The organism is Nocardioides cynanchi, assembly GCF_008761635.1.
GTDB lineage: Bacteria > Actinomycetota > Actinomycetes > Propionibacteriales > Nocardioidaceae > Nocardioides > Nocardioides cynanchi.
Genome location: NZ_CP044344.1, coordinates 3,436,089 through 3,548,311 on the forward strand (window position 1 = coordinate 3,436,089; position 112,223 = coordinate 3,548,311).

General features: G+C 71.7%; 108 protein-coding genes and 1 tRNA gene (1 of these 109 only partly in view). 51 read left to right on the forward strand and 58 right to left on the reverse strand.

Annotated elements, in window-relative coordinates; genetic code table 11:
- Positions 1–64: 64 nt before the first annotated feature.
- The 3 genes from E3N83_RS16655 to E3N83_RS16665 all read left to right on the forward strand — a co-directional run bounded on the left by E3N83_RS16655 (position 65) and on the right by E3N83_RS16665 (position 4,225).
- Positions 65–592, forward strand: a complete 528-nt coding sequence (locus tag E3N83_RS16655) for a hypothetical protein (protein WP_151084267.1) — start codon at positions 65–67, stop codon at positions 590–592.
- Between the two features lie 19 nt (positions 593–611).
- Positions 612–2,720 (forward strand): glycosyltransferase, encoded by a 2,109-nt coding sequence (locus E3N83_RS16660; RefSeq protein ID WP_151084268.1) that lies wholly within the window; start codon positions 612–614, stop codon positions 2,718–2,720.
- Positions 2,721–2,839: 119 nt separating this feature from the next.
- Positions 2,840–4,225 carry an O-antigen ligase family protein gene (locus E3N83_RS16665; RefSeq protein WP_151084269.1) on the forward strand — a complete coding sequence of 462 codons (1,386 nt, stop codon included), beginning with the start codon at positions 2,840–2,842 and terminating at the stop codon, positions 4,223–4,225.
- On the opposite strand, the gene E3N83_RS16670 is transcribed toward E3N83_RS16665, so the two are convergent.
- Both E3N83_RS16670 and E3N83_RS16675 read right to left on the reverse strand, forming a co-directional pair.
- Positions 4,215–5,384: a glycosyltransferase family 4 protein gene (locus E3N83_RS16670; protein WP_151084270.1), complete on the reverse strand. Its 1,170-nt coding sequence runs from the start codon at positions 5,382–5,384 to the stop codon at positions 4,215–4,217. The genes E3N83_RS16665 and E3N83_RS16670 overlap by 11 nt on opposite strands.
- 2 nt (positions 5,385–5,386) lie before the next feature.
- Positions 5,387–6,136 carry a WecB/TagA/CpsF family glycosyltransferase gene (locus E3N83_RS16675; protein ID WP_151084271.1) on the reverse strand — a complete coding sequence of 250 codons (750 nt, stop codon included), beginning with the start codon at positions 6,134–6,136 and terminating at the stop codon, positions 5,387–5,389.
- 104 nt (positions 6,137–6,240) lie between these two features.
- Between E3N83_RS16675 and gmd the strand changes: the two genes are divergently transcribed.
- The 12 genes from gmd to E3N83_RS16735 all read left to right on the forward strand — a co-directional run bounded on the left by gmd (position 6,241) and on the right by E3N83_RS16735 (position 19,830).
- The gene (gmd, locus tag E3N83_RS16680) at positions 6,241–7,272 is read left to right on the forward strand and encodes a GDP-mannose 4,6-dehydratase (protein ID WP_151084272.1); all 1,032 of its coding nucleotides are present in this window, start codon (positions 6,241–6,243) and stop codon (positions 7,270–7,272) included.
- The gene (locus E3N83_RS16685) at positions 7,269–8,240 is read left to right on the forward strand and encodes a GDP-L-fucose synthase family protein (RefSeq protein WP_151084273.1); all 972 of its coding nucleotides are present in this window, start codon (positions 7,269–7,271) and stop codon (positions 8,238–8,240) included. The genes gmd and E3N83_RS16685 overlap by 4 nt, the downstream gene beginning before the upstream one ends.
- A gap of 29 nt (positions 8,241–8,269) precedes the next feature.
- On the forward strand, positions 8,270–9,613 hold the full coding sequence (locus E3N83_RS16690) for a polysaccharide biosynthesis protein (RefSeq protein WP_151084274.1): 1,344 nt from the start codon (positions 8,270–8,272) through the stop codon (positions 9,611–9,613).
- Positions 9,610–10,458, forward strand: coding sequence for a LicD family protein (locus E3N83_RS16695; RefSeq protein ID WP_151084275.1), 849 nt, complete (start codon positions 9,610–9,612; stop codon positions 10,456–10,458). Before E3N83_RS16690 ends, E3N83_RS16695 begins: the two co-directional genes overlap by 4 nt.
- A 110-nt stretch (positions 10,459–10,568) precedes the next feature.
- Positions 10,569–11,594, forward strand: coding sequence for a polysaccharide biosynthesis protein (locus E3N83_RS16700; RefSeq protein WP_151084276.1), 1,026 nt, complete (start codon positions 10,569–10,571; stop codon positions 11,592–11,594).
- A gap of 2 nt (positions 11,595–11,596) precedes the next feature.
- Positions 11,597–12,589: an MraY family glycosyltransferase gene (locus E3N83_RS16705; RefSeq protein ID WP_151084277.1), complete on the forward strand. Its 993-nt coding sequence runs from the start codon at positions 11,597–11,599 to the stop codon at positions 12,587–12,589.
- Positions 12,586–13,815, forward strand: coding sequence for a glycosyltransferase family 4 protein (locus E3N83_RS16710; RefSeq protein ID WP_151084278.1), 1,230 nt, complete (start codon positions 12,586–12,588; stop codon positions 13,813–13,815). Before E3N83_RS16705 ends, E3N83_RS16710 begins: the two co-directional genes overlap by 4 nt.
- Before the next feature lie 136 nt (positions 13,816–13,951).
- Positions 13,952–15,058, forward strand: a complete 1,107-nt coding sequence (locus E3N83_RS16715) for a polysaccharide biosynthesis C-terminal domain-containing protein (RefSeq protein ID WP_151084279.1) — start codon at positions 13,952–13,954, stop codon at positions 15,056–15,058.
- A complete protein-coding gene (gene wecB / locus E3N83_RS16720) occupies positions 15,055–16,182 on the forward strand; it encodes a non-hydrolyzing UDP-N-acetylglucosamine 2-epimerase (protein ID WP_151084280.1) in 1,128 nt (375 codons plus the stop codon). Before E3N83_RS16715 ends, wecB begins: the two co-directional genes overlap by 4 nt.
- Complete coding sequence (locus tag E3N83_RS16725; RefSeq protein ID WP_151084281.1) at positions 16,179–17,093, forward strand: glycosyltransferase family protein; 915 nt, start codon at positions 16,179–16,181, stop codon at positions 17,091–17,093. The genes wecB and E3N83_RS16725 overlap by 4 nt, the downstream gene beginning before the upstream one ends.
- Positions 17,090–18,346: a glycosyltransferase gene (locus E3N83_RS16730; RefSeq protein WP_151084282.1), complete on the forward strand. Its 1,257-nt coding sequence runs from the start codon at positions 17,090–17,092 to the stop codon at positions 18,344–18,346. Before E3N83_RS16725 ends, E3N83_RS16730 begins: the two co-directional genes overlap by 4 nt.
- Complete coding sequence (locus E3N83_RS16735) at positions 18,343–19,830, forward strand: hypothetical protein (RefSeq protein ID WP_151084283.1); 1,488 nt, start codon at positions 18,343–18,345, stop codon at positions 19,828–19,830. Before E3N83_RS16730 ends, E3N83_RS16735 begins: the two co-directional genes overlap by 4 nt.
- 33 nt (positions 19,831–19,863) lie before the next feature.
- On the opposite strand, the gene E3N83_RS16740 is transcribed toward E3N83_RS16735, so the two are convergent.
- The 3 genes from E3N83_RS16740 to cysD form a co-directional block, all read right to left on the reverse strand.
- Positions 19,864–21,024: an MATE family efflux transporter gene (locus E3N83_RS16740; RefSeq protein WP_151084284.1), complete on the reverse strand. Its 1,161-nt coding sequence runs from the start codon at positions 21,022–21,024 to the stop codon at positions 19,864–19,866.
- A 102-nt stretch (positions 21,025–21,126) separates the two neighbouring features.
- Positions 21,127–22,377: a sulfate adenylyltransferase subunit 1 gene (locus E3N83_RS16745; RefSeq protein WP_151084285.1), complete on the reverse strand. Its 1,251-nt coding sequence runs from the start codon at positions 22,375–22,377 to the stop codon at positions 21,127–21,129.
- On the reverse strand, positions 22,377–23,297 hold the full coding sequence (gene cysD / locus E3N83_RS16750; RefSeq protein WP_151084286.1) for a sulfate adenylyltransferase subunit CysD: 921 nt from the start codon (positions 23,295–23,297) through the stop codon (positions 22,377–22,379). The genes E3N83_RS16745 and cysD overlap by 1 nt, the downstream gene beginning before the upstream one ends.
- Before the next feature lie 74 nt (positions 23,298–23,371).
- Between cysD and E3N83_RS16755 the strand changes: the two genes are divergently transcribed.
- Positions 23,372–23,695, forward strand: coding sequence for a PqqD family protein (locus E3N83_RS16755; protein ID WP_151084287.1), 324 nt, complete (start codon positions 23,372–23,374; stop codon positions 23,693–23,695).
- Between the two features lie 2 nt (positions 23,696–23,697).
- On the opposite strand, the gene E3N83_RS16760 is transcribed toward E3N83_RS16755, so the two are convergent.
- The 4 genes from E3N83_RS16760 to cysC form a co-directional block, all read right to left on the reverse strand.
- Entirely contained in the window at positions 23,698–25,638 is a 1,941-nt protein-coding gene (locus tag E3N83_RS16760) for a DUF4012 domain-containing protein (RefSeq protein WP_151084288.1), read from the reverse strand.
- Positions 25,639–25,804: 166 nt separating this feature from the next.
- On the reverse strand, positions 25,805–26,839 hold the full coding sequence (locus E3N83_RS16765; RefSeq protein WP_151084289.1) for a sulfite exporter TauE/SafE family protein: 1,035 nt from the start codon (positions 26,837–26,839) through the stop codon (positions 25,805–25,807).
- 120 nt (positions 26,840–26,959) lie between these two features.
- Entirely contained in the window at positions 26,960–28,018 is a 1,059-nt protein-coding gene (locus tag E3N83_RS16770; RefSeq protein ID WP_151084290.1) for a sulfite exporter TauE/SafE family protein, read from the reverse strand.
- Between the two features lie 54 nt (positions 28,019–28,072).
- Complete coding sequence (gene cysC, locus E3N83_RS16775; RefSeq protein WP_151085395.1) at positions 28,073–29,899, reverse strand: adenylyl-sulfate kinase; 1,827 nt, start codon at positions 29,897–29,899, stop codon at positions 28,073–28,075.
- 99 nt (positions 29,900–29,998) lie between these two features.
- On the opposite strand from cysC, the gene E3N83_RS16780 reads away from it, so the two are divergent.
- The 5 genes from E3N83_RS16780 to E3N83_RS16800 all read left to right on the forward strand — a co-directional run bounded on the left by E3N83_RS16780 (position 29,999) and on the right by E3N83_RS16800 (position 35,583).
- On the forward strand, positions 29,999–30,979 hold the full coding sequence (locus tag E3N83_RS16780; RefSeq protein ID WP_151084291.1) for an asparaginase: 981 nt from the start codon (positions 29,999–30,001) through the stop codon (positions 30,977–30,979).
- 117 nt (positions 30,980–31,096) lie between these two features.
- The gene (locus tag E3N83_RS16785; protein WP_151084292.1) at positions 31,097–31,468 is read left to right on the forward strand and encodes a helix-turn-helix domain-containing protein; all 372 of its coding nucleotides are present in this window, start codon (positions 31,097–31,099) and stop codon (positions 31,466–31,468) included.
- 47 nt (positions 31,469–31,515) lie between these two features.
- On the forward strand, positions 31,516–32,127 hold the full coding sequence (locus tag E3N83_RS16790; protein ID WP_151084293.1) for a hypothetical protein: 612 nt from the start codon (positions 31,516–31,518) through the stop codon (positions 32,125–32,127).
- A 205-nt stretch (positions 32,128–32,332) separates the two neighbouring features.
- The gene (locus E3N83_RS16795) at positions 32,333–33,574 is read left to right on the forward strand and encodes a hypothetical protein (protein WP_191907846.1); all 1,242 of its coding nucleotides are present in this window, start codon (positions 32,333–32,335) and stop codon (positions 33,572–33,574) included.
- Positions 33,575–33,681: 107 nt separating this feature from the next.
- A complete protein-coding gene (locus E3N83_RS16800; RefSeq protein ID WP_238342951.1) occupies positions 33,682–35,583 on the forward strand; it encodes a nucleoside-diphosphate sugar epimerase/dehydratase in 1,902 nt (633 codons plus the stop codon).
- A 36-nt stretch (positions 35,584–35,619) separates the two neighbouring features.
- On the opposite strand, the gene E3N83_RS16805 is transcribed toward E3N83_RS16800, so the two are convergent.
- Together E3N83_RS16805 and rfbB are read right to left on the reverse strand one after the other, a co-directional pair.
- Positions 35,620–37,005, reverse strand: a complete 1,386-nt coding sequence (locus E3N83_RS16805; RefSeq protein ID WP_151084296.1) for a sugar nucleotide-binding protein — start codon at positions 37,003–37,005, stop codon at positions 35,620–35,622.
- Positions 37,005–38,003 (reverse strand): dTDP-glucose 4,6-dehydratase, encoded by a 999-nt coding sequence (gene rfbB / locus E3N83_RS16810; RefSeq protein WP_151084297.1) that lies wholly within the window; start codon positions 38,001–38,003, stop codon positions 37,005–37,007. The genes E3N83_RS16805 and rfbB overlap by 1 nt, the downstream gene beginning before the upstream one ends.
- A gap of 40 nt (positions 38,004–38,043) precedes the next feature.
- On the opposite strand from rfbB, the gene rfbA reads away from it, so the two are divergent.
- Positions 38,044–38,919 carry a glucose-1-phosphate thymidylyltransferase RfbA gene (gene rfbA / locus E3N83_RS16815; RefSeq protein ID WP_151084298.1) on the forward strand — a complete coding sequence of 292 codons (876 nt, stop codon included), beginning with the start codon at positions 38,044–38,046 and terminating at the stop codon, positions 38,917–38,919.
- Here the strand turns inward: rfbA and E3N83_RS16820 are convergent.
- Both E3N83_RS16820 and E3N83_RS16825 read right to left on the reverse strand, forming a co-directional pair.
- Entirely contained in the window at positions 38,913–40,406 is a 1,494-nt protein-coding gene (locus tag E3N83_RS16820; protein ID WP_151084299.1) for a sugar transferase, read from the reverse strand. The genes rfbA and E3N83_RS16820 overlap by 7 nt on opposite strands.
- A gap of 135 nt (positions 40,407–40,541) precedes the next feature.
- On the reverse strand, positions 40,542–41,522 hold the full coding sequence (locus tag E3N83_RS16825) for a GDP-mannose 4,6-dehydratase (RefSeq protein WP_151084300.1): 981 nt from the start codon (positions 41,520–41,522) through the stop codon (positions 40,542–40,544).
- 62 nt (positions 41,523–41,584) lie between these two features.
- On the opposite strand from E3N83_RS16825, the gene galE reads away from it, so the two are divergent.
- The 3 genes from galE to E3N83_RS16840 are packed head-to-tail and all read left to right on the forward strand — an operon-like array spanning position 41,585 to position 44,604.
- Positions 41,585–42,589, forward strand: a complete 1,005-nt coding sequence (gene galE / locus E3N83_RS16830; protein WP_151084301.1) for a UDP-glucose 4-epimerase GalE — start codon at positions 41,585–41,587, stop codon at positions 42,587–42,589.
- The gene (locus E3N83_RS16835; protein ID WP_151084302.1) at positions 42,586–43,392 is read left to right on the forward strand and encodes an N-acetylmuramoyl-L-alanine amidase; all 807 of its coding nucleotides are present in this window, start codon (positions 42,586–42,588) and stop codon (positions 43,390–43,392) included. The genes galE and E3N83_RS16835 overlap by 4 nt, the downstream gene beginning before the upstream one ends.
- Before the next feature lie 42 nt (positions 43,393–43,434).
- Entirely contained in the window at positions 43,435–44,604 is a 1,170-nt protein-coding gene (locus tag E3N83_RS16840) for an acyl-CoA dehydrogenase family protein (RefSeq protein WP_151084303.1), read from the forward strand.
- A 3-nt stretch (positions 44,605–44,607) separates the two neighbouring features.
- Here the strand turns inward: E3N83_RS16840 and E3N83_RS16845 are convergent, their stop codons facing one another.
- Positions 44,608–45,498, reverse strand: coding sequence for a dihydropteroate synthase (locus tag E3N83_RS16845; protein ID WP_238342952.1), 891 nt, complete (start codon positions 45,496–45,498; stop codon positions 44,608–44,610).
- Positions 45,499–45,604: 106 nt separating this feature from the next.
- On the opposite strand from E3N83_RS16845, the gene E3N83_RS16850 reads away from it, so the two are divergent.
- On the forward strand, positions 45,605–46,282 hold the full coding sequence (locus E3N83_RS16850) for a dihydrofolate reductase family protein (RefSeq protein ID WP_238342953.1): 678 nt from the start codon (positions 45,605–45,607) through the stop codon (positions 46,280–46,282).
- A gap of 45 nt (positions 46,283–46,327) precedes the next feature.
- Positions 46,328–46,675: a UBP-type zinc finger domain-containing protein gene (locus tag E3N83_RS16855; protein ID WP_151084306.1), complete on the forward strand. Its 348-nt coding sequence runs from the start codon at positions 46,328–46,330 to the stop codon at positions 46,673–46,675.
- 84 nt (positions 46,676–46,759) lie between these two features.
- On the opposite strand, the gene E3N83_RS16860 is transcribed toward E3N83_RS16855, so the two are convergent.
- The 4 genes from E3N83_RS16860 to E3N83_RS16875 all read right to left on the reverse strand — a co-directional run bounded on the left by E3N83_RS16860 (position 46,760) and on the right by E3N83_RS16875 (position 54,177).
- The gene (locus E3N83_RS16860; protein ID WP_151084307.1) at positions 46,760–47,704 is read right to left on the reverse strand and encodes a hypothetical protein; all 945 of its coding nucleotides are present in this window, start codon (positions 47,702–47,704) and stop codon (positions 46,760–46,762) included.
- A 183-nt stretch (positions 47,705–47,887) separates the two neighbouring features.
- Positions 47,888–49,786 (reverse strand): translational GTPase TypA, encoded by a 1,899-nt coding sequence (gene typA / locus E3N83_RS16865; protein WP_151084308.1) that lies wholly within the window; start codon positions 49,784–49,786, stop codon positions 47,888–47,890.
- 142 nt (positions 49,787–49,928) lie between these two features.
- Positions 49,929–50,108 (reverse strand): hypothetical protein, encoded by a 180-nt coding sequence (locus tag E3N83_RS16870; RefSeq protein ID WP_151084309.1) that lies wholly within the window; start codon positions 50,106–50,108, stop codon positions 49,929–49,931.
- A gap of 241 nt (positions 50,109–50,349) precedes the next feature.
- On the reverse strand, positions 50,350–54,177 hold the full coding sequence (locus E3N83_RS16875) for an ABC transporter ATP-binding protein (protein WP_151084310.1): 3,828 nt from the start codon (positions 54,175–54,177) through the stop codon (positions 50,350–50,352).
- A 396-nt stretch (positions 54,178–54,573) separates the two neighbouring features.
- Between E3N83_RS16875 and E3N83_RS16880 the strand changes: the two genes are divergently transcribed.
- Positions 54,574–55,908 (forward strand): M4 family metallopeptidase, encoded by a 1,335-nt coding sequence (locus E3N83_RS16880; protein WP_151084311.1) that lies wholly within the window; start codon positions 54,574–54,576, stop codon positions 55,906–55,908.
- A 3-nt stretch (positions 55,909–55,911) separates the two neighbouring features.
- Here E3N83_RS16880 and E3N83_RS16885 read toward each other — a convergent pair whose 3' ends face one another.
- Both E3N83_RS16885 and E3N83_RS16890 read right to left on the reverse strand, forming a co-directional pair.
- Positions 55,912–56,604, reverse strand: a complete 693-nt coding sequence (locus E3N83_RS16885; protein WP_151084312.1) for an aspartate/glutamate racemase family protein — start codon at positions 56,602–56,604, stop codon at positions 55,912–55,914.
- A 50-nt stretch (positions 56,605–56,654) separates the two neighbouring features.
- The gene (locus tag E3N83_RS16890) at positions 56,655–57,395 is read right to left on the reverse strand and encodes an SDR family NAD(P)-dependent oxidoreductase (RefSeq protein WP_151084313.1); all 741 of its coding nucleotides are present in this window, start codon (positions 57,393–57,395) and stop codon (positions 56,655–56,657) included.
- A gap of 70 nt (positions 57,396–57,465) precedes the next feature.
- Here E3N83_RS16890 and E3N83_RS16895 point away from each other — a divergent pair, with 70 nt between their 5' ends.
- The 4 genes from E3N83_RS16895 (at position 57,466) to E3N83_RS16910 (ending at position 60,377) form a co-directional block, all read left to right on the forward strand.
- Positions 57,466–57,858 carry a hypothetical protein gene (locus E3N83_RS16895; protein WP_151084314.1) on the forward strand — a complete coding sequence of 131 codons (393 nt, stop codon included), beginning with the start codon at positions 57,466–57,468 and terminating at the stop codon, positions 57,856–57,858.
- 90 nt (positions 57,859–57,948) lie between these two features.
- Positions 57,949–59,220 (forward strand): D-inositol-3-phosphate glycosyltransferase, encoded by a 1,272-nt coding sequence (mshA, locus tag E3N83_RS16900; protein ID WP_475441511.1) that lies wholly within the window; start codon positions 57,949–57,951, stop codon positions 59,218–59,220.
- Positions 59,217–59,738 carry a type III secretion system chaperone family protein gene (locus E3N83_RS16905; RefSeq protein WP_151084315.1) on the forward strand — a complete coding sequence of 174 codons (522 nt, stop codon included), beginning with the start codon at positions 59,217–59,219 and terminating at the stop codon, positions 59,736–59,738. The genes mshA and E3N83_RS16905 overlap by 4 nt, the downstream gene beginning before the upstream one ends.
- Before the next feature lie 9 nt (positions 59,739–59,747).
- Positions 59,748–60,377: a GNAT family N-acetyltransferase gene (locus E3N83_RS16910; protein WP_151084316.1), complete on the forward strand. Its 630-nt coding sequence runs from the start codon at positions 59,748–59,750 to the stop codon at positions 60,375–60,377.
- On the opposite strand, the gene E3N83_RS16915 is transcribed toward E3N83_RS16910, so the two are convergent.
- A complete protein-coding gene (locus E3N83_RS16915; RefSeq protein WP_151084317.1) occupies positions 60,367–60,720 on the reverse strand; it encodes a DUF1304 domain-containing protein in 354 nt (117 codons plus the stop codon). The genes E3N83_RS16910 and E3N83_RS16915 overlap by 11 nt on opposite strands.
- A 16-nt stretch (positions 60,721–60,736) precedes the next feature.
- Positions 60,737–61,645, reverse strand: coding sequence for a DMT family transporter (locus tag E3N83_RS16920; RefSeq protein ID WP_151084318.1), 909 nt, complete (start codon positions 61,643–61,645; stop codon positions 60,737–60,739).
- Between the two features lie 114 nt (positions 61,646–61,759).
- On the opposite strand from E3N83_RS16920, the gene E3N83_RS16925 reads away from it, so the two are divergent.
- From E3N83_RS16925 to E3N83_RS16935, 3 genes are read left to right on the forward strand one after another with little or no spacing between them, the layout of a single operon-like run.
- On the forward strand, positions 61,760–62,497 hold the full coding sequence (locus tag E3N83_RS16925) for a (Fe-S)-binding protein (protein WP_151084319.1): 738 nt from the start codon (positions 61,760–61,762) through the stop codon (positions 62,495–62,497).
- Positions 62,494–63,972 carry a lactate utilization protein B gene (locus tag E3N83_RS16930; protein WP_151084320.1) on the forward strand — a complete coding sequence of 493 codons (1,479 nt, stop codon included), beginning with the start codon at positions 62,494–62,496 and terminating at the stop codon, positions 63,970–63,972. Before E3N83_RS16925 ends, E3N83_RS16930 begins: the two co-directional genes overlap by 4 nt.
- The gene (locus tag E3N83_RS16935) at positions 63,969–64,559 is read left to right on the forward strand and encodes a LutC/YkgG family protein (RefSeq protein ID WP_151084321.1); all 591 of its coding nucleotides are present in this window, start codon (positions 63,969–63,971) and stop codon (positions 64,557–64,559) included. Before E3N83_RS16930 ends, E3N83_RS16935 begins: the two co-directional genes overlap by 4 nt.
- A 25-nt stretch (positions 64,560–64,584) precedes the next feature.
- Here E3N83_RS16935 and E3N83_RS16940 read toward each other — a convergent pair whose 3' ends face one another.
- The 6 genes from E3N83_RS16940 to E3N83_RS16965 form a co-directional block, all read right to left on the reverse strand.
- The gene (locus tag E3N83_RS16940) at positions 64,585–66,573 is read right to left on the reverse strand and encodes an IPT/TIG domain-containing protein (RefSeq protein WP_151084322.1); all 1,989 of its coding nucleotides are present in this window, start codon (positions 66,571–66,573) and stop codon (positions 64,585–64,587) included.
- A 130-nt stretch (positions 66,574–66,703) separates the two neighbouring features.
- The gene (locus E3N83_RS16945; RefSeq protein ID WP_151084323.1) at positions 66,704–67,099 is read right to left on the reverse strand and encodes a GFA family protein; all 396 of its coding nucleotides are present in this window, start codon (positions 67,097–67,099) and stop codon (positions 66,704–66,706) included.
- Between the two features lie 9 nt (positions 67,100–67,108).
- Positions 67,109–68,512: a threonine/serine exporter family protein gene (locus tag E3N83_RS16950; RefSeq protein WP_151084324.1), complete on the reverse strand. Its 1,404-nt coding sequence runs from the start codon at positions 68,510–68,512 to the stop codon at positions 67,109–67,111.
- A gap of 22 nt (positions 68,513–68,534) precedes the next feature.
- On the reverse strand, positions 68,535–70,670 hold the full coding sequence (locus E3N83_RS16955; protein WP_151084325.1) for an MMPL family transporter: 2,136 nt from the start codon (positions 70,668–70,670) through the stop codon (positions 68,535–68,537).
- 241 nt (positions 70,671–70,911) lie between these two features.
- The gene (locus E3N83_RS16960; protein ID WP_151084326.1) at positions 70,912–71,589 is read right to left on the reverse strand and encodes a response regulator transcription factor; all 678 of its coding nucleotides are present in this window, start codon (positions 71,587–71,589) and stop codon (positions 70,912–70,914) included.
- 19 nt (positions 71,590–71,608) lie between these two features.
- Positions 71,609–72,739 (reverse strand): sensor histidine kinase, encoded by a 1,131-nt coding sequence (locus E3N83_RS16965; RefSeq protein WP_151084327.1) that lies wholly within the window; start codon positions 72,737–72,739, stop codon positions 71,609–71,611.
- Positions 72,740–72,859: 120 nt separating this feature from the next.
- Between E3N83_RS16965 and phoU the strand changes: the two genes are divergently transcribed.
- A complete protein-coding gene (phoU, locus tag E3N83_RS16970) occupies positions 72,860–73,516 on the forward strand; it encodes a phosphate signaling complex protein PhoU (protein WP_151084328.1) in 657 nt (218 codons plus the stop codon).
- Between the two features lie 429 nt (positions 73,517–73,945).
- Here the strand turns inward: phoU and E3N83_RS16975 are convergent, their stop codons facing one another.
- Genes E3N83_RS16975 through E3N83_RS16985 form a run of 3 tightly spaced genes read right to left on the reverse strand, consistent with a single transcriptional unit; the run spans position 73,946 to position 76,067 of the window.
- The gene (locus tag E3N83_RS16975) at positions 73,946–74,689 is read right to left on the reverse strand and encodes a phosphoglyceromutase (RefSeq protein WP_191907847.1); all 744 of its coding nucleotides are present in this window, start codon (positions 74,687–74,689) and stop codon (positions 73,946–73,948) included.
- Positions 74,689–75,261, reverse strand: a complete 573-nt coding sequence (locus E3N83_RS16980; protein WP_151084329.1) for a copper chaperone PCu(A)C — start codon at positions 75,259–75,261, stop codon at positions 74,689–74,691. The genes E3N83_RS16975 and E3N83_RS16980 overlap by 1 nt, the downstream gene beginning before the upstream one ends.
- A gap of 41 nt (positions 75,262–75,302) precedes the next feature.
- Complete coding sequence (locus tag E3N83_RS16985; RefSeq protein WP_151084330.1) at positions 75,303–76,067, reverse strand: UbiA family prenyltransferase; 765 nt, start codon at positions 76,065–76,067, stop codon at positions 75,303–75,305.
- Between the two features lie 194 nt (positions 76,068–76,261).
- On the opposite strand from E3N83_RS16985, the gene E3N83_RS16990 reads away from it, so the two are divergent.
- Complete coding sequence (locus E3N83_RS16990; protein ID WP_151084331.1) at positions 76,262–76,747, forward strand: CarD family transcriptional regulator; 486 nt, start codon at positions 76,262–76,264, stop codon at positions 76,745–76,747.
- Between the two features lie 81 nt (positions 76,748–76,828).
- Positions 76,829–77,530 (forward strand): 2-C-methyl-D-erythritol 4-phosphate cytidylyltransferase, encoded by a 702-nt coding sequence (locus tag E3N83_RS16995; protein WP_151084332.1) that lies wholly within the window; start codon positions 76,829–76,831, stop codon positions 77,528–77,530.
- Here E3N83_RS16995 and E3N83_RS17000 read toward each other — a convergent pair.
- The 13 genes from E3N83_RS17000 to ispF form a co-directional block, all read right to left on the reverse strand.
- On the reverse strand, positions 77,490–77,798 hold the full coding sequence (locus E3N83_RS17000) for a hypothetical protein (protein ID WP_151084333.1): 309 nt from the start codon (positions 77,796–77,798) through the stop codon (positions 77,490–77,492). The two genes, E3N83_RS16995 and E3N83_RS17000, sit on opposite strands and share 41 nt — an antisense overlap.
- Positions 77,795–78,592 carry an IspD/TarI family cytidylyltransferase gene (locus E3N83_RS17005; RefSeq protein WP_238342954.1) on the reverse strand — a complete coding sequence of 266 codons (798 nt, stop codon included), beginning with the start codon at positions 78,590–78,592 and terminating at the stop codon, positions 77,795–77,797. Before E3N83_RS17005 ends, E3N83_RS17000 begins: the two co-directional genes overlap by 4 nt.
- Positions 78,593–78,633: 41 nt before the next feature.
- Positions 78,634–79,959, reverse strand: coding sequence for an NAD(P)H-dependent oxidoreductase (locus E3N83_RS17010; protein ID WP_151084334.1), 1,326 nt, complete (start codon positions 79,957–79,959; stop codon positions 78,634–78,636).
- A 21-nt stretch (positions 79,960–79,980) separates the two neighbouring features.
- Positions 79,981–80,364, reverse strand: coding sequence for a PTS glucitol/sorbitol transporter subunit IIA (locus E3N83_RS17015; protein ID WP_151084335.1), 384 nt, complete (start codon positions 80,362–80,364; stop codon positions 79,981–79,983).
- Complete coding sequence (locus tag E3N83_RS17020; protein ID WP_151084336.1) at positions 80,361–80,732, reverse strand: PTS glucitol/sorbitol transporter subunit IIB; 372 nt, start codon at positions 80,730–80,732, stop codon at positions 80,361–80,363. The genes E3N83_RS17015 and E3N83_RS17020 overlap by 4 nt, the downstream gene beginning before the upstream one ends.
- A gap of 46 nt (positions 80,733–80,778) precedes the next feature.
- Positions 80,779–81,372: a PTS glucitol/sorbitol transporter subunit IIB gene (locus E3N83_RS17025; protein ID WP_151084337.1), complete on the reverse strand. Its 594-nt coding sequence runs from the start codon at positions 81,370–81,372 to the stop codon at positions 80,779–80,781.
- Positions 81,369–82,016, reverse strand: coding sequence for a PTS glucitol/sorbitol transporter subunit IIC (srlA, locus tag E3N83_RS17030; protein WP_238342955.1), 648 nt, complete (start codon positions 82,014–82,016; stop codon positions 81,369–81,371). The genes E3N83_RS17025 and srlA overlap by 4 nt, the downstream gene beginning before the upstream one ends.
- A 146-nt stretch (positions 82,017–82,162) precedes the next feature.
- A complete protein-coding gene (locus E3N83_RS17035; protein ID WP_151084338.1) occupies positions 82,163–82,582 on the reverse strand; it encodes a transcriptional regulator GutM in 420 nt (139 codons plus the stop codon).
- On the reverse strand, positions 82,582–83,565 hold the full coding sequence (locus E3N83_RS17040; protein ID WP_151084339.1) for a sugar-binding transcriptional regulator: 984 nt from the start codon (positions 83,563–83,565) through the stop codon (positions 82,582–82,584). The genes E3N83_RS17035 and E3N83_RS17040 overlap by 1 nt, the downstream gene beginning before the upstream one ends.
- 76 nt (positions 83,566–83,641) lie before the next feature.
- Positions 83,642–84,856: a dihydrolipoamide acetyltransferase family protein gene (locus E3N83_RS17045; protein ID WP_151084340.1), complete on the reverse strand. Its 1,215-nt coding sequence runs from the start codon at positions 84,854–84,856 to the stop codon at positions 83,642–83,644.
- The gene (locus E3N83_RS17050) at positions 84,856–85,851 is read right to left on the reverse strand and encodes an alpha-ketoacid dehydrogenase subunit beta (protein WP_151084341.1); all 996 of its coding nucleotides are present in this window, start codon (positions 85,849–85,851) and stop codon (positions 84,856–84,858) included. The genes E3N83_RS17045 and E3N83_RS17050 overlap by 1 nt, the downstream gene beginning before the upstream one ends.
- Positions 85,852–85,864: 13 nt before the next feature.
- Positions 85,865–86,839, reverse strand: coding sequence for a thiamine pyrophosphate-dependent dehydrogenase E1 component subunit alpha (locus E3N83_RS17055; RefSeq protein WP_202879257.1), 975 nt, complete (start codon positions 86,837–86,839; stop codon positions 85,865–85,867).
- A 196-nt stretch (positions 86,840–87,035) separates the two neighbouring features.
- Entirely contained in the window at positions 87,036–87,530 is a 495-nt protein-coding gene (gene ispF / locus E3N83_RS17060) for a 2-C-methyl-D-erythritol 2,4-cyclodiphosphate synthase (RefSeq protein ID WP_151084343.1), read from the reverse strand.
- Between the two features lie 20 nt (positions 87,531–87,550).
- Here ispF and E3N83_RS17065 point away from each other — a divergent pair, with 20 nt between their 5' ends.
- Entirely contained in the window at positions 87,551–89,059 is a 1,509-nt protein-coding gene (locus E3N83_RS17065; protein WP_151084344.1) for a molybdopterin-dependent oxidoreductase, read from the forward strand.
- Here E3N83_RS17065 and E3N83_RS17070 read toward each other — a convergent pair.
- Together E3N83_RS17070 and E3N83_RS17075 are read right to left on the reverse strand one after the other, a co-directional pair.
- Positions 89,056–89,241 carry a hypothetical protein gene (locus E3N83_RS17070; protein ID WP_151084345.1) on the reverse strand — a complete coding sequence of 62 codons (186 nt, stop codon included), beginning with the start codon at positions 89,239–89,241 and terminating at the stop codon, positions 89,056–89,058. The two genes, E3N83_RS17065 and E3N83_RS17070, sit on opposite strands and share 4 nt — an antisense overlap.
- 52 nt (positions 89,242–89,293) lie before the next feature.
- The gene (locus E3N83_RS17075; RefSeq protein ID WP_151084346.1) at positions 89,294–90,295 is read right to left on the reverse strand and encodes a peptidase C39 family protein; all 1,002 of its coding nucleotides are present in this window, start codon (positions 90,293–90,295) and stop codon (positions 89,294–89,296) included.
- A 106-nt stretch (positions 90,296–90,401) separates the two neighbouring features.
- Between E3N83_RS17075 and cysS the strand changes: the two genes are divergently transcribed.
- The 3 genes from cysS to E3N83_RS17090 all read left to right on the forward strand — a co-directional run bounded on the left by cysS (position 90,402) and on the right by E3N83_RS17090 (position 94,249).
- The gene (gene cysS / locus E3N83_RS17080; RefSeq protein WP_151084347.1) at positions 90,402–91,823 is read left to right on the forward strand and encodes a cysteine--tRNA ligase; all 1,422 of its coding nucleotides are present in this window, start codon (positions 90,402–90,404) and stop codon (positions 91,821–91,823) included.
- On the forward strand, positions 91,823–92,773 hold the full coding sequence (gene rlmB / locus E3N83_RS17085; protein WP_151084348.1) for a 23S rRNA (guanosine(2251)-2'-O)-methyltransferase RlmB: 951 nt from the start codon (positions 91,823–91,825) through the stop codon (positions 92,771–92,773). The genes cysS and rlmB overlap by 1 nt, the downstream gene beginning before the upstream one ends.
- A 318-nt stretch (positions 92,774–93,091) precedes the next feature.
- Positions 93,092–94,249 carry an acyl-CoA dehydrogenase family protein gene (locus E3N83_RS17090; protein ID WP_238342956.1) on the forward strand — a complete coding sequence of 386 codons (1,158 nt, stop codon included), beginning with the start codon at positions 93,092–93,094 and terminating at the stop codon, positions 94,247–94,249.
- 7 nt (positions 94,250–94,256) lie between these two features.
- Here E3N83_RS17090 and E3N83_RS17095 read toward each other — a convergent pair whose 3' ends face one another.
- Entirely contained in the window at positions 94,257–95,477 is a 1,221-nt protein-coding gene (locus E3N83_RS17095) for a DUF4032 domain-containing protein (RefSeq protein ID WP_151084350.1), read from the reverse strand.
- 37 nt (positions 95,478–95,514) lie between these two features.
- Positions 95,515–95,949, reverse strand: coding sequence for a redox-sensitive transcriptional activator SoxR (soxR, locus tag E3N83_RS17100; RefSeq protein ID WP_151084351.1), 435 nt, complete (start codon positions 95,947–95,949; stop codon positions 95,515–95,517).
- Between the two features lie 51 nt (positions 95,950–96,000).
- Between soxR and E3N83_RS17105 the strand changes: the two genes are divergently transcribed.
- The 3 genes from E3N83_RS17105 to E3N83_RS17115 all read left to right on the forward strand — a co-directional run bounded on the left by E3N83_RS17105 (position 96,001) and on the right by E3N83_RS17115 (position 97,729).
- The gene (locus E3N83_RS17105) at positions 96,001–96,678 is read left to right on the forward strand and encodes a thiamine pyrophosphate-dependent enzyme (RefSeq protein ID WP_238342957.1); all 678 of its coding nucleotides are present in this window, start codon (positions 96,001–96,003) and stop codon (positions 96,676–96,678) included.
- The gene (locus E3N83_RS17110) at positions 96,675–97,571 is read left to right on the forward strand and encodes a transketolase family protein (RefSeq protein ID WP_151084352.1); all 897 of its coding nucleotides are present in this window, start codon (positions 96,675–96,677) and stop codon (positions 97,569–97,571) included. The genes E3N83_RS17105 and E3N83_RS17110 overlap by 4 nt, the downstream gene beginning before the upstream one ends.
- A gap of 84 nt (positions 97,572–97,655) precedes the next feature.
- A tRNA-Thr gene (locus E3N83_RS17115) sits at positions 97,656–97,729 on the forward strand.
- A 117-nt stretch (positions 97,730–97,846) separates the two neighbouring features.
- Here the strand turns inward: E3N83_RS17115 and E3N83_RS17120 are convergent.
- Together E3N83_RS17120 and pdxY are read right to left on the reverse strand one after the other, a co-directional pair.
- Positions 97,847–98,827: an SAM-dependent methyltransferase gene (locus E3N83_RS17120; protein WP_151084353.1), complete on the reverse strand. Its 981-nt coding sequence runs from the start codon at positions 98,825–98,827 to the stop codon at positions 97,847–97,849.
- Between the two features lie 239 nt (positions 98,828–99,066).
- Entirely contained in the window at positions 99,067–99,918 is an 852-nt protein-coding gene (gene pdxY / locus E3N83_RS17125) for a pyridoxal kinase PdxY (protein ID WP_151084354.1), read from the reverse strand.
- A gap of 58 nt (positions 99,919–99,976) precedes the next feature.
- On the opposite strand from pdxY, the gene E3N83_RS17130 reads away from it, so the two are divergent.
- Positions 99,977–100,720 carry a DinB family protein gene (locus E3N83_RS17130; RefSeq protein WP_151084355.1) on the forward strand — a complete coding sequence of 248 codons (744 nt, stop codon included), beginning with the start codon at positions 99,977–99,979 and terminating at the stop codon, positions 100,718–100,720.
- A gap of 9 nt (positions 100,721–100,729) precedes the next feature.
- Positions 100,730–101,683, forward strand: coding sequence for an aldo/keto reductase (locus E3N83_RS17135; RefSeq protein WP_202879259.1), 954 nt, complete (start codon positions 100,730–100,732; stop codon positions 101,681–101,683).
- Positions 101,684–101,920: 237 nt separating this feature from the next.
- Here the strand turns inward: E3N83_RS17135 and E3N83_RS17140 are convergent, their stop codons facing one another.
- On the reverse strand, positions 101,921–102,310 hold the full coding sequence (locus E3N83_RS17140; RefSeq protein WP_151084356.1) for a hypothetical protein: 390 nt from the start codon (positions 102,308–102,310) through the stop codon (positions 101,921–101,923).
- A 42-nt stretch (positions 102,311–102,352) separates the two neighbouring features.
- Positions 102,353–104,581: an MMPL family transporter gene (locus E3N83_RS17145; protein ID WP_151084357.1), complete on the reverse strand. Its 2,229-nt coding sequence runs from the start codon at positions 104,579–104,581 to the stop codon at positions 102,353–102,355.
- A gap of 131 nt (positions 104,582–104,712) precedes the next feature.
- Here E3N83_RS17145 and E3N83_RS17150 point away from each other — a divergent pair, with 131 nt between their 5' ends.
- The 3 genes from E3N83_RS17150 to E3N83_RS17160 all read left to right on the forward strand — a co-directional run bounded on the left by E3N83_RS17150 (position 104,713) and on the right by E3N83_RS17160 (position 107,078).
- Positions 104,713–104,970, forward strand: a complete 258-nt coding sequence (locus E3N83_RS17150; RefSeq protein WP_151084358.1) for a DUF167 domain-containing protein — start codon at positions 104,713–104,715, stop codon at positions 104,968–104,970.
- Positions 104,971–105,048: 78 nt separating this feature from the next.
- Complete coding sequence (locus E3N83_RS17155) at positions 105,049–105,378, forward strand: ArsR/SmtB family transcription factor (RefSeq protein WP_151084359.1); 330 nt, start codon at positions 105,049–105,051, stop codon at positions 105,376–105,378.
- Entirely contained in the window at positions 105,375–107,078 is a 1,704-nt protein-coding gene (locus E3N83_RS17160) for a SulP family inorganic anion transporter (protein ID WP_151084360.1), read from the forward strand. The genes E3N83_RS17155 and E3N83_RS17160 overlap by 4 nt, the downstream gene beginning before the upstream one ends.
- 3 nt (positions 107,079–107,081) lie before the next feature.
- Here E3N83_RS17160 and E3N83_RS17165 read toward each other — a convergent pair whose 3' ends face one another.
- Entirely contained in the window at positions 107,082–107,855 is a 774-nt protein-coding gene (locus E3N83_RS17165) for a dioxygenase family protein (protein ID WP_151084361.1), read from the reverse strand.
- 28 nt (positions 107,856–107,883) lie between these two features.
- Positions 107,884–108,546, reverse strand: coding sequence for a uracil-DNA glycosylase (locus E3N83_RS17170; protein WP_151085408.1), 663 nt, complete (start codon positions 108,544–108,546; stop codon positions 107,884–107,886).
- 168 nt (positions 108,547–108,714) lie between these two features.
- Here E3N83_RS17170 and E3N83_RS17175 point away from each other — a divergent pair, with 168 nt between their 5' ends.
- The gene (locus tag E3N83_RS17175; protein ID WP_151084362.1) at positions 108,715–109,134 is read left to right on the forward strand and encodes an MmcQ/YjbR family DNA-binding protein; all 420 of its coding nucleotides are present in this window, start codon (positions 108,715–108,717) and stop codon (positions 109,132–109,134) included.
- Between the two features lie 21 nt (positions 109,135–109,155).
- On the opposite strand, the gene E3N83_RS17180 is transcribed toward E3N83_RS17175, so the two are convergent.
- From E3N83_RS17180 to E3N83_RS17195, 4 genes are all read right to left on the reverse strand, one after another.
- Positions 109,156–109,668 (reverse strand): NUDIX domain-containing protein, encoded by a 513-nt coding sequence (locus tag E3N83_RS17180; protein WP_191907848.1) that lies wholly within the window; start codon positions 109,666–109,668, stop codon positions 109,156–109,158.
- Between the two features lie 22 nt (positions 109,669–109,690).
- Positions 109,691–110,905, reverse strand: a complete 1,215-nt coding sequence (locus tag E3N83_RS17185) for an RNA polymerase sigma factor (protein WP_151084364.1) — start codon at positions 110,903–110,905, stop codon at positions 109,691–109,693.
- Between the two features lie 16 nt (positions 110,906–110,921).
- The gene (locus tag E3N83_RS17190) at positions 110,922–111,692 is read right to left on the reverse strand and encodes a YciI family protein (RefSeq protein ID WP_151084365.1); all 771 of its coding nucleotides are present in this window, start codon (positions 111,690–111,692) and stop codon (positions 110,922–110,924) included.
- Between the two features lie 103 nt (positions 111,693–111,795).
- On the reverse strand, positions 111,796–112,223 hold the 3' end of the coding sequence (locus E3N83_RS17195; protein ID WP_238342959.1) for an alpha/beta fold hydrolase. The gene runs 955 nt beyond the window's last position; only the last 428 of its 1,383 coding nucleotides appear in the window; its start codon lies off the right edge, out of view; its stop codon occupies positions 111,796–111,798.

The following is a 112,223-nucleotide window of genomic DNA, read 5'->3' on the forward strand; positions in this document are numbered from 1 at the left end:
GGGGATGAACATCCGCCGGGAGGCGCCGCCAGTCGCCTCCCCCCACCACAGGGGCCCCCTCATCATGCGCGACCACACCACCACCAAGCCCACCCGTTCCTCCCACCTGGGGCGCCGGACGTTGGTCCGCGCCGGCGCGACCGCAGCGTGGACCGTCCCGGTCATCGCGATGGCGGCACCGGCGCACGCGACCAGCTGCTCGGGCGGCGTCACGACCCTCTCGGCCGTCACCGTCACCGACAGCAAGACCCAGACGGGCAAGCCGAAGCTCACCGTGACCGTCCAGGTCCAGGTGTGCAACACCGGCGAGACCCAGACGTGCGACCTCTACGCCACCGCGTCGGGCAGCGGCGCATCCACCCGCCTCAACGCGTTCAGCGTCGGCGACTGGCCGGCCGTCGAGGTCGGAGGTGGCGGCTCGAAGACGATGATGGCCAGCGCCCCGGCCAACGAGCAGCTCGGCTCCGGCAGCTGTACGACCTACCTGGTCTCCTACCTGCTGCACGACGGCTCGGGTGAGCACACCGTGACCATCACCTTCGCCACCGGCAACGGCGGGGTCGCCTCGGTGAACGTCACCACGACCCGCTGACCTGGGGCACCATGGGCGCGTGACCGAGCTCCAGCTCCGCGAGGCCGTCCCGCTCGCGCATGCCGTGGTCGCCCGGGTGGCAGCGGACCACGACGTCCGCGTGCTCTTCTTCAAGGGACCCGTCGCGGCACGCCAGGGACTGCGGCCGGAGCGGGACTCCCAGGACGTCGACGCGTTGGTCGACCCCGCCCGGCTCGAGGTGCTCGCGGGTGCCCTGACCGCACTCGGCTGGGTCGACGAGCAGGTCTTCGGGACGCCCACCGCTGCGACGTACTCCCGCACCCATCGCCACGCGGCCTGGCCGTGCGAGCTCGACCTCCACACCACCTTTCCCGGCCTGTACGCCCCCGCCCAGGAGGTCTTCGAGCGGCTCTGGGCGCGGCGCGAGAGCGTCGAGCTGGCGACCCACGAGGTGGCCTCCCCCGACCCCCAGGCGCACGCCCTGCTCCTGGCCCTGAACACCCTGCGCGACCCCCACGAGACGACCAAGATCGCCCAGCTGAACGACCTGGTACGTCGGGTGTCCGGCTCCTTCGACGCGCGCGCCGTGCAGGGCCTGGGCCGCCTGGCCGGCGAGCTCGGAGCCCCGGACACCGCGGCACCGTTCCTGAGCGCCGTCGGTGCCCCCAACGACGCCCTCGGCTCGACCGCGCCGGCCGACCTGCATGCCTGGCGGCTCCGCACCCAGCCGGCCTGGCGGGTGGCCACCTGGATGGACGGGCTCCGCGAGCAGCCGCTCCGGCGCCGGCCTGGCTACCTCTGGTACGCCGCGATGCTCACCGACGACGAGCTGCGCAGGGCGCACCCGGAGCTGCCGCCCGGACGTCTCCCCCTGCTGAGACTGCGGCTGGGGCGCCTGCGGCGCGGGCTGTCCGCCGTACCGGCCGCCTGGCACAACCTCCGGGACGCGAACACCGAGCCCTCGCCAGGGGCACCGCGCTCCGGCGACCACGGCGGTGAGCCACGCGAGACAGTCGTCGTCACCCTGCTCCGGCCCGAGGGTGACTCCGGGGTGCAGACCCACGTCTCCACGCTGGTCCAGCAGCTGCGGCAGTCGGGCCGCCCGGTCACGCTGATCACGCCGTTCTCGGCGCGGTCACCCCTCGTGCGGCCGGTCTTCGCGCTCCGGATCCCCCTCCGCAGGGCCAGCAGGCCGGCCGGCGTCTGGTGGTACCGCCGCTGGCACGCCCGGTACCTCGAGCAGGCGCTGCGCCGGCACCTCGCGCAGTCAGGGCGAGGCGGCGCGGTGATCTACGCGCAGTGCCCGGTGTCCGCCGACGTGGCGCTGCGGGCCCGCGCCCGGCAGCCCGTGGTGATGATCGAGCACTTCAACGTCTCCCAGGCCGAGGAGTGGGCCGAGAAGGGTGAGGTGCCGCGCTCCGGCCGGGTCTTCGGCTCGATCCTGGCCTTCGAGGAGCGGGTCCTGCCGCGCCTCGACGGGATCGTCTACGTCTCCGACTTCGCGCGGGCCGGCCTCCAGGAGCGGATCCCCGCCCTGGCCGGCGTGCCATCGGTGGTGATCCCCAACTTCGTGCGGCCCTCCGACGTCCCCGCCCGGCCGTCGCCCACCCGCGACCTGGTCACCGTCGGCACCCTGGAACCCCGGAAGAACCAGGGCTACCAGCTGGAGATCCTCGCCGCCGCGGCGGAGCAGGGTCACCGGTTCACCCTCACCGTGGTCGGCGGCGGGCCGGACCGTGGCCGCCTCGAGGGCCTGGTCCGGTCGCTGGGGCTGGACGGCCAGGTGCGCCTCGTCGGCCAGCAGCACGACGTACGCGCGTTCCTGCGGGACCACCGCCTGTACTGCCACACCGCGACCATCGAGAACCTGCCGATCGCCCCGATGGAGGCGATGGCCGAGGGGCTGCCGGTGCTGGCCGCCCCGGTGGGCGGCATCCTCGAGCTGTTCACTCCTGGCGTCGAGGGGGAGGTGTGGGAGCTCGGCGACCCGGTCGCCGCGGCCCGGGTACTGGTCCGGATGCTCTCGGACGACGCGAAGCTGGCGACGATGGCGCAGCAGGCCCGCGACCGGGTGGACCGCGAGTTCACCGCCGCCGCGGTGGTGCCCCGGCTCGAGGACTTCCTCCAGCACGCCGGTGTGCTGATCTCGTCGAGCACCTCGCGCTGAGCCAGGCCGCCGGGCCTCCCTCACGCATCGCCGGACACGGCCGGTGCCATGAGGCAGAATTCAAGGACGCCTGCGACGGCGCACATCGAGCCGGACCGGACGAGGGGGAGGTGGCCGCGATGGCGACATCGACCCTGCTGGCCGACCGCTCACGCATCGTGCCGCGCGCCGCTGCTCGCCCGCTCGCCGGGACGGCGGCCGTGGTGCTCCTCGTGGGGGCGACCCGCTGGGGCTCCTACATCGGCGTCTCGTCGCTCTATCTGACCGACGCCCTGGTGGCGGCCGCTGTCGTCCGGATGCTGCTGAGCCCGGAGCGCGAGGCGCCCGTGCGCCCCGGCTTCCGAGCCGGCAGCTCAGGCCTGCTCGTGGCCTTCCTCGTGTACGTCGTGCTCCGGATGTCGCTGTCGTCGACCTGGGTGCTCTCCCAGGTCTGGCTGCGCGACGGCGTGCCCTACCTGTACGCCGTGCTCGGACTGCTGTCCGGTCTGTCGATCGCCCGGGCCACGCCCGCCTCGCTCGAGCGGACCATGACGTGGGTCTGGCGGGCGCTGCTCTTCCACCTCGCGTGGGTCAGTGTCGTCGGTCTGGTCGGGTCCGCGACGACCTGGGAGACCGCGCGGCCCTTCCTCGGCGGCGGGATCTTCGCCTTCCGGCCCGACGTGGACACCGCGATCGTGGGGGTCACTGCGGGGCTCCTGCTGCGCCGGTTCCTGCTGGGGCAGCGACGCTTCCAGTCCGGGTGCGGACTGCTGGTGGCCGGGGTCGCGGTCTCGCACAGTGCCACGCGGGCCGGCTTCATCGCCGTGCTGGTGTGCCTGTTGATGGGCTTCGGCCTCGCCTATGCCGCCAACCACGGCAAGGGCATCCGCCGCGCCGGCATCCTGGTCGCGGTACCCCTGCTGCTGATCATCGGGGTCAAGGCGCTCCCGTCGACCACGGCCGGTGACCGGCTGCTGGCCACGGTCGACGCCGCGAGCGCGACGACCCAGGACGCGCAGAGCGCCCTCGGCACGGCCGGCGCCCGCAAGAAGGTCTGGCACGGGGTCATCTCCTGGACCGAGGAGACCCAGTCGCGAGAGATCTTCGGTGCCGGCATGGGCGTGGACTTCCTCGCCGAGTCGCACACCCTGCTCTACCTCGAGGGCACGACGTACCAGAACGTGCGCAGCCCCCATGACTACCTGATCGGCAGCTTCGCCCGGCTGGGACTGGTCGGCGTGGGCCTGCTCCTGCTGCTGGTGCTGCGCCTGGTCCAGCAGATCTTCCGCTTCCGGCGTCGCATCGCCCAGGACGAGCTGCTCACCTTCGCCGCGCTGCTCACCGTGGCGCTCTTCGTGGTGGCGTCGCTGGGGGTCGTCCTCGAGGCGCCGTTCGGCGCGGTGCCGTTCTGGTGGGCCGCGGGCATCCTCCTGGCCCTGGTGCGGAAGCCCGAGGAGCAGGCTCCGGCCGCAGAAGCGGTCCCCGACCTGCGGATGGGCACCTGGTCGCCGCCGCCTAAGCGGTAGCCGCCGAGCCGATCGCCTCGTCGTACCCCGAGAGCAACGACGCGAGGCCGCGCTCCGGGGTGTTCTCCGCCTCGTACGACGTCCGAGCCTGCGCGCCACGGCGGCGGGCGTCCTCGTCGTGGATGCTCGCCATCGCGTGGGCGAGCGCCTCGACCGTGGGGGGCACCACCCACCCCGTCCGGTCGTCGACGACCGTGCCGACGCTGCCTCCCGAGATGGTCAGGACGGGGCGGCCACGGCCGAAGGCCTCGGCGACCGCCAGCGGGTAGCCCTCGAAGACCCGGGACGGGACGACCACGTAGGCCGCCTGCTCCATCGCGGCCGCCACGCGGTCCGGCGGGAGCTGTCCGAGCCAGCGCACCGAGCCCCCGGCGGCCGCCCGCTCGACCAGCGGCCGGAGCGGGCCGTCGCCGACCACGGTCAGCGTGCGGCCGCAGGCGGCACCGCCCGCCGCCCACGCGTCGAGCAGCCGGTCGACGCCCTTGGGCTCGTCGAGCCGCCCGACGTAGAGCACATCGGTGCCGGCGCCGGCAGCGACCCCCGGGTCCGGCACCCAGGTCGGGCGGATCAGGATGCGGTCAGCCGGGACGCCGGTCACCACGAGCTTGTCGCGCATGAACGGGGTGAGCACGAAGTAGCGGGCGACGTCGTCGCGCCAGGTGCCGTGGTGCACCACCTGCCCGATGGTCATCGGCACCGTCTGGAGCCGGGAGCCGCGGTAGCAGCCGTGCTGCACGGCCGGCAGCCCGAGCCTCGTGCCGAGGCAGTCGGTGCAGGGCCGGCCGTCGCGCAGGTGCAGGCCGTTCACGCAGCCGTGCCGGTAGTTGTGCACGGTCTGGACCACCGGCACGCCCCGGCGATGGGCGACCCGGGCCACCCACGGCGAGATCAGCGGGAAGACGTTGTGCAGGTGCACCACGTCGGGCCGGGTCCGGTCCAGCAGCCGGGTGAGACGGCGCACCCCCGACCGGGAGTAGACCGGGCCCGGTGCCGCCTGCAGGACGCCCCGGAGGCCGCCGGCGATGTCGTCGCTGTCGGCGAGCATCTCCACGACGTCCACCCCGTGGTCGCGCAGCAGCGAGACCTCCGCACGGACCAGCTGGTTCTCGCCGCTGGGCGTGGCGGACCGGTAGAGGTTGTGCGCGACGAGGACCCGCATCCCTACCCTCGGTGACGCCAGGCCGAGAGCACGAACCTCGGGTTGCCGAGCAGGTAGCGACGCCACAGGCGTCGGGGCTCCTTGGCCAGGCGGTAGACCCACTCCAGCCCGGTCCCGCGCAGGAAGCGCGGCGCCTCCTTGATCGTGCCCGACCAGAAGTCGAAGGCCGCACCGACCGGCACCACCGGGATCGAGAGCTGGGGTGCGAGCAGGTGGACGAGGTAGTCCTGCCGCGGGGTGCCCAGCCCGATCCAGAGCACGTCGGCCCCGGACGCGCGGACCCGCTCGACCAGACCCGAGAGGTCCGCGTCGGTGAGCGGGCGGAACGGCGGGCACTCCGTCCCGACCACGGACGTCGCGGGCACCTTGCGGACCAGCGCGGCGGCCATCAGGTCGGCGACGCCCTCGTTCCCGCCGTAGAGGTAGTGGCGCACGTCGGCGCCGCCCTGCCGGGCCACCTCACCGACGAGCTCGGTGCCGCGGACCGGGCCGGGCAGGCCGTGCCGGCGCCCGAGCAGCGCGACGGGGGTGCCGTCGGCGAGGTTGAGGTCGGCCGCCAGGAGGGCGGTGCGCATCTGCTCGTCGCCGTCGACCAGCGACAGGGTGTAGGCGTTGCACAGGTGCACCTCGCACGGCAGGTGCGCCATCGCATCGGCGACGATCCGCGCCGCTGCTCCCGAGGCGTCGATCGCGGCGATCGGGACCGAGCAGACGGCATACGTCGGTACGGTCGGCCGGCGGATGTCAGGCACCGCACCACCTTGTCACATACGCCTCCTACGTCACGCCGGTTTGGCTATGCTCGTGGGGCTGATCAGCCCAGTCGGGGGGTGGCGGACAGAGGGGACGGGATCGCGTGCGCCGAGCACTCATCACCGGGGTGACCGGCCAGGACGGGTCGTACCTCGCCGAGCTGTTGCTCGCCAAGGGCTACGAGGTGCACGGCGTGATCCGTCGCGCCTCGACCTTCAACACCGCGCGGATCGACCATCTCTACCGCGACCCGCACGAGGACGACAGCCGACTCCATCTCCACTACGGAGACCTCACCGACGGCGTCCGGCTGGTCCAGCTGATGCGTCAGATAGACCCCGACGAGGTCTACAACCTCGCCGCGCAGTCGCACGTCCGCGTCTCCTTCGACGAGCCCGAGCACACCGGAAACACCACCGGGCTGGGCTCGATGCGGCTGCTCGAGGCGGTCCGGATGTCGGGCGTCGAGTGCCGGTACTACCAGGCGTCGAGCTCGGAGATGTTCGGCGCGACCCCGCCGCCGCAGGACGAGTCCACGCCGTTCCACCCGCGTTCGCCGTACGGCGTGGCGAAGGTCTACGCCTACTGGGCCACCCGCAACTACCGCGAGGCCTACGGACTGTTCGCCGTCAACGGCATCCTCTTCAACCACGAGTCGCCGCGCCGTGGCGAGACCTTCGTGACCCGCAAGATCACCCGGGCCGTCGCCCGGATCAAGGCGGGGCTCGACGAGCACGTCTACCTCGGCAACCTCGACGCCGTCCGTGACTGGGGCTACGCACCGGAGTACGCCGAGGGCATGTGGCGGATGCTCCAGGCCGATGCGCCCGACGACTACGTCCTCGCCACCGGCGGCGCGATCTCGGTGCGGGAGTTCATGGAGTCGGCGTTCGCGCACGCCGGCCTCGACTGGGAGGCCCACGTCCGCTTCGACGAGCGCTACCTACGGCCCTCCGAGGTCGACGCGCTGCGCGGCGACCCGAGCAAGGCGGAGCGGGAGCTGGGCTGGAAGGCGACCGTGGACGCGTCCCGGCTGGCCGAGATCATGGTCGACGCCGACGTCGAGGCGCTGACCCACGAGGGTCGTCCGTGGATCGACCGCCCGGATCTCCCCGGCTGGCCCGGTGCCCGATGACCTCGTTCGTCCCCGGTCCGCTCGACCGCGAGTCCGCGACCTACGTCGCCGGTCACCGCGGCATGGTGGGCTCCGCGATCTGGCGGCGGCTCGAGAGTGCCGGCTTCACCGACCTGCACGGCCGCTCCTCGGGTGAGCTCGACCTGCGCGAACGAGATCTCGTGTTCGACCTCTTCGACCAGATCCGGCCGCGCTACGTCGTCCTCGCCGCGGGCAAGGTCGGCGGCATCCTGGCCAACGACAGCCACCCGGTCGACTTCCTGTCCGACAACCTGCGGATCCAGACCAACGTGCTCGACGCCGCCCTCGCCCACCGGGTCGAGCGGCTGCTGTTCCTGGGCTCGTCGTGCATCTACCCGCGGCTCGCGCCGCAGCCGATCCGCGAGGACTCCCTCCTCAGCGGTCACCTCGAGCCGACCAACGACGCCTACGCGATCGCCAAGATCGCGGGCATCCTCGGAGTGCAGGCCGTACGCCGTCAGTACGGCCTGTCCTGGATCTCGGCGATGCCGACCAACCTGTACGGCCCCGGTGACAACTACTCCCCGACCGGCAGCCACGTGCTCCCGGCGCTGATCCGGCGCTACGAGGAGGCGCGTGAGCAGGGTGCGCCCGCGGTGACCAACTGGGGGAGTGGCTCGCCCCGGCGCGAGTTCCTGCACGTCGACGACCTCGCCGACGCGTGCCTGCACCTGCTCGAGCACTACGACGACGGCGTCCAGGTCAACGTGGGGACGGGCCAGGACGCGACGATCCGGGAGATCGCGGGGTTCGTGGCCGAGGCCGTCGGCTACCGCGGTGAGACCGTGTGGGACACCTCCAAGCCGGACGGCACGCCCCGCAAGCTGCTGGACGTCACCCGACTGCACGACCTGGGCTGGACCGCCCGGACCCCGCTCCGCGAGGGCATCGCGGCCACCGTCGAGTGGTTCCGCGGGCATGCAGGCCACCTCCGCGAGGTCGGCTGAGTCGTGACCATCGAGTCGGGCACCTGACCGTGGGCGCCGAGCCGGGAGCCGGCGCCGCGCGCGGCAGCAAGGAGATCCGGGGCAAGGCGCTGGCCTCGACCGCGATGGTGCGGGTGGTCACGCTCGTGATCAGCGGCGTACCGACCGTCCTCGCGTGGGCCCTGATGAGCCGCCGGCTCGACGCGTCCGACTTCGCCGCCGTGTCGCTGGCGGTCTCGCTGCCGACGGTCTCCAGCTTCGTGCTGCCCGCGATGGGCGCCCGGATCGCCAACTCGGTGGCCCTGAGCCCCGAAGCCTTCCACGACGCCATCTCCCGCTCCTTGCGGACCTGCCTGATGGGGGCGGCTCTGCTGACCGGTCTGTCCGTGGGCCTGTCGTGGATCGGGTGGAGCCGGCTGCTCGGGCGGGACCAGCCCGACGCCTTCCCGATGGACTTCGCCGTGATCTTCGTGTCGATCTCGATGGGCCTGTGGATCGTCCTGCTGATCGGCGACCGCGTCCTGATCGCCATGGGGGAGGTGACCAAGCGGGTCTGGGCGAGCTCGGTGACCGGGCCGGCGTCACTCCTCGGGGTCCTGCTCGTCGGTGCCTTCGACGGTCCCCCCTGGGCCTACGTCTTCCCGGTGCCCTGCGCGATGCTCCTGGCCGCCCTGTCGTCGCTGCTGATGGCGGCCCGCCTGCCGGGTGTCAGCCTGCGGTCGCTGTACGCCGACGCGCGGCGGCGCCCGAGCGACCGTTTCGGCCGGAGCACGCTGACGCTGTGGCTGATCGTCGTCGAGGGTGCCCTGATCCTGCCTGTCTGGCTGCTCCGGCCCGTCCAGAGCGTGCACGGGACCGACCGCGACGTCGCCGCGCTGAGCGTGGCCCTCCAGCTCGGGGCGCCGGCGTTCTCGATCGTGGCCGTCCTCGGGCAGGCCCTGTGGCCGTTCTACGCGCGGAACCGGCTCTCTCTCGGGAGGCGGGACGTGCTGCGTCACTGCGTGACCATGGCCGCGGTGTCGTCGGCACTCGGTGCCGCCTACGCCGTCTCGCTGTGGGCCCTGGTCCAGGTCGGCTTCGTCGGGCACGGTCCCGGGGTCGCGGTGCTGGCCGCGATGGCGCTCTACATCGCGGCGGACGGTGCCTGGCAGCCGGCCCGCATCGTCTTCTCCACCGACCAGACGGTGCGCCGCCTGGCCGCCCTCTGCGTCGCCACCTGCGCGGCCGCGATCGTCGCCCTGTGGTTCCTCTCCGACATCGGCCACGGTTCTCTGGCAGTCGTGGCCGTCAGTGCGGCATTGTTGGCCAACACGATCCTCTCGACGCTCGGGCTGACTGTTCATCTCCACCGACGCGCAAAGGACGGTGACGGCGTCCAGACGCGCCGACCATGACCGAAGACATCCCACCCCCCGGTTCGCGGATGATCGACAGCCCGGAAGCACTTCAGGCACAGCTGCGCGACATGCTTCGCCAGGTGGCCGATGTCTTCGAGAGGCGTTCGATCAGCTACTTCCTGTGCGCCGGCACCGCTCTCGGCGCCTGCCGCGGTGGCGACCTGATCCCGTGGGACTTCGACGTCGACCTGCTGGTCCCGCTGGAGTCCTACGGCGCGGCGCTGGAGGCGCTGCGGGACGAGCTGCCGCCGCGGTACGACGTGCTGGACCCGTGGACCGACCCCACCTACGAGCAGCTCTTCGGCCGCGTGCACCTGGCCAGCGTGCACCACAAGTACGTCCACATCGACCTGTTCCCCCTGGGCGGGACCTACGCCTCGCGTCGCGCCCAGCACGTCCAGCTGCGCCTCTCCGGCTGGCTGCGTACGGCGTTCTACGGGCGTACCCGGCTGGTGACCACCGGAGGACCCTCGGCCCGCCCGCGAGCCCTGAGGCTGGCCGCCCGGGCGGTCGCCCGCGCCGTACCCCGTCGGTGGCTGCTCTGGAGCTACGGCGCCCTCTGCGGGCTTCGCAGCGCGCAGGGCTCGTCCCACCTGACCAACCTGGCGGCCGGGTACCTCGAGCGCGAGGCGATGCCACGACGGATCTTCGACGGAGGCGGGCGGGTCAGCATCGCCGGGCACGACTACCGCTCGCCCTCGCCCCTCGAGGAGTACCTCGAGCGGCTGTACGACGACTACGCCACCCCGCCGCCACCCGACGAGCGTGCGCGGCTCTTCGACTTCTTCGACTCGTGGTACCTGCCGACGCTGCGGGACGTCCCCCTCGACGTCGCGCCGTAGCGCGAGGGCGACCCCCTCCTGCGGATTCCCGGGGCCACCGGTCCCGCACCTAGAATGTCCGGCCCGGGCCCTGCTCGGGGCTTCGCAGACGACTTGAGGTGCACCTCCCGATGACCCAGCCCGCCGCCACCGACGGCTCCACCGTGCTCGTGACCGGGGGGACCGGCTCGTTCGGGGGGACGATGGCGCGTCGGCTCCTGGACGGTGACGTCGCCGAGGTGCGGATCCTGTCGCGCGACGAGCTCAAGCAGGACGACATGCGCCGTGAGATCGGTGACCCCCGCGTGCGGTTCTACATCGGTGACGTGCGCGACTACGGCAGCGTCGACCGGGCGAGCCGGGGCGTCGACTTCGTCTTCCACGCCGCCGCCCTCAAGCAGGTGCCCAGCTGCGAGTTCTTCCCGCTCGAGGCGGTCCGCACCAACGTCTTCGGCAGCGCCAACGTGATCGAGGCCAGCAACGCCAACGGCGTGAGGTCGGTGGTGTGCCTGGGCACCGACAAGGCGGCGTACCCCGTGAACGCGATGGGGATGTCCAAGGCGATGATGGAGAAGGTCGCCCAGGCCTTCGCCCGCAACAACCCCACCGCCCGCACGGTGGTGTCGACGGTGCGGTACGGCAACGTGATGATGTCGCGCGGCTCGGTGATCCCGATGTTCGTGGAGCAGGTCAGGTCCGGCCGGCCGATGACGGTCACCGATCCCGAGATGACCCGCTTCCTGATGTCGCTCGACGACGCCGTGGGCCTGGTCGAGTACGCCTTCACCCGAGCCCGCCCCGGCGACCTCTACGTCCGCAAGGCCCCCGAATGCACGGTCGGAGACCTGGCGACGGCCGTCGCCACGGCCATGGGCGTGCAGCCCGACCTGCAGGTGATCGGGACCCGGCACGGGGAGAAGCTCTACGAGACCCTGGCCACCCGGGAGGAGCTCACTCGCGCCGAGGACCAGGGCGACTACTACCGCGTCGCCGTGGACGCCCGCGACCTCAACTACGCCGAGTACTTCGACCAGGGTGACGTGGCCGAGATCGGCGCCGACGACTACCACTCGCACAACACCGAGCGTCTCGACGTCGCCCAGGTCGTGGACCTGCTGCAGTCGATCCCGGCCTTCCGGGCACTGACAGCGCGATAGACGTGCTGGAGTTCTCCGTTGCGCTCGTCGCTGCCGCGTCGTTGATGGTTCCGGTGGTCGCGCTCCTGCGACGACACCAGGTGCTGGACGTGCCCAACCAGCGCTCCTCGCACGCGACAGTCGTGCCGCGCGGTGGCGGGATCGCCCTGCTGGCCGGGGTCCTCTCCGGGGTCGTGGCCGCGCTGCTGGTCGAGCCCGACGGGTCGGCCTCGCTCACGCGGACCTCAGCCGCGCTGGTCGCGCTCGGAGTCGCGCTCCTCGCCGGGCTGGGCTTCGTCGACGACCTGCGGGGGGTGGGCGCCGCCCCCCGCCTGCTGCTCCAGGTGCTGCTCGCCGTGGGCATCGCCGTCGCGGTCGCCGTGGGAACGGCCTCGTCGTGGGACGGCCCGCTGGTCGCCGTCGTGGGCTCGCTGTGGCTGGTCTCCTACGTGAACGCCTTCAACTTCATGGACGGCATCAACGCGATCTCCGCGGGCAGCGCCCTGCTGGCCGCGTGCTGGTTCGGAGGCCTGGCGGCGCACGACTCCGACCCCCTGGTGTACGGCGTGTCCTGGGCGCTCGCCGGCGCCTCCCTCGCCTTCCTGCCCTGGAACGCCCCGCGGGCCAGGGTCTTCCTCGGAGACGTGGGGAGCTACGGCGTGGGGGCCCTGATCGGCGTACTGGCCCTGCTCACCGCGCTCCGCGAGCACGACCTCTGGCATGGCCTGGCGCCGCTGGTGATCTACCTCGTGGACACCAGTGGCACGTTGGTACGACGTGCCGTGCGGCACGAGCCCCTGCTCGAGGCCCATCGCTCCCACGTCTACCAGCGCCTGCTCGACTGCGGACTCTCCCACCTGGCCACCGCGGCCGTCGTACTCCTGGCCGGGGTGCTGGTCTGCCTGGCCACGCTGGCCCTGCCGACTCCCGGGGCGGTTCTCCTCGCCGCGGTCGTCTCGGGGGTCTACCTCGCCCTGCCCGCGCTGCTGGGCCGGCGTCCGGAGGTCGCCGCATGAGGATCGGCATGATCACCCAGTGGTACGAGCCGGAGACGGCGTCGGCCGCCCACTCGACCGCCGTCGCGCGCGCCCTGGCCGCCCGGGGCCACGAGGTCAAGGTCCTCACCGGCTTCCCCAGCTATCCGCTCGGCCGGGTCTACGACGGCTACACGATGCGGCCGCGTCTGCACGAGAACCGCGACGGCGTCCAGATCCTCCGGGTCCCCGACGCGCCCAGCCACGACCGGTCGGCCGTGCGGCGAGCGCTCAGCCTGACGTCGTTCGCGGCATCGGCGACCGCCCAGGTCGGTTGGCTGCGCGACGTCGACGTGTGTCTGACCTACCTCACCCCGGCGACGGTCGGCCTGGCCGCGATGACCCTGCGCCGCGTCTGGGGAGTCCCCTACGCGGTCTACGTGCAGGACCTGTGGCCGGAGACGATCACCGCGAGCGGGTTCATCGGCAACCCCGCGACCGCAGCACGGGTCGAGCGGCTCCTGAACCGCTGGCTGCGACGGCTGTACGCCGGAGCGGACGGCGTCGCGGCGATCAGCCCGACCATGGCCGAGACCCTGGCCGCTCGCGGTGCCACGGTGTCTCCCGTGTCCATCCCGAACTGGGTCGACGAGCGGATCTTCGCCCCGGTGGCGCGCTCCGGTCGGCCGCACCTCGACGACCGCCGGTGGGTCATGTATGCCGGTGGCCTCGGCGAGGTGCAGGCGCTGGACACCGCCCTGCGAGCCCTGGCGCTCGTGGACGACCCCGACCTCGCCCTGGCCCTGGTCGGGACCGGGGTGGCGCTGCCCGCCCTGGAGCGACTGGCGGGCGACCTGCGTCTGGGCGACCGGGTCCGGTTCCTCGGGCGGTTCCCGATGGAGCAGATGCCCGCGCTGATGGCCGAGGCGGACGCCCAGCTGGTGTCCCTGAAGGACCTGCCGCTCTTCCGCGGGACGATCCCGAGCAAGCTCCAGTCGTCGATGGCCTGCGGTCTGCCGATCGTGTGCTCGGTGGCGGGTGACGCCGCGGCGCTGGTGCGCCGCTCGGGTTGCGGCTTCACCGCGAACCCCGAGGACCCAGGATCGCTGGCCGAGGCGTTCCGGCAGCTGGCCGGCACCAGTCCCGAGGAGCTGACGGCGATGGGCTCCCGGGCCCGGTCGACCTATGTCTCCGAGCTCGGTGAGGAGTCGGGGGCCGCCGTCCTCGAGGAGCTGCTCGCGGCCGCGGCCGCGAGGCGGTCACGATGAGCGACTGGTCGGGACCTGCGGCCCGCGGCCCCAGGCGAGCCATGATGATGAGGTGCGACCGGGAGCCGACCGGCTCCCGGGCTGACGTGCCGAGGACCGCCCCTGGCCGGGGTGCGCGATGGGAGGAGCCGGACCGATGACCGAACTCCGACGCGTCGCCATGACCGGTGGCCACGGCTTCCTCGGCTGGCACACCGCGTGCCGGCTCCGGGCGCTGCACGGCATCGAGCCGCTGCTGGTGGGCCGGGACACCTGGGCCGACCCGAGTGCCCTCCGGGACGCTCTCGACGGTGTCGACACCGTGATCCATCTGGCCGGCGTCAACCGAGCCGCCTCCGACGAGGAGGTCGAGGGCGGCAACGTCGAGCTCGCGGAGACCCTGGGGTCCGCCCTCGGGCAGCGGCCGGTGCACGTGGTGTACGCCGACTCGGTGCAGCGTGAGCTCGACAACCCCTACGGCCGGGGCAAGCGCCGGGCCGCGGAGCTGCTCGCGCGGCTGCCCGGCACGTTCGCCGACGTCGTCCTGCCCAACCTGTTCGGCGAGCACGGCCGACCGGCGTACAACTCCTTCGTCGCGACCTTCTGCTCCGAGGTGGCGGCCGGGCGCCGACCGGAGGTGACCGGCGACCGCGAGATCCCCCTGCTGCACGCGCAGGGCGCCGCGCAGGCGCTGATCGGCGCGGCACTCGACCCGGTGGACCGGCTCGTCCCGGTCGAGGGCGAGCCGCACGGCATCGGCGAGGTGCTCGACCGCCTCACCGGCTTCCAGGCGCTCTACGCCGAGCGCGGCGAGCTCCCCGACCTGTCCACGTCCTTTGCGGTCGACCTGTTCAACACCTACCGGTCCTACCTCTTCCCCGGGCAGTTCCCGATCGCGCCGTCGGTCCACGGCGACGCCCGCGGAGACCTCGTGGAGACCGTGCGCGCCCACGGAGGCACCGGACAGGGTTTCGTGTCGACGACGCGGCCCGGCCACACCCGTGGGGACCACTACCATCTGCGCAAGGTCGAGCGGTTCTTCGTGCTTGCGGGCGAGGCCGAGATCTCGTTGCGCCGCCTGCTCCATGACGACGTGGTGACCTTCCGCCTCTCCGGTGACACCCCGTCGTTCGTCGACATGCCCACGATGTGGGTGCACAACATCCGCAACGTCGGCGATCGCGACCTGCTGACGATGTTCTGGGCCGACCAGCTCCTCGACGCCGACCAACCGGACCAGTATCCCGAGAAGGTGACGCCATGAAGGTGATGACGATCGTGGGGACCCGCCCCGAGATCATCCGGCTGTCGCGGGTGATCGCCCGGCTCGAGGCGACCGAGGGCATCGAGCACGTGCTCGTGCACACCGGTCAGAACTACGACCACGGGCTCAACCAGGTGTTCTTCGACGACCTCGCCCTCCGGGCCCCCGACCACTACCTCGGGGTCGACACCTCGAGCCTGGGCGCGGTGCTCGGCGGGGTGCTGGTCGGCACCGAGCAGGTGCTGCTCTCCGAGCGCCCCGACGCCGTGCTGGTCCTGGGCGACACCAACTCCTGCCTGGCCACGGTGATGGCCAAGCGGCTGCGGATCCCGACCTACCACATGGAGGCGGGCAACCGCTGCTTCGACGAGAACGTGCCGGAGGAGACCAACCGCCGGCTGGTCGACCACGTCGCCGACTTCAACCTCGCCTACACCGAGCACGCGCGCCGCAACCTGCTGGCCGAGGGCCTGCAGCCCCGCCGCGTCATCGTGACCGGCTCCCCGATGCGCGAGGTGCTCGCGCACTTCCGTGCGCAGATCGACGCCTCGGACGCCGTGTCCCGACTGGGCCTCGAGCGCGGCGGGTACTTCCTGGTCAGCGCCCACCGCGAGGAGAACGTCGACTCCCCGGCCCGGCTGCGGATGCTGCTGGAGTGCCTGCGCACCGTCCACGAGTCCTTCGGCCGCCCGGTCGTCGTGTCCACCCACCCCCGCACCCGCAAACGGCTCGAGGCGCTCGGCGAGCAGGTCGACGGCGACATCCGCTGGCTCGACCCGTTCGGCTTCCACGACTACAACCGGCTCCAGCTCGACGCCGCCTGCGTGCTGTCGGACTCCGGCACGATCTCGGAGGAGTCGGCGATGCTCGGCTTCCCCGCGGTCACGCTGCGCGACTCGATCGAGCGCCCGGAGGCGCTCGACGCGGGCACGATCCTGATGACCGGCCTCGACGCGGACGACGTACGCCGTGCCGTCGCGGTCGCGGTCGCGGTCGCCGACGGTCCGGTGACTTCTTCGACGCCACAGGGGTACGACGTCCCCGACACGAGCAACCGGGTGGTCCGCTTCATCCTGTCCACGGCCTCCCGACACCACTCCTGGGCAGGTATCAGGACCACATGACGGCCGAGACACCACAGAGCACGGGGCGGCGCTCCCTGGGCGGTCGGGTGGTCGAGGACTCCCTCGCCCGGGTGGGCTACTCCTTCCGCCCTGCCGTGCAGCTGGTCGAGACCGCGCGTCCGAGACTCCGACGGGCCGAGGTCGTCCTGGTCCAGAACGCCTGGAACTTCCTGCCCGCCGTGGAGTTCCGCGAGCTCGCGCGCCCGTATCCCTCGCCGATGCGCCGCCGCATGGAGCAACGACGCCTGCTGGCCCGGCTGAACACCCGTCGCGCCGAGCGGATCGTGGCCCTGACGACCCCGATGGCCGAGCTGGCCGGGCGATCGACCGGCCGCCCGGTCGAGGTCAGCGAGGTCCTCTACCCGCTCTCGCTGCTCGACCCGGCGGACGACCACACCGGCCTTCCCGACGAGCCGTTCGTCCTCGTGCCGGGCACCTTGACCTGGTACAAGGACCCGGTCCTGGCCCTGACGGTGGTCGCCGCCCGCCCGGACCTCCCGCGACGGGTGGTCCTCGCCGGCCCGGACGACGGCTCGGGCTGCTGGACCGAGATCCAGCGGGTGGCCTCGACCCTGGGGCTGCGGGTCACCGGGGGTCCGGTCACCGCAGCCGTCATGCGCACCGCGCTCCGGCGGGCCGATGCCGTGATCGTCGGAAGCCGCCTCGAGAGCCTCGGCTTCTCCCTGACCGAGGCCCTGGCCCTGGCGCCGGGCCGAGTGCTCGCCTCGCCGCTGGCATCGCACGTCACGCTCGCCGAGCGGGTGGGGCGGCTGCCCGAGTGGCTCGGTCAGGAGCCGTCGGGATCGTCGGGGGCCGGGCTCCCGTCGCCGCCCGACCCCGCTGACCTCGAGGCCTCCTGGGACCGGCTCGGGACCTGCCTGGGCCTGCTGCGGACCGGGGAGGCGTCGTGACCGCCGCAGTGGACGTCCTCTACGTGTCGAGCGTCGCGACCCCGGCGGAGTTCGCCCGGATGCGCGAGCAGCTGCGGCCCGGCGCGCAGGAGGTCACCTACGGGATGCCGGACGCCGGGTTCAAGTTCCACAGCCTGATCCAGCAGGGCCTGCTGGCGCAGGGCTGCCGGATCCACGCGATCGTCGGCCGAAGCGCGTCGCACCGGTTCCACCTCGGCCGGTGGTGGCCGCGTCGTCGCGAGGTCGTCTCCGACCGGCTCACGGTGGACCATCTGGCCTTCCCCAACCTCCCGGTCCTCAAGCAGGTCTGGCTGGCCCTGGGCCTCGCCCGGCAGACGCTGGCCTGGCGGTGGCGGACGCGCCGTGCCGCCACCCGGGTGATGATCATCGACGGTGCCTACGTCTCGGCGATGGCCACCGTGCTGCCGTCCCTGCGCGGAGCGTCGCACCTGACCCGGATCGGCATCTTCGCCGATCTGTACTCCTACATGGCCGACGTCCACGATGCCAGCGGGCGTCGGGTCGGCCCGGTCCACTCCGCGGCCCGCCGTTCCGTCGCGACCTCGCTGTCGATGCTGGACGGCTACGTCGTGCTCACCGAGCAGATGGCCGAGGTGCTCGGCACCGACGGCAAGCCCTACGTCGTGATGGAGGGTCTGGTCGACGTCGAGGCATCCGCGCCCGCGCCCGAGGGCACCGAGAAGGCCTCCCACCCGACCGTGCTCTACGCCGGCGCGCTGCGCAAGGAGTACGGCGTCGAGTCGCTGGTCCGCGGCTTCCAGGCCTGGGACCGGCCCGACGCGGAGCTGGTCGTCTTCGGCCAGGGCGACTACGCAGCCGAGCTCGCGGCGATCGCGGCGGTGGATCCCCGGATCACCTACCGGGGGGTGGTGCCGACGGCCGAGGTGGTGGCGGCCGAGCGCACCGCCTGGCTGCTGGTGAACCCCCGGCCCGCCGAGGAGGAGTTCACCAAGTACTCCTTCCCGTCGAAGAACATGGAGTACCTCGTGTCCGGCACGGCGGTGCTCACCACACGTCTGCCGGGCATGCCGGTGGAGTACCTCGAGCACGTGCTCACCATCGACGAGCCCGGTCCCGACGGGGTCTCGCGAGGCCTCGAGAAGGCGTTCGCCGAAGGCTTCGACGCGCTGCTCCGTCGCGGCGAGCACGGCCGCGCCTTCGTGCTCGAGCACAAGAACAACGTCCGTCAAGCGTCCCGTATCCTCAGCCTGTCTCGGAGGCCAGCCAGATGAACACCACCCGCACCAGGACCCGCGTCCTGAGCCACCCGCAGCTGCGCGACAACGACGCGCCGCTGCTGTTCGACTTCACCGGCAGCAGCCGCTACGTCCCCTTGCTGGCCGGCGCCGGGCTCTTCGTGGTCGCCATGCTGCTGTCCCTGTTCGGGCCGATCGACTGGCAGATGGACAACGCCGTCGAGGTCTACGGTCTGCTGACGGCCTACCTGGTCGCGATGGTCGCGGGCTACTGGTGGGCGGTCCGGCGCAAGGGCGGGCGGCCGGTCGGCGGGCGGTGGCCTCTGCCGCAAGCGAGTGCGATCGTGGTGGTCGGCTCCGTCCTCTACCTCGTTCTCTACCCCCTGACGGTCTACGACGCCACCGGGCAGTGGTTCCCGAACGTCGTCCAGGGCCTCCTGCACCCGGGACAGGCCTACGCCGCGAAGACGGCCGCAGAGCTTGCGATCCCGCAGTACGCCGTCTACCTCGGCACGCTGGTCGCGCCCCTGACCATCGCCGTCCTGCCGCTGACGCTCTTCTTCTGGCCCCGGCTCTCCCCCTTGGCCCGCGGGCTCGGAGTGGCCACGATCCTGATGACCCTGGCGCTCGGGGTCGCCCGCGCGGTCAACCAGGACGTCGGTGACCTCTGCGGCTACATCGTGCTCTTCCTGGTCCTGGTCGCGTCGACGAGCCGCGTGGGGCGTGGACGCTGGAAGCGGTCGCTGACCTGTCTCGCGGGCGCCGTTCTGGTCGCCGGGCTCTTCCTCGGCTACTACCACACCGTGATCTCCGGCCGCGTGGAGACGGACGCGGTCACCTCCGGCCAACACCGGCACCAGTCCCTGAACGATGCGATGCGCAACCAGGCGCTGGTCAGCCTGGGCACCACCCGGACCGACAGCGTGTTCTACACGGTGGTGCCCACGGCGGCGCAGCCGACCGGCTCGGTGTTCACCAGCTATCTCACCCAGGGCTACAAGGGGTTGTCCCTCGCCCTGGACGCGACCTGGCACCCGACGTACGGCCTCGGTTTCTCCACCTTCGTCCGGCACAACGTGTCGCGGGTCCTCGGGCTCGACGAGAACGCCGTCGAGGCCCGGACCTACGAGGGCCAGGTGAGCGCCGAGGGATGGACCGCCGGAGTCCAGTGGTCGACCTTCTTCATCCACCCCGCGTCCGACCTCACGTTCCTCGGCGTGATCCCCTTGATGGTGCTGATCGGGTTCGCCTTCGGATCGGCGTGGCGCGACACCTGCACCCGTGCCGATCCGGTCGCCTGCGTGGTGTTCTTCTACCTCGGCATCCAGGTGCTCTACCTCTCGGCCAACAACCAGCTGTACGAAGGGGGCCGGCTGGCGGTCGGGTTCACGGTGGCGCTGGTCGCCTGGCTGCTGCTGCGGGTACGCCGGCCCAGGGTCCACGAGCCGGACCGGCAGTCCAGCGCGGTCCGCTCGTCGGTCGGCGCACCGGCCGTCGCGCGCGGCGACGCGCGGGACTGACAGCGCAGCCGCCGCGGCAGCCCAGGGGTGTGGTCAGGCCGTGGCGTTCGGCACGTCGGCGGCGACCGGTTCGGACGCCGGACGAACGGCGCTGATCCAGGAGAGCACGGCGAGGATCGCCGCGGACGCCGCGAGAGCGGCCTGAACGCCGGTGGCGGTGCCCAGGAGCAACGCCGCACCACCCGCTGCGACGACAGCGACAACGAGGTAGACCACGCGGAACACTGCGCTGACGTGAGTGCGACCCGCCGCTCTGAGCAGCGTGATCGCACCCGTCCACACCGACAGTCCGACGAACTCGGCGGTGCTGAACGGAAGCACCCTGCGGGCGCTGTCCCACGTGGGGCCCAGGAGGAAGTGGCCCAGGCCGTCGGGTAGCAGCCACACGGCCGCTCCCCACAGCACGGAGCAGCCAGCGAGCCCCAGGGACACCATGATCATGAAGGTGCGGCCCTGCGCCTGCGATCGACGCGTGACCTCCGCGACGGCCCCGAGCCCCACGGCCGCGATGCCCACGTTGATCGGGCTCATCAGCGTCGACGCACCGCGCAGCGAGCCGACGGTCGCAGGGGAGCAGACCGTGGCCACCAGGAACACGACGAGGAGCGGCGTCACCGCCGCCGTCAGGGCATCGACGGTCAGGTGGCGACGGCGCCGGTCCTGTGCGAACCAGCGCCAGGTCCCGCGCCAGACCGGACGTCGCAGGCAGTGCCGGATCGCGCCGAGTGCGAGCAGGCCGCCGAGCACCCAGCCGCCAGCGGCAGCAAGCGCACCCATGCCTTGAGACAGCGCGCTGATGCCGAGAACGGCCAAGGCCGTGCATACCCAGACGAGGTCGGAGATCAGCGCCCTGCTCGGGACACCGCGCGCGACGGCAACGAAGCGGGCGACGTCCTGGACGACCAGGAAGGGTGAGGCGCAGGCCAGCAGCAGCAGGGTGCCGCGCAGACTCGACCCGTCGCCGACGAGGGCGCCGAGGGCAGCGACGACGACCCCGATGGCCGCACCGGTGACGAGTGCCACTGCCATGGAGCGCCCGATCGCCTCGTCGACGGCTCGGGGATCTGTCTCGTGCGGAAGATCGACGCTCAGCGGCACCCCGAGGTTCGCACGTGACAGACCCAGGCCCACCGCCAGCACGCTGAAGCCGACCGCGAACGTCCCGAATTCGCTGGTCGTCAGCAGCCTGGCCACCAGGATCACCAGCAGGAAGTTGCTCGCGCTGCTCAGACCCTGATCAACGAAGATCGCAAGGCTTCGTCGGCCAGAACGTGCTGGCGGTCGAGTCACCGGTGACTAGCTGCCCGAGTTGATCATCCCGGCGCCGACGGTGACCCCGGTGGCCTCGTCGATCAGGATGAACGACCCGGTGGTGCGGTTCTTGGAGTAGGGGTCGCACAGCAGCGGCACCGTGGTGCGCAGCTGGACGCGGCCGATCTCGTTGAGGCCCAGCTCCTTGGTCTCCTGGTCGCGGTGCAGCGTGTTGACGTCGAGGCGGTACTGGATCTCCTTGACCATCGCCCGGCCCATCCGCGTCGTGTGCTTGATGGCCAGCTTCTGCCGCGGGCGCAGCGGCTCGTTGGTCATCCAGCAGATCATCGCGTCGATGTCCTGGCTGGGCTTCGGCGCGTTCTTGACCCGGGCGATCATGTCGCCGCGGCTCACGTCGACGTCGTCGGAGAGCCGGACCGTGACCGACATCGGCGGGAACGCCTCGTCGACCTCCCGGTCGAACAGGTCGATGCCTTCGATCGTCGAGGTCATGCCACTGGGCAGGACGACGACCTCGTCGCCCTTCTTCAGCACGCCACCGGCGACCTGTCCGGCGTACCCGCGGTAGTCGTGGTACTCGTCGGACTTCGGGCGTACGACGTACTGCACGGGGAAGCGGGTGTCGACCAGGTCGCGGTCGGAGGCCACGTGCACGTGCTCGAGGTGGTGCATCAGCGTGGGCCCGTGGTACCACGGGGTGTTCTCCGAGCGGGTCACCACGTTGTCGCCCTTGAGCGCCGAGATCGGGATCACCGCGAGGTCGGGGATCGACAGCTTGGTGGCGAAGTTGGTGAACTCGTCGTGGATCTTCTCGTAGATGTCCTGGTCCCAGTCGACGAGGTCCATCTTGTTGATGGCCAGCACCAGGTGCGGCACCCGCAGCAGCGACAGCAGCACGGCGTGGCGCCGGCTCTGCTCGGTCAGGCCCTGCCGAGCGTCGACCAGGACCAGCCCCAGGTCGGCGGTCGAGGCACCGGTGACCATGTTGCGGGTGTACTGGATGTGGCCCGGGGTGTCGGCGATGATGAACTTGCGTGACGGGGTCGCGAAGTAGCGGTAGGCGACGTCGATGGTGATGCCCTGCTCACGCTCGGAGCGCAGGCCGTCGGTCAGCAGGGCGAGGTCGGTGTAGTCGTAGCCGCGCGAGTGGCTGGTGGCCTCGACGGCCTCGAGCTGGTCCTCGAAGATCGACTTGGAGTCGAGGAGCAGCCGCCCGATCAGGGTGGACTTCCCGTCGTCGACCGAGCCGGCGGTGGCGAATCGGAGCAGGTCCATCAGAAGTAGCCCTCTTTCTTCCGGTCCTCCATGGCTGCCTCGGAGAACCGGTCGTCGCCTCGGGTGGCCCCACGCTCGGTGACGCGGGCGATGGCGATCTCGTCGATGATCTTGGGAATGGTGTCGGCGTCGGACTCGACGGCACCGGTCAGGGTCAGGTCGCCGACCGTGCGGTAGCGCACGACCTTCTCCACGACCTCCTCGCCGGGCTTGCAGGGGTTGAGCGGGTTCTCGCTCATCCACATGCCGTCACGCTGGAAGACGCGGCGCTCGTGGGCGAAGTAGATCGAGGGGAGCTCGACCTCCTCCTGTCCGAGGTAGTGCCAGACGTCGAGCTCGGTCCAGTTGGACAGCGGGAAGATCCGCATGTGCTCGCCGCCGTGGATGCGGCCGTTGTAGAGGCTCCAGAGCTCGGGGCGCTGCATCTTGGGGTCCCACTGGCCGAAGTCGTCGCGGTGGGAGTAGACGCGCTCCTTGGCGCGGGCCTTCTCCTCGTCGCGGCGGCCGCCGCCGAAGAGGGCGTTGAAGCCGTTCTCCTCGATCGCGTCGAGCAGGGTGGCGGTCTGCATCCGGTTGCGGCTGGTCTTGCCGTCGTCGACGACCACGCCCTTCTTGATCGCCTCGTCGATGCTGGCCACCACGATCCGGACCCCGAGCCGGTTGACCCAGTTGTCACGGGTCTCGAGGACCTCGGGGAAGTCGAGCCCGGTGTCGATCTGCAGCAGGGGGAAGGGGATCTTGGCCGGGAAGAACGCCTTCTCCGCCAGCCGCAGCATGACGATGGAGTCCTTGCCGCCCGAGAACATCAGGACCGGCTTCTCGAACTCGGCGGCGACTTCGCGGAAGATGTGGATCGACTCCGCCTCGAGCTGGTCGAGCTGGCTCAGCTGGTAGTCGACATGCGTCGGTGGTGCACTCATCGGATGGTGGGGCCTCTCCTCGGGACAGCAGCCCTCATGGTATCGGCCGGGCGCTTCAGCCCTAAACTCGGCGCGTGTCCGACCCAGCCTCCCGCCCACGTGGTGAGGCCGCCGTCGACGGCACGGTCTGGCGGCGCTCCGGCAGCGCGGCGTACGTCGAGTCCGACGAGCGCGTGGTCGTCCTGGACCTCGACCATCTCGACCACCAGCCCTACGTCTTCGAGGGCTCGGCCGCGCAGATCTGGGCCTGTCTGGACGGCGACCGCACCGAGGTCGAGATCGTGGCCGACCTCGCCGAGGCGTTCGGCGCACCCGTGGAGCAGGTCGCTCCCGACGTCCGGGCCTTCATCGACCGGCTGGCCGACCTGTCTCTCATTCTCCCCGGCCCCGGCGACTGACCTCACTGCTTGACGACCGGGACCTTCCAGGAGCTGGACTCGGTGAGCTGGGGCACCACGAGCACCGCCAGCTGCGGGCTTCGAAGGGTCCAGCCCGAGGGCAACGTCCCGAAGGTGTATCCGCTCGGGATCGTCAGCGAGATAGCGTTGGTCTGGGGCTGGACCAGGTCCTGCGGGTCCAGCGCCACCCGATACATCAGGTCCCCGGACGCCCGGTCGACCGTGGCCGCGTGCGGGACCGTGTAGCGGACGGTCAGCTGGACACCCTGCTGCGGCGCGAGCAGCCACCCGTGCCTGAGCACCGGACGGTTGCGGACCCCCGGCAGCCTCGTGGTCGACTGCTCGAGCGACTCGTGCACCATCGGGGAGCTGTTGCCCAACGCGTCCTCGAGCTGGGCGCCGTACGGCAGGAAGACCCCGATCAAGGTGCCCAGCCACCTCGTGTCGTAACCGGTCTGCGGGTCGGGGGTCGGCAGCGTGTAGGGGGGAGCCGGATTCTGGACCAGGACGTTCAGGGTCTCGGCCGCGCTTCCGTCAGGTCTCAGCCCGACCTGCATGTCGACCTGTCGGGACTGCCAGAAGTCGGACTTGCTGCCGTTGAGGTTCTGGGTGAAGACGCCCAGGTAGTCGTGCCGCGTCGTCGACAGGTTGCCGCTGAAGCCGGCGGAGGCGAAGGCGTGCTGCACCAGGGGCTGCCGGAAGTACAGCGCGACGTGCCGGCCCTTGGCGTCGTCGAGAAGTGACCGCGCCTTGGCGACGAAGTTGCCGCCGCTGAGGAACTTCTGCTGGAAGGCGGGCACCAGCGCGTTGTTGAGGCGGCGACGCTGGTAGGCGTTCTGGAAGCTGTCGTAGCTGCCGGCCAGGGACTGCACCAGGTTGTCGGCGTTGAGCTCGCCGTAGCCGGGCACCTGCATCGGCCCGGTGATCCGGAACAGCTCGGCCAGGGCCTGGAGGTCCACCGCGATCAGCCCCTGGCACCGCTGTCCGGTCTGGGCCTGCCAGGCGCGGAGCAGCTCCTCGCCGGACACCCGCCACCACGGCGAGTACGCCGCCGCGGCCAGACGTCGTGGCCCGGGCGGGTGGAAGAGGTTGCCCTTGACGGGCGGCCAGTTCAGGAAGGGCTTGGCCTGGTCCACGTCAGCCACGCTCTGGCTGCGCCCGAAGGTGATCAGCCCGTGGTCGAAGGTGATGGACGCCATCTGGAGCGTCGCGCCACCGGAGAACCGCTGCTCGGCGGGGTTCATGATCGTCAGCAGATAGGTACGCCGTCCCCGGGCGCCGAGGACTGCCGGCAGCTGGTCGAGCAGCGGCTTGAAGCTGCGGTAGGTCCCTTGGGTGGTCGATAGCTGCTCGGTCGCCCGCTTCTTCAGCGAGTCGATCTTGCCTCCGACGAGAGGGTCGTTGCCGCGCACCGCTGCGATCTCGGCCTGCGCGGCTCGCAGGTGCGGCCCGATCCGTCGGGCCTGCGCGGCGATCTGCCGGACGTCGTGGATGTTGACCCGGGTGCCCTCGATCAGCTGCGACTCGGGGGAGGTGGCGTGGGCGATCAGGTTGACGCCGATGGTCGCGGCCGTCGTCGCCTGGTCGAGCGCGGCGACGAGGTGGCGGCCGTCGGCCACGGCCGGGCCGAGCACCGGAAGGTGCGACCATGCGTTCGCGACGAAACCGTCGAGGTGGCCCTGCGCTCCCTGGACGTTGCCCCGTGCCTGCGCCAGGGCCTGCTGCGCCTGCGGGATCTGCTCGGAGGACACCGCGTCGTTCGCCTGCTGGAGCTCGTTCGCGGCAGCGGCCGCGTCGTGGTGCGCCAGCAGCAGCGGCAGCAGCGTCAACAGGAAGGCCGCGACGAGCAGGCCGACCCCGCAGCCGACCCTGATCAGCAGGCGCCGGGACACCGCTCCCAGCCCGGGGACCCGCACGCGCCGGGACGGGTCGCGGTGCTTCATGCGTAGAGGTCCTTCGTGGGGTCAGGATCGGCCCGCGATGTGTGCGACGCGCGCTAGATGTTCACGGCAGAAGTGAAAAGTATAGGGACGCGCACCCCAGACCCACGCTTCCGCGGCGCCCGACCGGCTCCGGTGGACGCGCCCTCACCCGCTCCGGGTGACCGGGCTACGGCACGTGTGGTCGGTCGTCGGTGCCGGCGATGCCCGAGGGTTCCGCCGGGGGCAGGGGCACCGGCCCGTCCAGCTCGGCCACCGTCGGGGCGCCGAACATCGGCAGGCCTTGGCCCTTGCGGAGAAGCCCCCAGATCAACGGCATCACGACGATCATGGCGACACCGACCAGGGCGATCAGCACGGGATGCGTCTGGTCGTCACCGGCGCCGAGCGGCGCCCAGCCTGACTTGTCGAGCAGGGCGAGCCCCGACATGGTCAGCACGACCACGATGCCTCGACGGATGTAGGACTGGGGCACCCGCGGAGCGATCCGGCTGCCGAGGATGCTGCCGGGCAGCGAGCCGATGACCAGCGGGATCAGGATGTGCCAGTCGAGACCGTTCAGGATGATGTTGGAGATGGCGGCGGCGATGACGAGGGGCACGGCCTGGACGAGGTCGGTGCCGACCAGTCGGAGCGCGGAGAGCCCGGGGTAGAGCATGACCAGCGAGATCATGATCACCGACCCGGAGCCGACGCTGGTGACTCCCACCAGCAGGCCTCCGAGGGCGCCGACGGCGACGGTGACCAAGGGACGGATCGTGGGATCGGGATCCACGGAGGGGCCGCCGCCGCGCACGCGCCGCAGGTTCACGTAGATCCGCAGGGCGTAGGTGAGAGCCGCGAAGAGCAGCGCGAAGCCGATGCACTCCTTCAGCAGGGTGTCGAGCTGGTCGGCGGACCCGGCCACCCGGTGGATGATCCAGGGACCCGCGAGCGCGAAGGGCACCGAGCCGGTGATCAGCCAGCGGGCGAGCGTCCAGTTGGGCGCCCCCTCCTTGGCGTGCGTGATCGCACCACCGGTCTTGTAGATCGCGGCAGCGGTCAGGTCGGCGGTGACCACCGTCGAGGCGTCGCCGACCCCGAGGAAGATCAGGGCGGGCGTCATCAGGGCGCCACCGCCCATGCCGGTCAGGCCGACGATGGTGCCGACGAAGAAGCCGGCAGCGATGATCGAGAAGAACGAAGCAGTGAGCCAGTCACCCATGGGCGCGATCCTTCGAAGAAGGTGGGTAAGACACCTAACTCTACAGTTTGACCCGAGTTAGTTGCAAACCCCCGCGCCATGGGCACGACGATCGTCTCCCGGAGTCCTCGGCCCGGCCCCCTAGTGGGCCGGTGCGTCGCCGCCGTCGACCGCCGGCGTGCCGGCGGTCTGGACGCCCGGCGCTGTGGCTGGGCTCGGGGCGCCCTGCTGGCCCTCGAGCTGGGCCACGGTCGGTGCGCCGAACATCGGCAGGCCCTCGGTCCGCCGGATCACACCCCAGACCAGCGGGACGAGCACGAGCATCGCCACGCCCACCCCGGCCACGACCATCGTGTGTGTGTCGTCCTTGCCCGCGCCCAGCGGAGCCCAGCCGGACTTGTCGAGCAGGGCCACCCCCGACATCGTCAGCACCACGACGATGCCGCGCCGGATGAAGGACTGCGGGACGCGTGGCGCCAGGCGCGCCCCCAGCACGGTGCCGGGCGTGGACCCGACCACCAGCGGGATCAGGATGTGCCAGTCGAGCCCGTTGATGATGATGTTGGAGAGCGCGGCGGCCAGGACGAGCGGAACGGCCTGCACCAGGTCGGTGCCGACCAGCCGGATCGGCGAGAGCCCGGGGTAGAGCATCAGCAGCGCGATCATGATCACCGACCCGGCGCCGACACTCGTGATCCCGACCAGCAGTCCGCCGAGGGCGCCGACCCCGAGCGTGACCAGCGGTCGGATCCGAGGGTCGGGGTCCGCGCGCGGGCGGTCGGCGCGGTTGCGCCGGAGGTTCACGTAGAGCCGGAGGGCGTATGTCGTGGCTGCGAACAGCAGAGCGAAGCCGATGCACTCCATGAGCAGGCGCTCGACCGAGGCGGGGCTCCCGCCCGCGACTCGATGGACGATCCAGGGCCCGAGCAGGGCCATCGGCACCGAACCGATGATGAGCCACTTGGCGAGCGTCATGTTGGGTGATCCCTGACGCGCGTGGGTCACCGCGCCGGCACTCCTCGACACGGCGGCCGCCGTCAGGTCCGCGGTGACCACGGCGGAGGCGTTGCCGACGCCGAGGAAGATCAGGGCAGGCGTCATCAGGGCACCGCCCCCCATCCCGGTCAGGCCGACGACGATGCCGACCAGGAAGCCGGCGCCGATGATGGAGAAGAAGTCGGAGGTGAGCCAGTCACCCATGGGTGTGGTCCTTCCTCGGACGGTCGGGAGCGACGCGTGGACGGGTCTGTGCGGTCAGCTCGTCCGGTCGGTCGGTGCAGGTCTCCGCAGCCGGTCGACGGCCACCTCGAGCAGTGCCTCCATGGTGACGGCGGCCCGCCGGGCAGCCTCGGGGCCACGCCGGTAGGGGTCGTCGATGTCGTGGGCCGGCGAGGCGGCGACCCGCCGGTTCGCAAGAGCCTCGATCAGCTCGCGGCCGCGCAGCGACGGGTCGGCCGCCTGGGCGCTGGCCACGAACTGCCCGAGCGTGAAGATCTTCCGGAACGCCGCCGGACGGTCCTCCAGCAGCCGGGTCCGATGGCTCGCCTCGGCGGTGAGCACCAGGTCGGCGGCGTCGACCAGCTCACCGGTCGCGGCTCGGCTGCGGAAGGCCTCCACGTCGGTGCCGTGCCGGGCGAACTCCGCGGCCATGGTGTCGCTGACCGGTGACGCGTCGAACCCGTGGGTCCCGGCGCTGCTCACCTCCACCCCCGAGTCGGGCCCGAGCAGCTGACGGGCGCGGAGCTCGAGGTACGGCGAGCGGCAGATGTTCGCCGTACACACGAAGAGGACGCGGAGCGGGTCTTGGTCTCGACTCCGCTCGACCACCGAGGCTGCCGGCTCGACCACCGGGTCGTGGTCTCGACTCCGCTCGACCACCGAGGTTGCCGGCTCGACCACCGGGCCGCCCGGGCCGGCCACGCGGCCGGCCGCCACCAGGGCATCGAGCACCTCGTCGCGGCAGTCCTCGATGGAGCGGCCCGTGGTGTCGATGCGCAGGTCGGCGTCGTCGGGCGGCTCGTAAGGGGAGGAGATCCCGGTGAAGTCGGGGATCTCGCCGCGCCGGGCCTTGGCGTACATGCCCTTGCGGTCGCGGCGCTCGCACTCCTCGAGCGGCGTCGCGACGTGGACCAGGAAGAAAGCCCCTCCGGCGGCCTCCGTCATCGCTCGCACGTCCTGCCGGGTCCGGTCGAACGGCGCGATCGGGCTGCACACCGCGACCCCGCCGTGCCGGGAGATCTCCGCCGCCACCCAGCCGATCCGGCGGATGTTGGTCTCACGATCGGCCCGGCTGAAGGTCAGCCCGGCCGAGAGGTTGCGGCGGACGACGTCGCCGTCCAGGGAGGTGATGCTGCGCTCTCCCTGCTCGAGCAGGGAGTCGATGACCGCCTGGGCGACGGTCGACTTGCCGCTGCCGGAGAGGCCGGTGAAGAACAGGACGAGACCCTGGCGGTCCGGGCCCGGCTGGTCGCCCTCGACGATCGCCGCGATGTCTTCGGGGTAGTCGCCGTCGGTGTCGCCCAGGGCGAGCACCGGGTCGGGTCCGGCGTAGGCGGCCACGACGTGGATCCCGAGCTCGTGGTCGACCGACGGGTCGCCGTGTGAGGCGAGGGGTACGGCGACCACCGCGGCGTCCGGCAGGTGCCCGGCGGCCGCCAGCGACGCCCGGAGCAGCGCCACGGTCGAGAGCTCCGGGGTGCCCGGTCCGGTCAGCGCGAGCAGCACGACCGGCGTGCCGACCTCGCGGAGCCGGTCGATCTCGTCGGTGGTGAGCGCGTCGACGACCGGGACGAAGGTGGACCCGGCGTACTGCTCGCGCACGTGGGCCGGGCTCAGGTGGAGCCGGCGGAACGGTCCGTGCTGGGCGTGGGTGAGCGGCTCGACCGTGCCGTCCGCCGAGAGCCGGGCCAATGGCAGCCCTTCGGGGTCGACCAGCTCGACCTCCTGCCCGCGCAGCTCCTCGGGGAGCTCGAGGGTGATCGGCGAACCCGGCTCGTTGAAGCCGCTGACCGGAGTGAACGCCCCGCCGGTGAGCAGCTCGAGGTCGGCCAGCTCCCGGGGGCTCGGGCAGTGTTGGGGCATCGGCACGGGACCATCCTGCCAGCGCCGTTACCCTGACCGGGTGCCAGCCGATCCGCGCCTCCACCGCTCCGACCGCACGCCCCGTTCGGCGAGCCCGCGGTGAGTGCCGTGGTCCCGGTCGCGGAGATCGTCCGGAGCGGCTTCGTCGAGGGCCATCACTACGGCTCCGTGGTCGCCCTGGAGCCCGACGGCTCGGTCGCCTGGGCGGTCGGCGACGTCGCGAGCCCGATCCTGCCCCGCTCCTGCAACAAGCCGGTCCAGGCCCTCGGCATGCTCCGGGCCGGGCTCGACCTGCCGCCGGACCTGCTCGCCCTCGCCTGCGCCTCGCACTCGGGGGAGCCCTTCCACATCGAGGGCGTACGCCGGATCCTGACGGCCGCCGGACTCTCCGAGGCCGATCTGCGGACGCCGCCGGACTACCCCCTCGACGACGAGGCCCGTGACCGGCTGATCCGCGACGGGGGCTCGAGGGCGCCGGTCCTGATGAACTGCTCCGGCAAGCACGCCGCGATGCTGGCGACCTGCGTGGCCAACGGCTGGCCGACCGCGACCTACCTCGACGCCGACCATCCGCTGCAGCAGGCATTGGCGGCGACCTTCGGCGAGCTCACCGGTGAGCGGGTCGCGGTGACCGCCGTGGACGGCTGCGGTGCGCCCCTGTTCTCGGCGTCCCTGACCGGCCTGGCCCGCGCCTTCCGGGCCCTCGCCCTCGGGGTCGACGGGAGCGGAGCGCCGGACCCCGCGAGTGCCCGGATCGCCGACGCCATCCGTAGCCACCCCGCCTACGTGTCGGGGACCAACCGCGACGAACGAGCCCTGTTGACGGCCATCCCCGGCGCGATCGGCAAGGCCGGCGCCGAGTGCTGCTACGTCGTCGCCCTCGGCGACGGTCGTGCGTTCGCCCTCAAGGCCGACGACGGCGCCGCCAGGGTCCGGCCGGTGCTGATGGCCGAAGCGCTGCGTCGTACCCCCGGGCTGCTCGACGACCCGGCCGTCGACGCCGAGGCGGTACGCCGGACCGGGGTGCTCACGCTGCTAGGCGGCGGTGTCCCGGTGGGCGAGATCCGCGCCTGCTACTAGCTGCTAGCAAGCAGCCCGTGACAATTGCCTATGTTTTGTTGGGCTTTCAGGCGAGGTGTGAGTGCTCTCACCTCGCCAGGAGTTGAGTTTGCTAACTGCTGCTAGCAAAATGGAGCTGTGGCAAAGAACAAGGTGGGCAAGACCGTCGAGAGTCTCGGCGACTACTTGCGCGAGCAGCGGGTCTCGGCCCGGCTCACCCTCCGTCAGCTCGCCGAGCAGACGGGTGTTTCGAACCCCTATCTGAGCCAGATCGAGCGCGGTCTGCGCCGCCCGTCGGCCGAGGTGCTCCAGCAGCTGGCCAAGGCGCTGCGGATCTCGGCCGAGCAGCTCTACCTCCGGGCCGGCATCGTCAGCCCGGACGACGGCATCGGCGGCTCGGTCGAGCTGGCGGTCCTCGGGGACTCCTCCCTGACCGAGCGGCAGAAGCAGACCCTGCTCGATGTGTACGCGTCCTTCCTCGCGTTGAACGCGGGTCAGGACGCCACCTGAACGACCCGGCGTCCGCCGGACCATCCCACCACCAGAAGGAGCCGATCATGGCGAAGACCAAGTTCGACATCACCAACCAGATCCCCGAGGCCGCCACGCGTCCGCTGTACGCCGGCGTCGGCGTGACCGACCGCGTCGTGGAGGCCGTCCGCGACTACGTGGCCGACATGCAGAAGCGGGTCACCGTGGTGCAGAAGTCGGTCGCCGACTTCCAGGTCGAGAGCCTGACCAAGAACCTCGGCAAGGACGCCCAGGCCCGTCGCACCCAGATCGAGAAGCGCGTCGCGGAGCTCCAGGCCGAGGCGCTGGCCCTCCCGACCCGGCTCCAGAAGCTGGTCGACGAGCAGGTCGCCACCGCCGGTGACACCTACGCCGAGCTGGTCAAGCGCGGCGAGACCCTCGTGGGTCGGATCCGTCGTCAGCAGTCCACCCAGGCGACCGTGTCGTCGGCGAAGACCACCTCCGCCAAGGCGAAGACGACCAAGACGCAGGCCGCCAAGACCGCCGCGACCGCCAAGAAGTCGGCGAGCCGGACCACGGCCAAGGCCAAGAAGAGCCCGGCCCGCAGCAGCGCGAAGGCCACCCGCACCTCGGCGACGACCACCGCGTCGAATGCCGCCAAGGCCGTCGGTGACGCCGCCGCGAAGGTCGGCGACTGACCGCAGATCGCCCGAGCGACGCCCGGGCCCCGGGGGCCATGAGTCCTCGGGGCCCGGGCTGCTCGCGTGGTCAGCGTTTCCTCCGTCGGCACCCCGGTCAGGTAACGTTTCTCACCGCTAGTGTCGACGACTCGGGATGCGGGGAACTGTGAACCACAACGGACCGACCACGTGCCGTCGGACCCTCAGGCTCGGTGTCGCCGCCATGGCGGCGGCCCTGGTCCTGGCGGTCCAGGCGTGCGGCCCGGCGACGGCCCACGGGCCGGCGGCCGATTCCGTGCAGGCCGGTGCCGCACCCGCGAAGGCGGCAGCGACCACGTCCCGCTTCTTCGGGATGCACGCGCCGCAGCTCGCCACCGCCTTCCCTCGGGCCCGGGTGGGCGCGGTGAACCTGACCACCAACGGCGTCTACTGGCCCGACCTCGAGACCTCGCCGGGCGTGTGGGACTTCAGCCACCTCGACGCCCTCGTCAGCCGGGCCCACCGCAACGGCGCCCAGCCGCTCCTCGTGCTGGGGCAGACCCCCGCCTTCTACTCCGCCTCGCCGAGCAGCCCGCAGGTCTGGGCCACGGTCCCGGACCTGGCCGCCTGGAAGAGCTACGTGCAGAAGGTCGTCGACCGGTACGGCACCCGGATCGACTACGAGATCTGGCCCGAGGCCAACATCGTCTCGAACTGGGCCGGCACCCCCCACGAGCTGGCGGTACGGGTGGCCGCGGCCGCGCGGATCATCCACCAGACGGCTCGCCACGCCACGGTGGTGTCTCCGGCCATGGTGCTCCGGCTCTCCTACGAGCGGCACTGGATGGACCAGTTCTTCGCCCAGAAGGTCGGCGGCACGCGGATCGGCGCCTCCTTCGACGCGATCGGCCTCGACCCCTACCCGAAGGCGACCGGCTCCCCCGAGGACTCGATGACCCTGATCGGCAAGGCGCGCCGGATCCTGGCCTCGCACAAGGTGACCGCGCCGCTGTGGAACGTCGAGATCAACTACGGCGTGGTGGGCGGCAACCAGCCGATCACGGGGCACTCACCGGACCGCAAGCAGGCGTCGTACGTCGTCCGGACCTACGTGCTGAACGCCGCCGCCCGGATCCAGCGCGTCTACTGGCTGGGCTGGGACCGGTTCTCCTCGCTGGACATCCAGATGGTCCAGTCCGACGGGGTGACTCCCAGTGCAGCCGGCCGGGCGTACTCCCGGGTCCAGAAGTGGCTGACCGGCCAGAAGGCGAAGGGCTGCCAGCAGGCCCGCCACTCCCACGTCTACACCTGCACGCAGGTTCGCAACGGTCGCACGAGCTGGATCTACTGGGTCCCGTCGGGCAGGACTTCCGTCCCTGCCCCGGCCGGAGCCCGACACGTACAGTCGATGACCGGAGTGGTGTCGGGTACGCATCGTGGGAAGCGGATCAAGGTGACCAGCTCGCCGGTGTGGGTCTACCACTGAACCTTTCTACCCGGTGACGCATCCGACAGGACGCACCACATCCGGTTCGACGAGCACCGATCCGGTGCCGGCGTGTGACGGAATCGATGTCACAGACGCTGTAGTAATTGAGTGAGGAGCTGTTCTCGGCAATGGATCTGATCAAGGCTCTGCGGCGTTTCCGCCTGGTGCTGAAGGCGGGTTACGACGCGCTGGCCTGGGCTGCGGCCACGGCTGTCGCGACGCTCCTGCGCTACACAGATCCCTCGGTGGCGCCCTGGCGCCACGCAGCCGTGATGGCGGCCGCCCTGGCGATCGTCTACTTCGCCCTGGCGCTGGTGGTGCGGACCATCTCGGGACGCGCTCCCACCGCCAGCCTCGAGGAGATGCTGCTGATCACCGCCCTGGCACTGATGTCGGGGCTCGTGGTCTTCTTCGGCAACCTGGGGCACGTCTACGTTGCCCGCTCGGTCCCGATCGGGGCGACCCTGTGCTTCCTGGTGGCAGCCGGGCTCGGGCGAGGCGTGTGGCGCTCCCTCGTGGTGCGCCCGCCCGCGAGCGGCTCGCCCACGTCGTCCCGAGTGTTGGTGGTCGGGGCCGGCGACGCCGGTCGTGACCTGGTCGGCTCGATGCTGCGTGAGGCCGGGAGCGAGTGGCACCCGGTCGGTTTCGTGGACGACGACCGGGCCAAGCGTCACCTTCGCGTCCGCGGCGTCCCGGTGCTCGGCGAGATCGCGCGGCTCTCCGAGCTGATCGAGCGGTTCCGGGCCGAGGTCGTGGTGGTGGCCATCCCGAGCGCCTCGTCGGCCCTGATCTCGCGGATCGCGGACTCCTGCCGCTCGGCCGGGGTGCCGGTCAAGGTGCTCCCGTCGGCGGTCGAGCTGCTGCGCGACGACGTCGGCATCCGTGACATCCGCGACATCAACCTGAGCGACTTCCTCGGGCGCAAGCAGGTCGACACCGACGTGGCGTCGATCGCGGGCTACATCACCCGCCGGCGGGTGCTCGTCACCGGCGCGGGCGGCTCGATCGGTTCCGAGCTCTGCCGGCAGATCGCGGCGTTCGGGCCGTCGGAGCTGATCATGCTCGACCGCGACGAGTCGGCGCTCCACGCGGTGCAGCTGTCCCTGACCGGACGGGCGATGCTGGACGGTCGCGACGTCGTGCTCTGCGACATCCGTGACGCCCGCGCGGTGCGCGAGATCTTCATGACCCGGCGCCCCGAGGTGGTCTTCCACGCCGCGGCGCTCAAGCATCTGCCGATGCTCGAGCAGTACCCCGGAGAGGCGCTGAAGACCAACGTCGTCGGCACCGAGAACGTGCTCGCCGCCGCGGCCATGGCCGACGTGTCCCGGCTCGTGAACATCTCCACCGACAAGGCAGCCAACCCGATCAGCGTGCTCGGCTACTCCAAGCGGCTCGCGGAGCGGATCACGGCCGCCTATGCCGGTACGGCGAACCGCAGCTACCTCTCGGTCCGCTTCGGAAACGTGCTCGGCAGCCGGGGCTCGGTGCTGACGACGTTCGCCGAGCAGATCGCGAACGGCGGCCCGATCACTGTGACCGACCCCGACGTGACCCGCTACTTCATGACCATCGAGGAGGCCTGCCAGCTGGTGGTGCAGGCCGGAGCGATCGGCCGACCCGGTGAGGCCCTGGTGCTCGACATGGGCAAGCCGGTGAAGATCCTCGACGTGGTCAACCGGCTGATCGCCCTGCACCACCGACGGGTGCGCATCGAGTACACCGGCCTGCGGCACGGCGAGAAGCTGCACGAGGACCTGTTCGGCGACCTCGAGCCTCGCGACGTCCGGCCGTGGCACGCGCTAATCTCCCACGTCCCGGTCGACGCGATCGATCTCGACCTGGTGGGCGCACTGAGCGGCAGCGGCCGCCGCGGCGACGTGATCGACGCGATGGCGCGGGCCTCCGCCGACGGTTGCCGGTCAGGCTCGTCGGACCCCTTCGCCGAGCTCGACGACACGGTCGGGCTGGAGCCGGCCGTCGGACATCGGCGCCATCAGGGCTGAGCTGCCGGGGGTGACGACGGCCCCTCCGGTGGTCGGTCAGGCCAGCGAGGCCGCGTAGGACCGGAGCGCCGTCCGCGCGTCGGAGGGCTCGAAGCCGGTCGCCTCGATCCGACGCGTCGACAGGAGACTGCTGGCCGGCCGGAGCGCGACCGGTCGCCCCGCGGCGTACTCCTCGGTGCTGATCTCCCGCACGTCTCGTGGATCGCGCCCGCGGCTCCGGAACACCTCGCGCGCCACCTCGGCCCACGACATCGGCGGGCCACCGTTGCTGACGTGGTAGGTGCCGTACGGCGCCTGCCGGCCGAGCAGGTGACGGGTCGCTCGGGCGATCTCGTCGGCGAAGCTCAGCCGGCCTGTCTGGTCGGCGACCACCGAGGGCGAGACCCCCGCGTCGGCGAGGCGGGCCATGGTCCGCACGAAGTTGGCTCCTTCGCCGACCACCCACGACGTCCGGATCAGGTAGTGGCGGGGGGCAACGGCGACGGCGAGGTCACCGGCCGCCTTCGACTGGCCGTAGACGCCGAGTGGTGAGAGTGGCTCGTCCTCGTCGTGCTCGGGACGGGTGCCGTCGAAGACGTAGTCGCTGGAGTAGTGGACCAGCGTGAACCCGTGCCGGGCCGACAGGCGGGCCAGGGCAGCAGGTGCGCCCGCGTTGACCGCCCAGGCCGACCGCCGGCCGTCGGGCGACTCGGCACGGTCGACGGCGGTGTACGCCGCGGCGTTGAGCACCAGGTCGTGCTGCCCCCAGGACCACGCCTCGAGCCCGTCAGGGTCGCTCACGTCGAGCTCGGCCCTGGACACCCCCCGGGCCCCGGGGAGCGCCTCGAGCAGGGCGCGGCCCAGCTGCCCGTCGGCGCCCAGGACGAGGGGCGCCGGCCGCGGCACCGGCGAGATCTCGGTCAGCGGCGGTGCCGACCGGTCGCGGTCGGACAGCGTCTGCTCGGCCCGGGGGACCGGCCAGGCGATCGCCAGCGCCGGGTCCGCGAGGTCCACCGCGAGGTAGTCCGGGCCCGGGCGCCAGTGGTCGTTGACCAGGTAGGTGTAGGTCGTGGCGTCCTCGAGCGTCTGGTAGCCGTTGCCCACCCCGCGCGGCACGAAGACCGCCGTGCCCGGCTCGAGGTCGACGGTGTGGGTGGTGCCGAACGTGTCGCCGTCACGCAGGTCCACCCAGGCGCCGTACGCGCGTCCGGTGACGACGGTGACCAGCTTGTCCCACGGCTCGGCGTGCAGGCCCCGCGTCGTGCCGCGGGTCGCGTTGAAGGCGACGTTGGCCTGCACGGGACCGAAGTCCGGGAGCCCGAGCGCGGTCATCTTGGCCCGCTGCCAGGACTCGACGAACCAGCCGCGGTCGTCCCGGCGCAGGTCGAGCCGCAGCACGAGCAGCCCGGGGATCGCGGTCTGCTCCAGGACGGGTCCGGCCATCACTGACCCTTCGCGGCGTACGCCGCCTCGGTCGCCCGCTTGTGCGGCGCCCACCACTGCCGGTGCGAGCGGTACCAGTCGACCGTGTCGGAGAGCCCGGCCTCGAAGTCGGAGAAGCGCGGCTGCCAGCCGAGCTCGAGACGCAGCTTGCCGGACTCGATGGCGTAGCGGACATCGTGCCCGGCCCGGTCGTTGACCAGCTCGAAGTCGTCCTCGGGGCGTCCCATCAGGCGCAGGAGCAGGCGGACGACGTCGCGGTTGCTGCGCTCGCCGTCGGCGCCGACCAGGTAGGTCTCACCGATCCGGCCGCGCTCGAGGATGGCGACCAGGGCCGAGCTGTGGTCGTCGGCGTGGATCCAGTCGCGGACCTGGCGGCCGTCGCCGTACAACCGCGGGCGCCGCCCTTCGAGCACCTCGGTGATCTGGCGCGGGATGAACTTCTCGACGTGCTGCCAGTGCCCGTAGTTGTTGGAGCAGTTGGAGATCGTCGCCCGCAGGCCGAAGCTGCGCACCCACGCCCGGACCAGGTGGTCGGAGCCGGCCTTGGTCGCGGAGTAGGGGCTGCTCGGTCGGTACGGCGTGTCCTCGGTGAAGCGCTTCGGGTCGTCGAGCGCGAGGTCGCCGTACACCTCGTCCGTGGACACGTGGTGGAGCCGGACGTCGTGCTTGCGCACCGCCTGGAGCAGGGTGAAGGTGCCGACCACGTTGGTCATCACGAACGGCGTGGGGTCGTCCAGGGAGCTGTCGTTGTGGGTCTCGGCGGCCAGGTGGACCACGGTGTCGTGCGCGGCCACGAGCGGGTCGACCAGCCCGGCATCGGCGACGTCGCCGATGACCAGGTCGATCCGGTCGGGCGGCAGGTCGGCGAGAGCCTCACGGCTGGCCGCGTAGGTCAGCTTGTCGAGGACGGTCACCCGCGCATCCGTGTGCTCGATCACGTGCCGGACGAAGTTGGCGCCGATGAAGCCGGCGCCGCCGGTGACGAGCAAGCGGTCCATGGGCCGATCCTAGGCCAGCGGCTTCCCTAGGATGACCGGCATGCGCGGCATCATCCTGGCCGGCGGGACCGGCTCCCGTCTCCACCCGATCACCCAGGCCGTGAGCAAGCAGCTGGTGCCGGTCTACGACAAGCCGATGATCTACTACCCGCTCTCGACCCTGATGCTCGCCGGGATCCGCGAGGTCCTGGTGATCACCACGCCCCACGAGTCAGAGTCGTTCCGTCGGCTGCTCGGTGACGGCTCGCCGTACGGCATCGAGATCAGCTACGCCGTTCAACCGTCGCCGGACGGCCTCGCCCAGGCCTTCCTGATCGGTGCCGACCACATCGCCGGCGAGCCGGTCGCGCTCGCGCTCGGCGACAACATCTTCTACGGGCCGGGCCTCGGCTCGAAGCTGCGGCGTTTCTCCGACATCGACGGTGCGGCGATCTTCGGCTACCGCGTGGCCGACCCGTCGGCGTACGGCGTGGTGACCTTCGGCGCCGACGGCCGGGCCACCTCGCTGGAGGAGAAGCCCGCTCGACCGCGCAGCCGGTACGCCGTACCGGGGCTGTACTTCTACGGCGGCGACGTCGTCGACGAGGCCCGCACATTGCGGCCCTCGGCGCGCGGCGAGCTCGAGATCACCGACCTGAACCGGCGCTACCTCGAGGCGGGTCGACTCCAGGTCGAGGTGATGCAGCGAGGCACGGCCTGGCTGGACACCGGCACGGTCGAGTCGCTGCACGCCGCCGGCAGCTTCGTGCAGGCGATCGAGGAGCGGCAGGGCCTGAAGATCGGCTGCCCCGAGGAGGTCGCCTGGCGGATGGGCTTCCTCGACGACGACGGGCTGCGGGCCCGCGCCGAGGCGCTGAGCACGAGCGGGTACGGCGCGTACCTCGCCGCCCTGCTGGAGGAGGGGCTGGGTCAGTAGGCCCCGCGGGAGTTGAGCACGGCTCCCACGGTGCGGGCCAGGATCATCACGTCCTGGACCATCGACCAGTTGTCGACGTAGTAGAGGTCGAGCCGGATCGCCTCGGACCACGACAGGTCGGAGCGGCCGGAGACCTGCCACAGCCCGGTCATGCCGGGGCGGACCCGCAGCCGACGGGACTGGGTGAGGGTGTAGCGGTCGACCTCGAGGGGCAGCGGCGGGCGCGGGCCGACCAGGCTCATGTCACCGCGCAGGACGTTGATCAGCTGGGGCAGCTCGTCGATGGAGTAGCGCCTGATCCAGTTGCCCGGCTTGGTGACGCGAGGGTCGCTGGCCAGCTTGAAGAGTCCCTCGTGGTAGCCCGCCTGCGCATGCAGGTCGGCCAGGATGTCCTCGGCGTCGACCACCATGCTGCGGAACTTCAGGCAGGTGAAGTAGTCACCGTCGCGGCCGACCCGGGTCTGCCGGAACATGATCGGACCACCGTCGAAGCGCTTGATCTGCCACGCGGTCCACAGCAGCAGCGGCGAGACGACCGCCAGCAGGGTGGCCGAGCCGACGATGTCGAAGGTGCGCTTGGCCCAGCGCAGGGCGTCCTGGGAGCGGGGCCGGTCGATGTGCAGCAGCGGCAGGCCGGCCACGGGGCGGACCCGGATCCGCTCGCTGGAGACCTCGGTGACTCCCGGCGCCATGATCACCTGGACCTCGTCGGGCTCGAGGTCCCAGACCAGGTTGCGCATCGCGCTCGGGTCGCTGAACGCACCACCGACGACGAAGACGACCTCGGCCTCGTAGGCACGCACCAGGGCGGCCGTCTCGTCGACGCTGCCCAGGACGGGTACGCCGCCGGGGGTCTCGTGACCGATCTCGTGGGCCGGAGTCAGCGCGCCGGCGATGTGGTAGCCCAGCCACGGCTCGCGGGCCAGGACCGAGGCCACGGCGTCGACGTGGTCGCTGCTGCCGATGATCACCGTGCGCTGCCCGAGGGCGCCCCGGGACCGGGCCCGGTGCAGCGAGCCGCGCAGGACGAATCGTCCGAGCACCAGCAGCGGCGGCCCGATCAGGAACGCGAAGACGAAGAACCCACGGGAGAGCTCGAGCTTGGTCAGGTAGCAGCCGATGCCGAGCAGGGCGGCCGCGAGGAGACTGGAGTTGACGACGCACTTGTACTCGTCGGCGCCGGCGCCGAAGACCCCCTGGTCGTAGCCCCCCTTGATCGCGATCAGCCCGATCCAGACGATGATCAGGGGCAGCGCGATCAGGGTGACCGACTCGGAGAGCGTCGGCCCGCCGGTCGACTGTGAGAGCGACGGCGACGAGTCGAAGAGCAGGAGCTTGCTACGGCTGTAGGCAGCGAGCAGGACCGTGATGGTCACCAGCGTGACGTCGGCGGCCAGCGCGGTGAGCGGCAGCGCGCGCAGCGCGCGGCTGTGGATGCGGAGCGGATGAACGCTCGACGGCAGAAGTCGATCCGGCGCGATACCCATGTGTGCTGACCTGCGGCTTTCCCCCGTGCAACACGGGACACCCCCTGCGCCCCGCCCGAAAATCGTTGCCAGACGAGTCTATCGGCGCCGCCGTGAGCGGGTGGACGGTTCGCGGAAATCCTTTACCCGACCGGGTCACCAGCCCTGGCGGGTCGCCTCGAGGTCGGAGTCGACCATCATCTCGACCAGCTCGCGGAAGGACACCGTGGGCTTCCAGCCGAGCACCTCGCGGGCCAGGGTGGCGTCACCCACGACGAGGTCGACCTCGGCCGGGCGCATGAACCGCGGGTCCTGGCGGACGTGACGGCGCCAGTCGTCGATGCCCACGTGGGCGAACGCGGCCACGACGAAGTCGCGGACCGAGTGGGTCTCGCCGGTGGCGATCACGTAGTCGCCGCCCTCCGGCTGCTGGAGCATCAGCCACATCGCCTCGACGTAGTCGCCCGCGAAGCCCCAGTCGCGCTGCACGTCGAGGTTGCCCAGGACGATCTCGTCCTGGAGGCCGAGCTTGATCCGGGCCACGCCCTGGCTGATCTTGCGGGTCACGAACTCCGGGCCGCGGCGTGGTGACTCGTGGTTGAAGAGGATCCCCGACGAGGCGTGCATGCCGTAGGACTCGCGGTAGTTGATGGTCATGTAGTGCCCGAAGACCTTGCTGACGCCGTACGGCGATCGCGGCCAGGGCAGCGTCCGCTCGTGCTGCGGGACCTCGGTGACCTTGCCGAACATCTCCGAGCTCGAGGCCTGGTAGAAGCGGATCGCGCTGAGGTCGTCGTCGACGTGCAGTCGGATCGCCTCCAGGACGGTCAGGGTGCCCTTCGCCGTGACGTCGGTGGTCAGGGCGACGTTCTCCCACGAGTAGGCCACGTTGGAGACGGCGCCGAGGTTGTAGACCTCCTGTGGGTCCGAGTCGCGCAGGGCCCGGATCAGGCTGGAGAGGTCGGTCAGGTCGCCGTGGTGGATCCGCACGTCGGGGACCAGGGCCCGGACCAGGTCGAGCTTGGGGTTGTTCTGCCCCCGGATCAGGCCGTGCACGTCGTAGCCCTTGTCGAGAAGGGTCTCGGCCAGATAGAGGCCGTCCTGTCCGGTGATCCCGGTGATGAGTGCGCTGGGTATGCGGTGATTGTGCCAGTTCCACTGCCGCGCGGCTGTCGGAGGTCGGCGGCTACCCTGCTCGCATGAAGATCCTGGTCACCGGCGGTGCCGGCTACCTCGGCTCCACCACCGCCAAGGCGCTCGAGGAGGCCGGTCACGTCCCGGTCGTCCTCGACTCCCTGCTCACCGGTCCGCTGGCTTTCGTCCGGGACCGGATCTTCTACGAGGGTGACATCGCCGACCGGGGGCTGGTGGCCGGGATCGTCGAGGAGCACCCCGACCTCGACGCCACGATCCACATGGCGGCGCGGATCGTCGTACCCGAGTCGGTCGAGAAGCCCTACGAGTACTACCGCGACAACGTCGCGAAGTCGCTGGAGCTCTTCGACGCCCTCGTCGGCCTGGGCAAGCCGAGGATCCTGTTCTCCTCGTCGGCCTCGCTCTACGCGGTCAAGGACGACTTCGAGGTCACCGAGAGCGACCCCGTGGAGCCGGCCTCGCCCTACGCCCGGACCAAGTGGATGATCGAGCACGTGCTGCGTGACATGGCAGCGGCCACCGACCTGCGCGCGATCATCCTGCGCTACTTCAACCCGATCGGTTCCGACCCCGACCTCGAGTCCGGTATCTACGCCAAGGAGCCCTCCCACGTGCTCGGGCAGCTGGTGATGGCCGCCCGCGGCCAGAAGGACTCCTTCACCGTCACCGGCACCGACCTGCCCACGCGCGACGGCACCGGACTGCGCGACTACATCCACGTGTGGGATCTCGCCCAGGCGCACGTGCGCGCCGTCGAGCGCTTCGACGAGGTGATCGAGGCGTCCGGGCAGCCCAGCGTCACGCTCAACGTCGGTCGTGGTGACGGCGTCACCGTGCGGGAGCTGGTCGCCGCCTTCGAGCGGGTCTTCGGCCACGAGGTCCCGATCACCGAGGCGCCGCCGCGACCCGGCGACGCCATCGGTGCCTTCGCCAACGTCGACCGGGCCACCGAGTTCCTGGAGTGGCGCACCGAGCTGAGCATCGACGACGCGATCGCCTCGGCCCTGGCGTGGGCCGACCGACGGCAGGAAGTCCTGGGCTACGAGTGAGGGCTCGAGGTCGCGCAGCCAGGTACGCCGCGGCCGGTCTGGTCGCCGGCGTCGCCGCGACGGTCTCGACGGCCGTCCCGGCCTCGGCCGCCCACGACTACCTCGCGTCGCCGGAGCAGGCGGTGGGCACGTCGCTCCCGCTCCAGGGACGCACGGTGGTGCTCGACCCCGGTCACCAGCTGGGCGCCCACAACTTCCCGGCCGAGATCAACCGGCTGGTGCCGGCCGGTGGCTTCGAGAAGGCCTGCCAGACCACCGGCACCGCCACGGACGCGGGCTACCCCGAGGCGACCTTCACCTGGCAGGTCGCGCGGCTCCTCGAGCACCGGCTCGAGGCGCTGGGCGCGGAGGTCCGGCTGACCCGCCAGGCCAACCGCGAGGACCGCTGGGGCCCGTGCGTGGACCGGCGCGGTCGCGCCGGGAACGCGCGCCCGGCCGACCTCAAGATCAGCATCCACGGCGACGGCTCCTACGTCGCCGGAGCGCACGGCTTCCACGTGATCGCGCCCACCGATCGCAAGCCGTGGACCTCTGACATCTACCGCTCCTCGCGCCGGCTGGCCCTCGACACCCGCTCCGCCCTGCAAGCGAGCGGGCTGCCGGTCGCCAACTACCTCGCCGGCGGCGACGGTCTCGACTTCCGCTCGGACCTGGCCACCCTCAACCTGTCCGACATCCCGACCGTGATGGTCGAGCTGGGCAACATGCGCAACCCCGGCGACGCGACGAGGATGACGTCGCGGGTCGGGCGGGCGTCGTACGCGCGGGGGCTGGCGAAGGCCGTCCGCGCGTTCCTCGGCTGACCTCGCGCCGGCCCCTCGCTCCGCGTGGGTAGGGTCGCGACCATGGACCTGACCCTCAACGACGAAGAGCGCGAGATCCGCGACTGGGTGCGCACGTTCGTCACCAAGGAGCTCATGCCGCTGGAGCCCCAGGTGCTCGAGCGCGAGCGCCGGGGCGAGCGCGGCTTCACCCTCGAGGAGCTGCGCGAGCTCCAGGAGAAGGCCAAGCAGTCCGGCTTCTTCGGCGTGCTCACGCCCGAGGAGTACGGCGGGATGGGGCTCGGTTCGTTGATGGCGGCGCTGATCGAGATCGAGCTCGGTCGCACGTTCGTGCAGTTCAAGTTCGGCGGTGATGCCGACAACATCCTGTTCCACGCCAACGACGAGCAGAAGAAGCGCTATCTCGAGCCGACGATCAGCGGCGAGCGCTACAGCTGCTTCGCGATCACCGAGCCCGGCGCCGGCTCGGACGCCCGCAACATCCGCACCGCCGCCGTACGCGATGGTGACGAGTGGGTGATCAACGGTGAGAAGACGTTCATCACCGGCGGCGACATCGCCGACTTCTGCATGGTCTTCGCCGTGACCGACAAGGAGAAGGGCGCCGACGGCGGCGTGACCTGCTTCCTGGTCGACCGGGAGGCCGGGTGGACGTCGGCGACCATCCCGACCATGGGCCAGTGGGGGCCGGCGTCCCTGTCGTTCCAGGACGTGCGCGTGCCGCACTCCGCGATCCTCGGCGAGGAGGGTCGCGGCTTCGCGCTGGCGATGAAGTGGATCGGCAAGGGCCGCTTCATGCTGCCCGCCCGGGCGCTGGGTGCCTGCGAGCGGCTGGTCGAGATGGCGATGGAGCAGGCGAAGAACCGGGTGACCTTCGGGGAGCCGATCGCCAACCGGCAGGCCATCCAGTGGATGATCGCCGACTCGGCGGTGGAGATCGAGGCGCTTCGCTGGCTGGTGCTGACCGCGGCCTGGCAGGTCGACAACGGCATCGACTCACGGCAGTCGCAGTCGATGGCCAAGCTGTACGGCGGGGTGCAGGCCAACCAGATCGTCGACCGGGTGCTGCAGATCCACGGCGGCATGGGCTACACCCGGGAGCTGCCGATCGAGCGGTGGTACCGCGAGCTGCGCCTGCTGCGCATCTACGAGGGCACCGACGAGATCCAGCGCCGCACCATCGCCCGCAACCTGCTCTCGGGGCACGTGTCGGTGCGCGGGCACCTCGGCTAGGGCTCAGCCGACCGAGAGGTCCCCCATCGCCCTGAGCACCGCGCGCACGTGCGCGACCTCGTGGGTGCGGAACAGGTGGGTCCCGCCGAGCTGCGCGATCATCGCGAAGAAGCCCTCGGCCTTGCGGAACTCGTCCTCGAAGAGGTCGAACGCGTGGGGCAGGGCGTTGCAGACGGGCACGCCCAGCGAGCGGAGCCGGAACGACTGGGCGAGCACCCGCGTCTGGTGCCGGACCCGCGCAGTGGGGTCGACCAGGTTGGCGTAGTAGAAGCCCATCCCCGGGTCGATCACCACCTGCTCCACGCCGAGCTCCCGGGCTCGGGCCAGCCGCGGGCCGAAGTGGTCGACCAGGTGCGGCATCGGGTCGGCCTCCATCGACACGGTGCCGGCGTCGCGGACGTTGTCGTGCTCCACGAAGCACAGGACCACGCCCGCGTCGTACTCCGCGGCCAGGGTGAACATCTCGTCCTCGTGCTGACGCCCGGTCATGTTCAGGATCTGGGCTCCGGCGGCCAGACCCTTGCGGACGACGGCCGGCTCGTAGGTCTCCACCGAGACCACCGTCTCCGCGGCGATCGCCTCGATCACAGGCACGAGAGCCGCGATCTGGTCGTCGGCGCTGACCCGCTCCGCGCGGGCGGTGCTCGACTCGGCGCCGAGGTCGACCACCTGGGCGCCCTCGGCGACCTGCACCCGGGCCTTGCGGATAGCGGACTCCTGCGACACCGCGATGCTCTCGCGGTACGTCGACGCGCGGGACAGGTTGACCGTCCCCATCAGCACCGGGGCGCCGTCCGCGATCACCAGGTCGCCCAGCCGCACCGGCGTCACGGGGAGAGCGAGGTCGGTCGCGAACCTCTCCCGCAGCGCGGACAGGTCCTCGAGCGAGATCACCCCGCGAAGTCTAGGCGGCGGCCCCAGGCCGGCTCGCCCTCGCTTCCCTCGGCGACGCGCTGCGTGGGGCGCGGGCCGGCCGTGGGACACCGGGCAGGATGGTGGAGTGACCTCGTTCGGACAGCTGGCAGACCTGGACGACGACGCGCTCCGGGTGGCGTACGCACCGCCGCGGCTGCCGTGGCTGCGGCTCAACTTCGTCGCCACCGTCGACGGCGCTGTCTCCGGCGGCGACGGCACGAGCGGGTCGATCAACAACGAGGCCGACCACCGGGTGTTCGGCGCGCTGCGGGCACAGGCGGACGTGGTGGTCGCCGGGGCCGGGACCATCCGGGACGAGGGCTACCGGCCGAACCCCAAGCCGCTGGTCGTGGTGACCCGGTCGGGCGAGATCCCGCCGACCCTGCTGGAGGGCGACACCGGTCGGGTGTACGTCGCCACCGGAGCGCGGGCGCCCGGTCTGGCTGACGCGCGGTCGGTGCTCGGCGACCGGGTGCTGGTGCTGGGCGAGGACGCGCCGGATCCCGTGGCGCTGAGGTCCGCGCTGGTAGACCTGGGCTTCGCCAACATGCTGTGCGAGGGCGGACCTCACCTGGCCCGCGACCTGCTCGCGGCCGGCGTCGTGGACGAGCTGTGCTGCACCCTCGTCCCGACCCTGGTGGCCGGGTCCGCCCCGCGGATCACCGTCGGCGACGGGATCGACGTACCCCTCGCCCTTCACGCCCTGCTCGAGGACGCCGGCACGTTGCTGGGTCGGTGGTTGGTTTCACCGGTTCACCGGTGAACGTCCCGTGGGATCGGCCCTGGCTGCGTGTGGCAGGCTGACTCGATGAGCATCGACGCCATCGACCCGACCGTCCCGCCCTCGGGCACCGGCTGCGTGGAGTGCCTCGCCGCCGGTGGTTGGTGGTTCCACCTCCGCAGGTGTGCGGCGTGCGGCCACGTGGGCTGTTGCGACTCCTCGCCGGCACAGCACGCCACCGCGCACTTCCGGGAGTCGGGCCATCCGGTGATGGCCAGCTTCGAGCCGGGGGAGGACTGGTTCTGGGACTTCCACGAGGAGCAGGCTTACGACGGCCCGGAGCTGGCCGGCCCGCAGAGCCACCCCGCCGACCAGCCGGTCCCCGGCCCGGCCGGCGCCGTACCCGACGACTGGCAGGACCACATCCACCGGTGACCGTCGGGCGCTCCGGGTTTGCCCGGGATGCACGCGACGGCGCACCCCCGAGAGGATGCGCCGTCGCGTCGGTCGGTTGTTGCGTCAGTGCACCGTGGTCGCCGAGACTCCGAAGGGCTCGAAGTCGTAGACGGTGTTGTTGATCTGGAGAGCGTCGACGGCGCCGCTGAAGGCGTAGTCGCGGCCCTTGCTGATCAGGGCGGAGATCAGGGTGCCGTTGGGCGCGGCCGCCTCGGCCTGCGCCAGGGTGCAGTACGTGGTCTGGTTGCAGCCGGAGTCGGCACCGAACCCGCCGGTGTAGTACCACTGCGCGGCCGTGCTCGCGTCGAGCTTGGTCCAGACGTTGCTCGCTGCCGAGACGGGGACGTACACCAACGTGGTGAACGTGCGGGCGGTGTGCGGGTTCACCTCGAACTGGACGCTGGGCAGGTTGTTCGCCGCGGCGCTGTTGTTCTCGCCGGTGGTGAAGACCGAGTAGGTGACCGTGTTGATGGTGCCGAGGGCCTGTCCGGCGAAGTCGACCTGGTCACCGAAGGCGGCCTTGTCCGATGGGGATCCGGTCCGGATCCCGAGGCTGCCGATCCCCATCGGCGGCGTGACGCCGCCCGCACCGGAAGGACCGGAGCGGAGGTAGGAGTCGCCGTTGCCGATGACGTTGCGGTCGATGATCGACCAGTCCGCACCGACGTACTTGGCGCTTCCGGCCGGCCCCTGCGGACCCTGGGGACCCTGCGGTCCCTGGGCACCCTGCGGGCCGCCCTGGGCGATCTGCTGGTTGAGCGCGTCGTTCAGGTCGCGGGCCTTGATCGTGCCGTTCTGGAGGTCCTCGCCGGTGACGCTGGCGTCGCTGATCGCGCGGCTGTCGACGCTGCCCGTGGCCAGGTCGACCGCCTGGATGGTGTGGTTCTTGATGTCGTCGGTGGTGACCAGGCCGGCGGCCATGGCGCCCCCGCCCGCGGCGAGGGTCAGCACGACGGCGCCGGCGACGACGGCCGCGCTGCGGCTGCGGAGAGGTGAGTGGATCTTCAAGGAGACTCCTGGGTCCGAGTAGGCGCGCAGGAGTGAAGCCCACCCCCGTGCGTGTGTGGTTCAACGAGGCCCGGGGCGAAGCGTTACGGCGTCGCCCGAGGTCCCGGCGGGGACCGTAGAACACGACATCGTTGTCCTCGACATCCATCACCCCGAGGGGTGGGACGGCCGGTCAGGACCGGGTCAGCGGGCGGCCTTGCGCACCCGAGCGGCGGTCTTGGCCCGCTCGTTCTGGTCGAGCACGACCTTGCGGATCCGCACGTTGTGGGGCGTCACCTCGACGCACTCGTCCTCGCGGCAGAACTCCAGGCACTGCTCGAGCGAGAGCTTGCGCGGCGGCACCAGCTTCTCGAAGTTGTCGCTGGTCGCGGACCGGATGTTGGTCTGCTGCTTCTCCTTGGTGATGTTGACGTCCATGTCGTCGGCGCGGGAGTTCTCGCCCACGATCATGCCCTCGTAGACCTCGGTGGTCGGCTCGACGAACATCACGCCGCGCTCCTGCAGGTTGGTCATGGCGTACGCCGTCGCCGCGCCCTTGCGGTCGGCCACCAGGGAGCCGTTGTTGCGCGAGCGGATCTCGCCGGCCCACGGCTCGTAGCCCTCCGAGATGTGGTGGGCGATGCCGGTGCCCCGGGTGTCGGTGAGGAACTCGGTCCGGAAGCCGATCAGCCCGCGGGCGGGGACCAGGAACTCCATGCGCACCCAGCCGGTGCCGTGGTTGGTCATCTGCTCCATCCGGCCCTTGCGAGCGGCCAGGAGCTCGGTGATCGTGCCGAGGTACTCCTCCGGTGCGTCGATGGTGAGCCGCTCGACCGGCTCGTGCACCTTGCCGCCGACCTCCTTGGTGACCACCTGGGGCTTGCCCACGGTCAGCTCGAAGCCCTCGCGTCGCATCTGCTCGACCAGGATCGCCAGGGCCAGCTCGCCGCGGCCCTGCACCTCCCAGGTGTCGGGACGCTCCGTGGGGAGGATCCGCAGGGAGACGTTGCCGACCAGCTCGCTGTCGAGGCGGTCCTTGACCAGCCGGGCGGTCACCTTGGACCCCTTCTCGCGACCGACCAGGGGTGAGGTGTTGGTGCCGATCGTCATCGAGATCGCGGGCTCGTCCACGTGGATGAGGGGCAGCGCGACCGGGTTCTCCGGGTCGGCCAGCGTCTCGCCGATGGTGATCTCCGGGATCCCGGCGATGGCCACGATGTCGCCCGGGCCGGCCTCGGTGCCCGGCTTGCGCTCGAGGCCCTCGGTGACCAGCAGCTCGGTGATCTTGACGTTCTTGGTGGTGCCGTCGCGCTTGATCCAGGCGACGTTCTGACCCTTCTTGAGGTAGCCCTGGTGCACCCGCACCAGCGCCAGCCGACCGAGGAACGGCGAGGCGTCCAGGTTGGTGACGTGGGCCTGCAGCGGTGCCCCCTCGTCGTACGTCGGTGCCGGGATCGTCTCGAGGATCGTCCGGAACAGCGGCTCGAGGTCGGGGGAGTCGGGGAAGCCGCCGTTGGCGGGGATCTCGAGGGAGGCGCGGCCGGCCTTGGCGCTGGCGAAGACCACCGGGAAGTCGAGGGCGTCCTGCGAGTGGTGCTCGTCCAGCAGGTCCATGAACAGCTCGTAGGTCTCGTCGACGACCTCGCTGATCCGGGCGTCCGGACGGTCGACCTTGTTGACCACGAGGATCACCGGGAGATCGGCGTTCAGTGCCTTGCGGAGCACGAAGCGGGTCTGGGGGAGCGGGCCCTCGCTGGCGTCCACCAGCAGCACGATCCCGTCGACCATCGACAATCCGCGCTCCACCTCGCCGCCGAAGTCGGCGTGGCCGGGGGTGTCGATGATGTTGATCGTCATGCCGTTCGGATGACCGGCAGCACTGGCGCCCTTGTAGTGGACCGCGGTGTTCTTGGCGAGGATCGTGATCCCCTTCTCGCGCTCCAGGTCACCGGAGTCCATGATCCGCTCGGCGACGCCGGCCTCTTCCTGATGAGCCGTGAAGGCGCCCGCCTGGTGCAGCATCGCGTCGACCAGCGTGGTCTTGCCGTGGTCGACGTGCGCGACGATCGCGACGTTGCGGAGATCGGAACGTGTGGCAGGCATGGGTGTACGACGTCGCTTTCGCAGGCGGGGATTGACCCCTGATCGTATCGGCCTGTCACACGCGGGCCCGCATCGTCGCGACGTCCGGCGGCGCCACCCCATGTGGCCGTCCGGCGCGACGTGCGGGCCCCTCGCGTGCGCGTCAGGAGACGCGGCGCAGCATCACTTCGCTTGCGAGGCGGACGCGGAACCGGCGTTGCCGGGCCCACAACGGCACCAGCCGCCGCTCGCGGCTCGCCATCTCGACGGTGAGCCGGATCCGGTTTCCCAAGCAGTCCTCGCAGTAACAGCCGTGGACACCATGGGGGGTGGTGGTGTTCATCGTGCCTCCTCGGGGATGAAACGGGGCTCGCCTCCCACGGTGACGCCGACGATCGGACATAGGTGACTAGTCCCCTGGGACTGGCCCGTCGCGCACCCGCCGTCCGCGCAGCCGATGGCGTCGTTTCGAGCGTCTCGAGTTTCGATCTCGGCAGTTTGTCGAGGCTCCTTCGAACGGATCCGAAGTCGTCGGTTCGGGCCGCTCCGGTCGCCCACCGGCCGGTCCGGACCGTGGCCGCTGGTCAGCCCGCCGAGACCAGCTCGAAGGCGCGCCACATCGCGGCGTACCGGCCGTCGCGGGCCACCAGCTCGTCGTGCGTGCCGTCCTCCAGGACCCGACCCTGGCCGAGCACGACGATCCGGTCGGCGGTGCGGGCGGTCTGGAGTCGGTGCGCGATCAGGATCGTCGTACGGCGTCCGGCCACGGCGGCCATCGCAGCCGCGACCTTGGCCTCGGTGGCGAGGTCGAGGTTCGCCGTGGCCTCGTCGAGCAGCAGGACCGCCGGGTCGACCAGCTCGGCCCGGGCCAGCGCGATCAGCTGCCGCTGCCCCGACGACAGGGATGCGCCGCGCTCGGCGATCGGCTGGAGGTAGCCGTCCGGCAACCCGGCGATGAAGTCGTGGGCGCCGACCGAGCGGGCGGCCGCCTCGACCTCAGCGTCGGTCGCCTCGGGGCGACCGTAGGCGATGTTGTCCCGGATGGTGCCGGTGAAGAGGAACGACTCCTGCGGCACGTAGCCGAGGCGGCTGCGGAAGTCGTGCAGGCCGAGGGTGCGCAGGTCGTGCCCGTCGAGGGTGACCGAGCCGGAGTCGGGGTCGTAGAAGCGGGCGAGCAGCTTGAGCACCGTCGACTTGCCGGCCCCGGTCTCGCCGACCAGGGCCACCGTCTCCAGGGGGGCGACCCGAAGGTCGAGGCCACGCAGCGCCTCCGGCGGCTTGCGTCGTACGACGTCGGGGTCGGGCAGCGCGGAGTCGGCCGGCCCCCTGGCGGCGAGGGTCGGGACCTCCGGGGCCGACGGGTAGCGGAAGTGCACGTCGACCAGCGCCAGCTCGCCGCGCACCGGCCCGAGCGGCTGGGGCTGGTCGGGGTCGGGGGTGCCGGTCTGCAGGCGCATCAGGTCCGCGATCCGGTGGACCGAGACCCGGGTCTGCTGCCAGGAGTCGAAGACCTGCGAGAGCTGCTGGATCGGCGAGAAGAACATCGTCAGGTAGAGGATGAACGCGATCAGCACGCCGGTGGTCAGGCGGCCCTGCGCGATCAGGTGGGCGCCGACACCGAGCACGATCACATCCGCGATCGCGGACAGGAACAGTACGAACGGGAAGTAGGTCGCGATCGTGCGCTGGGCCATCAGCCTGGCGTCGAAGTAGCGCAGCCCCAGCCGGTGGAACTGCTCGATCGTCGCGTCCTCGTGCACGAACGCCTGGGCCTCGCGGATGCCCGACAGCGACTCCTGGAAGTCGGCGTTGACCACGGCCAGCGACTCGCGCACGACGTCGTACAGCCGGTTGGTGACACGGCGGAAGAGCACGGTCGCGACCGCCAGCGGGACCACCACGGTGAAGGTCCAGAGAGCGAGCTCCAGGTCGAGCAGCAGGAGCGCGACCCCGACCCCGGCGAAGGTGACCAGGGAGACCAGCGCGGCCAGCAGACCGTTCTCGATCAACGTCTCGAACTGGTCGACGTCGGTGGTCATCCGGGTCATGATCCGGCCGGCCATCTCCCGCTCGTAGTAGTCGAGGGACAGTCGCTGGAGCTGAGCCCAGATCCGGACCCGGAGACCGGCCATGATCCGCTCGCTGGTGCGGCCGGTCACGAACGTCTCCGCGATCTGGTCGACCAGGTCGACCAGCACCACGAGGGCGAAGACGGCGGAGACGGCGAACAGCACATGAGCGGCGTCGACGCGGACGCCGTCGTCGATGCCCTGGTGGACCAGCCAGGGCCCGAGCAGCGCGGCGACCGCGTCGATCACCACGAGCAGCAGGCCGAGCGCGAACGACCAGCGGAACTCGCGCACCAGACCACGCATGGAGAAGTGCGGGTCGGGCGCGGTCTGACGGTCGAGGTCGAGGGTGATGTGGTCGCGCACGGGCGGCAGCGCAGCGACCCTCGCCAGCAGCTCCGGGGTGGGGGCCAGGGACATCTGCCAGCCTCCGCCCCGGCCACCGGCGCGGATGCCGGGACCGATGCCGGCGGCCGCCGGGGGGAGCTTGGACGCCCGCCGCTCGTCCGCGGCCCGGACGGCATCCGCCCGGTTGCCGGACTGCCACGCCTCGGGGGTCACCTCGAGCTCGGTGAGGGTCTCGATGCTGTCTCCGACCGACGCGGCCGCCTCCTCGTCGAGACCGGTGAGCAGCTCGCGGTACGACGCGTTGCGCGCCATCAGGTCGTCGTGGGTGCCGTCGTCGGCGACCCGGCCGTCCTCGAGCAGCACCACGCGGTCCGCGAGGTGGAGCGTGGAGACCCGGTGCGCGACGATCAGCGAGGTGCGGCCGGCCAGCACCTCACGCAGCCCGGTGAAGATCCGCTCCTCGGTCGACGCGTCCACGGCGCTGGTGGCGTCGTCGAGCACCAGGATCGCCGGGTCGGTCAGGATCGCCCGGGCCAGGGCGATCCGCTGCCTCTGGCCACCCGAGAGACTCATGCCGCGCTCGCCGACCCGGGTCTCGTAGCCGTCGACCAGCTCCTCGACGAAGTCGTGGGCACGGGCCACCTGCGCCGCCGCGACCACCTCCTCGCGACTGGCGTCGGGCCGGCCGTAGGCGATGTTGGCGGCGATCGTGTCGGAGAACAGGAAGCTCTCCTCGAACGCCGCCCCGATCTGGCCGCGCAAGGTGCGCAGGCGCGCGGTCCGTACGTCGTACCCGTCGAGGAGGACCTGGCCGCGGTCGGGGTCGATCATCCGCTGCACGAGGGCCACGACGGTGGACTTGCCGCTGCCGCTGGAGCCGACCAGAGCCACCCGCTCCCCGGCACCGATGTGGAGGTCGAGACCGCGCAGGATCTCGGTGCCGTCGTAGGAGAAGTGCACGTCCCGGAGCTCGATCTCACCCTGCAGGGTCGGCAGGTCGGTGGCGTCGGGGGCATCGGTCAGCTGTGGCTCGAGGTCGAGCACCTGGAAGATCCGCTCGACTCCTGCGCGGGCCTGCTGGCCGATGGTGAGCACCCCGGCGAGCTGGCGGGCCGGCGCGACGAACTGCCCGACGTACGTCGAGAACGCGAGGAAGGTGCCGATCGTGATGTCGCCCTGCATCACCAGCCAGCCCCCGAGGGCGAGCACCGCGACCTGGGCCAGCGTCGGGATGGCCTCGAGCAACGGCTGGTAGCGGGCCTGGAGCCGGGTGGCGCGCATCCGGGCGCCGTACAACGACTGGACGACGCCGACCATCCGGAGCAGCTCGCGCTCCTCCTGACCGAACGCCTTGACCACGCGGACGCCTCCGACGTCCTCGTCCACGATCTCGGCGACCTCACCCTCGCGCTGCTGGCCGTCCCAGCTGGCCGGGAAGACGCTGATCCGCAACCGGTAGGAGACGACGAAGAGAGCCGGCGCGATCACCAGTCCCACACAGGCGAGCAGGGGCGAGAGCACGAACATGATCACCAGGGCGATCAGCATCAGCAGCACGTTGCCGAACATCAGCGGCAGGAAGTTGAGCAGCCCCGTGATCAGGGTCGTGTCGCTGCTGGCGCGCGAGACCAGCTGTCCCGTCGGCAGGTGCGACAGGGTGGCCCGGTCGAGGGTCAGGAGGTGGTCGTGGATCTGGTTGCGCAGGTCGTACTGCACGGCCAGCGACGACCGGCCGTTGTGGAAGCGCCGCAGGTAGGCCAGCCCGAAGACCGCGACCGCGATCAGCACGAGCAGGAGCAGCCACGGCCACAGCGGGGCGCGGGGGTCGCCCACGACGTCGTCGACGATCTTCCGGGCGATCAGCGGGACCATCGCCTGCCCCGCGCTGCCCAGGACGGCGGCGCCGAATGCGATCACCACGTCGCGCTTGTGCTTCCAGACCTGCCCGCTCAGTCTGCGGATCCACCCCGGCGTGGGCTCCTGGCTGGCTGGCATCTGCGGGGGTGGTTCCTCTCGGCACGGCGGCCCACCTGGGCCTCCGCCACTCTAGTTGTGCGTCCCAGCGCTGTCGGTGGTCGTGCCAGGCCTCGATGGTCGAGCGGAGTCGAGACCACGGCCCTCGGTGGTCGAGCGGAGTCGAGACCACGACCCTCGGTGGTCGAGCCAGGCCTCGGTGGTCGAGCGGAGTCGAGACCACGGCCCTCGGTGGTCGAGCCAGGCCTCGGTGGTCGAGCGGAGTCGAGACCACGGCCCTCGGTGGTCGAGCCAGGCCTCGGTGGTCGAGCGGAGTCGAGACCACGGCCCTCGGTGGTCGAGCCGCACCCCTCCGGACGTCGACGTCGGCCCCGTGTGCCCCTTGGCGATGTCGGCGGCGAGGCGTAGGAAGGGCGTATGACTCTCGGACCCCGCTGCACCTTCGTCCCGCCCTTCCTGCTCGAGCGGATCGCCGCCTCCGACCACGCCGCTGCCGACCACTGCCGGGCGACGCTCGCGAGAGACCAGGAGTTCCGGGCCGGGCGCGAGACGCTCCAGCCCGCGACGGCAGTGCCGGCCGCGGGCTCACCGGCCTGGGTGGTGGACACCGCGGCCAACGGCTCGACGCTGCCGGGCCGCGTCGTCCGGGCGGCCGGGCAGGCGGCGTCGGGCGACGCGAGCGTCGACGAGGCGGCCGTGGGCATCACCGCGACCCTGAGCCTGTACGCCGACGTCTACGACCGCGCGTCGTACGACGGCCAGGGCGCCGAGGTGGTGCTGACCGTGCACTACGAGCAGGGCTATGACAACGCGTTCTGGAACGGCACGCAGCTGGTGTTCGGCGACGGTGACGGCAAGATCTTCGGCAGCTTCACCAAGCCGATCGACGTGCTGGGTCACGAGTTCACCCACGCCGTCACCCAGTTCACCGCCAACCTGACCTACCAGGGCCAGTCCGGCGCACTCAACGAGTCGGTGTCGGACTGCTTCGGCATGTGCGTCAAGCAGCGCGTCCTCGGCCAGACGGCGGCGCAGGCGGACTGGCTGGTCGGAGAAGGCATCTTCCTGCCCGGCATCCACGCCCGGGCATTGCGCGACATGGCCAACCCCGGCACGGCGTACGACGACCCGACGCTCGGCAGGGACCCCCAGGTCGGCAGCATGTCCGACTACGTCGACACCACCGACGACAACGGCGGGGTCCACACCAACTCCGGGATCCCCAACCGCGCGTTCCAGCTCGCTGCGACCGCGATCGGCGGCGACACCTGGGACGGCGCCGGCCGGATCTGGTACGCCGCCCTCACCGGAAGCGGGGTCACCGCCGGCACCGACTTCGCCGGCTTCGCCGCGGCGACCGTGGCTGCCGCCGGCGACCACGCCGATGCGGTCCGTCAGGCCTGGACGACCGTCGGCGTGACGCCGGGGGCAGGTGCGACGACGGCCGCCTCACCGTCCGGCAGCGCTGCCGGCCAGGTCCTGCGGGTACGCCGTACCGGCGGCATCGCGGGCCGCACCGTCGAAGGCTCGGTCGACCTCTCCGCTCAGGGCGCCACCACCGAGGCGGCGCGCAGCCTCGTGGACCGCATCGACCTCTCGGCCGTGGCCGAGCCGGAGGGGTCCCTGCCCGACGCGTTCAGCTACACCTTCGAGTACGCCGGCCGGTGCGTGACCGTGCCCCGTCACCGGCTCACCGACGACCAGCGCGCGCTGGCGGCACTGGTGCTCGAGCCCGGCGACACGGCCGGGTGAGGCTCACTCAGCCAGGGCTCGGTCCAGGGCGGCGGCCACGTGCAGGGTGGTGCACGGATAGACCGGCAGCTCGCAGTCGGCCTGCTTGATCAGCAGCTCCAGCTCGGTGCAGCCCAGGAGCACGCCGCCTACCCCCTCGTCCCAGAGCTCGTCGATCACGCCGAGCACCCGCGCGCGGGTGGCGTCGACGACCCGGCCGTGCACGAGCTCGTCGTAGATCGCGGAGTTGAGCGCGGCGTGGTGGCGCGCGTCGGGCACCACGGCCTCGAGGCCGTGCCGGGCCAGCCGGTCGGCGAAGAACCCGTCGGACATCGCCACCGACGTCCCGATGAAGCCGACCCGGTCGACCCCATGGGAGAGCACCTCCTCGGCGACCACGTCGGCCAGGTGCAGCAGAGGGATGTCGACCGCGGCCTCCACCTGGTCGGCCACCCGGTGGAACGTCGTGGTGCAGAGCAGGAGGAAGTCCGCGCCGGCCCGCTCGACACCGCGCGCGGCGTCGGCGAGGAGCTCGCCGATCTGCTGCCAGCGTTCCTCGTCCTCGAGGGCGCTCAGCTCGGCGAAGTCGACGGTGCTCAGCACCAGCTTGGGGGAGGAGAGGCCGCCCAGGCGGTCGCTGACCCCGAGGTTGAGGTCGCGGTAGTAGACCGCGCTGCTCTCCCAGCTCATCCCGCCGACCAGGCCGATCGTCTGCATGACCCCGAGTCTGTCCTGCTTCGCGCCGGTCGTCATCGTGGTCCCACAGGTCAGACCCGGTGCACCTTGTGCTGGGCGGCCTGGGCGCGCGGCTTGATCACCAGCTCGTCGATGTTCACGTGCGACGGTCGGGTCGCGATCCAGGCGATCGCATCGGCGACGTCCTCGGCCACCAGCGGGTCGGGGACGCCGGCGTACACGGCGTCGGCCCGCGAGCGGTCGCCCTCGAACCGGTTCAGCGCGAACTCGTCGGTGCGGACCATCCCCGGTGCGATCTCGCTGACCCGGATCGGCTCGCCGACCAGCTCGAGCCGGAGTGTCTCGGTGACGACCTGGGTGCCGTGCTTGGCGGCCGTGTAACCGGCCCCTCCCTCGTAGGCGATCCGGCCGGCCGTCGAGCCCACGTTGACGATCAGGCCGTCGCCGCTCGCGGTCAGCGCGGGCAGCAGCGCGCGGGTGACGTTGAGCAGCCCGATCACGTTGACCTCGTACATGTGCCGCCACTCGTCCGGGTCCGCCTCGGCGACGTTGCCCAGCCCGAAGGCACCACCGGCGTTGTTGACCAGGACGTGCAGCGAGTCGCCCACCGCCGCGGCCAGGGCCGCGACCGACTCGGCGGACGTCACGTCGCAGGTGATGGCGGTCCCGTCGATCTCCGCGGCCAGCCGCTCGATCCGGTCGGTACGACGTGCCGCGCACAGCACGGCGTACCCCTCGGCGGCCAGGGCCCGCGCGGTGGCGGCCCCGATCCCGCTGCTGGCCCCGGTCACGACGGCGGTACGACGGCTCATGGCCCCGATTGTGCCCGCCGGGTGCAGCCGGCAGACGTCGGCGCCCGACCGGTGGCACACTGTGGGACCGATGGGACGTCATGCCGAGACCGCCGGGACTCCTCTGGACCTGCGCCGCACCGCCCAGGCGTCGGGCCTGGTGGGCGGCGTCGCGTGGGTGCTCACCTACTTCCTCCCGACCGACCCCCGCACCGCGCTGGCCACCGGCGTCCTCTGGTTGGGTCTGCTGCTGCTGACCGTGGCGCTGTTCGGTCTCGGGCTGCTGCTGGTCAGGAGCGACGTGCTGGTGCTGCGCTGGTTCGTCGGGCTGGCCCTGCCGACGCTGGTGTGGAGCGCGTTCGCCGTGGTCCGAGACTCCGCCGCTGACCCGGCGCTGGCCGACGCTGTGTTCGGGGCGGCGGTGGGGCTGGTGTCCGGGGTGCAGCTCGTCCGGCGCCGGTCGCTGCCCCGGGCGACGTTGTGAACTCGTGACCTGCACGGGGAATCGACGGGGACCCCGGAGGGTTGGAGCGGGGAGGGGCACCCGTCGGCGGGTGTCGCGAAGGGGGTAGCGGTGCAGCTCACCGAGGACGACGCCGTCCGCAGGGTCGCCATGATCAGCGTGCACACCTCTCCGCTCGACCAGCCCGGCACCGGCGACGCCGGCGGCCTCAACGTCTACGTGGTGGAGCTGTCCCGACGGCTGGCCGCGGCCGGCATCGAGGTCGACATCTTCACCCGCGCCACCTCGTCGCGGCTCGACACCATCGTCGAGGCCGGTGACCGGATCAAGGTCCACAACATCCACGCCGGTCCGTTCGAGGGCCTGACCAAGGACGAGCTGCCCGGCCAGCTCTGCGTGTTCGCCCGTGAGGTGCTGCGCACCGAGGCCGCGCAGCCGCTGGGCCACTACGACCTGGTGCACTCCCACTACTGGCTCTCCGGCCAGGTCGGTGCGCTGGCGCGGGACCGCTGGGGCGTGCCGCTGGTGCACACCATGCACACCATGGCCAAGGTGAAGAACGACGCGCTGGCCGCCGGTGACAGCCCCGAGCCGACGGCTCGGATCATCGGTGAGGAGCAGGTCGTCGAGGCCGCCGACATGCTGATCGCGAGCACCGACATCGAGGCCAAGCAGCTGATCAACCTGTACGACGCGGACCCCGGCCGGGTCGAGGTCGTCCACCCCGGCGTCGACCTCGCTGTCTTCCGGCCCCGTGACACCGCCGCCGCGCGTCGACAGGTCGGGCTCCCCGCCGATGCCCACGTGGTGCTGTTCGCCGGCCGCCTCCAGCCCCTGAAGGCTCCCGACGTGCTGCTCCGGGCCGTCGCCCTCCTGCTCGCCGAGACGCCCGACCTGCGCCCGCGGCTCGTCGTGCCGATCGTCGGCGGGCCGTCCGGCACCGGCCTCGAGCACCCCGAGTCGCTGGCCGAGCTCGCTGCCGAGCTCGGCATCGCCGACGTGGTGCGGTTCGTGCCACCGGTGCCGGCCGCCGAGCTCGCCGTCTGGGACGCGGCCGCATCCGTCGTGGCGGTTCCGTCGTACAACGAGTCGTTCGGGCTGGTCGCGGCCGAGGCCCTGGCCACCGGCACTCCCGTGATCGCCGCGGCCGTCGGGGGACTCCCGACCGTGGTCGAGGACGGTCGCGACGGGCTGCTCGTCGACACCCACGAGCCGCGCGACTGGGCCTCCGCGCTCCGGCGGGTCCTGCTCGACGACGCCCTGCGAGCGCGGCTGTCGGAGGGCGCCCGGGCCCGCTCCGGACGCTTCTCCTGGGAACGCACGGCGGAGCGCACCCTCGACGTCTACGAGCGCGCCCGCGCCGCGCTCCGGGAGCCCGTGTGACCGCGGCCGCGGCGAACGACCCGGCCCAGGTGCTGCGCGACTACCTCGCCGACAACGACCTGGAGTTCACCGAGCAGGGCAGCGTCTTCAGCTTCGCACTGCCGGGGGAGCGCAAGCTCCAGACGCCCGTGCGGCTCGACCTCGGGCCGCACGCCCTCGGCGTCCATGCCTTCGTGTGCCGCAACCCCGACGAGAACCACGAACGCGTCTACCGCTGGCTGCTCGAGCGCAACCTCAAGACGTACGCCGTGTCGTACGCCGTGGACCACCTCGGCGACATCTACCTCGACGCCCGGCTGCCGTTGTCACTGGTGACACCCGAGGAGCTCGACCGCCTGCTCGGCTCGGTGCTGGCCCACGCCGACGGCTCCTTCAACACCATCCTCGAGCTGGGCTTCGCCTCCTCCATCCGCAAGGAGTGGGAGTGGCGCAACCTGCGTGGCGAGTCCACGCGCAACCTCGACGCCTTCCGCGGCTGGCTGGAAACCGACGGGACGCCGGACGTCGAGCGGCCCTAGCCTGAGCGGGTGGAGTGGCCCTTCTTCGACCTGCGGGTCTCGTGCGGTGAGGTGCTGCTGCGCGGGGTGACCGACGCGGACCTCGACCCGCTGCTGGCCGTGCTCCCCGGCGACCTCGAGCACGACCCGCGCAGCGAGCGCCTCGCCGAGCTGGACGACGAGGCCGACCATCGTCGCCTCTTCACCGCCAACCTCTGGAAGCACCGTGGCTCGTGGTCCCCCGCGTCGTGGTGCCTGGAGCTGGCGGTCGAGGTCGACGGAGCCGTCGTGGGGGTGCAGGCGTTGGAGGGCGACGACTTCCCGCTCCTGCGCACGGTCGACTCCTACTCCTGGCTGACCGCCGGGGTCCGGGGCCGAGGCCTCGCCACCTCCTTGCGCACCGGGGTGCTGGCCCTGGCCTTCGACCACCTCGGCGCCGTGGCCGCCGTCTCGTCCGCCACGATGGACAACGCGCCGTCGCTGGCGGTCTCCCGGCGGCTGGGCTACGCGGACAACGGGGTGTCCCTGATCCGCACGGCGGCTGGCGCCGAGCAGCTCCAGCACCTGAGGCTGACCCGGGAGCGCTGGCTCGCCGATGCCCACGACGTCGAGGTCACCGGCATCGAGGCGTGCCTGCCGTGGTTCGGGCTCAGCGGCTGAGCAGCACCGCACCGAGGGCCAGCACGGCCGGCACCGCCTGCACCAGCAGGATCCTCTTGCTCACCGTCGCGGCGCCGTAGAGACCGGCGACGATGACGCAGGCGAGGAAGAACACCTTCACATCGGTGCGGTCGGCCGCCAGGCCCCACACCAGGCCGGCCACGAGGAACCCGTTGTAGAGACCCTGGTTGGCCGCCAGCGACTTCGACTGCTCGGCGAACCCCGCCTCGAGCCCGAACGTCCGCCGCCCGGTCGGGGTGGTCCACAGGAACATCTCGAGGACCAGGAAGTACAGGTGCAGGGCGGCGACCAGACCGACCAGGATGTCCGCGACGATGTTCACCCCCGCAGCATGGGGCCTACGCGGGCTGGGGCGCCACCTCGCGCGGGCGTGGCTTGCGCCGCGCCACGGCCACACCGACCAGGGCCAGTGCCCCGCCGGCGTACGCCATGGTCGGCGGCACCTCGCCCAGGAAGAGCCAGCCCAGGAAGATCGTCAGGGGCGGCACGAGGTAGGTGGTGATACCCAGGCTGCTGGCACTCATGTGCTGCAACGCGAAGGCGTACGTCGTGAAGGCGATCGCGGTCGGGAACACCCCGAGGTAGATCACCCACCACACGTCGGACACCGAGGCCCGGGCGGTGTCGTGGACCAGCTGCCCGGCGAAGGGGAGGCAGGCGATCGCACCGATCGTGCACGCCAGCCAGGTCACGTGGACCGCGGAGAGGCGCGAGACGAGCGGCTTCTGCACGACCAGCGAGATCGAGTAGACCAGGGCGGCGAGCAGGCACAGCCCGACCCCGATCAGGTCGTTGTGCCCGCCCGGCTGGGAGAGCCCGATCAGGACCACTCCGGCGAAGGCGAGGGCCAGGCCGAGGCCGAGCCAGCCCGTGAAGCGGTCTCCCAGGAACAGGGTGGCCAGCAGGGCGATCAGCACCGGTGAGATCTGGATCAGCATCGCGGCGGTCCCGGCGTCGACGTGGCGCTCGCCCTGGTTGAGGGAGACGTTGTAGACGCCGAACCAGAGCACGCCGATCACCAGCAGTGACAGCCAGTCGCGACCACTCGGTCGCGGGACGCCACGGGACAGGGCCACGACGCCCAGGGCCACGGCACCCACCGCCAGCCGGCCCAGCGAGAGGGCGCCGGCCGAGAAGTCGTGGCCGAGGTGCCGGATCGCGACGAAGGCCGAGGCCCACAGGGTGAGGGTGACGACGACGGCGGCGACGGGGAGCCAGCGACTGCGGAAGTCCTCGGTAAGAGCCACCCCTCCACTCTAGGCAGTACCTCCGACCACACTCACGCGGTTTTCGGACGTCGCGACCCGCGCCCGGAACGCTGCCGCACGCCGGCTCCCGGCCCGGACGGCATGATGGACCGCATGCGGGTGGCGCTGATGGTGACGTGCGTGAACGACGCCATGTTCCCCGACACCGGCCGCGCGGTCGTCACCCTGCTGCGCCGCCTGGGGGTGGACGTCGACTTCCCGGAGGCGCAGACCTGCTGCGCGCAGCCGATGGTCAACACCGGCTACCTCGACGAGGCCGTGCCGGTCGTGCGGACCTTCGTCGACGCGTTCGAGGGGTACGACGTGGTGGTGACGCCGTCGGGCTCGTGCGCCGGGTCCGCGCGACACCAGCACTCCCTGGTCGCCCGACGCTCGGGCGACACCGCCCTCCAGGAGCGGGTGGCGGGTCTGGGGCCGCGGGTCCTCGAGCTCAGCGAGTTCCTCGTCGACCACCTGGGCGTGACCGACGTGGGCGCCTACTTCCCGCACCGGGTGACCTACCACCCGACCTGCCACTCGCTCCGGATGCTCGGGGTCGGTGACCGCCCGCGCCGGCTGCTCGAGTCGGTGCGCGGGCTGACCCTCGTCGACCTGCCCGGGGCCGAGGAGTGCTGCGGCTTCGGCGGCACGTTCGCGGTCAAGAACGCCGACACCTCGGTCGCGATGGGCGCCGACAAGGCCCGGCACGTCCGCGACAGCGGAGCCGAGGTGCTGGTCGCCGGTGACAACTCGTGCCTGATGCACATCGGCGGGATGCTCTCGCGGCAGCGGGCCGGCGTCCGGGTGGTGCACCTCGCCGAGATCCTGGCCGCCACCGAGGACCCGGCATGAGCGGCACCTTCGTGGGGATGCCCGCCTTCCCCGCCGCGGCTCGCGCCGCGTTGGCCGACACCCAGCTGCGGCACAACCTGGCGCACGCCACCCACACGATCCGCGACAAGCGGGCCACGGTCGTCGCCGAGGTCGAGGACTGGGAGGAGCTCCGGCTGGCGGGTGCGCTGGCCAAGGACACCGCCCTGCTCGACCTCGACCGGCAGCTGGTCCGGCTCGAGGAGACCCTGACCGCGAACGGCGCCGTCGTCCACTGGGCCGGCGACGCGGCCGAGGCGTGCCGGATCGTCGTCGAGGTGGCCCGCGCCCACGGCGTCGACGAGGTGGTCAAGGTCAAGTCGATGGCCACCGCCGAGATCGGCCTCAACGAGGCGTTGCTCGCAGCCGGCATCGCGCCCTGGGAGACGGACCTCGCGGAGCTGATCGTGCAGCTCGCCGACGACCTGCCCTCCCACATCCTGGTGCCCGCGATCCACCGCAACCGGGCCGAGGTGCGCGAGATCTTCCGGTCCCGGATGGCCGGTGCCGGCCGGCCTGCTCCCGACGACCTCTCCGACGACCCCGCCGAGCTGGCGAACGCGGCCCGGCTGCACCTGCGGGAGAAGTTCCTGCGTGCCAAGGTGGCGGTCTCGGGCGCCAACTTCGCGGTCGCCGAGACCGGGACCCTGGTGGTCGTCGAGTCCGAGGGCAACGGCCGGATGTGCCTGACCCTGCCTGAGGTGCTGGTCTCGGTGGTCGGCATCGAGAAGGTGGTGCCGCGCTGGGACGACCTCGGCACGCTGCTCCGGCTGCTGCCCCGGTCGTCGACCGGCGAGCGGATGAACCCCTACACCTCCACGTGGTCGGGGGTCAGCCCCGGCGACGGCCCGCAGGAGGTGCACGTCGTGCTCCTCGACAACGGTCGTACCCGCGCGCTGTCCGACCAGGTCGGGCGGCAGGCCCTGCGCTGCATCCGGTGCTCGGCCTGCCTGAACGTCTGCCCGGTCTACGAGCGGGTGGGCGGCCATGCGTACGGCTCGGTCTATCCCGGCCCGATCGGCGCGATCCTGAACCCGCTGATGAAGGGCGTCGGCGTCGACGAGCAGACCGACTCGCTGCCCTACGCCTCGTCGCTCTGCGGTGCCTGCTTCGAGGTCTGCCCGGTGCGGATCGACATCCCGACCGTGCTCGTCGAGCTCCGCTCGCAGGTCGTCGACGCCCATCGCTCGGGCCGGCCCAAGGCCGAGGCGCTGGCGATGCGCGGGGCGTCGTACGCCTTCACCCGCTCCTCCCGGCTGGGTCTGGCCGAGCGTGCCTCCGGGCTGGCGGGCCTGCTGCTGGGCCGGGTCGGCCGTACGACGCTCCCCGGCGGCCGCCGCGCGCTCGGTCGGATCCCCGGACCGGGTGCGGCCTGGACGTCGGCCCGCGACCTCCCGATGCCGCCGCGCGAGTCGTTCCGGGCCTGGTGGCGCCGGACCGGGGGTGGCCGCTCGTGAGCGCGCGAGAGGAGATCCTGGGCCGGGTCCGGTCGGCCCTCGTGGGCGTCGACGTCCCCGCCGTCGTTGCGCCACCACCGTCGCTGCCGCGCCCCGGTGCCGACCTGGTGGGGCTCTTCGCCGAGCGCGTGGCCGACTACCGCGCCGTGGTCGTCCGCTGCTCGGCCGCCGACCTCGCGGAGCACGTGCGCGCCGCCCTGCCCGCGGCGGCCCGGGTCGTGGTCCCTGCCGGTCTCGATCTCGAGGTACCCGGCGCGGTGCCCGACGACGACCTCTCGGCCGCGGAGCTGGATGCGCTCGACGGTGTCGTCACCCGTGCCACGGTCGGGATCGCCGAGACCGGCACGATCGTGCTCGACCACGGGCCCGGTCAGGGCCGTCGGGTGCTGACCCTGGTCCCCGACCTCCACGTGTGCATCGTCGACGCCGCGCAGGTGGTCGCCGACGTCCCGGACGCCATCCCCCTGCTCGACGTCACCCGCCCCCAGACCTGGATCAGTGGGCCGAGCGCGACCAGCGACATCGAGCTGGACCGGGTCGAGGGCGTGCACGGTCCGCGCCGCCTGCACGTGATCGTGGTCGGGTGAGGCAGGCCGGCCCGAGCGGACACGATCAGCTGAAGCGGTAGCGGTCGGCGCGGCTCGTGGGGCTCGTGCCCCCGAGACTCTTGACCGTGACGTGGACCCGGGCCACCTTGTGCTTCGGGCTGGTCACCCGGATCTTGGTCGCCGACACGACGGTGACGTGCTTGCCGGCCGTGCTGCCGAACAGCACCTTCGAGCCTGCCGTGAACCCCTTGCCCGTGATCGTCACACGGGTCCCGCCCTTCCGGGTGCCCGACGCCCGCGAGAGGCCGGAGACCTTCGGTCGGGCGAGGTAGGTGTACCGGTCTGCGGACGTGACGGCCGTGGGTCCGGACGAGGTGCTGACCCTGACGTCGACGGTGCCCTTGGCGTGCTTCGGCGTGGTGACGGTGATCGAGGTGGGTGACACGACGGTCACCGCGGAGGCTGGGGTGCCGCCGAAGGCGACGGTCGCTCCGTTGGCGAACCCGGTCCCGGTGATGGTGACGTGCTGGCCTCCGGCCGCCGGGCCACTGGCCGGGCTGACCGCGGTCACCGTCGGCGCGCTGCCGGTGTAGGTGTAGTGGTCGGCTCCGGTCGTCGGGCTGGCGCCGGCGGCCGTCGTCACGGTCACGTCGGCCACGCCCGAGCCGGCTGGGATGGTGGCGTCGATGTGGCCGGCGTCGAGGATCGTGAAGGTGGCGGAAGCGGCTCCGAAGTGGACCGCGGAGGCGCCCGGGAACCCGGTACCGGTGATCGTCAGGTGCCCGCCGCCGGCAGCCGGTCCGCTCGTCGAGGAGAGTGAGGTGACTGCTGGTGTCACCGCCGCGATCCCCTGGAGGCAGCCACTGACACCCGCGACGAAGTCGTGGTTGCTGAACTCCTCCTGGGTCAGGTAGTGGTGGCCGTTGATGGTCTGGTTGTAGTGGAAGCCGGCGGCGCCGGACAGGGTGCCGTAGATGTAGGCGCAGTTGTCGCCGTTCTCGTTGCCACCGTCGGTGGCAGTCGGGGTGTCGTACCACGTGTCGAGCCTGGGATCGGTGATCGCCTCGGCCATCTCGTGGCTCAGCGGGCTGATCTCGACGTCGGCGTCCTTGTCGTTGTTGGGCTGCTGGACCCCGCCACCGAGTCCCTCGGCCGTGCAGGAGAAGCCGGTCCCGGACTGGTAGGCAGGGAAGGGCATGTTGGCGTAGATCAGGTTCTGACCGGCGCCGGCGAAGCTGTGGTAGGCGCAGTACGCCGCGCTCGGCTGGTGGTTGAGGGTGCAGGCGTTGTTCGAGCCGATGCCGGTGGAGCCGGCGTTGAAGCACGACTCCACGTGCTTGGGCAGGAACAGCACGTAGAGATGCCCGAGGTCGGTCGGCAGGCTGCCCGCCGTCACCACGGACTGGGTCTCGGCGATGACCTGGGCGTCGTCGAGGCAGTGGGAGTAGCCCGTGCCGTCGGCGTAGATCAGCGTGGTGTCGTTGGACGCCAGCGTGCAGCCGTCGCCGGGCAGAGCCGTGGTGTCGCTGACGGGAGTGCCGACCGACATCCGGTAGTTGATCGCACCGTTGCTGCCGGAGTACTGGAACATCGTCGCGAAGACGTTGCCCACCTTGCCGCTGTCGGCTGCCAGGTCGTTCAGGTAGCCGGTGATCAGGGTCTTGTAGCCGGAGGTGAACGCGAAGCCGGAGGGCTCCCAGAAGATCGGTGTGATCACGACCTGGTCGCCGGTGCTCTGGGTGCCCATCACCGGGCCGCCGTGGTTGACCAGGGGCGGGTTCGCGCCCGCGAGGTACGGCGCCTCGAGGCCGGCCGCGGCCCCGGCGGCGCACCCGGGCGCTGCGCGTTGCGGATGCACGATGCCGCCGATCCGCCCGATCCGGGAGGGTCCGGCCACGGTGGGCGACGAACAGCCGGCCGGGGCCTGCGGCGGCGAGGCCGAGGCGGTGGCGCCGACCAGGCTGGCGCCCAGCAGGGCGACGACGGAGGTGGCGACCGCGAGGAGGCGGTTCCTGGTGCGCTGCGGTCGGGCCGCTGCCGGGTGGATGGTCACGTGTGGTCGTCCTTCGTGAGAAGCCGGGTCCCGGGAGCTGGCGAGTTGCACAGTAGTGGTCAGGAGGCCGGGAGGTCCCGGATTGATACATCCGCGATGGCGAGACCCCGCCGCCACGGGACGGGAGCGCTCACTCCGTGGGGCGCTCGGGCAGGTCGGGCCGGATGAAGTAGTCGCTGGCCTGGGAGGTCCACCAGGCCTCGACGGTGTGCAGCCCCGTCGGGACCTCCAGCGTCCCGGCGCAGATCGACACCCGCGTGGGGTCCGACTCGGCCCGCCAGAACAACGACGAGCCGCAGGTGCGGCAGAACCCGTAGGCCGCACCGGGCACGGCGTACCAGGTCAGCTGCCCGGTGGGGTCCTCGACCTGGAGGTCGGCCACCCCGGCGGCGCTCGCCGCCATGTGGTGCCCCGTGAAGCGGCGGCACCTCTCGCAGTGACAGTCGGTCACCTCGCGCAGTGGGCCGGTGACCGCGTAGGCCACGGCACCGCACAGGCAGCGACCGGTCCTCCCTTCGGCTGACATGGCGCGAGCCTAGGTGGGATCCGAGGTGGCCCGCCGCGCCCGGCGGCGGCGCAGGCGACGCACCGTGTGCGGGCCGACCAGTCGTGGCCCCGCCAGCTTGCTCTCGAGTCGCCGGGTCTCGCGCCGGATCGGCTGGGCGAGGTACTCACCCAGGATCGCCCCGGAGCTGAGCGCGATCGCGATGGCGGCCGCCGTGACCATCGCCAGGAGAGCCGCGCTCGCGTCCGTGCCGAGGAGGGTCAGCCCCCGGAAGATCGACAGGCCGGGAAGGAACGGCGTGATGCCGGCGGCCACGACCACCAGAGCGGGAATCCGGGTCCGGGTCGCGACGGGGTAGCTCGCCAGCCCGAGCAGCAGCGCCGCCAGGGCGGACGACCAGGCGATCCCGAAACCCTGCTGGTACACCGTGGCGTACACCCAGATCGCGACCGCGGCGACGGCCGCGATCGGCGCCAGCGCCCGGGGTGGGGCGTAGGCCGAGAAGGAGTAGGCGGCCGCGGCGATCGCCCCACCGATCACCATCACCGGGGTCTGGGCCAGCGAGTAGGCGCCGGGGTTGAGCCGGCCGAGATCGACGCCGAGGACCGTCGAGAGCTGGAGGCCGCCGCTGACCCCGGCCACGACTCCCGAGGTCGCCACGAACGCCTCGAGGATCCGGGCGCCCGCGGTCACCGGGAAGCCGGTCAGGGCGTCCTGGATGGCGCCCAGGAAGTTCACGCCCGCCAGCAGCATGATGATGCTGGTCGAGATCACCAGGCTCGGCGAGACCTCGGCCGGCGTGGCGGTCACGGCCACGGCGATCAGCGTCGCCAGCAGTCCTCCGGCCACCTGCTGGTAGAACGCCGGCAGCCGGCGCCGGCTCATCTGCCGCTGCATCAGGTCGACCAGCATGGCGGCCGCCGCGGCGACGGCGACGACGAGCCAGTCGCCGCCCAGCACCATGCCGACGCCACCACCCATCACGCCGAGTGCGGCGGTCACCGACCACCGGGGGCGGGCGTGACCGGTGGAGATGATCCGGTTCAGGCGGTTGGTGGCCTCAGCCCGGCCGATCGAGCCGTCGACCAGGGCCCGGATCAGATGGTCGACCTCGGTGAGGTCGCCATAGTCGACCTCGCGGTAGCGCACCTGCCGGATCTGGATCAGGGCGGGATCCTCCGGCGAGGACTGGTAGCTCATGGTGAGCTCGGTGAACATCACGTCCGCGGTGTAGCCGCGCAGTCCGCAGGCCCAGGCCACGTTGCGCATCGCCGCGCTCACGTCACCGGCACCCGCGCCCGAGGACAGCAGCAGCTCGCCGATCCGGAGCGCGAGGTTCATCGTCGCCGCGATCTCGCGGGTGTCCGCCGGGCGCGCGACCGGAGACTCCGCCGGTGCGGTCGGTTCGTCGGGCTCGGCAGCGGCAGGTGGCATGGCGCGACCAGTGTGCCGAACTTCAGTCGCCGACGGCGACCTCGGGCTGCTCGGCGTGGACGACCGACGGCGGGACCCGCAGGATGCGGGCGACCGAGTCGGGGAGCTTCCAGTTCCAGGAGCCGAACAACGAGACCAGCGACGGCACCAGGACCGAGCGCACCAGGGTCGCGTCGAGCAGGATGCCGAAGCCGAGTCCGGTGGCGAGCACCTTGATGTCGGTGCCCGGACCGGAGGCCAGCGCGGCGAAGGCCAGGAACAGGATCAGCGCGGCGCTGGTCACCAGCCGGCCGGTGCGGCCGATGCCGAGCACCACGGCCTCGTCGGTGGACGCGCCCGCGTCGTACTCCTCACGGATCCGCGACAGGATGAACACCTCGTAGTCCATCGAGAGCCCAAACAGGAACGCGAAGACCATCAGCGGGATCCAGAAGGTGACGGCGCCGGTCTCCTGGATCCCGAAGACCGCCTGCGAGCCGTAACCCTGCTGCCAGAACAGCACCATCAGGCCGTAGACGGCGGTCAGCGAGACCAGGTTGAGGATCACCGCCTTGAGCGGCAGCAGCAGCGAGCGGAACGCCCGCACCAGCAGGACGTAGGTGAGGAACGCGATCAGCAGCAGCATCAGCGGGAAGTTGCCGTAGACCGCGTGCAGGAAGTCGACCTGGGCGTTGCCGAGACCGGTCACGCCGAGCACCCCGTCGGTCTTGTCCGCCAGCGCGGTGACGTCGCGGACCACCTGGACGCTGGAGGAGTTCACCGTCTCCGCGCTCGGGATCAGCACCACGACGGTCTGACCGTCGACCGACGAGCCGGGGCCGGACGGCACCACGGCATGGGTGATGCCGTCGACCCCACCGAGGGTCTGGGCCACCGCCTGGGCCTTGCTGGTCTCGGTCAGGACCTCGATCGGCGTCAGCGACCCGGTGGTCACCCCTCCGCTCTTGAGCACCTGGAGGGTGTCGAAGGCGGCGCCGTTCTTGGCCAGCGACGACGAGTCGGCGGCACCGATCTTGATGCCGAGGAACGACACGAAGAGCACCCCGATCACGGCCAGCGCCGCAACCGCCGCGATCCAGCGGCGGCGCACGACGAGGCGCGCCCACGCCGTCCAGCCCCGGCTCGGCTTGTTCTCGTGGCGGATCTTGGGCCAGTCCACCCGGGGGCCGATGCTGCCCAGGATCGCCGGCGTCAGCGTGAGCGTCACCAGCACCGAGGCGAGCGGGATCAGCGCCCCGCCCATGCCGATGCTGCGCATGAACGGCACCGGCAGCACGACCAGCGCCAGCAGGCCGATCGCGACGGTCAGCCCGCTGAACAGGACCGCGTGCCCGGCCGTCTCCATCGCGGCCACGACCGCGTCGTGGTTGTCCTTGCCGTGGTCTCGCTCCTCGCGCCAGCGGGTGACGAACAGCAGGGAGTAGTCGATCGCGACGCCGAGCCCGACCAGCGCGACCAGGAACTGGACGATGAACGACACGTCGGTGAGGTAGGTCAGGGGCAGGAGCAGCAGGAACGTGGTCAGGATGGACACCGCCGCCACGACCAGTGGCAGGAAGGCGAGCATCGAGGCGAAGACGAACAGCAGCACGATCAGTGCGCCGAGTGCGCCGAGCAGCGTCTCGGTGAGCACGCCGTTGCCGCCCGAGTCGTCACCGACGGCGAGCGCATCCATACCGGTCACCCCGACCGTGGCACCGGGCGGCGCGGCGGCACCCACCGTGGACCTGACCAGCTTGGTCGGCACCTGGTCGGCGAAGCTCTGCGGGAAGGGGTAGAACACCATCGCGTACGCCGTACGGTCGTCCGAGGTGCGGAAGGCCTTGTCGCCGGTGTTGGCCTCGTCGACCACCCGCAGGGGCACGTCGGCCGAGCCCAGCGAGGCGAACGCCTTGGCCACCTGGGCCTCGTGGCCGGTGATGGTCTGGCCCGCGGGCAGGGTGACGGTGGCCAGGAGCGGCGAGGTGTTACCGCCGTTGTGGAACTCCGCGATGATCTTGTTCGCCGCGGTGTCGCCCGGCTGGCCGGGCAGCGAGAAGTTCACCGTCATCCGGTTGCTGACGGTGCCGGCCACGGCGCCGCCCGCGAGGAGGATCACCGCCCACCCGATCACGATCACCAGTCGGTGCCGCAGCACCAGCTCTGCCAGACGGCGCATCGGCTCGTCCCTCCCCGTCCTCGTCGCGAGTCTGGAGGCTAGCGCGGCCCGCCGACAACGCGCCTCCGGGAATTCCCTGAGATGTGGTCTCGACTCCGCTCGACCACCGAGCTGCTCCGCTCGACCACCGAGCTGCTCCGCTCCACCACCGAGCTGCTCCGCTCGACCACCGAGCTGCTCCGGTCGACCACCGGGTGGCTCCGCTCGACCACCGAGCTGCTCCGCTCGACCACCGAGCGGCTCAGAGGTCGAGCTTGTAGCCGAGGCCCCGGACGGTGACCAGCAGCTCCGGCCTGGCGGGGTCCTGCTCGAGCTTGGCGCGCAGCCTCTTCACGTGCACGTCGAGGGTCTTGGTGTCGCCGACGTAGTCCGATCCCCAGACCCGGTCGATCAGCTGCCCACGGGTGAGCACCCGGCCGGGGTTGCGCAGGAACATCTCGAGCAGCTCGAACTCCTTCAGCGGCAGCCGTTGCGGGTCGCCGTCGACGGTCACCGTGTGCCGCTCGACGTCCATCCGGACCGGGCCGGCCTCGAGGGTCATCGGGGCCAGGTCGGGCTCGGTCCCGCGCCGCAGCACGGCCCGGATCCGGGCCACCAGCTCCCGAGGCGAGTACGGCTTGGTGACGTAGTCGTCGGCCCCCAGCTCGAGCCCGACGATCTTGTCCACCTCGTCGTCCTTGGCGCTGACCATGATCACCGGCACGTTGGAGCTCGCCCGGATGTGCCGGCACACCTCGGTGCCCGACAGCCCGGGCAGCATCAGGTCCAGGAGCACGATGTCGGCGCCGTTGCGGTCGAACTCGGTGACCGCGTCCGGCCCGGTGGCTGCCAGCGAGACGTCGTACCCCTCCTTGCGGAGCATGTACGACAGCGCGTCGGCGTAGCTCTCTTCGTCCTCGACGACGAGCACGCGCGTCATGTGGGTCTCCTCGATGTGGTCATGCGTTCTCCTCCTGGCGGGATCGGGGCAGGGACAGCGTGAAGGTGGAGCCCTGTCCCTCGAGGGACCACACCCGTACGTCGCCACCGTGGGTGGCCGCGACGTGCTTGACGATGGAGAGCCCGAGCCCCGTGCCACCGGTGGAGCGGTGCCGGGCCGGGTCGACGCGGTAGAAGCGCTCGAAGATCCGGTCCAGCTCGTCGGAGGGGATGCCGATGCCCTGGTCGACGACCGAGATCTCGACCATGTCGTCGGCGGCCTTGGTGGTGACGAGCACGGTCGAGTCGCTGCCGGAGTAGGCCACGGCGTTGGCGACCAGGTTGGTGATCGCCGCGGAGACCTGCTCCTCGTTGCCGAAGATCCGCAGACCGGAGGTGCCGCCCGTGACGACCTTGATGTCCTTGTTCTGGGCGTCCATCACGGTGAAGTCGACCGAGCGCGCGATCACCTCGTCGACCTCGACCAGGTGGGGAGCCTCGACCGGCTCGTCCCCCTGGAGGCGCGAGAGCTCGATGATCTGCTGCACCATCCGGGCGAGCCGGTCGCTCTCGGTGAGCATCCGCCGGGCGAAGCGCTCGATGGCCTCGGGATCGTCGGAAGCGTCCGAGACAGCCTCCGCCAGCAGCTTGATCGCCCCGACCGGGGTCTTCAGCTCGTGGGACACGTTGGCGACGAAGTCACGGCGGACGGCCTCGACGCGGCGCTCGGTCGTGCGGTCCTCCATCAGGGCCAGGACCAGTCGCGAGCTCAAGGGCGCCACCCGGGCGGTCACGGTGCGGGCCGGTCCGCTGCTGCGGGGGAGCACGAGGTCGGCCTCGCGGATCTGGCCGTCGCGCCGCACCTGACGGACCAGCTCGGCCAGCTCGGCCGAGGCCAGCCGCTGACCGCGCACCAGACCCAGGGCATGGGCGGGCGCGGAGGCCTTCACCACCTCGTCGTCGTCATCGACCACGACGGCGCTGCTGCGCAGCACCGACAGGACTGTCGCGACGCCCGCCGGCAGCACGGGATCGTCGGCGGGTTGGGCGGCGGCGAGCTGGGCCTGGCTGACGTGCCAGGCCAGGACGGCCGCACCGGCGACGACGGCCCCGATGAGCGCGGCGACGAACGCCTGCGTCGTGGGGCTCACGCCCTGATCGTACGCACCGCTTCACCCGGAGTTCGCTCACGAGCGGTCCGCCGGGTCACTGTTCACGGCGCGTTCACCCGTCGACCCCGTCTGGTCACCTTGGGCGCCTACGGTGTGTCCATGCGTGAAGCCTTCCACGAGCAGCTCGACTCGATCTTCTCCGACCTCGCCGAGATCTGCGACGCCGTCGAGAAGTCGGTCCGGCTGGCGACCCAGGCGCTGCTCAACGGCGACGCCGAGATCGCCGAGGCGGTGATCGCCGCCGACGCCAAGGTCGACCGGGCCCGCGAGCGGGTCGAGGAGACAGCCTTCTCGCTGCTGTCGCTGCAGCAGCCGGTGGCCGGCGACCTGCGCGTGGTCGTGTCGGCCCTGCGCATGGTCAGCGAGCTCGAGCGGATGGGCGACCTCTCGGTCCACGTCGCCAAGATCGCCCGGCTGCGTGTGCCCGAGATCGCGGTGCCCGAGGACGCCCGCGCGACCGTGGCCCGGATGGGCGACGTCGCCGAGGACATGGTCCGCCGGGTCTCCGCGGTGATCACCGAGCGTGACGTCGAGGCGGCGATCGCCCTGGGCCGAGACGACGAGGAGATGGACCAGCTGCGCCGTACGTCGTTCACCCAGCTCCTGGGGGACGACTGGCAGCACGGCGTGGAGGCGGCCATCGACATCGCCCTGCTCGGTCGCTACTACGAGCGGATCGCCGACCACGCGGTGTCGGTGGCCAACCGGGTGGTCTTCGCGGTGACCGGTCAGTTCCCGGTCGCCAGCGACGCCTGACAGCCGTCCCGCGTCTCGACACGCCCGTCACGGCCTCGCAGGCTCGGCCGTGGGGCTCGCTCGACCTCGCTGAGCGCACGGAGCGCGCTCGTGCCTCGCGTGCTCGGGCGCGTTCCGGGTTTCGACACGCCCGTCACGGCCTCGCAGGCTCGGCCGTGGGGCTCGCTCGACCTCGCTGAGCGCACGGAGCGCGCTCGTGCCTCGCGTGCTCGGGCGCGTTCCGGGGTCTCGACCCGCCCGTCACGGCCTCGCGGGCTCGGCCGTGGGGCTCGCTCGACCTCGCTGAGCGCAGGGAGCGCGCTCGTGCCTCGCGTGCTCGGGCGCGTTCCGGGGTCTCGACCCGCCCGTCACGGCCTCGCGGGCTCGGCCGTGGGGCTCGCTCGACCTCGCTGAGCGCAGGGAGCGCGCTCGTGCCTCGCGTGCTCCTGCTCAGCGACCCTGGTTCGCTACTGCTGCCGCGGCCGCAGCCGCGGCGTCGGGGTCGAGGTAGGTCCCGCCCGGGACCGTCGGGCGCAGGTCGTCGTCGAGCTCGTAGACCAGCGGCATCCCGGTCGGGATGTTGAGCGCGGCGATGTCGTCGTCGCTGATGCCGTCGAGGTGCTTGACGACACCGCGCAGGCTGTTGCCGTGGGCGGCGAGCAGCACGGTCTGTCCGGTCCGCAGGTCGTCGGCCACCGGGCCCTCCCAGTAGGGCAGGAGCCGGGCGATGACGTCCTTGAGGCACTCGGCGCGGGGCAGCTCGTCACCGAGGTCGGCGTACCGCACGTCGTGGGCCTGGGAGAACTCGCTGTCGTCGTCGAGCGGGGGCGGCGGGGTGTCGAACGAACGGCGCCAGAGCATGAACTGCTCCTCGCCGTACTCGTCGAGGGTCTGCTTCTTGTTCTTGCCCTGGAGGGCGCCGTAGTGGCGCTCGTTGAGCCGCCAGCTCCGGCGGACCGGGATCCAGTGCCGGTCGGCGACGTCGAGGCTGACCGCGGCCGTGGTGATCGCCCGGCGCAGGAGAGAGGTGTGGACGACATCGGGGAGGATGCCGGCGTCGCGGAGCTGCTCGCCCCCGCGGACCGCTTCGGCCCGTCCCTTGTCGGACAGGTCCACGTCGACCCAACCGGTGAAGAGGTTCTCGGCGTTCCAGAGGCTCTCGCCGTGACGGAGGAGGACCAGGGTGTAGGTCATCAGCTGGCGGAGGCGGTCGGGGAGGCGGTCGGAGACGCGCTCGGGGAGGTGTTGTCGGTGACCGTGCCGCTGGGCCCGCTGGCCGACGAAGACGGCGTGGACTGGTCGAGGCCGGCCCACTGTCCCTGCCCGTCGTCGAGGAAGACCGGCACGTTGAGCGTGGCGCTCTCGCCGTCGTCGAAGGTGAGGGTCAGGGAGACGTACTGGCCGGGGGCGAAGGTGCCGGTGACGGCGATGCCCTGGCCCGGCGTCGCGAGGTTGACGTAGCCGTTGGGGTCGATCGGGATCGAGCTCGTGGTCACGTCACCCACGGCCGTGCCGTCGCCGGAGATGCCGGTGAGGGTGACGGTCTTGGTCTGGTCGCTGTTGGCGAGGCCGGCGACGAACGTGCCCGAGTTGGGCGCCTTGCTGACGATCGCCGCGTTGAGGACGTCGACCGTGCCGTCGCGGTAGTTCGCGGCCGCCGTGATGGAGTTGATGCGGTCCGTCGCGTAGTTGAATCCGCACGCGCCGAGGAGGCCGGCGGTCAGGAGGCCGACCGCACCGAGCGCGCATGTCCGTCGCAGGTTCACGCGCCACAGACTAGCGGGCGCCGGAGCCGCTCTCGACGGGGCTACTGCGACAGCCCGACGGTCGCGCCGACCCATGCGATCACGGCCAGGACGAGCAGGCAGAACGCCGCCGAGAGGGCCAGGAGGCGCGGTGCCCCGACGCGCAGGGCGAGCCGGAGCGGCAGGTGGTGGCGTCCGGCCCGGTTGTCCTCGACCAGGCCGGACAGCGAGGTCAGGACGTGGACACCCACGCCGAGCACGGCGGCGGCGACGGTGATGGCGATCGTCGGCGGGTGGCCGGTCGCTCCGCCGCCCCAGCCGCCGTACGAGAGGAACGCGGGGTACAGGGCGAAGCCGACCGCCCACGGCACCCAGGACAGTGCCCCGCGGCGCAGCCAGCGGTTGCCGGCCAGGGCGACCAGCAGGGAGAGCAGGTAGCAGATCCCGGCGGTGATCCCGCCCGACAGGGAGAGGGGTACGACGAGCAGCACCCCGCAGGCGAGGGCGAAGCCGACCGTGGCACGGTCCAGCGGCCCGGTGACCAGGGGCTTGTCCGTGCGCTCGTCCTCGCGGTCGGCTGCCTCGTCGACGAGGTCGTTGTCCCAGCCGAGCAGGGCCTGGCCCACCAGGACGGTCGCCAGCACCAGCCCCACCTCGCGCGCCGCGCGACCGGAGGCCGCGGCGGCGACGGCCAGGGCGACGGCGGTGGCCAGGGCCCGGCGCGGGTGCGCGGCCCGGGCCAGCTGGACGACGCCGAGCCGGCCTAAGCGCCCGGGTCCGCCACCGGAGGGCGCCTCCGGTGCTGGTGGTGCCAGAGGTGCCGACATGTCACGCAGTATCGGTCATCGACCGACTCGCCGGACACCGCGAACGGCGACACGCCGCTCCCCGACCGGGCCTCGCTGGCACACGATCCGGCTTCCTGTCAAGCCCCGAGAGGGCCTCTGACCTGCGCAAACGATGAAGGAGCCCGCGTCGGGACGTGTTAGAATGGTCATACACGAAGGGTGGTACCGAACATATGTCTTTCACCGTGGGCGAAACGGTTGTTTATCCCAATCACGGGGCCGCTGTCATCGAAGACATCGAGATGCGGCAGATCAAGGGTGAGGACAGGCAGTACCTCGTCCTCCGCATCGTGGCACAGCAGGACCTCGTGGTCCGGGTCCCCGCGTGCAACCTCGACCTGGTCGGGGTGCGCGACGTGGTCGACAAGGAAGGCCTCGATCGCGTCTTCGACATCCTGCGCGCAGCGCACGTCGAGGAGCCGACCAACTGGTCGCGTCGCTACAAGGCCAACCTCGAGAAGCTGCACAGCGGCGACGTGAACAAGGTCTCGGAGGTCGTGCGCGACCTGTGGCGTCGCGAACGTGACCGTGGGCTGTCGGCCGGCGAGAAGCGGATGCTGGCGAAGGCTCGCCAGATCCTGGTCTCCGAGCTGGCCCTGGCCGAGCACACCAACGAGGACAAGGCCGAGGCCATGCTCGACGAGGTGCTCGCCTCCTAGTCCGACCTCGGCTCCACACGACGGCCCCGCACACTCCGGTGTGACGGGGCCTTCGTATGTCGTGGCGGCTACGGTTGCCGCGTGGACCACGTCAACGCGCGCGCCGTGGTACCGCTCGACGGTCGCGGGACGCTCGTCTTCGAGCCCCTGCACGACGAGCCGCTGTATCTCTTCGCGGTCCGTACGCTGACTCGAGTCTGCGACGAGATCGTGGTCCGGGTCGAGGCCGACCAGGCCGACCGGGTCCGCTCCGAGGTCGCCGGGCTGGGCTCCGCGGTCCAGGTCCTGTCGTCCGGCCCGTGGTGGGACGAGGTGCGCGGGGCCGGGGCCGGGCCGCTGCTGGTCCACGATCCGCTGTGCCCCCTGACCCCCGACGACCTGCTGTCCTCGCTCCTGGAGCAGGCGTCGTCCGGCAGCACGTCGTACGCCGCGGTGCGGCCGGTGACCGACACGGTCAAGACCGCGGCCTCCGGACGGATCACCGGCACCATCGACCGCGAGGGCCTGGTCTCGCTGGCCTCGCCGGCGGTCATCGCCGCGTCGGTGCTCGAGGCGGCCGACGGGCCGCCGCCACTCGACGACCTCGCGCACCTGGTCACCTGGCTGCGCGCCCGGGGGGACCTCGAGCTGGTCCACGCCCCGTCGCTGGCACGCCGCGTCGACGACGTCTCGGCGGTCCACCTGCTGGAGTGCGTCGACGAGCTGGGTCGCCAGCTCCGGCAGGCACGCCGGACGCCCACAGTCAGCGGCGGACCAGCGCCCAGACCTCGCGAGCGAGCTTGACCGGCTGCCGGGCGACCGCCCACGGCAGCCGGACGGCGTAGCCGACCGGGTCGCGGCTCCAGCGGCGCAGCATCCGGCGGGGCTTGCTGGCGACCCGCTGCTCGAGGTCACGGGCGTAGGCCGGCAGCATCGCGCGCGGGATGACCTCGACCTGGGTCCCGCACACGGTGCACTTGGTCAGCTCCAGCAGCCGACCGGCGTACTTCAGCTCGTGGTCGGTCACGGCCTCGCAGGTCTCGCAGGTCAGCTCGGCGTACGCGGTGCTCATCGTGGTTGCCTCGGCCTTCCGCCGTACGGCCAGAGGTCGCGCAGGTGATGGTGCGGTGGCTGTTCGAGGCCGTCGGAGAGATCGTAGTCCGCCCGGGCGAGCAGGCGCTCGGCCAGGAAGAGGTCGTCGGGGAAGGTGATCTTGATGTTGCGGGCGTCACCCTCCACGCAGGTCACGGCGAGGTCGGTGTAGCGCTCGATGCAGCTCGCGGTGTCGGTGCCGACGAAGCCGTCGTCGCCGGCCCGCCGGTAGGCCTCGAGCAGCGGTCGGGCGGCGAACGCCTGGGGCGTCTGCACGGTGACCACCGAGTCGTCGGGGACCTGGGTGGCGCCCACGCCGGTCAGCCCCCGGTGCTCGCGCACCGGGATGGCCCCGCCGTGCTCGGCGGCCACGGCGATCACCTCGGCGAAGAGCCGGGACGGCGCCAGCGGCCGCGCGGCGTCGTGGATCACCACCACGTCCACCTCACCGGCCTCGATCATCGGCCCCAGCGCCTGCAGCGCCGCCCACTCCGACGCGTGCCGGGTGTCGCCGCCGACGACCAGGTCGATCTGCGGCGGACGCACCTCGCGGTCGAGCGTGGCCAGGACCGCCGACCGGTCCTCCTCGCGGACCACGAGGGTCGTGTGCACGACCCCGGGCAGCAGCCGCGCCCAGCGGATCGACCACGTGAAGACCTGCCGACCGGCCAGGGGCAGCAGCACCTTGTTGGTGTGGTGCCCCGAACGCCGGCCCTCGCCGGCCGCGAGCATCACGAGCGCAGCCCGGGGCAGGCGGCTGGTGGGCTCGGGCACTCCCGAAGCGTAGTGGCGAGGTGGGCGTCATCGCGGCTCGGTCAGCGGGCGATGGCCGCCTGCAGGTCCTTCAGCGAGGGGACGTCCTCCCCGCGGGCCATGGCCTCCTGGTAGCGACGCATCTTCACGATCAGGGAGTCCTCGTCGAGCTCGACGTCGTCGTAGCTGAGCATGTGGTCGGCGGGGACGTCGCGGACCAGCCGCGCACCGGCGAGCACACCCAGGGGTACGCCGTTCTCCTCGAGGAAGTCGTCCGCGGGGTCCGCGAGCCCGCGGATCGTGTCGGTGCCGATCCCGGTGATCAGCTCGCCGGCCTTGAGCGGTCGCTTGCTCTCCGCGCCCACCTCGGAGGTCCAGTGCTCCGAGGTCAGGCTGGCCTCGCGGTCGAGGACCATCGAGTAGACGGTCAGCGGCGCCTCGATCGAGGCGAGGTGGTAGGGGCGGTAGAGCGAGAAGTAGGGGCCGTCGCCCATCTGGAGGTAGGCCATCTCGTGCTGGACGTAGGGGTCGTCGGTGCGCACGATCACGAACACACCGGGGGCGACCGGGCCGATGCAGTAGTCCACGACACCGGGGCGGTCGAGGACGCCGCCGTCCTCCTGGAGGGCGAAGGTCTCGTGCAGGGTCGGGACCGTGGAGCTCGGGCCGTACATGCCGCGCCGGCTCATCTCCAGACCGGTGGTGTTGGCCAGGGCGGCCATCTCGATCATGGCCTTCGAGCCGTCGACGAACTCCGTGAGCATCTTCGGGTTCATCTTCTTGCGAGCGGCCTCGGCGGCCAGTCCCTCAGGAGTGGCGTAGGGGTCGAGCGGGTTGTTCTTGCCCTTGCCCGCGCAGATCACCTCGAGGTTCAGGTCGCGGGCGAAGTCGACCAGGATCTTGGTCTCCACCGGCTCGTCGCCGCGGCACACCGAGTAGAGGCGGCCCGACTCCTCGGCGAGCCGGAGCATGTAGCGCCCGACCGTGACGTCCTGCTCGACGTTGAGGGTGGCGTAGTCCATGCCGGCGGCCAGCGATTCGATCGCCGTACGGGCGCCGACGTCGGGTACTCCCGTGGCCTCGACCACGATGTCGAGCGGAAGCGCTCCGATCTCGTCGACACCACCCAGCGCGACGGACTCGCCGTTCTCGATGGCGCGGGCGGCGACGTCGGGGTCGGTGGCCGACGAGGCGGTGATCCCGGCCTGGGAGAAGGCCTCCACGGCACGGTCACGGTCGACGTCGAAGACCGCCGAGAGGGAGACGCCGGGCATCTTCAGCAGCTGTGCGGCGAAGCCTCGTCCCATCTGCCCGGCGCCGATCAGGCCGACCCGCACCGGGCGACCCGTGTCGTCGAGCCGGCGCTGGAGACGATCGCGGTAAGACATGGTGAGCTCCTTGGGGGAAGGTCAGGCAGGGCGGGTGATCCGGAACGAGTCGCCCGGAGCGAGGAGGGGGAGTGCGCCGACCGCGACGCAGACGTCGCCGGGCAGCTTGGCGGTGGTGCGCCCGTCCGCCTTGAGGTCCAGGTGGCCCAGGTTGAGCAGGTTGTCGCGGACGACCTCACCGACGGCGAGGACCTCCAGCGACACGTCTCCGAGATGGATGGTGTCGCCCGGCTGGGGGCCGTCGTCCGCCACGTCGGCCCGGTGGAGCACGGAGATGTCGTGCAGCTCCTCCGGGGCGTGGTCGCCGAAGAAGATCAGGATCCCGTGGTCCAGGAAGGCCTGGACCTGGGAACCGACCTTGGTGACGGTGGTGGCGTAGACGGCCCCCTGGCCGGGCTCGGTCATGCTTCTTCCACGTTCTCGGGCTTCACGCCGGAGACGAACAGCTCCTCGGTGATGAACTGCGCCAGCGGCCCGGCCGGGCTGGTGGCGTGGATGTCCACTGTGAGCACCTTCTTCATCGGGTAGACCCCGACCCTCGCCGTACCGCCACAGTCGATGACGGCGACGGCGAGCTTGTCGAAGGGGGCCGAGCTCGAGAAGCCGTCGAAGGCCTCACCGCCCGTGAGATCGGCGATCCGTTGGGCGACCGGATGGATGCCGCCCCCCGTGATGGAGGCGATCAGGGGTCGGCTGTCGCTCGGGGTGACGGTGAGGGGTCCCCCCCACCCGCCCCGGCCGGCGCTGACCTTGACTGACTTGTACTCGGCCATGATGACTCCGTTTCGGTTGATGGCTGGACAGGTCCAGCCTGCATGGTCAGTTGCTGGAGGTGTAGAGGCCGAAGCTCGCGAAGTAGGCGATCACCACGGAGACGGGCCCGGTGATCATCCGCGAGATGAGCACCGCCGGCACCCCGATCTCCACTGTGTGTGGTTCGGCCTCGCCGAGAGCCAGGCCGACCGGGATGAAGTCGCAGCCGACCTGGGGGTCGATCGCGAACAACGCCGGAAGGGAGTACTGCGGCGCGATGTCACCGGCCGCGATCCGGGTGCCCAGCAGCACGCCGATCACCTGGGCGATGACGGCTCCGGGGCCCAGCACCGGGGACAGGATCGGGATGGAGCAGAAGATGCTGATCACGAGCAGGCCGGGCAGGCTGCTGGCCAGCGGGCTGATCCAGTGGGCCAGGTGGTCGCCGAGGCCGGTCTTGTTGATGATGCCGACCAGGACCGAGATGAAGGCCATGAACGGCAGGATGTTGCGGATCACCGTGTCGATGGTGTCGCGACCGGCCTGGTAGAGGATGCCGACGACGCCGCCGACGGCCTTGCCGACCGTGACCAGCACCTTGCTCATCTTGTCGAACGCGCTGCCGCCCGCGGGCGTCTTCGCTGCAGTGGTGGTGCTCATGCCGTGGCCTCCTCGGCCTGCTGGGCCTGCGCTGCCGCGTTGTCACGACGCGTCAGCATGGCGGCGGTGATGAGCTCCGTGAGGATGCCGCGGAGCAGGATGACGACGAGGCCGACCAGGAGGTAACGGACGGCGAGGTCGCTGGTGTTGAGACCGAGCTGGGTGATCCCGCCCGCGATGCCGAGGTAGACGAAGAGCTCGCCTGCGTTGGCGTGCGGGAAGATGCCGGTGATCGGGTGCACGAAGCTCACGGCGGAGTCGTAGAACGCCGGCTTGTACTTCTCGGGGAGGAACCGACCCATGGTGTAGGCCATCGGGTTGGTCAGGAAGAACACGGAGAGGACCGGGAGCACGAGGTACCGCACGGGGTACCACTGGATGCCGGGACGTCCTGCGGCCTCGCCGACCTTGTCGATGCGCTCCGGCCCGATCAGCCGGATCAGCGCGTTGATCGCGGTCAGCAGCACGACCAGCAGCGGGATGATCCCGGTGACCAGGGCGAGGAAGAAGTCGCCGCCGGCCTGGAAGAGGCCGATGAACCACGTTGCGGCATCGGCCAGCGCCCCGAAGAACCCGGTCGGTGGGTTCACCGTCGGGGCGGTGGTGGCCATCGGAATGGCAGCCGCCAGTTCTGTGAATGGCATGATTGCTCCTGTCGAGTCGGCCCCCTCGGTGAAGGCACGTTCGTTTGATGCTTGCCTGGCATCTGAGGTGTAGCTCGAGCGGTGTCCGCTCGATCCTGCTTCGCTCGACGGGCGTGGGCTCCACCCCGCGTCCGTCGGGCGAGGTCTCATCCGGCGCTGGTCGGGACACCCCCTTCCGCGTCCCGCGTGGCCCGCTCGCGACCCTCGACGAAGAGCGTGGCGGCCTGGCGGGCTGCCTCGCGCTGCTGACGGGTCAGGGCGGGGATCTCACGGTCGCTCCCGAGGCGACGAAGAGTCTGGCCGCACGCGCCCGGGAGGGCGCGAGCGCGGGCGAAGGTGGTCAGCCCCTGGAGGGTGATCGCGTCGACGACGGTGTCGCGCTCGTCCACCGCGATCGCGACGAAGGCGCGACCGCCGCGGTAGCGCTTGCCGCCGGCGCCGACGCTGACCGTGCCCTGGGCGCGCAGGGCGACGACGGCCTTGTTGAACGCGGTCGCCTGGTGGAAGCTGAAGTAGAGCTGCACCATCCATCCGGCGACGACTGCGGCAATGATCGCGAACCACATCAGAGCGTGCTCCTCTTCTCGTCGCTGGTCCGAGCGGCGCTCAGGACGCTGCGGGCCAGGCTCTCGTCACACACCAGCGAGTCGATCAGCCGGCCGTTCAGGGCGCCGAGGACCCCCGGCGCCTTGGCGCGGCCGTGGGCCACGCCGATCACGTGGGGGATCGACACGAGGTCGTCCAGGGTGGCGCCGACGATGCGGTCGTCGACCGCACCCTTGATCCGGGTGCCCTGCTCGTCGTAGTACCGCGCAGCGATGTCGCCGACCGGGTGGGCGTCCCAGAACTCCTGGCGCTCGGCGGGGCTGAGCCGCATCGAGTCCAGGATCGCCGCGGAGGACCCGACGGTCGGGGTGCCGATGCCGACCATGGCCAGGTCGGCCCGGCCGGCCTCGGCGACCGCTTCGGCGATCGAGGGCTCGGCCATCAGGGCCTGGCGCACGGCCGGGGACTCGACGGTCGCCGGCGCGTGCAGGAAGCGGTACTGCGCACCCAGGCGTACGGCGAGCTCCCGGACCAGCTCCTGGCCGCTGATCTCGTTGCTGATCGCGGACAGGCCGCCGACCAGCTGGACCAGGCTGAGCTGGTGGAAGGCCTGCTCGGAGGTCGTCGCGTAGACCGCGGACTGGAGCGCGTGCCCCCACGAGATGGCGACGGTCATGGAGTCCTTGAGGCTCTCCAGCAGCAGTCGCGCGGCCTGCCGACCGACCTGGTCCTCGGTGCGCTGGCCGGACCGCGCCACGTGGGCCACGCGTACGTCCTGGAGGCCGAACCTGGCAGAGAGCTCCTCCTCGAGCGGCTCGACCCGGCCGGCCGGGTCGTGGATCCGGAACTCGACGATGCCCTGGCTCTGGGCCTCGGTCAGCATCCGCGACACGTTCGACCGGCTGGTGCCCAGGGCGTCGGCGACCTCGGCCTGCGACCGCCCCTCGAGGTAGTACAGGCGCGCGGCCGCGACCAGGGTGGCCGGGTCTCGGTTCGCGGGCATTATCACCTCTGTGCACTCAATGATTCACAAACGTTCGGGTAGTTGTACCGTTGTGACGCAGGTCACGTCAAGGGTTTCAGCCCAGGTATCGGACGATTTCGTCGAGCAGGGCGGCGCCGTGGGCGCCGTCGGCGATCCGGTGGTCGACGGTGAGGCCGGCCTCGAGCGTGAGCGCGAGCCCCACCCCGCCGGGCACCGCCACCGGACGACGTCGGATCGAACCCAGGGCCAGCACGCTTCCCTGGGGCGGCGTGAGCAGCGCGTTGAAGCGGTCCACGCCGAGGCCGCCCAGGTTGGACAGGGAGGCGTTGGCCACGGCCATGTACGCCGGGTCGACCTTGCCGGTCTGCGCGGCCTGCACGACCGCCCGGAGCTCGCGGTCGCGGTCGGCGGCCTCGCCCAGGTCGGGCTCGACGAACGTCGGCACCAGCAGGCCTCGGTCGGTCGCCACCGCCAGCGCCACGGCCGGCGGGCCGGGCTCGGTGGGACCGCCGTCCTCCCAGCGGGACAGCAGCTCCGGCACGGCCCGCAGGCCGGCGGCGTAGGCCCGCAGGAGCACCGTGGTCCACGAGACGCCCGCCCGAGCGGCGTCGGCGGTGTCGAGACGGATCTCGCGCCAGACCGTGAACTGCGGGATCGCGGCGCTGGGGGTCATCGTGCGCGCGACCACCCGGCGTACGGCGGTACGACGGTCGGGGGAGGCCGGTGGCCGCGGTGCGGCGGCCGGCGGCGGTGTGGGTTCGGGTGCCACGGGAGCCGGGGCGGCCACCGCCGCAGCGGGCGCCGGACGGTCGGCCAACGCCTCCACGTCGGCGACCGTGACCAGACCGTCGGGACCGCTGCCGGTCACGGTTGCCAGGTCGAGGCTGTGAGCCAGCGCGAGGGCGCGGGCGCGGGGCACTGCCGCGACCGGGCGGTCGTCCGCCACCGGCTCCGGACCCGGTGCCTCCGGCTCCGGGACCACCGGTGCGGCCTCCGGCACGAGGTCCGGGGCAGCGGCGGGCGTCTCGTCGTCCGGCTCGAACAGGTCGCCGAGCATGTCGGTGTCCTCGTCGTCGCTCTCCACCCAGCCGATCGGCTCGCCGACGTCGACCATGCCCGAGTCGTGCACGATCTCGACCAGGGTGCCCGAGACGGTGCTCTCGACCTCCATGTCGACCTTGTCGGTCATCACCTCGCACACCGGGTCGCCGGTGCGCACCTCGGCGCCCACCTCGACCAGCCAGGTCGAGACCTCGCCCTCGGTCATGGTCATCGACATCTTGGGCATCCGGATGGGGCGGCGTGCCATCAGGACTCCTTGACCAGGGTCTGCGCCGCCTCGACGATGTCGGCCACCTGGGGTACGACGGACCGCTCGAGCTGAGGCGCGTAGGGGATCGGGACATCGAGACCGCTGAGCCGCTTGATCGGGGCCAGCAGGCGGTACAGCGCCGGGGACTCGGCGATCCTGGCGGCGAGCTCGGCGGTGTAGCCGACGTGGCCCGGAGCCTCCTGCACGAGCAGGGCGCGACCGGTGGTGGAGACGTCGTCGAGGATCGGCCCGGCATCCAGCGGCGTGAGGGTCCGGGGGTCGACCACGGAGATGTCGATGCCCTGCTCGGCGAGGACCTCGGCGGCCTCGAGCGCCCGGCTGACCATGATCCCGGTGGCCACGACGGTGACGTCGCGGCCCTGACGGCGTACGGCGGTGGTGCCGAGCGGGGTGCGGAAGGCCTCCTCGGCGACCGGCCCGGAGGTGCGGTAGAGCAGCTTGTGCTCCAGCACGATCACCGGGTTGGGGTCGTCGATGGCGGCCAGGAGCAGGCCCTTGGCATCCTCGGCGGTCGCCGGCATCACGACCTTGAGACCGGGCACGTGGGCGAACCACGCCTCCAGGCTCTGGGAGTGCTGGGCCGCGGCGCCGGTGCCCGAGCCCAGCGGCGCCCGCAGCACCAGCGGCACGTTGGCCGCGCCGCCGAGCATGAAGTGGATCTTGGCGGCCTGGTTGACGATCTGGTCCATCGCCTGGTTGGTGAAGTCGGAGAACTGGATCTCCACGATCGGGCGCATGCCGGCCAGCGCGGCGCCGACGGCGGCACCGACGATGCCGAGCTCGGAGATCGGGGTGTCGCGGATCCGCTCGCCGCCGAAGCGGCCGTAGAGGTCGCCGCTGACGCCGAAGGCTCCGCCGTACACGCCGATGTCCTCGCCGAGCATGAAGACGCGGTCGTCGGCGTCCATGGCCTGGCCGATGGCCTCGCGGATGGCTTCGGCGTAGGTGATGACGCGGGTCTGGTCAGTCATGTCAGGGGCTCCTTCAGGCCTGGGCGAAGACGCTGTCGAGCAGGTCGGACGGGTCGGCGTCGGGGGCGGAGTTGGCCTCGCGGACCGCGGCGCGCAGAGTGGCCACCACCTCGTCGCGGACGGCGGCGACGTCCTCGGCGGTGAGCAGGCCGGCCTCGATGGCCTGGGCCTCGAAGTGCGGGATCGGGTCCTTCTCCTGCCACTCCGAGATCTCGTCGCGGGTGCGGTAGAGGTTCTTGTCGGACTTGCTGTGGCCCTTCCACCGGTAGGTCACGTTCTCCAGCAGGGTCGGGCCCTCGCCGGCCCGGGCCCGGGCGACCGCCGTCTCCATGGCCTCGTAGACGGCGGGTACGTCGTTCCCGTCGACGGTGACGCCCGGGATGCCGTAGCCGGCGGCCTTCTCGGCGACGTGGTGGACCAGCATCGACTTCTCGGTGGAGAACGACATGCCGTACTTGTTGTTCTCGCAGATGAACACGACCGGCAGGTGCCAGATCGCGGCCAGGTTGACCGCTTCGTGGAACGCGCCCTCGTTGACCGCCCCGTCGCCGAAGAAGCAGGCGACCACGCGGTCCTCGCCCCGGAGCTTGTAGGCCAGGGCAGCGCCGGCGGCGATCGGGATGCCGCCCGCGACGATGCCGTTGGCGCCGAGGTTGTTGGTCTCGACGTCGGCGATGTGCATCGAGCCGCCACGGCCGCGGCAGTAGCCGGTCTCCTTGGCCAGGAGCTCGGCCATCATCCGGACCAGGTCGGCCCCCTTCGCGATGCAGTGCCCGTGACCGCGGTGGGTCGAGGTGATCGCGTCGGTCTCGCGCAGGGCGAGGCAGACGCCCGTCGGCGAGGCCTCCTGGCCGATGGACAGGTGCATGGTGCCGTGCATCAGGCCGCGCGCGAAGAGGTCGTCGACGGCCTCCTCGAAGCGGCGGATCTCCCACATTGTGACCAGGGTGGATCGGGCGGTGGCGGCGTCGGCGAGGGGATGAGGCACGGGGATCGACTCTCCTGATCTGCACATATGTGCAACTATCACTCACGTTTGTCCAGAGGGTAGGTGACGGGGGTCACGCTGGCAAGAGCCCCGACCCAGAAAGTTGCCCGAGGCAGCGCACACCCGTGCGGGTCGGCCCAGTCGGATGGGGAGGGGCACGAGCGCCGCAGCTCCGCCCGGCGAGATGGCCTCGGGGTCAGTGCACGAGAGCGGTGGCGATCGCCGCGACACCCTCACCGCGACCGGTCAGGCCGAGACCGTCCGTGGTGGTGGCGCCGAGCGACACGGGGGCACCGACCGCCGCGGAGAGCGCCGCGACGGCCTCGTCCCGGCGGGCGCCGAGCCGGGGCCGGTTCCCGATCACCTGGACGCTGACGTTGCCGATCTCGAACCCGGCGGCCCGGACCCGGGCCGCGGTCTCGGTCAGCAGCGCGACGCCGGACGCACCGGCCCATGCGGGCTCCGCCGTACCGAAGTTGCTCCCCAGGTCGCCGAGTCCGGCGGCCGAGAGCAGGGCGTCGCACATGGCGTGCGCGCACACGTCGCCGTCGGAGTGGCCCTCGAGCCCCTGCGGCTCGTCGGGCCAGGCCAGGCCGGCCAGGTGGAGCGGCACCCCGTCGGCGAGACGGTGGACGTCGGTGCCGATGCCCGTTCGCGGACCGTAAGGAGTGGAGGCCACGGAGTCGATCATGCCCGAGACACAATCGGAGGGTGCGGACTTCGCGATGGCCCTGGCTGCTGGCCGGGTTGCTGGCCGGCCTGGCCGGCCTCGCCACCAGCTACCTGACCTCGGGCCTGCTGAACCTCCGCGGCAACCCGGTGACGCAGGTCGCCGAGCTGGTGATCAAGCTGACTCCGGGCAACGTCGCCGAGTCGGCGATCCAGGCCGTCGGGCACAAGGACAAGCCGCTGCTGGTGACCGGGGTCCTCGTCGTGCTCCTGCTCTGCTTCGCCGGGATCGGGCTGGCGGCACGGCGCGCCACCGACTGGGGGATAGGCCTGTTCATCGTGCTGGGCGTCATCGGGCTGGTCGCGCAGCAGTCCCAGTTCAACCCCCCGGTCGCCGGCGTCCTGCCGATCCTGGTCGGAGTGCTGACCTGGACGGTCGTGCTCGCGCTGCTCGTCGCCCAGCTGCGACCGCGACCGTTCCTCGACGTCGACAACGGCCGTCGCTTCCTGCTCGGAGCTGCCGCGGTCGGGGTGGGCAGCGCGGTGGTGGGTGGCATCGGGTGGAGGGCCGGCGGTCGCCTGCGCAAGGTCGACGCGGCGCGGAGGTCGCTCACGCTCACCGGCGTGACTCCGCCGAAGGTGCCCGCCGGGACCGAGGTCGGGCTGGACGGCATCGAGGCGTGGGCGACGCCGGCTGGCCGCTTCTACCGGATCGACACCTCGCTGAGCCCGCCCGCGATCGCGCCGGCCGACTGGACGGTGCGGATCCACGGGATGGTCGACCACGAGCTGACGCTGACCTACGACGACCTGCTCCGGCGCAAGCGGACCGAGGCGTGGGTGACCCTGAACTGCGTCTCCAACACCGTCGGCGGCAACCTGATCAGCAACGGCTGGTGGAGCGGCGTACGCCTCCAGGACCTGCTCGACGAGGCCGGGGTCCAGGCCGGTGCCGACGCTCTCAAGCAGACCTCCGACGACGGGTGGACCTGCGGGACGCCGATCTCGGCGGTCACCGACGGGCGCGACGCGATGCTGGCGATCGCGCTGAACGGCGAGCCCCTGCCCATCGAGCACGGCTTCCCGGTGCGGACGGTGGTGCCGGGGCTCTACGGCTACGTGTCGGCGTGCAAGTGGGTGCGCGACATCGAGGTCACGACGTTCGACGCGTTCACGGCGTACTGGACCGAGCGGGGCTGGTCGGCCCAGGGCCCGGTCAAGCTCGCGTCGCGGATCGACGTACCCCGCAACGGGCACTCGGTCACCGCCGGGAAGGTGCGGGTCGGCGGGATGGCCTGGCAGCAGGACATCGGGATCCGCGCGGTCGAGGTGCAGCTCGACGCCGGGCCGTGGCAGCCGGCGCACCTGGGGCGGACCGAGCTCGACGACGCCTGGGTGCAGTGGGACGCGACCCTCGACGTGCCGTCGGGGAGCCACAGTCTCCGGGTGCGGGCCACCAACAAGAACGGCCAGGTGCAGACCGCGGTACAGGCCGCCCCGGCGCCGAACGGCGCCTCGGGCTGGCACACCATCTCCTTCCAGGCGGGCTAGCCGCTCGACCCGGCCTTCCCGTAGAGGAGCACTTCGCCGGGCCGGGGCCGCACGTGCGAGTACGACGCGCCGATCAGGCACGGCCGTCCCGTGGCGGGATCGGCGGTGACGATCAGGGCCTGGCGCGGGCCGTCCGGCGGACCTCCCGGCACTCCGCCGTGCATGAAGCTCGCCCCGGCCATCCAGATCACCCGGACGTGGACGACGTGCCCGGACGGGCACGGGTGGGGCCGGTCAGCGGACCTCGCCCCGCACGAGCGCCGGGAGCACCTGGTCGTCGCGGTGGATCACGTAGACGAGGCCGCCCGCGCCGTCCAGCCAGGCGCGCTCGAAGCCGGCCCGGTCGTAGGTACGGCGGACGCTGCGCTCGCTCGGCGCGGCAGGGTCGTTGGCGACGACGTCGCCGGCCGCGGTGAAGCCGCGGATCACCAGGAGGTGCCCGTCGGTGGCTCGGGTCGGGGCGCCGGGGAGGGCGCCGGGGCCGTAGGCGAGGCTGGCCACGAGCGGGATGCCGGCCTCGAGGAACGCCTCGGCGTCGCGCAGGTCGTGCAGGCGGGTCACGAACGCGCGGTCGGCCACGCTCGCCGCCCAGGCGGTGTTGAAGGACCAGTTGCCGGTGCCGTCGTACGCCCGGTCGAAGACCGCGTGGGCCGCGGCAGGGACGTCCGCCGGCTCGGTGTCGGTGCCCGGTGGCAGCCTGCCGAGATGCGCCAGCACCATCGAGACCGCCGTCGGCGAGCACCACCCGGTGCCGCCGACCTCGCTCCACCTCATCTGGCTCAGACGCGGCACGTCGAGCAGCCGTTCCACTCCCGCGGGCCGCGACGTGGTCGCCCGCACGGCGCCGCTGGACACCACCGCCCCGATCCGGGTCAGGGTGGGTGCCCGGCCGGCCGGTGAGGGATGCAGGGCGACCCGGAGCCGGTAGGCATCCGCGCCGCCGGTCGGCCGCCAGACGTCGGTGTCCACCTCGGGGTCGCCGCCGATGCTGGTCCGGTGGGCCGGCCTCCGGCCGGACGCCCACCGCCCCAGGCTGTGCCAGGTGCCGTCGTCGGGTGCCTGAGTGCTCACCTCGATCCAGCTGCCCCGTGGAGTCGTGGCCGCCCACGAAGCGACCAGGTCGTCGATCACGAAGCCCGGCTCGCACCACGGCGAGGTCCAGGAGCGCACACCGCCGGGGCGGCTGACCCGGCCGTCGGCGGGTGACCAGGCGTCGTACCGGATCCGGCGGGGCACCCCACGACGATAGGCGACGCGACCGCCCGTGCCGGCCTGCTCGCTGCGGCCGACCGCTCATCCGCGTCGAATCGGACGGTCCTCGCCGGACCCCTACGATTGGTGGGTGACTCTCCGGCTCCATGACACCGCGACGCGTGAGACGCGTGACTTCGTCCCCCTCGAGGCGGGCCGGGCGGGCATCTACGTCTGTGGGCTGACTGTGCAGAGCGAGCCGCACGTGGGCCACGTCCGCTCGGCGGTGAACTTCGACGTGCTCCGGCGCTGGCTGACGGCCTCGGGCTACGACGTCACCTTCATCCGCAACGTCACCGACATCGACGACAAGATCCTGGCGAAGGCCGAGGCGCAGGGGCGGCCGTGGTTCAACATCGCCTACCTGATGGGTCGCGAGCTCGACCGCGCGCTCGAGGCGATCAACGTGCTGCCGCCGACCTACCAGCCGGCCGCGACCGGGCACGTGCCCGAGATCCTGGAGCTGATCGCCCAGCTGGTCGCGCGCGGGCACGCCTACCCCGCCGAGGACGGCTCGGGCGACGTCTACTTCGACGTGCGCTCCTGGCCGTCGTACGGCGAGCTGACCCGGCAGCGGATCGACGACATGGAGGCCGCGGAGGACGCCGACCCGCGCGGCAAGCGCGACCCGCGCGACTTCGCCCTGTGGAAGGGCTGGAAGAAGGCGCTCGAGCCCGAGACCGCGGCGTGGCCGTCTGCCTACGGCCCGGGCCGCCCCGGCTGGCACATCGAGTGCTCGGCGATGGCGGCGAAGTACCTCGGACCGGCGTTCGACATCCACGGCGGCGGCGTCGACCTGCGCTTCCCCCACCACGAGAACGAGCTCGCCCAGTCCCGGGCGGCCGGCCAGGCGTTCGCGTCGTACTGGCTGCACAACGCCTGGATCACGACCGCCGGCGAGAAGATGTCGAAGTCCCTGGGTAACTCCCTGCTGATCCCGTCGGTGCTCGAGCGGGTGCGGGGCATCGAGCTGCGCTACTACATGGTGGCGGCGCACTACCGCTCGCACGTGGAGTTCTCCTTCGAGGCGCTCGACGACGCGGCGAAGTCGTTCCGGCGGATCGAGTCGTTCCTCGACCGTGCCGACGTCGCCCCGGGGGTCGAGCGGAGCCGAGGCCACCTGCCCGACGCGTTCGTCGCCGCCATGGACGACGACCTCGGTACGCCGGCCGCGGTGGCGGTCGTCCACGACCGGGTCCGGGAGGGCAACCGGCTGATGGACGAGGGTGCGTCGGCCGAGGAGGCCGCCCACTCCGTGCGCGCGATGCTCGACGTGCTCGGGCTCGACCCGGCGGACCCGGCCTGGCCGTCGTCCGGCGGCTCTGCCGACGACAGGCTGACCTCCGCCGTCGACTCGCTGGTGGCCGGACTGTTGGCTGAGCGCGCCGAGGCGCGTGCAGCCAAGGACTGGGCTCGCGCCGACGCCATCCGGGACACCATCGCCGCCGCGGGGATCGACGTCGAGGACACCCCCGACGGACCCACGTGGACCCTTTCGAGCGGAGACAGCTGATGCCAGGGAACTCGAGTCGCAAGGGCGCGATCCGCAAGCAGTCCAAGAAGCCGACGGCGGGGTCCGGCGGCCGGGTGCGGCGCGGGCTCGAGGGTCGCGGTGCGACGCCGAAGGCCGCGGACCGCCCCAACCACAAGGCCTACAAGTTCAAGGCGAAGGCCGAGCAGGCAGCCTCCGCGCGCCCGAAGCGGCGCAGCAGCGGCGACGACGAGTGGATCGCCGGACGCAACCCCGTCGTGGAGGCGTTGCGGGCCGGCGTGCCGGTCAGCGGTGTGTACGTCGCCGAGGGCACCGACCGTGACGCCCGGCTGCGCGAGGCGTTCAAGCTGGCGGCCGAGGGTGGCATCTCGTTGCTCGAGGTCACCAAGGCCGAGCTGGACCGGCGTACCCAGGGGGCGGTCCACCAGGGGCTGGCCGCACGCATCCCGGCGTACGAGTACGCCCACCCCACCGACCTGCTCGACCTCGCCGCCGAGCGAGGGGAGTCGCCGCTGATCGTGGCCCTCGACTCGGTGACCGACCCGCGCAACCTCGGCGCCGTGGTCCGCTCGGCCTCGGGCTTCGGCGCGCACGGGGTCGTCGTACCCGAGCGGCGGGCGGCCCGGATGACTGCGGCCGCCTGGAAGTCGTCGGCCGGCGCCGCGGCCCGGATCCCGGTGGCGCACGCGACCAACCTGGTGCGGACGCTCAAGGACTACCAGGACGCCGGCTGCCAGGTGATCGGCCTGGCCGCCTCCGGCGACCTGACCCTGCCCGAGCTGATCGCGGACACCGAGCTGGCCACGGGCCCGCTCGTGCTGGTCGTCGGCTCCGAAGGCGATGGGCTCGGCCGCCTGGTCGGCGAGACCTGCGACCGGCTGATGTCGATCCCGATGGCGTCGTCCCTGGAGTCCCTCAACGCGGGCGTGGCCGCCTCCATCGCCCTCTACGCCCTGGCCCAACACCGCTGACTCGGCACAAAGAGGCAGTCACAACCCGCTGAGTCGGCGCAAAGTGGCAGCTGAGGCATGCCGAGTCGGCGCAAAGAAGCATCGGATACCCGCCGAGTCGGCGCAGACGGACGGAGAGCCGCCGATCCCGGTGCCACTTTGTGCCGACTCGGTGTCCTTTGCCTGCCACTTTGCGCCGACTCAGCCTGTTGTGGGTGCCTCTTCGTGCCGACTCAGCGGGTTGTGGGTGCCTCTTTGCGCCGAGTGGGCGGAGTGGGTGGATGTGACGGTCGGATGCCGGGTCGGGAGGAAGTGTCACAGGGTGGCATCATCGGCCGGGTGGGTACGACGGTGGAGCGGCTGCTGCCGCGCGACGACGACGGGGTCGGCGAGGCGCTGCTCGAGCTGACCCGTGAGATCGCCACCAAGGAGCTCGCGCCCCAGGTCCACGAGGCCGAGGAGCGCGGCGAGTTCCCGGAGTCGGCATACCGCCTGCTCGGCCGATCGGGGCTGCTCAGCCTGCCGTTCGCCGAGGAGTACGGCGGTGGGGGGCAGCCCTATGAGACCTACCTGCAGGTGGTCGAGGAGATCGCGACGGCGTGGCCCAGCGTCGGGGTCGGGATGAGCGTGCACTGCCTGACCGCGAACGTCGTGGCGGTCAACGGCAGCGCGGCGCTGCGCGAGGAGTGGCTGCCGCGGATGCTGTCCGGCGACTGGCTCGGTGCCTACTGCCTGTCCGAGCCGCAGGCCGGCTCGGACGTGAGCGGGATCCGCACCCGCGCCACCCTGGACGGCGACGCGTACGTCGTGAACGGCACCAAGCAGTGGATCAGCAACGGCTCCTGCGCTGACTACTACATCCTCTTCGCCCGCACCTCCGACGACGCCAAGCGCGGGCTCTCGGCCTTCGTGCTGCCCGGCGACCTCGACGGCGTCGCCTTCGGTGCCCCCGAGAAGAAGATGGGCCTGGCCTGCGACGTCACCACCCAGGTGATCTTCGACAGCGCCCGGATCCCGGCAGCCCAGCTGGTGGGCGACGAGGGTGCCGGGATGAAGGTCGCCCTCTCGGCGCTCGATGCCGGCCGCCTCGGGATCGCCGCCGTCGCCACCGGGATCGCCCAGGCGGCGCTGGCGCACGCGGTGGCGTACGCCGGGGAGCGCCGGCAGTTCGGCCGCACCATCGGCGAGCTGCAGGGGCTCCAGTTCCTGCTCGCGGACATGGCGGCCGATGTCGAGCGTGCCCGGGCGACGTACCTCCACGCCGCCCGCCTCAAGGACGCCGGCCGGCCCTTCAGCCGGCAGGCGTCGATCGCCAAGCTGACCGCCTCCGACGCCGCGATGCGGGTCACGACCGACGCGGTGCAGGTGCTGGGCGGCAACGGCTACACCCGTGACTACCCCGTCGAGCGGCTCTTCCGCGACGCCAAGGTCACTCAGATCTTCGAGGGCACCAACCAGATCCAGCGGATGGTGATCGGGCGCGACCTGCTGCGGTGAGGCGAGGTCAGGCGTCCGGCGGCTCGTCCGCGGCGACCAGCTCGTCGGGCTTGGTGGTCAGCACGGTGTCGATGTAGTCGCGCGCGGTGTCGAAGATGCCGACCTCGGCCCCGGCGCGCTCGGAGAGGTACCACCGGTGGACCAGGATCTCGTGGAAGATCTCGGCCGGCTCCAGCTTGCCCCGGGCCTCCGGGGGCACCATCGCCATGATCGGCTCGAAGATCTGGGTCAGCCAGCGGTTGGCGGCCAGGCCGCGGTCCTCGCGGCCGAGGTCGTAGTGGGCGATGAAGGCCGCGAGGTCGTTGAGCAGGCGGCGCGCCTGGGCGTCCTCGACGTCGAGCCCGGTCAGTGCCTGGAGCTCGCGGCGGTGGTGGCCGAGCTCGACCACCTTGGGCTGGATCCGGATCCGGTCGCCGTCGAAGTCGGTGACGATGTCGAGCTCGTCGACGTCGAAGCCGAGGTCGTTGAGGCGCTCGATCCGCTCCTGGATCCGCCACATCTCGGCCGCGTCGAACTCCTGCTCCGCGGTCAGCTCGCCCCACAGCTCGTCGTACCGCTTCTGGATCAGCTGGACGATCTCGTGTCCCTGCACGTGTTGCCCGATCGCGCCTCCGGCCTGGAGGTCGAGCAGCTCGGCGAAGACGTTCTCGCAGCCGACCTGCACGTCGTACTCCCGCATCTGCCGCGACAGGGTGGGGCGCAGCTCGCCGGTCTCGGCGTCGACGAGGTACGCCGCGAACCCGCCGGCGCTGCGCCGGAACAGCACGTTGGACAGGGACACGTCACCCCAGTAGAAGTCCACGAGATGCAGCCGCACGAGCAGGACGACCAGGGCGTCGACCAGGCTGGGCAGGCTCTCGGCGGACAGCCCGTGCGCGAAGAGCGCCCGGTAGGGCAGGGAGAACGCGAGGTGCTGGGTGAGCAGCGCCGAGGACAGCTCCTCGCCCGTTGCGTCGACCCGGCCGGTGACCACGCCCTGAGGGATGACCGCGGGGAGGTTGAGGCGCTGGAGGTCGCGCAGGAGGCGGTACTCGCGGAACGCGATGTCCTCCTGGGTCTCCTTGATCGCGTAGGTGCGCTCACCGAACCGGACGATCCTCACGATGTGCCGGCTCAGGCCGCGCGGGAGCGGGACGACGTAGTCGTCCGACCACTCCTCGAGCGGCGTGGACCAGGGCAGCCGCACCAGGGCCGGGTCCGGTCGGCTGGCCACGATGTGCAGCGCCATGAGGTCAGGTTAGTGCTCGGGGCTGCCCGGGCAGCGTTCAGCGACCCTCGAGGATGACCGCCCCCGGGCCACGGGGTGCGACCTCGTCGCCGGGGTTGCTGAGGGCGCAGCGGCGCAGGCTCAGGCAACCGCAGCCGATGCACGAGTCGAGGGTGTCGCGCAGCCGCTCGAGCTGGGCGATCCGGGCGTCGAGGAGCGGCCGCCAGCTGCGGCTGAGCCGGGTCCAGTCGGCCTTGGTGGGGGTCCGGTTGCTGGGCAGGGTGGCCAGCGCCGCCTCGATCTCCTCGAGGGTGAGGCCCACCCGCTGGGCGGTCCGGATGAACGCGAGCCGCCGCAGGGTCGCCCGCGCGTAACGGCGCTGGTTTCCCGTGGTACGACGCGCGGAGACGAGGCCGCGGCCCTCGTAGTAGCGGATGGCGCTGGCGGCGACGCCGGAGCGCTCCGACAGCTCGCCGATGGTGAGGTCGTCCACACCGACAGCCTGCCTTGACTTCAAGTTGACTTCAACTTGTCTGATGGGTCCGTGAACGACATCCGACGACTGCTGACCCTGATGACCGGCGACGAGAAGCACTCCCTCGCCTCGATCTCCACCCTCGACGTGCTGCGGGTGCTCTACGAACGCGTACTCGACGTCTCCCCGGAGACGGTGGACGACCCGCGCCGCGACCGCTTCCTGCTGTCGAAGGGACACGGGCCCATGGCCTACTACGCCGTCCTCTGCGACCGCGGCTTCTTCCCCGAGTCGTGGCTCACGGCGTGGGGAACGTTCGACTCGCCGCTGGGCCATCACCCCGACCGCAACCTCGTCCCCGGCGTGGAGATCTCGAGCGGCTCGCTCGGGCACGGGCTCCCGCTCGCGGTGGGCACGGCGCTGGGCCTGCGTGCGCAGGGCATCGACTCGCGGGTGGTCGTGCTGGTCGGTGACGCCGAGCTCGACGAGGGGTCCAACCACGAGGCCCTCGAGCTCGCCGCCGCGCTCGGTCTCGACGCCGTGACCGTGGTGGTCGTGGACAACCGGAGCACGAGCTACGCCGTACCCGGGCGGATCGCGGAGCGGTTCACCACGGAGGGCTGGCAGGTCACCACCGTCGACGGTCGGGACCACGACGCACTGGAGAAGGCGCTCTCCGAGCGTGGTGTGGGCCGGCCCAACGCCGTGGTCGCCACCGTGCTCGACGGGCAGGGGGAGGCGGCATGACCACACCGACCCGGGACCCACGCACGCAGTTCGCACGCACCGCCACAGACCTCCTGGACGAGGACCTGTCCACCGCCTTGGTGATCGCCGAGATCTCGGCCCGCTTCTTCGGGACGGCGTTTCGCCGTCACCCCGACCGGGCGCTCAACGTCGGCATCCGCGAGCAGCTGCTGGTCAACGTCGGCGCCGGGATGGCCCTGACCGGGATGCGGCCGATCGTGCACACGTTCGGCACGTTCCTGGTCGAGCGGACCTTCGAGCAGGTCAAGCTCGGCTTCGGTCACCAGGGAGTCGGCGGCGTGCTCGTCGGTGTCGGTGGGTCGTTCGACGCGTCGACCGCCGGTCGGACGCACCAGGCCCCCGGCGACGTCGCGCTGATGGACACCCTCCCGGACGTGGCGATCCACGCGCCGGGCACCGCGGCCGAGACCGACGCGGCGCTCCGCAGTGCGGTGGCGGCGGAGGGGCTGCACTACGTGCGGGTCGTGGGGCAGACGAACGCCGACTCCTTCGTCGGCCCCGGCCTCCACGTCGTACGACGTGGGGCGGGGGCGACGGTGATCGCCTTCGGCCCAGTCCTGGACGAGGTGCTGACGGCGACCGCCGAGCGTGATGTCACCGTGCTCTACACGCACACGGTGCGGCCCTTCGACGGTCCGGCCCTGCGTCGGCTGCTGGGCACCCCGGAGGTGGTGCTGGTCGAGCCGTGGCTCGCCGGCACGTCGGCGCGCTGCGTCGCGGACGCACTGGTCGACGTACCCCATCGGCTGCTGGCACTCGGCACCCGCCGCGCCGAGCTGCGGCACTACGGGTCCCCGGCCGAGCACCAGCGCGCCCACGGGCTCGATGCGGCCGGGATCCGGCGCTCGGTGGACGCCTTCCTGGCTGCGTGATCGGCCGGCGGCATCGGGCTCCCGGTCGATGGGACGGCGTCCCGTCAGCGTCGTTAGGCTGTCCCGGCCGCATCCTCGCGGCGCGCCGCGTTAGCTCAGTTGGCCAGAGCGTCGCACTTGTAATGCGAATGTCGAGAGTTCGAATCTCTCACGCGGCTCTGCCTGTCGGTGGCAAGTCCCAGTGTCCTGGCACGTTCGAGTGTCGGGGATCTGACTGGTCCGAAGACGTGCGTTCCCTGACGTTCGCGTCGGCGAACCCCAGGCTCGGAGCCCTGTCAGGGGCGTCGGAAGCGCACCGAGCTGGGCCCGGGCTCGCCGACCCCGACGACCTCGACCTCGGTGAAGCCGGCCGCCTCCACCTCGGCCATCAGCTCGTCCGCGGTGCGCAGCGGGACACCCCAGGAGGCCAGCATCACGCGGAACAGCGCGTCGCCCGGCTCGTCGCCGGCGAGGGGAGCCGTGGCGATGCCTCTGCTCCGCAGCGCCGCGTGCAGGGCCGCCAGGGCTCCCGGGCGGGACTCGACGGGGAAGAAGAACTGGCTCCAGAAGGCCCGGTCGAACGGTTCCTCGGTGGTGTAGTCGCCGGCGTCACCGCAGACGACGCTGAAGCGGTCGCTCAGGCCCAGCTCAGCGGCTCGGCGCGCGGCCTCGGCCGCGAGGTCGGGGCTGAGCTCGACGCCGACCGCGGTCAGCCCCGGCGCCGCCTGCAGGGTGGTCAGGATCCGCCCCGCCACTCCGCAGCCGAGCTCGAGGAGGCGGCAGCCGGTCAGCAGGTCGGCCCGGTCGGGATCGCCTGCGATGTCGGCACGGAACGCCGCGACCAGGCCCGCGGCGTACGGGTTCGGCGACACGGCGCGGGCCAGGACGAGGCGGTCGTCCGGGGGCATGCTCCAGTAGTCACCGGCTCCGATCCCGGCCAGCAGCCGACCCATGATCAGCCCGGTCCGGAGGTTGTCACCGAGGTCGGAGTAGGCGTCGTCGGCGACCAGGGCGCGCCACAACGGAGTCAGGCGCAGGCCGCCGTGCGGGTCCTCCTCCAGCACCTGGTGCGTCAGGAGTGCGGCCACGACGCTCTCCGCCACCGGCTCGGCGAGGCCGAGGGTCGGCGCGACGCGGTCCCGGGCGACGGTTCCGAGCAGGGCCGCCAGCGCGCCGGAGGAGTGCAGACCACCCACCAGCCCGGCCAGCGCCTCGTGCTCGAGCAGCGGCGTGAGCACCGTGTCGAAGGCCTCGAAGAAGCCCGGGTCGTCGTCCATGGCGCTCAGTATGTCCGCGGCGGCCCCACCGGCCACGCCTCGCGCGGATCGTGCTCGGAGAGCTGGTTCGCAAAAAGTTGCCAGAATGTGCCTCGCCGGAGGGCAAGCGGTTACTCTGTTGTTCGAGGCCGCTTCATCACCCCCCTGAGAGCGGCCGGGAGCCGCGTCCCCCCCGGCGTGGCCCAGTGCCTCATCCGGCTCGGCTGGATGGGGCGCCGAATCACGCCGGTGGACCCAGCTCAGCGCACCCGTTCGACCTCGAACTCGCAGTCGGGGCGGGCGATGGCGTCCTGCGCCGCGATGATCCGCAGCTCCCGCTCGCCCGACTCCATCGTCGCGGTGAGTACGGCGTACACCGTCGAGGCGGTCGCGGCCAGCGCGTCGGCCGCGGAGCCGGTCTCCGCGAGGTGCGCGGTGAACAACGCCGCGGTCAGGTCTCCGGAGCCGTTGACCTTGATCGGCAGTCGGGGTGTGCGCACCGTCCACGCGCCCTCACCCGTCACCGCCAGCATCTCGATGGTGTCGTCGGGCCGGTCGGGACGCAGCACCGAGGTGACCAGCACCGTGGCCGGGCCCAGGGCCCGGGCCGCGTCGGCCGAGTCGAGGGTCGACCCGAGCGACTCCGGCGAGGTGTCGGTGAGGAAGCCCAGCTCGAACTGGTTGGGGGTGATCAGGTCGGCGACCGGGACGACCTGCTCGCGGATGATCGGCGGGATCGCCGGGTCCACGAAGCATCCGCTGGTGGCGTTTCCCATCACCGGGTCGCAGGTGTACGTCGCGCGTGGGTTGGCCGCCTTGACCTGGGCCACCGCGTCGACGACCACGTCGCAGATGCCCGGGCCGCCGAGATAGCCCGACAGCACGGCGTCGCAGGTGCCGAGCACGCCACGGTCGGCGATGCCGGTGATCACCGCGCGGACGTCGTCGGGGGAGAGCAGCGGGCCGCCCCACGCGCCGTAGCCCGTGTGGTTGGAGAAGACGACGGTGTGGACGGGCCAGACCTCGTGCCCCAGCCGCTGCAGCGGGAAGGTCGCCGCGGAGTTGCCGACGTGCCCGTACGCGACCGACGACTGGATCGACAGGATGCGCATCCCCCCATCCTGTCATCGCCCGGGAGGCCCTGTCGGCGCCGAGTCCTAGGGTGCCAGGATGGAGCGATTCCTCGAGCAGGACCTCACCGGTGCCGAGTTCCGCGAGTGCGTGCTGAGCAACGCCCGCCTGATCGGCGTGGTCATGGACGACGCCGAGATCGACGGGCTCGTCTCCAACCTCGTCGTGAACGGCGTGGAGGTGAGTGGCTACGTCGAGCAGGAGCTCGACCGTCGCCACCCGGTCCGGCTGCTGATCCGCTCCGACGACCCGGCCGACCTGCGGGAGGCCTGCCGCCGGGTGCGCGCCGGCTGGGCGACGACGGTGCAGCGGCTGGACGCCATGCCGCCGGGCAGCGAGCACCGGCGCGTCGACGACGAGTGGTCGACGGTCGAGACGCTGCGCCACCTGGTGTTCGTGCACGACTCGTGGTTCCGGCGCTGCGTGCTCGGCTCCACGGCCCTGTTCACGCCGTTCGGCCTCGGTCCGGACTACGTGTTCGACGAGGGAGAGCAGGGCCTCGACCGCTCCGCCGAACCAGGGCTGGCCGAGGTGCTGACGGTGCGCGACAGGCAGGCGGCCGAGCTGGAGACGTGGCTCGCGACCGTGTCGGCCGCCGACCTGCTCGAGCCGGCGCCGGTGCCCGACGGCCCGGGCTGGCCGACGTACGCCCGCGGCCGGTCGGTCGTCCAGTGCCTGCGCACGGTGCTCAACGAGGAGCACGAGCACCACGGCTTCGCGGTCCGCGACCTCGACCGGATGAGCTCGTCTCCTCCCGACCGGGTGCCTCCGTCCGCTGGCTAGGGTCGAGTCATGAGCGAGATGAGCTACCGCCCGCTGGGCGACTCCGGCCTGATCGTCAGCGCGGTCGGGATCGGCTGCAACGCCTTCGGCCGGCGAGTGGACCTCGAGGGGGTCAACGACATCCTGGACGGGGCTCAGGACGCCGGGGTCACGCTGCTCGACACGGCCGACGTGTACGGCGGCGACGGGGCCAGCGAGGCTCTGCTCGGCCTGGCGCTCGAGGGTCGCCGTGACGACTTCGTGCTGGCGACCAAGTTCGGCATGGACATGCAGGGGGCGAACGGCGCCGACCACGGGGTCCGCGGCTCCCGGGCCTACGTGCGCCGAGCCGTCGAGGCGTCGCTGCGTCGGCTCGGTGTCGACCACATCGACCTCTACCAGCTCCACGAGCCCGACCCGGTCACCCCGATCGAGGAGACCCTGTCGGCCCTGACCGATCTGGTCCGCGAGGGCAAGGTGCGCTACCTCGGCTGCTCCAACGTCGCCGGCTGGCAGGTCGCCGACGCCGACTGGACCGCTCGCACGTCGGGTCTCGAACGCTTCGTCTCGGTGCAGAACCGCTACTCGCTGCTCGACCGGACGATCGAGGACGACGTGGTGCCGGCCTGCGAGGAGTTCGGGCTCGGGGTGCTGCCCTACTTCCCGCTCGAGTACGGCCTGCTCACCGGCAAGTACCACCGCGGCGAGGCCGCTCCGGCCGGCAGCCGGGCGGCGAGCGCTCCGTCTCCCTGGCTGGAGCGAGCCGACTGGGACCGGATCGAGGCCCTCGAGGCGTACGCCGCCGCCCGCGACCTCTCGATGCTCGACGTGGCGATCGCGGGTCTCGCCGCCCAGCCGGCTGTGGCCTCGGTGATCTCGGGCGCGACCTCGGGCGACCAGGTCCGCAGCAACGCGGCCGCGCTGCGCTGGCAGCCGACGGAGGCCGACCTGGTCGAGCTCGACGAGGTCACGACCGGATCCTGAACTCAGTCGCCGTGGTACTCGTCGACCGGCGGCACCGCCGGTGGATGCTTCTCAGGGACGAAGTCGGCGAGGCTGTGGCTGCTCCCGACATGACCATCGCGCGACCGACCACCGCCGGAGCGATGATGATGGGGCCGGCGGACCCACCAGACGAAGCCGATCAGGACGGTCGCCGCAGCGAACACATAGCCCCACACGAGGTGGAGTCTAGGCGCCGGAGGGGGTGGTTCGGCGCTCTCAGGTGCCGGGGAGCCGCGCGTCCTCCGCCAGGCGCCCGGCGTCGTACTCCAGCAGGGTGTGCTTGGCGATGATCGAGTGCAGGCCGTAGCGGCCCGGGCTGTCCCGGAGCTCGACGAGGGTCGAGCGGGCCCGCGCCTCGTCCGAGAACAGGCTGTGCCCGGCCGACCAGAGCCGGACCGCCGGCCGGGGGTCGTCCAGGAGCGCGGCGATCGCCGCCAGGCCCTCCGGGGAGTGCTGGAGCGCCAGTCGCTGCTGCTGCAGCTGCTCCACCAGTCGATCGCGACGCCGCGCGTTGGCCGTGTGGCCCTCGTCGCCGACCAGGTCGGCCAGCTCGGACAGGGTCTGCCGGTAGCTGTCGCTCGCGGTCTGCGCAGAGGGCTCGCTCACGCCCCGATGATGGCACGAGCAACCCCTGTCGAGTGAGGGCCGCTAGCGGGCCGGTGCCCCCGCGTCGAGGCGGGGCTGCTCCGCGGACGCCGCCTCCTCGATCGCCGGCACGGGGTCGACCCGTTCGGGCAGGAAGGACAGCCAGGCCGGCAGCCACCAGGTCCGATCGCCGAGCACGGTCAGCACCGACGGCAGGAGTACGGCGCGCACCACCGTCGCGTCGAGCAGGATCGCGACCGCCAATCCGACCCCCAGCTGCTTGAACGTCGTCATCGACAGGGTCGCGAAGACCGCGAAGACAGCGACCATGATGGCGGCGGCGCTGGTGACCACGCCCGCCGAGATCCGGATGCCGTGCGCCACGGCGTCCTGGGTCGACATCCCGCGGTCGTAGGCCTCGCGGATCCGCGAGACCACGAAGACGTGGTAGTCCATCGAGAGCCCGAACAGGATCACGAACGCGAACAGGGGGATCCAGGACTGGATCGCACCGACCCCGCGGCCGCCGACCAGACCGGCTCCCCAGCCGTGCTGGAACACCGCGACCATGACCCCGAACGCGGCCGCCATCGAGAGCACGTTGAGGGCGACCGAGACCGCCGCGATCGTGAACGAGCGGAAGGCGACCAGCATCAGCAGGAAGGCCAGCACGAGCACGAAGAGGATGACCGGCAGGAACGCGTGCTGGAGCTGGGTGTTGAAGTCCTGGGAGAACGCGAGGTCCCCGGTGACATAGGCCTCGACGCCCGGCACCTGGCCGAAGCTGGCCGGGATGACGTCGGAGCGCAGTGCGTGCAGGGCTCGCACCGAGGTCGCATCGGAGCCGTCGCCCGCCAGCGGCACCCTGATCTCGACGATGTTCGAGCCCTGGTGCGGCACGACGATGATCGGCTCGCCGACCAGCCCCGTGGCCGTGGCCAGGGTCTTGAACTCGGTGACCGCACCGCCGACCTGGGCGGCGGTCGCGTCGTTCGTGCGCACCACCACGCGGGCCGGCGTCGGGCCACCGGGGAACGCCGCGGTGATCCTGTGGTAGCTCTGCATGATGCCCGCGTCGGCCGGCAGCTGCTTGTCGAGGCTGAGGTTCTCCGTGTGGATCCCGAGCACCGGGACCGCCAACACGACCAGGAAGCCGACGGCGGCGGCGACGGAGAGACCGGGCCGCTTCAGCACCCGTCCGAGGATCGCGCCCCAGACCCGGCTGCCGTCGCCCGGACGACGCATCCTGGCCAGGCCGGGCACGCGCCCGAAGTCTACGTGGTCGCCGAGCACCGACAGCAGCGCCGGGAGGACGGTCACGGATCCGGTCATCGCGACCACCACGACGAGGATCGCGGCGATCGCGAAGCCCTCGAAGATCAGCATCCCGGACAGGAACATGCCCGACATGGCCACGACGACGGTGAGTCCGGAGATCAGCACGGAGCGTCCCGAGGTCGCGGCCGCGATCCGCAGCGAGGTCTCGGGGTCTCTCCCGCGGGCCCGCTCCTCGCGCTCGCGGCGCAGGTAGAACATGCAGTAGTCGACGCCCACGGCCAGGCCGACCAGCAGCATCACCGAGCTGGCCGAGCTGTCGAGGGCGAGCCGGTGGCTGATCAGCGCGAGCAGCCCGTTGGCGGCCAGGAACGACGTCATGGCGAGCCCGACCGGCAACACGGCGGCCAGGAAGGCGCCGAAGGCCACGAGCAGGATGCCGAGCGCCAGGGGTACGGCGGTCCACTCCGCACGCTGGAAGTCCTTGCCGATCGTGTCGTTGAACCAGTGGTTGGCCGACCCGTCGCCGAACTCGTCGATCCGGACGCCGGGGTGCGCCGCGCGGGTGGCGGCCGTGGCGTCGAGGATCGGCTGGACCCGGTCCGCCGCGGTCATCGGGTCGCCGGTCATGCCGACGCGCACCAGCACCGAGTGGCCGTCCGCGGAGACGAGGTGCTCGGCATACGGGTCGGCGACGGTGGTGACCGCACCCGTGGCCTCGAGCCGCCGGGTCAGGTCGGCCACGGCCGCACGGGTCGGCGCGGAGGTGGCGGCGTCGCTGCCGCTGAGCAGGAACAGCTCGCCGGCCGGCGTGCTCAGCCCGGCGGCGTCCAGGATCTGGATCGCCTTGGCCGAGTCTCCCGCGGCGTACTGGTCCGCCGTCATCTGACGCTGCCCTGCCATCGAGCCGATCGAGACCGCGAGGGCGACGAAGGCCACCCAGCCGACGATGGCGATCACCCTGTGTCGCACGCTCCAGCCGCCCATCGCGGCGGCGATGTTCCGCTTGCCGTTCATCGTGCCTCTCTTCATCTGTCAGGCACCATCGTTCTTCCCAGCCGAGCAGGGTCGGCAGAGGCGAAGGTCACGGCGGGGCCGGGCGTGGGGTCGCCCTTGCCCGGCCCGGGCCGTGGCGCGATGCTCCACGGGTGCGTGCCGCGATCCGGGTCAAGCCAGGGGCGGGCCGCACCGTCGTCGGCGGGCGGTACGACGACGCGCTGGTCGTGCGGGTCCGTGAGCGCGCCGTGGACGGGCGGGCCACCGAGTCGGCGCTGCGGGCGCTGGCCGAGGCGCTCGGCCTGCGGCGTGCGGACGTGCGGCTGGTCACCGGCAGCACCAGCCGGACCAAGGTCGTGGAGTTCGCCGACTCGGCCTCCGCCGCTTTCCTCCTGTTGAAGGGCGAGTGACGATATGAAGATGTTCGCAAGTCGTGTGATGATGGGGTGACCGTCCGACCCCGTGCCCAGACCAGCAGCAGGTGACCCGTGAGCGTGCCGCTCTACCAGGCCAAGGCCGAGTTCTTCCGCACGCTCGGCCATCCCGCCCGGATCCGGATCCTGGAGCTGCTCTCGGAGCGCGACCATGCCGTCCACGAGCTGCTCGACCGGATCGAGATCGAGCCCAGCAACCTCTCCCAGCAGCTCGGCGTCCTGCGGCGGACCTCCCTGGTGGTCTCGCGGCGCGAGGGCGCCGAGGTGGTCTACGCCGTCAGCGTGCCCGAGGTGCATGACCTGCTGCTGGCCGCCCGGCGGATCCTCTCCGGCGTCATCGCGGCGCAGGGCGAGCTCGGGTCCGAGCTGTCCGGGACCCCGTGAGCGTCGGGCTCGACGCCCCCGCCGGACCGGGCGCGCCGGCCGTCGGCGTCGTCGACCGGATCGTCCGGCTGCTGCCGCGCCGCTCCGACTGGGCGCACGCGGCGCCGGGTCGGGACCTGACGGCGGGTCTCATGGTCGGCCTGGTCGCCCTGCCGCTGGCGCTGGGCTTCGGCGCCAGCTCGGGGATGGGCGCCACCGCCGGCCTGACCACCGCGATCGTGGCCGGAGCGGTGGCCGCGGTCTTCGGCGGGAGCCGGGTCCAGGTGAGCGGCCCCACCGGGGCGATGACGGTCGTGCTGGTGCCGATCATCGCGACGTACGGGCCGCGAGGGGTGCTGTTCGTCGGTCTGCTGGCCGGGGCGCTCCTGGTCGGACTCGGGTACGCCGGGGCGGGCCGGCTGATCCGTTACCTGCCGATCCCGGTCGTCGAGGGCTTCACCGTCGGCATCGGGGTGATCATCGCGCTCCAGCAGGTCCCTGCCGCCCTGGGCGTCGACGTCCACGCCACCAAGGTCGTGGTCCTGGCCGCCGACGCCGTCCGGGCCTGGGTGGCAGCACCGGTCTGGGCGCCGGTCGGCATGGCGGCGGGCGTCGCCGTCCTCACGCTCGTCCTGGCCCGGTGGCGACCGAGGTGGCCGGGCTCGCTGGTCGCCGTGGTGGTGGCCACGGTGGCCAACGCGGTCTTCGGCTGGGGCACGGTCTCGATCGGGCACCTGCCAGCCGGGCTGCCGCGCCCCACGCTGCCCGGGGTGCCGATCGGCGAGCTCGGCAACCTCGTGCTCCCCGCCCTGGCCGTGGCCGCCCTGGCCGCCCTCGAGAGCCTGCTGTCGGCGACGGTCGCCGACGCCATGAGCGTCGGCCAGCGGCACGACTCCAACCGCGAGCTGTTCGGCCAGGGCCTGGCCAACCTGGTCGCGCCGTTGTTCGGCGGGATCCCGGCCACCGCCGCGATCGCGCGCACGGCGGTCAACGTGCGGTCCGGGGCGACCTCACGGCTGGCGTCGCTGACCCACGCCGTCGTACTGCTCCTGCTGGTGCTGTTCGGTGCCCGCTGGGTCGGCGAGATCCCGCTGGCTGCGCTCGCCGGCGTGCTGGTCGCGACCGCCACCCAGATGGTCAAGGTGTCCAGCCTGACCGCGCTGCTGCGGTCCACGCGCGGCGACGCCGTCGTGCTGGTGATCACGGCGGTCGCCACCGTCGCGTTCGACCTGGTCACCGCCGTGCTGATCGGCCTGGTGCTCGCCGGCTTCTTCGCCCTCCAGCAGACCGCGCGGGCGGCGAGCTTCGACGAGATGCCGCTCGACGAGGCCGACCACACCGACGAGGAGCGCTCCCTGGCCGACGAGCAGATCGTCGCCTACCGGATCGACGGGCCGCTGTTCTTCGCGGTGGCCCACGACTTCCTGCTCGAGCTCGCCGACGTCACCCGGGTGCGGGTGGTCGTGCTCCGGCTCTCCCACGTGACCACGATCGACGCCACCGGTGCCCACGTGCTGGCCGACACGGTGAACCGGCTGGAACGCCGCAAGATCACCGTGCTGCTCTCGGGGGTACGCCCCCAGCACGAGCGGGTGCTGCGCGAGCTCGGCGTCTACGAGCGACTCGCCCACGAGCGGCACATCTTCGCGACCACCCCCGAGGCCATCGCCCACGCCCGCGTCCACGCGTCGCGGGTGCCGCACGACCCGGCGTCGGCGTAGGTCTCAGGCGACCTGCAGGGACCGCTTCGACAGGCCCATCCAGAAGCCCTCGAACAGCTGCTCGCCGGGCACCTCCGGATCGGTCGACGCGCCCAGGGTCACGAAGAGCGGCGTGTAGTGCTCCACCGTCGGGTGCGCGTAGGGCATGCCCGGCGCCTTCGACTGGTACGACGCCAGCGTGTCGACGTCGCCCCGGGCCAGCGCCTCGCCGGCCCAGGCGTCGAACTCCGTCGACCACCCGGGGGCGGCCGCGTCGATCCGGAACTCGGTGAGGAACGGCAGGCCGTGGGTGAGGAAGCCGGAGCCGATGATCAGCACGCCCTCGTCCCGCAGGGGCCGCAGCGTCTGACCCAGCGCCAGCAGCCGGGCCGGGTCCGAGGTGGGCAGGGACATCTGGAGCACCGGGATGTCGCCGTCGGGGTACATGATTTTCAGCGGCACCCAGGCGCCGTGGTCCAGCCCCCGGCTGGCGTGCTGGTGCACCGGCTCGCCGGCCGGCATCATCGCCGCCACCCCCTGGGCCAGCGCGGTGGCCGGTGGGGTGCGGTAGGTCATCCGGTAGTAGCGCTCGGCGAAGCCACCGAAGTCGTAGACCAGCGGGGCGCCGTCGGCGCTGAGCATCACCGGCGCGGACTCCCAGTGGGCGCTGACGATCAGGATCGCCTTCGGGCGGGGGAGATCCGCGGCCAGGCCCGCCAGCTGGCTCGACCACAGCGGGTCGTCGAGCAGGGGCGGGGCACCGTGGCCGAGGTAGAGGGCAGGCATCCGGTCGCTCATGTCACTCCCAATGGTTGCAGATTCAACTTTATTCCGCGAGAGGTGGCAGGGACCAGTCCACGGGTGGGGCGCCCTGGTCCTCCAGCAGCCGGTTCACCCGGGAGAACGGCCGGGAGCCGAAGAAGCCGCGCGAGGCCGACAGGGGCGAGGGGTGTGCGGACTCCACCCAGGGGATCCGACCCAGCGCCGGCTTCAGCGACTGGGCGTCGCGGCCCCAGAGGATCGCTGCGGTCGGGCCCCCACGTCGTACCAACGCGTCGATGGCGCAGGAGGTGACCTCCTCCCACCCCCGCCCCCGGTGGGAGGCGGCCTCGCCGGGACGGACGGTCAGGACGCGGTTGAGCAGCATCACGCCACGGTCGGCCCATGCCGTCAGGTCGCCGTGGGGGGAGGGCGGGATGCCGAGGTCGACCGAGAGCTCCTGGAAGATGTTGCGCAGCGAGCCCGGGAGCGGGCGGACGTCCGGCGCGACCGCGAACGAGAGCCCGATCGGATGGCCGGGGGTGGGATAGGGGTCCTGGCCCACGACCAGCACCCGCACGTCGGCCAACGGTCGGCGGAAGGCCTTGAACACGTCGTCGCCGGCCGGCAGGTAGCGGCGTCCGGCCGCCAGCTCGGCGCGGAGGAACCGGCCCAGCAACCCGACCTGCTCGTCCACGGGCGCCAGCGCCTCGGCCCAGTCGGGCGCCATCAGCCCGCGCTCCACCAGCCCTGTCAGCGCAGCCACGGCCCCACGCTACCGAGTCGTGGGCGTGAGGACGCCCGCCGGTTTCGGGGAACCGACGGGCGCACTCGTACCCTCAGCGGCTCGGGAGCCGAAAACGTCACACGTCGTGGTCCGAACCGGCAGGCTGGGTGGATGGCCCCGTCCCGCCCTGCCACCGTCGCGGACCTGCACGCCCTCGCGGGCTCGATGCCGGGGGTCACGATCGACACCGGGCCGCAGGGGAACGAGGTCTACCAGGTCAGCCGCCGGACCTTTGTGTTCTTCCGCAACCAGCGCCCGGACGCGGTCGACCCGGAGACCGGGGAGCGCTACGACGACGTCGTGGTGATCTGGGTCGCGTCCGAGGCAGACAAGGAGGCCCTGGTCGCGGACGAGTCGACGCCGTTCTTCACCACGCCGCACTTCCGTGGGCACCGCTCGGTGCTGCTGCGGACCTCGCGGATCGGCGAGGTCAGCCGGGACGAGCTCGCCGAGCTGGTGTACGACGCGTGGCTGGCCCGGGCGTCGCCGACCGCCGCACGGAGATGGCTGGCCGAGCACGACGCAGAGTGACGGCGGGCGCGGGCTCCCCGGTCAGTTCACGTTGCCGAGGTACCGAGGACGTTCGGCCTCGGGCGCCAGCAGCCATCGAGCCAGTGCCCGTGGCCAGAGCGGCTCGTCGAGCAGCCCGGCCAGGTCGAGCCAGGCGATGCCGGTCTGCCAGGTGTCGCCCTGGCTGCCGAGAGCGGGCTCCGCACCAGGGGCCAGCGAGCAGAAGAAGTAGGCCTCGCGCTGATGAGCTCCCGCGTCCAGGTCCGCGAACTCGTGGTCGGCGGCGATGTAGTCCCGCAGGAACGCGAGCTCGCCCACGACCACGTCACAGCCGATCTCCTCGCGACACTCTCGTCTCAGCCCGGTGTGGGCGTCCTCGCCGTGGTCCTGGCCCCCGCCCGGGCAGATGTAGAAGGTCGGGAAGTCGCCCTCGTTGACCGTGACCAGGAGCCGGTCGTCGCGGATGATGATCGCCTTGTTCGCGACCCGGATCGTCGGTGCGGCTCCGAGCACGATCCCGGGAGGGTTGGTCGCGCCACCGGGTCCGCCGTCCACCGCGACATCCTCGCACGGGCGGTCAGGGGCCCCCGAGACCCTCGAGCCGCTCCCGCAGCAGCCGGCGCTCGGCACCGGTCGGCGCCTGCTCGATGGCCAGCGCCAGGGACGCAGCGGCCTCGTCGAGCCTCCCCAGCCGAGCCTGCAGGTCGGCCCGGGTCGCGGCGTGGAGGTAGTAGCCCGCGAGCTCATCGGCGAGGGCGTCGACCAGCTCCAGCGCTGCGGCGGGCCCGTGGGTCATGGAGACGGCGACCGCCCGGTTCAGCTCGGTGACGGGCGTGGCCGGGAGCAGCGTGTAGAGCTCACCGATCGTGGCCCAGTCGGTGTCGGCCGGGGTGGGCGCGGCATCGTGGCAGAGCGCGATCCGGGCCTGGACGGCGTACGGACCCCAGGGGGGTTCGCGGCCCTCGAGCAGGGCCGCACCCTCGGCGATCGCATCGGCGCTCCACAGCGACCGGTCCTGCTCGCCCAGGGGTACGACGCGTCCCCCCCGTACCCGGGCGGGCCGGCGGGCGTCGGTGAGCAGCATCAGGGCCAGCAGCGCGGTCACCTCCGGCTCGCCGGGCAGCAGCTCGGACAGCGATCGGGTCAGCCGGATCGCCTCGGCCGAGACGTCGACGCGCAGCACGGACTCGCCCGAGGACGCGGCGTACCCCTCGTTGAACATCAGGTAGAGGACCGCCAGCACGCCCTCGACCCGCTCGTGCCACAGCTCGGGCGGGGGGACGCGGTAGGGGATGCCCGCGTGCTTGATCTTGGCGCGGGCCCGCACCAGCCGCTTGTCCATCGTCGACTCGGTGACCAGGAACGCCCGCGCGATCTCGGCGCTGGTCAGCCCGCACAACGTGCGCAGCGTCAGGGCGGTGCGGGCCGGCAGCGGCAGCGCCGGGTGGCAGCAGGTGAAGATCAGTCGCAGCCGCTCGTCGGGGATGTCCTCGTCCGCGACGGGCGCGACCTCGTCGGACTGGTCCGCGCCGACCAGGGCCAGCTTCGCTCCTTCGGTGGTACGACGCCGTAGCCGGTCGCGGGCCCGGTTGCGGGCCACGGTGGTGAGCCAGGCCAGCGGCGCGGCCGGGACCCCGTCGCGCGGCCAGGCCACCAGCGCTGCCGCGAACGCCTCCTGGGCGCACTCCTCGGCGAGGTCCCAGTCGCCGCACCACGCGATCAGCCCGGCGACGAGCCGCCCCCACCCCTCGGTGAAGGTGAGGGCGACCGCGGCGCCGGGCTCGGAGGTCATCGTCGAGAGGTCGGGCTCAGGACGCCCGGAGCGGGCGCAGCTCGAGCACACCACCGCCGGCCACCGGGTGCGACGTGGCGATCGCGATCGCGTCGTCGAGGTCGTCGCACTCCAGCAGGTCGTAGCCGGCGATCTGCTCCTTGGTCTCGGCGAACGGGCCGTCGGTGGTGACCACGCGGTCGTCGACGCGGCGGACCGTGACCGCCCGGTCCGGGAACTCCAGCTCCCACCCGTACAGGCGGCGGGACCCGGCGTTCTCGATCCAGACGTCGACGTCGTCGTTGGTCTCCTCGACGCCGGCACCGGCCGTGGTCTCCCGCTCGCGGTCGGCGGCGAAACCTTCGGGGTCGGCCGCGGCGGCGGCCATCGCCCGGCGCAGGTCGGCGCAGACCAGCATCAGGTAGCGGTACTTCCCGGGCGCCGGGGCAGCCGGCACCACCGGGTCCGGCATGCCCGGCGCGAAGGCGCGCACCTCGATGCTGCCGATGTGGGTGGTCGGGTGCGCGGCCGCGACGGCCACGGCCGAGTCGAGGTCGGGGCAGTCGATCACGTCGTAGCCCGCGACCTGCTCCTTGGTCTCCGCGAACGGCCCGTCGGTGACCACGGTGCGCCCCTCGGGAGCCCGGACCGTCGTGGCGTCCGAGATCGGCTGCAGCTTCGAGCCGTCCAGCAGCAGACCACGCGCGGTCATCTCGGTGATCCAGGCGTCGAGCGCCTCCGGCGTGGCCCGGGCCTCGGCCTCGGGGCTGGAGCCGTGGTCGACGGAGTGCAGCATCAGGTACTTCATGGCGAACCTCCTCGTTCTGGCGCGGCACCGTCCGGTGCCGTCACCCCGATGACGAACGACGTCGCGGCTCCCAGGACACCTCGCGCCCGGATCTCGGGCCGTCTCAGCGACCCAGGGCGCGGGACCCGGCCGAGCCGTACCTGCGCGTCGGGTTGGTCCCCAGCGTGCCGGGCGGTGCGGCCTTCTTCGCGGGCGCCTTCGTGGCAGGCGTCTTCCTGGCCGGCGTCTTCGTCGCGGACGTCTTCTTCGCGGGCGCCTTCTTGGCGGGGGCCTTCTTGGCGGGGGCCTTCTTGGCGGGGGCCTTCTTGGCGGGGGCCTTCGTCGCGGACGTCTTCTTGGTGGTCGCCTTCCTGGTGGACGACGTCGTCGCGGCCGCCTTCGTGGTACGACGTGGGGTTGCGGCGGGTGCGGGCTCGTCGGACTGCGACCACTGCTCGATCCACTCGTCCAGGACCCGCCAGGTGGTGGCGCGCGCACCTCTCCCGGTCAGCATGCCGAGGTGGCCTCCGGGCACGATCTCGAACCGGACCT

What these genes read in the sequence shown, in the direction of transcription:
- E3N83_RS16855 (WP_151084306.1), top strand. Translation starts at nt 46,328, where the DNA reads ATGAGCATCGACGCCATCGACCCGACCGTCCCGCCCTCGGGCACCGGC.
- E3N83_RS16875 (WP_151084310.1), bottom strand. Translation starts at nt 54,177, where the DNA reads ATGCCAGCCAGCCAGGAGCCCACGCCGGGGTGGATCCGCAGACTGAGC.
- wecB (WP_151084280.1), top strand. Translation starts at nt 15,055, where the DNA reads ATGAAGGTGATGACGATCGTGGGGACCCGCCCCGAGATCATCCGGCTG.
- E3N83_RS16710 (WP_151084278.1), top strand. Translation starts at nt 12,586, where the DNA reads ATGAGGATCGGCATGATCACCCAGTGGTACGAGCCGGAGACGGCGTCG.
- E3N83_RS17190 (WP_151084365.1), bottom strand. Translation starts at nt 111,692, where the DNA reads ATGAAGTACCTGATGCTGCACTCCGTCGACCACGGCTCCAGCCCCGAG.
- E3N83_RS16955 (WP_151084325.1), bottom strand. Translation starts at nt 70,670, where the DNA reads ATGCGCCGTCTGGCAGAGCTGGTGCTGCGGCACCGACTGGTGATCGTG.
- E3N83_RS17020 (WP_151084336.1), bottom strand. Translation starts at nt 80,732, where the DNA reads ATGGCCGAGTACAAGTCAGTCAAGGTCAGCGCCGGCCGGGGCGGGTGG.
- E3N83_RS16790 (WP_151084293.1), top strand. Translation starts at nt 31,516, where the DNA reads ATGGCGAAGACCAAGTTCGACATCACCAACCAGATCCCCGAGGCCGCC.
- rfbB (WP_151084297.1), bottom strand. Translation starts at nt 38,003, where the DNA reads ATGGACCGCTTGCTCGTCACCGGCGGCGCCGGCTTCATCGGCGCCAAC.
- E3N83_RS17110 (WP_151084352.1), top strand. Translation starts at nt 96,675, where the DNA reads ATGACCACACCGACCCGGGACCCACGCACGCAGTTCGCACGCACCGCC.
- E3N83_RS17050 (WP_151084341.1), bottom strand. Translation starts at nt 85,851, where the DNA reads ATGACTGACCAGACCCGCGTCATCACCTACGCCGAAGCCATCCGCGAG.
- E3N83_RS16820 (WP_151084299.1), bottom strand. Translation starts at nt 40,406, where the DNA reads ATGGGTATCGCGCCGGATCGACTTCTGCCGTCGAGCGTTCATCCGCTC.
- srlA (WP_238342955.1), bottom strand. Translation starts at nt 82,016, where the DNA reads ATGCCATTCACAGAACTGGCGGCTGCCATTCCGATGGCCACCACCGCC.
- E3N83_RS16880 (WP_151084311.1), top strand. Translation starts at nt 54,574, where the DNA reads ATGACTCTCGGACCCCGCTGCACCTTCGTCCCGCCCTTCCTGCTCGAG.
- E3N83_RS16770 (WP_151084290.1), bottom strand. Translation starts at nt 28,018, where the DNA reads ATGGGTGACTGGCTCACCTCCGACTTCTTCTCCATCATCGGCGCCGGC.
- E3N83_RS17095 (WP_151084350.1), bottom strand. Translation starts at nt 95,477, where the DNA reads ATGGCGCTGCACATCGTGGCCAGCCGACCGGACCCGGCCCTGGTGCGG.
- E3N83_RS16795 (WP_191907846.1), top strand. Translation starts at nt 32,333, where the DNA reads ATGGCGGCGGCCCTGGTCCTGGCGGTCCAGGCGTGCGGCCCGGCGACG.
- E3N83_RS16745 (WP_151084285.1), bottom strand. Translation starts at nt 22,377, where the DNA reads ATGGACCTGCTCCGATTCGCCACCGCCGGCTCGGTCGACGACGGGAAG.
- E3N83_RS17025 (WP_151084337.1), bottom strand. Translation starts at nt 81,372, where the DNA reads ATGAGCACCACCACTGCAGCGAAGACGCCCGCGGGCGGCAGCGCGTTC.
- E3N83_RS16695 (WP_151084275.1), top strand. Translation starts at nt 9,610, where the DNA reads ATGACCGAAGACATCCCACCCCCCGGTTCGCGGATGATCGACAGCCCG.
- E3N83_RS16925 (WP_151084319.1), top strand. Translation starts at nt 61,760, where the DNA reads ATGCGGGTGGCGCTGATGGTGACGTGCGTGAACGACGCCATGTTCCCC.
- cysC (WP_151085395.1), bottom strand. Translation starts at nt 29,899, where the DNA reads ATGCCCCAACACTGCCCGAGCCCCCGGGAGCTGGCCGACCTCGAGCTG.
- E3N83_RS17045 (WP_151084340.1), bottom strand. Translation starts at nt 84,856, where the DNA reads ATGGCACGCCGCCCCATCCGGATGCCCAAGATGTCGATGACCATGACC.
- E3N83_RS16985 (WP_151084330.1), bottom strand. Translation starts at nt 76,067, where the DNA reads ATGTCGGCACCTCTGGCACCACCAGCACCGGAGGCGCCCTCCGGTGGC.
- E3N83_RS16840 (WP_151084303.1), top strand. Translation starts at nt 43,435, where the DNA reads ATGGACCTGACCCTCAACGACGAAGAGCGCGAGATCCGCGACTGGGTG.
- rlmB (WP_151084348.1), top strand. Translation starts at nt 91,823, where the DNA reads ATGCCAGGGAACTCGAGTCGCAAGGGCGCGATCCGCAAGCAGTCCAAG.
- E3N83_RS17040 (WP_151084339.1), bottom strand. Translation starts at nt 83,565, where the DNA reads ATGCCCGCGAACCGAGACCCGGCCACCCTGGTCGCGGCCGCGCGCCTG.
- E3N83_RS16975 (WP_191907847.1), bottom strand. Translation starts at nt 74,689, where the DNA reads ATGACCTACACCCTGGTCCTCCTCCGTCACGGCGAGAGCCTCTGGAAC.
- E3N83_RS17035 (WP_151084338.1), bottom strand. Translation starts at nt 82,582, where the DNA reads ATGTGGTTCGCGATCATTGCCGCAGTCGTCGCCGGATGGATGGTGCAG.
- E3N83_RS17120 (WP_151084353.1), bottom strand. Translation starts at nt 98,827, where the DNA reads ATGGACGACGACCCGGGCTTCTTCGAGGCCTTCGACACGGTGCTCACG.
- E3N83_RS16990 (WP_151084331.1), top strand. Translation starts at nt 76,262, where the DNA reads ATGTCTTTCACCGTGGGCGAAACGGTTGTTTATCCCAATCACGGGGCC.
- E3N83_RS17165 (WP_151084361.1), bottom strand. Translation starts at nt 107,855, where the DNA reads ATGAGCGACCGGATGCCTGCCCTCTACCTCGGCCACGGTGCCCCGCCC.
- E3N83_RS17170 (WP_151085408.1), bottom strand. Translation starts at nt 108,546, where the DNA reads ATGGCGCCCGACTGGGCCGAGGCGCTGGCGCCCGTGGACGAGCAGGTC.
- E3N83_RS16670 (WP_151084270.1), bottom strand. Translation starts at nt 5,384, where the DNA reads ATGCGGGTCCTCGTCGCGCACAACCTCTACCGGTCCGCCACGCCCAGC.
- E3N83_RS16735 (WP_151084283.1), top strand. Translation starts at nt 18,343, where the DNA reads ATGAACACCACCCGCACCAGGACCCGCGTCCTGAGCCACCCGCAGCTG.
- E3N83_RS16945 (WP_151084323.1), bottom strand. Translation starts at nt 67,099, where the DNA reads ATGTCAGCCGAAGGGAGGACCGGTCGCTGCCTGTGCGGTGCCGTGGCC.
- rfbA (WP_151084298.1), top strand. Translation starts at nt 38,044, where the DNA reads ATGCGCGGCATCATCCTGGCCGGCGGGACCGGCTCCCGTCTCCACCCG.
- E3N83_RS16805 (WP_151084296.1), bottom strand. Translation starts at nt 37,005, where the DNA reads ATGGCCGGACCCGTCCTGGAGCAGACCGCGATCCCCGGGCTGCTCGTG.
- E3N83_RS16895 (WP_151084314.1), top strand. Translation starts at nt 57,466, where the DNA reads ATGGGACGTCATGCCGAGACCGCCGGGACTCCTCTGGACCTGCGCCGC.
- E3N83_RS16765 (WP_151084289.1), bottom strand. Translation starts at nt 26,839, where the DNA reads ATGGGTGACTGGCTCACTGCTTCGTTCTTCTCGATCATCGCTGCCGGC.
- E3N83_RS17185 (WP_151084364.1), bottom strand. Translation starts at nt 110,905, where the DNA reads ATGACCTCCGAGCCCGGCGCCGCGGTCGCCCTCACCTTCACCGAGGGG.
- galE (WP_151084301.1), top strand. Translation starts at nt 41,585, where the DNA reads ATGAAGATCCTGGTCACCGGCGGTGCCGGCTACCTCGGCTCCACCACC.
- E3N83_RS16870 (WP_151084309.1), bottom strand. Translation starts at nt 50,108, where the DNA reads ATGAACACCACCACCCCCCATGGTGTCCACGGCTGTTACTGCGAGGAC.
- E3N83_RS16715 (WP_151084279.1), top strand. Translation starts at nt 13,952, where the DNA reads ATGACCGAACTCCGACGCGTCGCCATGACCGGTGGCCACGGCTTCCTC.
- E3N83_RS16930 (WP_151084320.1), top strand. Translation starts at nt 62,494, where the DNA reads ATGAGCGGCACCTTCGTGGGGATGCCCGCCTTCCCCGCCGCGGCTCGC.
- E3N83_RS17175 (WP_151084362.1), top strand. Translation starts at nt 108,715, where the DNA reads ATGGCCCCGTCCCGCCCTGCCACCGTCGCGGACCTGCACGCCCTCGCG.
- E3N83_RS16685 (WP_151084273.1), top strand. Translation starts at nt 7,269, where the DNA reads ATGACCTCGTTCGTCCCCGGTCCGCTCGACCGCGAGTCCGCGACCTAC.
- E3N83_RS16700 (WP_151084276.1), top strand. Translation starts at nt 10,569, where the DNA reads ATGACCCAGCCCGCCGCCACCGACGGCTCCACCGTGCTCGTGACCGGG.
- pdxY (WP_151084354.1), bottom strand. Translation starts at nt 99,918, where the DNA reads ATGCGCATCCTGTCGATCCAGTCGTCGGTCGCGTACGGGCACGTCGGC.
- E3N83_RS16950 (WP_151084324.1), bottom strand. Translation starts at nt 68,512, where the DNA reads ATGCCACCTGCCGCTGCCGAGCCCGACGAACCGACCGCACCGGCGGAG.
- E3N83_RS16760 (WP_151084288.1), bottom strand. Translation starts at nt 25,638, where the DNA reads ATGAAGCACCGCGACCCGTCCCGGCGCGTGCGGGTCCCCGGGCTGGGA.
- E3N83_RS16885 (WP_151084312.1), bottom strand. Translation starts at nt 56,604, where the DNA reads ATGCAGACGATCGGCCTGGTCGGCGGGATGAGCTGGGAGAGCAGCGCG.
- typA (WP_151084308.1), bottom strand. Translation starts at nt 49,786, where the DNA reads ATGCCTGCCACACGTTCCGATCTCCGCAACGTCGCGATCGTCGCGCAC.
- cysD (WP_151084286.1), bottom strand. Translation starts at nt 23,297, where the DNA reads ATGAGTGCACCACCGACGCATGTCGACTACCAGCTGAGCCAGCTCGAC.
- E3N83_RS17000 (WP_151084333.1), bottom strand. Translation starts at nt 77,798, where the DNA reads ATGAGCACCGCGTACGCCGAGCTGACCTGCGAGACCTGCGAGGCCGTG.
- E3N83_RS16890 (WP_151084313.1), bottom strand. Translation starts at nt 57,395, where the DNA reads ATGAGCCGTCGTACCGCCGTCGTGACCGGGGCCAGCAGCGGGATCGGG.
- E3N83_RS17145 (WP_151084357.1), bottom strand. Translation starts at nt 104,581, where the DNA reads ATGAACGGCAAGCGGAACATCGCCGCCGCGATGGGCGGCTGGAGCGTG.
- E3N83_RS16655 (WP_151084267.1), top strand. Translation starts at nt 65, where the DNA reads ATGCGCGACCACACCACCACCAAGCCCACCCGTTCCTCCCACCTGGGG.
- E3N83_RS17015 (WP_151084335.1), bottom strand. Translation starts at nt 80,364, where the DNA reads ATGACCGAGCCCGGCCAGGGGGCCGTCTACGCCACCACCGTCACCAAG.
- ispF (WP_151084343.1), bottom strand. Translation starts at nt 87,530, where the DNA reads ATGATCGACTCCGTGGCCTCCACTCCTTACGGTCCGCGAACGGGCATC.
- E3N83_RS17135 (WP_202879259.1), top strand. Translation starts at nt 100,730, where the DNA reads ATGAGCGAGATGAGCTACCGCCCGCTGGGCGACTCCGGCCTGATCGTC.
- E3N83_RS16960 (WP_151084326.1), bottom strand. Translation starts at nt 71,589, where the DNA reads ATGACGCGCGTGCTCGTCGTCGAGGACGAAGAGAGCTACGCCGACGCG.
- E3N83_RS17130 (WP_151084355.1), top strand. Translation starts at nt 99,977, where the DNA reads ATGGAGCGATTCCTCGAGCAGGACCTCACCGGTGCCGAGTTCCGCGAG.
- phoU (WP_151084328.1), top strand. Translation starts at nt 72,860, where the DNA reads ATGCGTGAAGCCTTCCACGAGCAGCTCGACTCGATCTTCTCCGACCTC.
- E3N83_RS17070 (WP_151084345.1), bottom strand. Translation starts at nt 89,241, where the DNA reads ATGGCCGGGGCGAGCTTCATGCACGGCGGAGTGCCGGGAGGTCCGCCG.
- E3N83_RS17010 (WP_151084334.1), bottom strand. Translation starts at nt 79,959, where the DNA reads ATGTCTTACCGCGATCGTCTCCAGCGCCGGCTCGACGACACGGGTCGC.
- E3N83_RS16665 (WP_151084269.1), top strand. Translation starts at nt 2,840, where the DNA reads ATGGCGACATCGACCCTGCTGGCCGACCGCTCACGCATCGTGCCGCGC.
- E3N83_RS16725 (WP_151084281.1), top strand. Translation starts at nt 16,179, where the DNA reads ATGACGGCCGAGACACCACAGAGCACGGGGCGGCGCTCCCTGGGCGGT.